The organism is Micromonospora sp. NPDC005194 (assembly GCF_040608335.1).
Taxonomy (GTDB): domain Bacteria; phylum Actinomycetota; class Actinomycetes; order Mycobacteriales; family Micromonosporaceae; genus Micromonospora.
This window is the reverse complement of sequence record NZ_JBEXIA010000006.1, coordinates 1-112,244: the sequence shown is the minus strand read 5'-3', so window position 1 is coordinate 112,244 and position 112,244 is coordinate 1. Positions and strand designations below refer to the sequence as shown.

Here is a 112,244-nt window from a genome sequence, read left to right as displayed (position 1 = left end):
CAGGTGGTCCACCGCCCGGGTGACAGGGGCGCGGAAGGTGTCCGGCCTTACAACCCGAGCAGCGCGCGGGCCTCGGTGGTGGTCAGCGGCGGTCGCTGGGCGAGTTGGGCGAAGCCGACCGCGCGGGCGACCAACTGCATGTTGGACTCGACCGCCCGACCCTTGGCGTACGTCACCGTGTCCTCCATGCCGACCCGCAGGTGCCCGCCGGTGGACAGCGAGGCGAGCATGACCGGGATCGTGCTGCGGCCGATGCCAGTGGCCGAGAAGGTGGTGCCCGCGGGCAGGTCCGCCAGCATCCGGTGGGCGGCGACAAGCGTCTCGGTGGTGCCCGGCATGCCGCCCGGCACCCCCATCACGAAGTCGACGTGCACGTGACCGCCCGCCGGCAGGCCGTACTTGCCGAGCAGCCGCTGCAACGCGGACAGGTGGCCGAGGTCGAAGATCTCGTACTCCGGCACGATGCCGCGCTCCTGCATCCGGGTGTGCAGGTCGACGATGAACTCCCAGCGGTTGAGGAAGACGTCGTCGCCGAAGTTGACCGTGCCCATGGTGCAGGAGGCCATGTCCGGACCCGCGTCGAGCACGGCGAGCCGGGACGCCTCCGGGTCGGTCACCGCGCCGCCGGAGGAGAGCTGCACGATCAGGTCGGTGCTCTCCCGCAGTGCCGCCACCGTCTCGGCCAGCCGGGCCGGGTCGAGGGTCGGCCGCGCCTCGTCGTCGCGGATGTGAACGTGGATCACGGCGGCGCCGAGCGCCTCGCACTCCTTGGCGGTGAGCAGCAGCTCGTCCAGGGTCACCGGCAGCGCCGGCACCTCCGCCTTGGCCGACTCCGCGCCCGTCGGGGCCACCGTGATCAACGTCCCTGTCGTCATGCCGGCGATCCTAGACGCCCCGGTCAGGACGGGTCGATCGCCGCCGCGGTCTCGCCGATCATCAGCGCGGCGTCGTCCGGGACGTTCCGCTTCAGGACGGCGAGAGCGACCTGACCCAGCTCGTGGTGCAGCACGGCGGTGCCCACGAAGCCCACCGCCCGGCCGTCGAGGGTGACCGGCGTACCGGCGGTCGGCGGCTGGTCGGTGGTCACCCCGTCCAGGTGCAGCAGCACCAGGCGGCGCGGCGGCCGACCCATGTTGTGTACGCGGGCCACCGTCTCCTGACCCCGGTAGCAGCCCTTGTCCAGGTGCACCGCCGGGCCGATGAGGTCCACCTCGGCCGGGATGGTCCGGTGATCGGTGTCCACCCCGACCCGGGGCTGCCGGGCGGCGACCCGGATCGCCTCGTACGCCCAGAGGCCGGCGACCGGCACGCCCGCGCCGCGCAGCTCGGCGACCACCTGCTCCATCGCCGAGCGGGGCACCAGCAGGTCCACCCCGAGCAGGCCGCGACGCGCCCACCCGCCGATCGGCAGCGGTCGGACGTCGTACCGGATGCCCGCTCGGGGCGGCACGGCCCCGGCGGCGAACTTCGGACCCGGCACCGGCACCAGGTCCGGCGCGGCCAGCCCGGTCACGCCGAGCGTGCCCAGGGCCTCCGGCGCCGCCGGCCCGACCAGCGACAGCAGCGCCCGCTCGGCGGTGGCGTCGCGGGGGTCGACCCTGCTGAAGAACCGCATCTTCTCCAGGTACGCCAGCAGACCGTCGGTCGCCCCCGGCTCGGTGTCCAGCCAGGTCGTCTCGCCGTCCTCGGCGACCAGGGCGTGCTGCTCGACGTGCCCGTGCGGCGAGAGCACCAGCAACTCGGTGCCCTCGCCGGCGGCCAGCGTGCTCAGGTGCTGCGAGGTGATCGTGTGCAGCCAGCCGGCCCGCTCCTCGCCGGGCACCGCGATGATCCCCCGGTGTGACCGGTCGACCAGGCCGACCTCGGTGTCCAGGACGCGCTGCTCGCGCAGCGGATCGCCGTAGTGCGCGGCCACCCCCCGCACCCCGACCGCGACGTGCGCCGGGTCCGGCTGGTCACGGCTGGCCTCGTCGATGCTCTCGACGGCCACCGCGCCCGCGATGTCGATCATGTTTGATCCCCGTTCTCGCAGCGGTCGCAGACGCCGAAGAGTGACACGTGCCCGATGTCCACCCGGAAACCCCGCTGCGCGGCCAACTGCTCGGCGAGCGGGCGGAGCAGCTCCGGATCGATCTCGTCGATCGCGCCGCACTCCCGGCAGACCAGGTGGACGTGTTGGTGCTCACCCGCCGCGTGGTAGGTCGGCGAACCGTGCGAGAGGTGGGTGTGGGTCACCAGGCCGAGCCGTTCCAGCAGCTCCAGCGTGCGGTAGATGGTGGTGATGTTGACGCCGGCGGCGACCTCCCGGACGGCGGTGTGCACCTGCTCCGGTGTGGCGTGGCCCAGATCGAGCACCGCCTGGAGGACGAGCTGCCGCTGGGCCGTCAGCCGCAGCCCACGGGCCCGGAGCATTTCCGCGAGGGAGGATTCGGACACCGTCCGATCATAGTTCGGCGGCCGTGGCTACCTCCGCCGTGCGACGCCCGTCGCTACCCTCGACCCTCATGGCGACGTCCTTCACCGGGCAGGTTCCGGTCGGCCCGACCGCGCGGATCGCCGTGCTCGGGCAGGGCCCGGTCCCGGCCACGGAGCCGGTGGTACGCGGCGACGACCGTGGCGTCCTGCACGGCGACGGGCTCTTCGAGAGCATGCACCTGCGCCAGGGCCGGCCGTGGCTGCGCGACGAGCACCTGGCCCGGCTGGCCGCGTCGGCCGCCGCCATCGAGCTGGCCGTGCCCGACGCCGCCGCGTTGACCGACCTGCTCGACACGGTGTGCGCCGGCTGGCCGGCGCGGGTCGAGGGGGCGTTGCGGCTGGTCTGCACCCGGGGCCCGCAGGCCGGCGCACCGACGGTCTACGCCACGCTGAGCGAGGTGCCGGCGGCGGCGCGGATGGCGCGACGGGACGGGATCAGCGTCGCGAACCTGCCGCTCGGGGTGCCCGCCACCGCCCGCGCCGAGTTGACCTGGCTGCCCACCGGGATCAAGTCCACCTCGTACGCGGTCAACAGCGCCGCCCGCCGCTGGGCCCGCGCCAACGGGGTGGACGACGTGCTCTGGATCTCCTCCGACGGGTACGCCCTGGAGGGGCCCACGGCCAACGTGGTGTGGCTCACCGGCGACACGCTCCGCACGGTGCCGGCCGCCACCACCGGCATCCTGCCCGGCACGACCGTCGCCTGGCTGCTCGCCCACGCCGGCGAGCTGGGCCTGAGCGCCGCCGAACGGATGGTCACCCCGGCCGAGCTGCACGACGCCGACGGGGTGTGGTTCGCCTCGTCGGTGCGCGGGCTCACCGAGGTCCACACGCTGGACGGGGTGCGCCGGGACCGTTGCCCGCGCACCCCCGCCCTGCAGTCGCTGCTGGGTTTCCCCGTCGGCTGAAGCGTCAGCCGCCGACCCGGACGAGCCGGGCGGAGAGGTGCGCGCTGAGTGGGTGACCCATCGCCGCCATCTCCTGGGCGTAGAGCAGCGCCCCCTCGACGATGCCGAAGAGCCGGTGCCCGCCGGTGACCTCCTTGGCGGTCGCCGTCCGGACCACCGCGTCGGTGGCGAACTCGACCTGGGTGCCGGTGCGCTTGCCGAGGTGCAGCTCCATCACCCCGGTGGGGGTCGTGAGCAGGGCCTCCAGCTCGTCGGTTGCCCGACCGTCCACCAGCACCGGTCGCCACCAGCCGACCTCACGCCCGGCCGGGCGGACGGGCCTGCTCTGCTCGTCGAGGATCCAGGCGCGCGACTCGTAGTGCAGGAACGGCCGGCCGTCGTGGCTGATCCGGATCTCCTGCGCGTAGTCGAAGTCCTCGATGGTGGGGAAGCCACCCTTGCCCCGGCCGCGCCACAGACCGATGTACGGCAGCAGGCCGTCCAGCGCCGGGTGCAGCTTCGGGCCGACCCGCAGGTCGTGACTCTCCTCGAACGGGTACTCCTCGACCGGCGGCGCGTTCAGCCACGGTGGCTGCAGCGGGTTCTCGTCGCTCACCGTGCCACCTTCGTTCGCGACTGCGGGGCTCGCAGGCCCGGCTCACTCCTCGCGCTCACCGTGCCACCTTCGTTCGCGACTGCGGGGCTCGCAGGCCCGGCTCACTCCTCGCGCTCACCAACGTCCCCTCGAAATCTTTACTGCCAGGTAGACCAGGCCGCCGGCGAGCCCGCCCAGGCCGGCGACCAGCAGGCTGACGAACCCGATCTCGGTAACCATCGTGACCATCCTATGCTGGGCCTCATGGCCCGCTCTCTCGTCGTCAAGGTCACCGCTGGGGCGGACGCCCCGGAGCGGTGCGCGCAGGCTTTCACGGTCGCCGCCACGGCGGTCGCGGCCGGCGTGGACGTGTCGCTCTGGCTGACCGGGGAGTCGACCTGGTTCGCGCTGCCCGGCCGCGCCCAGGAGTTCGAGCTACCGCACTCCGCGCCGCTGGCCGAGCTGCTGCACGTCATCCTGACCAGTGGTCGGGTGACCGCCTGCACCCAGTGCGCGGCCCGGCGGGAGATCGGCCCGGACGACGTACTGCCCGGTGTGCGGATCGCGGGCGCCGCGGTCTTCGTCGAGGAGGCGTTGGCCGAGGGCACGCAGGCGCTGGTCTACTGACCACCGGCACACCTCGGGGCGACGGTATGGGCGGACTCCCGATACCGACCCGACATCTCGGACAGCTGCCTACGATTCGACTGTGACCGAGGCGACGGAGAGGTTCTTCGAATCGCTGCCGACGCGCGCCCCCGCGGTCCTGGGCGGCCTGGCCAGGGGGACCCTGCAGATCGATCTCGGCACCGACCACCGGACCGAACACTGGCTGGTCCGGATGCGGCCGGGAGCGGTACAGGCCAGCCGCGAGCGGGGTCCGGCCGACGCCATCTGGTTCAGCAGCTCGGCCCTGTTCGACAGGCTGATCACCGGCGAGGCCCAGGCGCTCGCGGCGGTACTGCGCAACGAGAGCACCTTCAGCGGTGACGTGGTGCTCTTCCTGGCCTTCCGCCGCTTCTTCCCGAACCCGCCGGGCACCCGCGACCCGCGCGAGGTGGCCCGGGAGGCAGTCGGGCGGCGGACGTGAACGATCTCGTCAGCATCCTGGACGGCAACACCTTCCTGGTCAGCGACCGACGCGGCGACATCGAGCCGTCCTTTACCTTCCCGACCGGGTTGTTCTCCTTCGACACGCGTTTCCTGTCCAGTTGGGTGCTCACCCTCAACGGCGAGCGGCTGCACGCACTCTCGATCGACGACAGCCAGTCGTACCGGACGACGTTCTTCCTCGCTCCCGGCGAACCCACCCACTACCTGGACGCCAAGTGGTCGGTGATCCGCAGCAGAGAGATCGGGGGCAGCTTCGACGAGGAGCTGACCGTGCTCAACCACTCCGGCGAGGAGGGCGAGTTCACCGTCCGGATCGAGATGAGCAGCGACTTCGCCGACCTGTTCGAGATCAAGCACGCCCGGGAGAAGGTGGGCCGGACGACGGTCGCGGCGACCGACAACGAGCTGCGGTTGACGTACCGGCGGGAGGCGTTCCGCCGGGAGACCGTGGTCCGCTCCACGGTTCCGGCGCAGGTCGACAACTCCGGGATGACCTTCCGGGTCCGGATCGACAGCAACAGCGAGTGGACCACCCGGCTGCACGTCTCCACCGTCGTCTACGGGGCCCGGGGCGAGGACATCCGGGCCACCCTGCCGTACGCGGGCAGCCGCAGCGGGGACGCCATCCGCGCCGAGCAGCAGGAGCTGATCGACCGGGCGCCGAAGCTCGGCTGTGACTGCGAGCCGCTGGCCGGGGCGTACCGGCGCAGCCTCAACGACCTGGCCGCGCTGCGCTACGAGTCGATCGCCCTGGGCGTACGGCTGATCGCCGCCGGGCTGCCGTGGTTCATGACCCTGTTCGGTCGGGACAGCATCATCACCTCGTTGCAGGTGCTGCCGTTCCTGCCGGAGCTGATCCCCCCGACCATCTTCATGCTGGCCGGTCTCCAGGGGCACCGGGTGGACGACTTCCGGGACGAGGAGCCCGGCAAGATCCTGCACGAGCTGCGGTACGGCGAGACCGCCGGCTTCGAGGAGCAGCCCCACTCGCCGTACTACGGGTCGGCCGACTCGACCCCGCTGTTCGTCATCCTGATCGACGAGTACGAGCGCTGGACCGGCGACACCGCGCTGGTCAAGCGGCTGGAGCCGAACATCCGGGCGGCCCTGGAGTGGATCGACACGTACGGCGACCTGCTCGGCACCGGCTACCTCTGGTATCGGACCCGCAACCCGGAGTCCGGGCTGCAGAACCAGTGTTGGAAGGACTCCTGGGACGCCATCTCGTACGCCGACGGCCGGCTGCCCGGCTTCCCCCGGGCCACCTGCGAGTTGCAGGGCTACGCGTACGACGCGAAGATCCGGACCGCCCGGCTGGCCCGGAAGGTCTGGAACGACCCGGCGTACGCCGACCGGCTGGAGCGGGAGGCGGCGGCGCTCAAGCAGCGGTTCAACCACGACTTCTGGATCGCCGACCGGGAGTACTACGCGCTCGCCCTGGACGCCGACGGCCGGCAGGTGGACGCGCTCACGTCGAACATCGGGCACCTGCTGTGGAGCGGGATCGTGGACGAGTCCCGGGCCCGCAAGGTGGTCGACCACCTGCTCGGTCCGCGGCTCTTCTCGGGCTGGGGGGTGCGGACCCTGGCCGAGGGCGAGGGTCGGTACAACCCGATCGGCTACCACGTGGGCACCGTGTGGCCGTTCGACAACTCGATCATCGCCTGGGGCCTGGGCCGGTACGGCTACCGGGAGGAGGCCGGGCTGATCTGCGACTCGATGCTCGCGGCGTCCCGCTACTTCGACGGGCGGCTGCCGGAGGCGTTCGCCGGCTACGCCCGCAGCCGCACCGGCTACCCGGTGGAGTACCCGACCGCGTGCAGCCCGCAGGCCTGGTCGAGCGGCACCCCGCTGCTGTTGCTGCGGGTCATGCTGGGGCTGGAACCGCAGGGCGAACACCTGATCATCGATCCGGCTGTGCCACCGGGCATGGGCCGGGTGGAGCTGCTGGACATTCCCGGCCGCTGGGGCCGCGTGGACGCGTTGGGTCGCAGCCGAGGCCCGCAGGATCACCAGACGGGCGGCTGACCCGGGCCCGACGTCCGGCTCAGGCGGGGCAGCCGACGGTGGCGGCCACCCGTGCGGTGTCCGGGCCGAGTTCGGCCAGCACGGTGACGTCGCCGGTGCGGTACGCGTACAGCGGGGGGTTGTCCAGCAGTGGGGTGCCGGCGGCCAGCGGGGCGAGCGCGCCGGCCGTGGCCGAGCCGGGCCCGGCGGCGGACCGTGCGGTACGGGCCACGGCGCCGCCGGGGCACGGCGCGGTGACCAGGTCCGGCGCGGCGTCGGCCGGACGGTCGAGCGCGGTCAGGGCAGCCGTCAGGGCCGTGGCCTCCGGGCCGGCGCCGGTGGCCGGCTTCGGGTCGTAGCCGGCGCCCAGCGGCCGGCAGCCGGTGTCGACGGTCAACCGGAGCCGGCCGTCCCCGGTCGGTCGTCCCTCGACGGCGACGAAGTCCCCGGCGTCGGCGTGCAGTTCGGGGCCGTCCAGGCCGGGGCCGACTCCGGCCCGCCAGGTGGACGGCAGCCGGTCGGCGATGCCGGTCAGCACGGCGCGCTCGGTGCCGGCGGGCGCGAGCACGCCGACCTCGCGGCGCAGCGCCGCGCCGTCGGAGAACGGGGTGACGCGGCAGCCGGCGTTGACCCGCACCGGGCCCAGTTCCAGCAGCCCGGCCGTGCCTGCGGCGCGGGCCAGCTCACCGACCGCCCGGTCGACCACCGGGGCAGCCTCGTCGAGGGAGCGCTGTTCGCGCACCGTCGGCGGGTCGTCGCGGACCGACATCCCGGCGAGCCCGGCCAGCAGGACGGCCCACAGCACGGTCGCGACCAGCAGCCAGCGCCGCCCACGCCGGGCAGGTGCCGGCGCGGCGGGATCGCTCGACGGGGCCCAACCCGTCTGGACAGCACCGTTCACCCGGCCATGGTGTCACGGGCGGTCCGCCGTACCGGAGGCAGCGGTCGGCAGCCGGAATGACGGCCGAGGGTCAGGCCGGCCGGGGCGGCGGATCGAGCCGGTAGCCGACCCCGCGCACGGTGTGCACCCGCGGCCCGCCCGGCAGCCCGTGCAGCTTGCGCCGGAGCCGCTTGATCGCGGAGTGCAGGATCGCCGTGTCGCCGAGGTACGCGCCGGCCCAGACCGCGGCGAAGAGCTGCTCGTGGCTCCACACCACCAGCGGCGGACCGACGAGCCGGGCGAGCAGCTCCCGTTCGGTACGGGTGAGCGGGAGTGGATCGCCGCGCCAGGTGACCAGGTGCCCGGCCCGGTCGACGACCAGCTCACCCCAGCTGACCCGCCCCTGCGGCGGGGCCGGCGGGGTGGCCGGTGTCGAACCGCCCGGCGGTGGGAACAGCATCGCCCGCAGCTGGGCAAGGTCGGCGCAGGTCACGACCGGCCCGATCCCGTCCAGCTGCCGCAGCACCCGCTCGCGCACCGAGGCGTCCGCACTGACGCAGACGACGATCGGGGCCTCTGCGCCGGGCCCGCCGACTCCGCCCGCACCACCCGCGACCACCACCCGACGATAGTGACGTATGCCGATGCGATTCGGGGCCCCGTCCACGGTCGGGATGACGCCACGTCACTGACCAGGCACTGACCGGCGTTATTCACTGAGCACCGTCCGAACACGCCAGAGCATGACTGTCAGCGGACGTGGGGGCGCCACCCACTCCACCCGCCCGCTGCGCGGCCGTCGCGGCGGTGCGCGCTCGTCCCGAACCCATCGGGACCCAACGTGGGGAGGAAAAGTGCTCCGACCATCAACGACCTGATGGCCGCCGGCCACCCGCGCTGACGACGATCGGGGCCGGCCACCCCGGAGGGTGACCGGCCCCGGTCGATCAGAGCAGTGGGTCAGGCGACGGTGACGGTGACCTCGTTGACGCCCCGGCCGGCGGTGACGGCGGCGTCGCCGTTGCCGTGCCGGGACAGCGCCCGCAGCGTCCAGGAACCGGGCGCGGCGAAGAACCGGAACTGGCCGGCCGCCGAGGTGACCACCTCGGCGGTGAACTCACCGGTCGAGTCGAGCAGCCGGACGTACGCGCCCGGCACAGCCTCGTCCGCCGCCGAGCGGACGATTCCCGTGATGACGGTTTCCTTCTCCAGGTCCAGGCTGGTCGGCAGCGGCGCGGCCTGGTCGGGTGCGGCGCAACCCGCAGCGGTGGGAGCAGTCATGGCGGATCAGGCCTCCCCGGGCTCATCGCCGAGCGCGACCGGCACGCCGACGAGCGAGCCGTACTCGGTCCAGGAACCGTCGTAGTTCTTCACGTTGCGGTGGCCGAGCAGCTCCTGAAGCACGAACCAGGTGTGCGAGGAACGCTCACCGATCCGGCAGTACGCGATGGTCTCCTTGCCGTCGTCGAGCCCCGCGTCGCCATAGATCCTGCGCAGCTCGTCGTCGGACCGGAAGGTGCCGTCCTCGTTGGCCGCCTTGGACCACGGGACGCTGATCGCGGTCGGGATGTGACCGGCCCGCTGCGCCTGCTCCTGCGGCAGGTGCGCGGGGGCGAGCAGCCGGCCGGCGAACTCGTCGGGGCTGCGCACGTCGACCAGGTTCTTGGTGCCGATCGCGGCGACGACCTCGTCGCGGAAGGCCCGGATGGAGGTGTCCGGCTCCTGCGCGACGTACTGGGTCGCCGGGCGGGCCGCCGTCTCGGTGACCAGCGGACGGGCGTCCAGCTCCCACTTCTTGCGACCGCCGTCGAGCAGCTTCACGTCGCGGTGGCCGTAGAGCTTGAAGTACCAGTAGGCGTACGCCGCGAACCAGTTGTTGTTGCCGCCGTACAGGATCACGGTGTCGTCGTTGCTGATGCCCCGCTCGGACAGCAGCGCCTCGAACTGGGTCTTGTTGACGAAGTCCCGGCGGACCGGGTCCTGGAGGTCGGTCCGCCAGTCGATCTTGATGGCGCCGGCGATGTGGCTGGTCTCGTAGGCCGAGGTGTCCTCGTCGACCTCGACGAAGACGACGCCCGGGGCGTCAAGGTTCTTCTCGGCCCATTCGACCGAGACGAGTGCGGTGTCGCGACTCATCGAATCACTCCCTGGTGAGGATGGATGGTGAGCCAACGCGCGAATATCGATGGGTTGAACTGTCGCACCGCGCGCGGGACCCAGCGGAAGGACGGGATCACGGGTTTGTGCGACGGCGCCGCTGCCGGGCGTTCGGTGGGATCACCGGAAAGGGTCGAGGACCCTGCGTGCCGGTGGCCGCCGTCAGGCGGCCAAAAACAGCCCCGCCGTCAGATGACAGGGCGACACAGGCAGGTGGCCACGCGGCACAGGTCGACCGCGCGCCGTTTGGTGAGGTGGGTCCCCATGAGCACGGAGCCTACCAGGCAGTGACCGGGCTGCCACTGGACCGACCACCATCCGGGATCGTCAGGGCTGCGGGGCCGATGGGGTGTCCCAGCGGCCCGGATGATTGACGCGCCGCTCAGCCGGCGGAGTTGATCGGTACGTTCTTCGCGTCGGCGGTGACCGCCAGCCCTTCGGGCAACGGCCGGACCTCCCGGACCGCGAGCTGGAACGGCAGGTCGGGCAGCGGCACGTCGACGGAGATGCCCTCGGCGTACTTGTTCAGGATCGTGCGGGCCAGCGGCAGGTTCGGCAGGCCGGCGGCGTCCAGTTTGCTGAAGCGCAGGGCGACGGCGCCGTTCTCGGCGACGGTGACGTCGGCGGTGCCGGCGACGGTGAACTTCTGGCCGAGGATGTCGACCGGGGCGGTGACGGCGAGCTTGCCGCCCTGCTCGCCGAGGGTGAGCCCGGGTCGGTTCAGCAGCGCGGCGAGGCTCTCGTAGCTGATCGTGCCGGTGCCGTTGACCGTGTCGGCGACGACGTCGCCCTGCCCGGTCCGCAGCGTGTCGAGCGAGGCACGCACGTTGCGGGCGTCCACGTCCAGCACCGGCAGCCGTACGGCGTCGCCCTCGACCGACGCCTGCACGTCCCGCAGAGTGATGGAGATCCGCTCGTACCGCCCGTCCAGCACCTGGGTGAGGAACGGCGTCCCGGCGACCTCGACGTCGGGCTTGGCCGACTGCGCCCCCTGCTTGCTGACCTCCTGGCTGACCCGCTCGGCGATGAGCCGCTCGGCCACGCCGACCGCCACCCGGTCGGCGACCACCAGCAGACCCGCCACCACCAGGAGCAGGACGACCAGGCCGATGAGCAGCTTGCGACCGCGCCGTCGGGGCCGGGCCTCGTCAGCCGGATACTCCTGGGCCACGCCGCCTCCTGTCTCCGCCCGCCGCGATGCGGCGGGACGTCCGAACCGGTGCCGCAGCGCGGCGCACCCGTAGGTACCCGACCGACACCGGCCTCAACCGTAGGCTCAGAGGAACAGCATGCACATGGCGTACGCCGCCGGTGCGGCCAGGGCGAATCCGCCGAGCGGACCCTGCATGTGCCGGGCGACCCACATGGTGGGCGGTTCGCCCGCCATCAGGCGACCCGCCTCCGCGTACCCCACGGCGAGATCGGACAGGACGGCGGTGACGGCCGCGACCAGGCCGATCACCGCGGCCCGGGTCGGCGTGAAGGGTGCCACCAGGTAGCTGCCGAGGAGAGCGCTGCCCAGCGTGCCCACCATCGCGCCGGCGACGACGCCGGCCGCGCCCCGGGGCACCTGCGGGGCCAGCCGGGGCCACGGCAGCACCGCGTCGGTGAGGCGGGCGACGGTCAGCGCGACCCCGCTCGCGGTCAGGCAGACCGTGATCGCCTGGGTGCCGGCCGGGATGCGGCTGAGCACGATCAGGGTGCCGAAGGCCACGACCCCGACCACGATCAGCAGTGTGGCGCCGAGTGAGTCGGTGACCCGGACCCGGTCGACGCGGCGGACCAGCTGGCCGAGCACGGCGGCGAGGAAGCCGCCGACGGCCAGGTAGCCCAGCGGCGCCAGACCGGCGACGTCGCTCTGGACGGCGGCGACGTCAGCGGCAGCGGCGACCGCCGCGCTGATCCCGCCGACCAGCAGCAGCGCGGGTGGGCGCATGGCCATCGTCCAGGCGAGCACGAACAGCAGCTGGACGCCGAAGACGATGAAGGCGAACGGCAGGCGGTGACCCGGCCCGGACGTCTGCGCGCCGAGCACCAGACCCACCCCGAGCAGCGCGGCGAAGCCGGCGATGGTCAGGGCCAGCGGCCGGTGCACCTCCACCGGAGCGACGGGCTCCTCCTCCGGCTCGTCGACCTCGTCCTCGGCACGACGGGCCGGTTCCCCGGCACGGCGGGCCCGGCGCGGCCCACCCCGTTCACGGCGTTCGCCGTCGGCGACGGCCGGTCCGGTGCGCGGCGCGGGCGGATGGCCACGGGTCGGAGCGGCCGGACCCGGGCGGGGACCGTCGGACCACGATTCGCGGCCGGCGTCGGGCGAGGTGGAGGGAAACACGCCCCGATCGTGCCAGATCGGCTGCCCGGCGCGACGGTCACGGGTTTCCGCAACGTTAAAACCTGCGCCGCGATCAGGGGCAAGCTAGACAAACGGGAAATGACTCGGAGGCGCGGCCGAGGCGATCGGTTACGCTCAACGCGTTACCCGCCCGTCAGCGACGCCGGGACCACGCTATTTCTCAGCGCACTCTGCCACGAGTGTGTCTGGTCGCGTGCGGCGTTGCGCCGCCGGGACGGAGGTGATCGTGGAGATCCTGCTGCTGGTGACCGCGCGCGCAGGGGAACCGTCGGCTGTGCTGCCGGCGCTCGACCTGCTGCCACACTCGGTTCGCACCGCGCCGCGCGACGTCCGCACCCTGGTTGCCGGGCCCAGCCCCGACGCGGTGCTGGTGGACGCCCGGTCGGAGCTGAGCGAGGCCCGAGCGACCTGCCGGATGCTGCACGCCACCGGGCTCGGGGTGCCGCTGGTCGCGGTGGTGACCGAGGCCGGTCTGATCGCGCTGAACGCGGACTGGGGCGTCGACGACGTCATCCTCGCGTCGGCCGGTCCCGCCGAGGTCGAGGCTCGACTGCGGCTCGCGGTCGGCCGCCTGAGCAACGCGACCGCCGGCGCCGGCGGCTCGATCCGGGCCGGCGAGCTGACCATCGACCCCGACACGTACGCCGCCAAGCTGAAGGGTCGCCCGCTCGACCTCACCTACAAGGAGTTCGAGCTGCTGAAGTTCCTGGCCCAGCACCCGGGCCGGGTGTTCACCCGCGATCAACTGTTGCGCGAGGTCTGGGGCTACGACTACTTCGGCGGCACCCGGACGGTGGACGTGCACGTCCGGCGGCTGCGCGCCAAGCTCGGCTCGGAGTACGAGTCGATGATCGGCACGGTCCGCCAGGTGGGCTACAAGTTCGTCGTACCGCCGTCGCGCTCTCTGCCCGAGGCGGAGCACGCGCCGCTGCCCGTCTGACCCCCACCCCGGGGCGATTTCCCATATGCCCCTTTTGCGCGGCTCGCCAGTCCTATTCTGACTGCCGGGTTTGTCGGAAAAGGGGGCGACGGTGCGGGCAGGTAGCACGGGGGCGAGGGGCCGGCGCGTCCGGCCAGCCGGGCGGAAGCCGTGACGCGGGTCAGCTCGACCGCGCGCGCGGCAGTGATCGTGACGGCGGTGGTGGCTGCCCTGCTCGGCTCGGCGTACGTGCTGGGCCGCAGTCTCGTCCCCGACCAGACCCAGCGGCACGCCACCGGCGTCACCACCGAGGGCGACGGGCCGCACTACGCCGACCAGACTCCCGAAGAGCCCCCGACCGGCACCCCGACCGGCACCCCGACCGGTATCCCGACCGCGGGCCAGAGCGCCGGCCCGTCCGAGGCCGGCCAGGACGGCTCGGGGCAGAGCGCCAGCGGCGACAAGCTGTTCGGCGCCCACACCGAGACCGGCAACGCCCGACTCGCGCTGACCTTCGACGACGGGCCGGACCCGCGCTACACCCCGCAGGTCCTCGCGATCCTGCGCGAGTACGACGTCAAGGCCACGTTCTGCGTGGTGGGCGAGAACGCCCAGGATCATCCCGACCTCATCCAGGCGATCGTCGCCGACGGCCACACCCTGTGCAACCACTCCTGGCACCACGACGTCTCCCTCGGCAACAAATCCGCCGACCAGATCCGCGCCGACCTGGTACGCACCAACGAGGCGATCCGGTCGGCGGTCCCGGACGCCCCGATCGTCTGGTACCGCCAACCCGGCGGCGCCTGGACGTACCCCGTGGTGTCGGTGTCGCAGCAGCTCGGCATGACTCCGCTGCACTGGTCGGTGGACCCGTCGGACTGGCAGGCGCCCGGTGCCAGCAAGATCGCCGCGACCGTGCTCGCGCAGGCGGAACCCGGTGCGGTGGTCCTCATGCACGATGCCGGCGGCGACCGGCAGGGCACGGTCGACGCGCTGCGCCGGATCCTGCCCCAACTCAGCGCGCGATACGAGCTGGAGGCACTGCCCACCGACCCGACGTGAGCTACGACCCCCTCCTCGGGCGACAGTCCGGGACGCCCGAGACGCAGCGGCTACGGTGACCCAATGAGCAGCGCGGAGCCGACCAGCGACCAGGTGACCCGGACCGACCGACTGGCCCCGACGGAGATCGCCGGCGTGCTGGCCCTGGCGCGTACGGCGGGCGACACCGACGGCGCGGACCCGCTCGACGAGCACGTCCTGCTCCGCCTGCGCGATCCGGAGGCGCCGGCCGTGCACCTGCTGGCCCGCGCCGACGACGGCACCCTCACCGGGTACGCCCACCTGGACACCACCGACCCGGTGGGCGGGATCGGGGTGGAGCTGGTGGTGCACCCCGCGTACCGGCGGCGGGGCACCGGCCGGGCGCTGGCCCGGGGCGTGCTCGCCTCGGCCACCGGGCCGCTGCGGGCGTGGGCGCACGGCGACCACCCGTCGGCGGCGGCGCTCGCCGTGGACCTCGGGTTCACCCGGGCGCGCGTGCTCTGGCAACTACGCCGGCCGTTGGCCGCCCCGCTGGGCGAGCCGCGCCTGCCCGACGGGGTGGCGCTGCGTGCGTTCCGGCCGGGGGCCGACGACGCGGCCTGGCTGGCCCTGAACGCGCGGGCCTTCGCCGAGCATCCCGAGCAGGGGCGGTGGACCTCGGACGACCTGCGGGTCCGCCTCGCCGAGCCGTGGTTCGACCCGGCCGGCTTCCTGCTCGCCGAGGAGACCTCGACCGGCCGGCTGCTCGGCTTCCACTGGACGAAGGTGCACGAGCGGCCCGGGTCGGCCCGCATCGGCGAGGTGTACGTGCTCGGCGTGGAGCCGACCGCGCACGGGGGCGGGCTCGGTCGGGCGCTGACCACCGCGGGGCTCGCGTACCTGCGGGACAAGCGGGGGCTCGACCGGGTGATGCTCTTCGTGGACGACTCGAACACCGGGGCGGTCGCGCTCTACGAGCGGTTGGGCTTCGCCCGCTGGTCCGCACACATCAACTACCACCTGGGCTGACCGTCGGACGCCGCCCCGACCGAGTCACCGGCGGGTAACAGCCGAGCATCGGCGGGATAACGCCGAACCGGAAATATACCCATACTTCCGACAGGTGTACCCGAGTTCACTTAACGGACAACTCACCCTCAGCAAGCGGTCACCTCGGGGGCCGTACGTGTTCACCTTGCGTTCACTTGTGACCGGCGAACCGGCTACCTGGCACTTCTAACTTTCGTGTCATCCGGTCAGTGCCGGTCCTCGGGCCCCGGCATCGGGGCACCAAGTCAGACGCGAAGGGAAACCCCTCAGGTGAAGCTCCAGCGGTACGGCACTATTGCCTGCCTCGCTCTTGCCGCGACGCTCGGCCTCAGTGCATGCGGCTCGGACAACAACGAGCCCACTTCCGGCGCCAGCGCCTCGGGCTCCGCCGCCGCGGTCGACTGCGGTACCGGCACGGTCAACGCCCAGGGCTCGTCGGCACAGAAGAACGCCATGGCCGAGTGGATCAAGGCGTACCAGCAGAAGTGCGCTGGCACCACGATCAACTACGAGGCTTCCGGCTCGGGCGCCGGCATCCAGGCGTTCATCGCCGGCACCGCCGACTTCGCCGGCTCCGACTCCGCGCTCAAGCCGGAGGAGCAGCCGCAGGCCGACGCCAAGTGCGCCGGCGGCAAGGCCATCCACCTGCCGATGGTGATCGGCCCGGTGGCCGTCGCCTACAACGTCAGCGGCGTGGACAACCTCCAGCTCAAGCCGGCCACCCTGGCGAAGATCTTCGCCGGCAAGGTCACCAAGTGGGACGACGCGGCGATCAAGGCCGACAACCCGGACGCCAAGCTCCCGGCGACCGCCATTCAGACCGTCCACCGCTCGGACGAGTCGGGCACCACCGACAACTTCACCAAGTTCCTCTCGAAGACCTCCGAGGCGGACTGGACGCTGGGCAACGCCAAGGCCTGGAAGGCCCCGGGCGGCACCGGCGCCAAGGGCTCGGACGGCGTGGCCAGCCGGGTCAAGGGCGCCGACGGCTCCATCGGCTACATGGAGTGGTCGTTCGCCGAGAACGCCGGCCTGAAGATGGCCAAGATCGGCAACGGCAACGGCGAGTTCGCCGCGCTGACCGCCGAGGCCGCCGGCAAGACCATCGCCGGCGCCAAGATCGATGGCCAGGGCGACGACCTCAAGCTGTCGATCGACTACAACACCAAGGAGGCCGGGGCCTACCCGATCGTCCTGGCGACGTACGAGATCGTCTGCAGCAAGGGCCTCGCGGCCGACAAGCTCAAGCTGGTCAAGGGTCTGCTGGGCTACGCCGCCAGCGCCGAGGGCCAGAACTCGCTGACCGACCTCGGCTACGCCCCGCTGCCGGAGACGGTCCGCACCAAGGTCGAGACCGCGGTCAAGAACCTCTCCTGACCCGACCCCACCACCTCCGCAACCGAATCGAGCGAGCAGATGGGTGAAACCCCTCACCGCTCGGCCGACGCCGGCACCGGCGGGACGCGCGTGACCCAAAGTCACGAGTGGCCCGCCGGTGCCTCGGCGCGTGTGGCCGAGGCACCAGTCAGCACCCGTTCCCCGGGCGGCACCGGGCTGGGCGGCGGTGGCGGCGCGTTGCCGCGCAGCCGCAAGTTCGGCGCCGAGCGGGCCTTCCGCGGTCTCACACTGGCCGCCGGCACCGCCGTTCTGGTCATCATCGCCGCCATCGCGATCTTCCTGATCGCCAAGGCGGTGCCGGCCCTGCGCGCCAACACCGAGAACTTCTGGACCTACGAGGGCTGGTCCCCCAACGAGCCGCAGCCCAAGTTCGGCATCGGCACGCTCGCCTTCGGTACGGTGCTCAGCTCGGCGCTGGCGCTGCTGATCGCGGTGCCGGTGGCGTTGGGCATCGCGCTCTACCTCTCGCACTACGCGCCGCGCCGGCTGGGCACCGCACTCGGCATCCTGGTCGACCTGCTGGCCGCCGTGCCGAGCGTGGTCTTCGGCCTGTGGGGGCGGGACGTCTTCAGCAACCCGGTCCGGGACTTCTCGGTCTGGCTGAACGAGCACTTCGGCTGGATCCCGCTCTTCGGCGGTGACGGCCCGTTCGGCGCCTCGATCATGCTGGGTGCCCTGGTCCTCGCGATCATGGTGTTGCCGATCATCACCTCGCTCTCCCGCGAGGTGTTCCTCCAGACGCCGACCGCGAACGAGGAGGCCGCCCTCGCGCTGGGCGCCACCCGCTGGGAGATGCTCCGCACCGCGGTGCTCCCCTACGGTCGCCCCGGCATCATCGCCGCGGTGATGCTCGGTCTGGGTCGGGCGCTCGGCGAGACCATCGCCCTGGCGCTGACCCTCGGCATCACCTTCGGCATCTCGTTCAACCTGATCCAGAACGGCGGCAACACCATCGCCGCCAACATCGCCAACGCGTTCGGCGAGGCGAACGAGACCGGCCGTGGCGCGCTCATCGCGTCCGGCCTGGTGCTGTTCACCATCACGCTGATCGTCAACATCACGGCGCGGGCGATCATCTACCGCCGCCGGGAGTTCACGGAGTCGGCCGCATGACCACAACCGTCACCTCCCACCGCACCCGCCCGCCGGCCCAACCGGCCTCGCTGCGGGCCCGGCGGCTGCCCCGGTACGCCGCACCGGCCCTCGCCGTGGCGGCCCTGGCGCTCTCCGCCGCGCTGGTCTACGGCACCGGCATCGGCGGCCCGGTCCTCGTCGTCGTCCTCGGCGCGATCCTCTACCTGGTCGGGCTCTTCGTCGCGGCCAACGCGGTCGAGGGCCGCCGGTCGGCCCGTAACCGCACCTGGAGCGCGCTGATCCACTCCGCGTTCGTGCTGGCGGTGCTGCCGCTCGTCTCGGTCGTCTGGACGCTGCTGAGCAAGGGCACCGAGCGGCTGGACGGCACCTTCTTCCAGACCTCGATGAACAACATCGGGGCCCGGGACCCGAACGGCGGCGCGTACCACGCGATCGTCGGCACGCTGGAGCAGGTCGGGATCGCCACCCTGATCACCGTCCCGCTCGGCGTTCTCTGCGCGATCTACATCGTCGAGTACGGGCGGGGCAAGTTCGCCTTCGCGATCCGATTCTTCGTGGACGTGATGACCGGCATCCCGTCGATCGTCTCCGGCCTCTTCGTGCTGGCGTTCTGGGTGCTGGTCGTGTCGCCGTGGTTCAACGACGGCCGGCCGAGCTTCTCCGGCTTCGCCGCCGCGCTCGCGCTGAGCGTGCTCATGCTGCCCACCATCGTCCGGTCCACCGAGGAGATGCTCCGCCTCGTCCCGCCGCCACTGCGCGAGGGCGCGTACGCGCTCGGCATTCCCAAGTGGAAGACCATCCTGCGGGTGGTGGTGCCGACGGCGCTGCCCGGCATCGTCACCGGCGTCATGCTCGCCATCGCCCGCGCGGCCGGCGAGACCGCTCCGGTGCTCCTGGTCGCCGGCGGCGGCGCCGCGATCAACACCAACCCCTTCGAGAACAACCAGTCGTCGCTGTCCCTCTTCGTCTACCAGCAGGCCGGTGACGCGTCGAAGTACGCGCCGGCACGGGCGTGGACCGCGGCACTCACCCTGGTCGCCCTCGTGCTCATCCTGACGATCGCGGCGAAACTGCTGGCCCGTCGCAACAGGCTCAGCCGATGAACCCCGGAGGTACCACCATGGCCAAGCGCGTCTCCGCCTCGAACGTCACCGCCTACTACGGCGGGTTCAAGGCGATCGAGAACATCAACCTGACGGTCGAGCCGAAGACGGTCACCGCTCTCATCGGGCCGTCCGGCTGCGGCAAGTCGACCTTCCTGCGGTCGATCAACCGGATGCACGAGGTGCTGCCGGGGGCCCGGGTCGAGGGCAGCCTGACCATCGACGACCAGGACATCTACGACCGGGACGTGGACGTCACCGCGGTCCGGCGCACCATCGGCATGGTCTTCCAGCGGCCGAACCCGTTCCCCACCATGAGCATCTTCGAGAACGTGGTGGCCGGGCTGAAGCTCAACGGCGTCCGGCGCAAGTCGATCCTGGACGAGGCGGCCGAGAAGGCGCTGCGCTCGGCGAACCTGTGGGACGAGGTCAAGGACCGGCTGGGCAAGCCCGGCGCGGGCCTCTCCGGCGGTCAGCAGCAGCGGCTCTGCATCGCCCGGACCATCGCGGTCGAGCCGCAGGTCGTGTTGATGGACGAGCCCTGCTCGGCCCTGGACCCGATCTCCACGCTGGCCATCGAGGACCTGATGTTCCAGCTCAAGGACAAGTTCACGATCATCATCGTGACGCACAACATGCAGCAGGCCGCCCGTGTGTCGGACCGGACCGCCTTCTTCTCCATCGAGAAGACCGGCGACCCGGGCCGTCTCATCGAGTACGACAACACCCAGAAGATCTTCAGCAACCCGAGCGTCAAGAAGACCGAGGACTACATCACCGGCCGCTTCGGCTGAGCTTCCCCCTTCCCTCCGCGACGCAGGCGGTCCGTCTCCGGACGGACCGCTTCGTCGTTCCCGCGGCCGATGACCGTCGATCCGTGAGCTGCCTACGATCACCGGGTGCGTTCACCCGGCAGGCTCCTGCGCGGATGCCGGCCCGACCAGCGGGTCGCCGTCGGCCTGTTCGTCGTGCTCGCGGCGCTGATCCTGGTCACGCCGAACGGGCCACACCACGTGCTCGGGTACGCCGCCGCCATCGCACTGGCGGCGGTGCAGGCCGGCACCATCGCGGTGCTGCGCCGCCACCCGGAGGCCGCGATGGCGGTGGCCGTCCTCGCCGGGATCGGCATCGAGTCGCTCAGTCCGGCCATCGGCTGGCTCGGTCAGGTCGCCGCGGTGCTCGCCGGGTACGCGCGGCGGAGGCCGCCGTCGCGGTCGCTGTGGGTGCTCGGCCTGCTGGTGGCCGGGACGCCCTGGAAGCTGGCGTACGGCGACTGGCGCAACGTGCTGCTCGCGATCGCCGGCCCCGCGCTCGGCTGGACCCTCGGTGAGCTGGGCCGGACCCGCGCGCTACGCCGGCAGGACTCCGAGCGCCGCATCGTCACCCAGGAACGCGAACGGATCGCCCGCGAGCTGCACGACGTGCTGGTCCACACGGTGTCGGTGATCGTCGTGCAGGCCGGTGCCGCGCAGGACGTCTTCGACCGTCGACCCGACCTGGCCCGCGCGGCGCTCACCTCGATCGATCTGGCGGCCCGTTCCACCCTGTCCGAGTTGCGGGTGCTGTTGCAGACGATGAGCGCCGACACCGAGCCCGGCTCGGCCACCCCGCAGCCCGGTCTGGCGCAACTGGACACGTTGGCCGCGTCGCTGGGGGCCACCGGGCTGACCGTCGAGCTGGACCGGGAACCGGCCCTGCCACCGTTGCCGGCGGCGGTGGACCTCTCCTCGTACCGGATCGTGCAGGAGTCGCTGACCAACACGCTGCGGCACAGCCAGGCCACCCTGGCCCGGGTGACGGTGCGGTGCTCGCCCCGGTCGGTACGGCTGGAGATCCGCGACGACGGCCCGGCCCGTCCGAGCGGCCGGGTCGACCGTTCCGCGCACCGGGGGATCGTGGGGATGCAGGAACGGGCCCGGCTGCTGGGCGGGACGCTGGACGCCGGGCCGGTGCCGGGTGGCGGCTTTCGGGTACGGGCGGACCTGCCGCTCCCCTCGGCATGACGGCGGCCATCCGGGTGTTGATCGCCGACGACCAGGCCCTCGTGCGAGCCGGGTTCGCGATGATCATCGAGAGCCGCGAGGACCTCGAGGTGGTCGGCGAGGCGGGCGACGGCCTGGAGGCCGTGGCGCTGGCCGGGCGCCTGCGACCGGACGTGATCCTGATGGACGTACGGATGCCCCGGCTGGACGGCATCGAGGCGACCCGCCGGCTGGTCGCCGCCGGCCAGGCGGCGAGGATCATCATGCTGACCACGTTCGACCTGGACGAGCCGGTGTTCGCGGCGCTGCGGGCCGGTGCCAGCGGCTTCCTGCTCAAGGACATCCGCCCCGACGAGCTGGCCACGGCGGTACGGGTGGTGGCGCGCGGTGAGGCGCTGCTCGCGCCGACCGTCACCCGGCGGCTGCTCGACCGGTTCGCCAGCGAACTGCCCGGCGGCACTCCCCCGCCGGCGCTCGACGCGCTCAGCGCGCGTGAGATCGAGGTGCTCACGTTGGTCGCGCGGGCGCTCTCCAACGACGAGATCGCGGAGCGCCTGGTCCTCAGCCGGGCCACCGTGAAGACCCACCTGTCGGCGATTCTGCTCAAGCTCGGTCTGCGCGACCGGGTGCAGGCGGCTGTGCTCGCCTACGAGTGCGGCCTGGTCCGGCCGGGCACCGCTCCGCCCCGGGGATGACCGTGAGTCCCGTCCCGGGACCGATTCGAAAGGCCCGCCGAACTGCCTAATCTCCCTCCAAAGAGGAGGGAAGCATGATCCGAACTGTTCTGGCACTGCTGACCGCCGTACCCCTGATCGTCACGCCGGGATCCGCCACCGACCCGCCCACCGACCGGTGCGCGGGGTTGGCCGGGGCGCGGATCCCGCAGGTGTCGGTGACGTCGGCGGAACGGGACACCAACGCCGAGGGCCAGGAATTCTGCATGGTGCAGGGGGTGATCCGGCCGCAGACACGGTTCACCGTCAAGCTTCCCGTCTCCGGATGGACGGGGCAGTACGTGCAGCAGGGCTGTAGCGGGCTGTGCGGCACGGTGCCCGACCTGACCCTGCCGCTCTTCGGGTTCCAGTGCGCGGCCGCGCGGGACGGCAGGCTGGTGCTGGCCTCCGACGACACCGGGCACACCGGCGACCCGCAGACCAGCGAGCCCGCGACCTGGGGCGCCGACCCTCGGGCGCGACTGGAGTTCGGGCTGTTGTCCGAGCACCGGCTGCGGCGGGTGGCGGACGCGGTGATGGTCGCGTACTACGGGCACGGGCCGACGTACCGGTACTTCGACGGCTGCTCGACAGGCGGCCGGCAGGGGCTGATGCTGGCGCAGCGGTTCCCGTCCGACTTCGACGGCATCCTGGCCGGCGCACCGGTGCACAACCTGGCGCCGCTGGCGCTGCTCAACGCCTGGGTGGTGCTGCGCAACACCGACGGGTCGGGCCGGCAGATCCTCGGCCCGGAGAAGATTCCCGCGCTGCACGAGGCGGTTGTGCGACAGTGCGGCTCGGTCATCGAGGATCCGCGGCGGTGCGGGTTCCAGCCGTCGTCGCTGCGCTGCCCGCGTGGCACGGACCGACCCGACTGCCTCACGGCCGCCCAGGTGGCGGCCGTTGTGGCGTTCTACCGGGGCCCGAACGGGCTCTACCCCGGAGGCATGCCGTACGGATCGGAGCTGGGCTGGATCGACGAGTTCGTGGTGCGCTCCGGCTCCCCGGTGGACGGCAACACCGGGAGGATCGCGTTCAACTACCTGAAGTACCTCGCGTACCCGCAGAGCCCACCGGCCGACTTCCAGCTGAACGACGTGCGGTTCACCCGGGCGACGTTCGAGCGGCTGAACGTGCTGGGCGACGCCATCTACAACGCCACCGACGCGGACCTGTCCGAGTTCCGCGACCAGGGCGGCAAGCTGATCCTCTACCACGGCTGGGCGGACCCGTCCGTACCCCCGTTCTCGACGGTCGACTACTACGCGGCGGTGCAGCGTCGCGGCGGCAGCGAGGCGTTCACGCGGCTGTACATGGTTCCCGCCGGCTACCACTGCCTGTTCGGGCCGGAGCCGACCGAGCACCCGTCGGAGGTCGGCATCCCGGAGTTCCTCCAGCCGCTGATGGACTGGGTCGAGCGCGACGTCGCGCCGGGCGACATCGACGTCCTCACCTACGCGCCCAACGCGGAGCCGGACCAGCAGTTCGTCCGCTTCCTCACGGTGGCGCCGTTCGACGCGCTGGCACCGGCGCACGCCGCCCCGGGCAGCCTCAACGCCAACTACCGCTACGTCGGGCACTACTGACGGGCCGCCGGTCCGCCGTACCCCCCAGGGATACGGCGGGCCGCCGGCTGGGGTCAGCCGAGCACGAAGCGGGGCTCGCCGTCGGCCGGGAGGTCCAGGCGCGGGGTGATGGGCGTGGCGGCGTCCCGGTCGGCCGCCGCCCGCGCCACCCCGGCCAGGTCGCCGGCCGCCGCCACCTGGGCCAGCGTGACCAGGGTCGGCGGCAGCATGGTCAGCTCGCCCGCCTCCGCGCGGGCCAACGCGTCCGCCGGGCGGATCCAGAGGGTGTGGTCGGCCTCGCCGGAGACGTCGCGGGTCCGCTGCCCCGCCGGCAACAGGGCGACGAAGAAGTACGTGTCGAAGCGGCGCGGTTCGAACTCCGGGGTGATCCAGCGGCTCCACGGCAGCAGCAGATCCGACCGCAGCGTGAGGTGACGGTCGGCGAGCAGCGCCGCGAAGCCCAGCCGGCGCCCCTCCAGGTCCTGCCGGGCCGCCTCCCAGTCGTCGCCGCTGACGTCACCCACCACCGTCGCCGGATCGGGCCCGGCGAGCAGCACGCCGGCCTCCTCGAAGACCTCCCGGGCGGCGGCGCAGACCACCGCCTGGGCGGCGTCCGGGGCCACCCCGAGCCGCCCTGCCCACTCGGCCGGCGCCGGGCCGGCCCAGTCGAGGTGCGCCGCCGAGTCGGAGCGGTCCACCCCGCCGCCGGGGAAGGCGTACATCCCGCCGAAGGTCATCGCGGCGACGCGGCGGATGACGTACACCTCGAAGTCGGTGTCGGTCGGGCGCAGCAGCAGCACGGTGGCCGCGACGCGCGGCGTCGCCGGGGTGCCGCCCTCGGCCTGGAACCGGCGGGCGTGCTCGACCAGGGCGGCGGGCGCGGCGAAGCCGTCACTGTCGATCGTCATGGCGCGAGCCTAGTTCCCCGACCCGCCGCCACCGGCTGGCGTGCGCCGGTGGGCTCCGCTCGACCGCCGACTACCCACGCGCCTCCTTTGCTCTGCTTCAACCCACGCAACAGAAATGGCCGTTCACTGTTGCGTGGGTTGAAGCAGAGCAAAGGGAGCGAACGAGGTGGGCGGCCTGCGAGGTATGTCGTCGCGGTGAGGAGCACCGAGGTCTCGAGGGATGAGCTGGGCGGCGGCCGGGCAGGGGGCGGTTCACCCGGTTCGGCTAGCGTTCCGGCATGACTCGTTGGGGCATCCTGGCCACCGGCCACATCGCCAGCCGTTTCGCCGAAGACCTCCGGCTGGTGCCGGACGCCGAACTGGTCGCGGTCGGCTCCCGCTCCGCCGACAGCGCGCAGCGGTTCGCCGACACGTACGACGCGAAGCGCGCGTACGGCTCCTGGGTGGAGCTGGCCGCCGATCCGGAGGTCGACGTGATCTACGTGGCGACCCCGCACGCGGCGCACCACGAGGCGGCGCTGACCTGCCTGACCGCTGGCCGGGCGGTGCTGCTGGAGAAGCCGTTCACCCTCGACCTGGCCACCAGCACCGAGCTGGTGGACACGGCCCGCGCCGCCGGGGTCTTCCTGATGGAGGCCATGTGGATGAGGACGAACCCGCTCATCCTTCGCGCGGTCCAGCTGATCGCCGAGGGTGCCATCGGCACGGTCAGCAATGTCCGGGCCGACTTCGGGGTGGCCGGACCGTTCCCGCCGGAGCACCGGATGCGCAACCCGGCGCTGGGCGGGGGCGCGCTGCTCGACCTGGGGATCTACCCGATCAGCCTGGCGCACCTGCTGCTCGGCGTGCCGCAGCACATCCGCTCCTGGGCGCACCTGGGCCCGGAGGGGACCGACGAGAACACCGGCATCCTGTTCGGGTACGACAGCGGGGCGGTGGCCACGCTGAGCTGCGGCATGGTCGGGGCGAGCTCGTTGGCCGCCTCGATCACCGGCAGCACGGGCCGCATCGACCTGCCGGAGCCGTTCTTCCGGCCGGCTTCGCTGACCCTGCACCGGGACGGCTTCGCGCCCGAGACGATCTCCGCCGAGGAGGCCGGCAACGGCTACCAGTACGAGGCGATCGAGGTGCAGCGCTGCCTGGCCGCCGGGCTGACCGAGAGCCCGCTGGTGCCGCACACCACGACGCTTGAGGTGATGACCCTGCTGGACACGATCCGCGAGCAGATCGGCGTCCGGTACGAGTGAACGCGAGAAGGCACCCCGGTCGGGGTGCCTTCTCGCGTGCCGGGTGCGGTCAGCCGAAGAGCGGCCGGACCAGCAGGTAGGCGACGCAGGCGATCAGCGCGGCCGCCGGGAACGTGATGATCCAGGCGATCACGATGTTGCCGGCGACGTTCCAGCGGACCGCGGAGAGCCGCTTGGTCGCGCCCACACCCATGATCGCCGAGGTGATCGTGTGGGTCGTGGAGATCGGCGCCTTCAGCACCAGGGCGTTGAAGTAGAGCACCGCGCTGGCCACCGTCTCGGCGGCGAAGCCCTCCGGCGGCCCGAGGTCAATGATCTTGCGGCCGAGGGTGCGGATGATCCGCCAACCACCGGCGTACGTGCCGAGGGCCAGCATGGTGGCCGAGGTCCAGAAGACCCAGCCCGGGATGTGCGTCTTGCTCTCCTGGAAACCGCCGGTGTAGAGCGCCAGCACCACGATGCCCATCGTCTTGGCGGCGTCCTGCATGCCGTGGCCGACCGACATGGCGGCGGCGGACACGGTCTGCGCGTGGCGGAAACCCCGGTTGAGCCTTCCCGGCTGACCCTTGCGGAACAGCCAGAGGATCGCCAGCATCAGCAGGTAACCGAGGGTGAGGCCAACGATCGGCGAGAGCACCATCGGCAGGATGACCTTCTCGCCGATGTTGCCCCACTGCACGATGCCGCCGCTGGACAGCAGGGTCGCGCCGACCAGGCCGCCGAAGAGCGCGTGCGAGGACGACGACGGCAGGCCGAAGTACCAGGTGATCAGGTTCCAGGCGATGGCACCCAGTACCCCGGCGAAGACCACCCCGAGGCTGCTCACCCCCGTGGGGAGGGTAACCAGGCCGTCGCCGACGGTCTTGGCGACCCCGGCGCCGAAGTGGGCACCGATGAAGTTGCCGACCGCGGCGAGGCCGAGGGCGATCCGGGGTGTCAGCGCGCGGGTGGAGACGCTTGTCGCGATCGCGTTGGCGGCGTCGTGGAAGCCGTTGGTGTAGTCGAACGCCAGGGCCACCGCGATCACCGCCAGGACGGCGATGAGTTCGGGAGTCACCGGTTCAGGACTCCTTGACCGCGATGGTCTCGACCGTGTTGGCCACGTGCTCGAAGGCGTCGCAGGCGGCTTCCAACTCGTCGGCGACCTCCTTCATCTTCAGCACCGTCAACGCGTCGTACTCACCCGAGAAGAGCCGGACGAGCAACTGCCGGTTGATCCGGTCGCCCTCGTTCTCCAGCCGGTTGCACTCGATCCAGTAGTCCTCGAGATCCTTCATCGACTGCAGCCGGGGCATCGCCTCGGCGGTCAGCTTGGCCTGCTGGTCGAGCACGTTGACCATTTCGTGCAGCTCCCGGGGCAGCGCCGGCAGCTCGGTCAGCCCGTACAGGTACAGCAGGTCGCCGACCGCCTCCAGGTGGTCCATCACGTCGTCGAGCAGCGAGCCGAGCCGGTAGATGTCCTCCCGGTCGAACGGCGTGATGAAGGTCGAGTTGATCTTCTTGTAGAGATCGTGCGTGATCTGGTCGCTGTCGTGCTCGACCTCGGTCAGCCGCTCGCTGACCGACTGCACGTCGACACCGGGCAGAGCCAGCTCGTTCAACAGCGCGGTGCCCCGGACCAGGTTCTGCGCGGCCCTGGTGAAGAGCTCGTAGAAGGCGCCCTCGGTGGGGCGGAAGGAAAACTTCACAGCACAGACCTCGTCGCGTCGGTGGAAGGGTGGCGGCGTCCGTCGGCGTCCGCTCGGTGAATGCTAGGAAACGCCAGAACTGCAAATTCGTCGGCCCACCCCTGGCCAGGCCACATTCACCGCTCGTTCACCTGCCGTTCATCTCGGGCGTCTCAACCGTCCCCGCTCCCCCAGCAGCCAACCGCTCGCGCTCGCGCGCCACGTCGAAATCGGCAGGCGGATACCCCAGATCGAGCGTGTCGAACGTCTCCCGCAGCAGGTGGGCCACCGCCCAGTCCCGGTACCACTTGCGGTCCGCCGGCACCACGAACCACGGCGCGGCGTCCGTGCCGCACCGGCTCAGCGCCTCGGCGTACGCGGCCTGGTAGTCGTCCCACTGCGCCCGGGAGTCGACGTCCGACGGGTTGTACTTCCAGTGCTTGTGCGGATCCGTGAGCCGTTCCAGCAGCCGCTCGCCCTGCTCGGCGTACGAGATGTGCAGCATCACCTTCACGACGGTCACCCCGTCGTCGACCAGCTCCCGCTCGAAGGAGTTGATCTGGTCGTAGCGGGCCCGCCAGATCGCCTCCGGCACCAACGACCCGACCCGGGCGATCAACACGTCCTCGTAGTGTGAGCGGTTGAACATCCCCACGTACCCGGGCGGAGGCAGCTCCCGGCGGATCCGCCACAGAAAGTCGTGCCGCAGCTCCTGCGGGGTCGGCGGACCGAACGACCGGATGTGCAGGCCGAGGGGGTTCATCGCGCCGGCCACCCGCTTGATCGTGCCGTCCTTGCCACCGCAGTCCATCGCCTGGAGCACCAGCAGCACCCGGCGCGCCGGGTGCTCCGAGCCGGCCTTGGCCATCGCGAAGAGCATCTCCTGCTGCCGGCCCAGCTCCTCGCCGACCAGCGCCACCTGCGCACGGGCCCAGGTCTTGCGGTGTTCGCCGACCACCTCGGCCGGCGGCAGGCCGGGCGTGGACCGGGGATCGATCGCGGCGAGATCCACCGGCGCGGTGACCCGCAACAGGTCCCGCACCGACCCGCCGTCCGGCGCCACGACCCGCTCGCTCTGCCCTTGCCGGGGTTCGCTCATCCTCGGATCATCGCCCAACCGCCGGCCATCCGCGCGCCGAGGCCCACCGGCCCACCGAGGCCCAGCCAGGGCCCACCAGGCCCACCGAGGCCCGCCGTCACGTCCGGGGCCGCCGGCGCGTCCGGTTGGTTGGAGGATGTGCGCCAGGGGGACGTGGCGCTCGGGGGAGGGTGGTGGGTCGTGCGAGACCTGGCGACGGAGTTCGAGGCCGAGCGGGGTCGGCTGCTCGCGGTGGCCCACCGGATGCTGGGCAGCCGCAGCGAGGCCGAGGACGCGGTGCAGGAGACCTGGCTGCGTTACGCCGGGGCGCTCGCCGACCCGGCCGCCCGCGCCGAGATCCGCGATCTCTCCGCGTGGTTGACCACCACCTGCGCCCGGATCTGCCTGGACGTGCTGCGCTCGGCGCGGGTCCGCCGCGAGGCGTACCCCGGGCAGTGGCTCCCGGAACCGGTCGTGAGCCCGCTGCACGGCGGCGAAGCCAGCGGTGGGTACGCCCCCGACCCCGCCGAACGCGCGGTCCGCACCGACCAGGTCGGCACGGCGCTGCGGGTGCTGCTGGAACGGCTCGCGCCCGAGCAGCGGCTCGCGTTCGTGCTGCACGACGTGTTCGCGGTGCCGTTCGCCCGGGTGGCGGACGTCCTCGGCACCAGCGAGGTGGCCGCCCGGCAGCTCGCCTCCCGGGCCCGCAGGGCCGTCGCCGCACCGGACGCGCCCCGGCACACCGCCGACCCGGCCGAGCAGCGGCGCGTCCTCGCGGCGTTCGTGGCCGCCACCGAGTCCGGCGAGCTGGATCCGCTGCTGCGGGTGCTCGCGCCGGACGTGGTCCTGATCGGCGACTCGGGCGGGCACTTCCCGACGGCCCGCCGGCCGGTGGTCGGCGCGGACACGGTGGGCCGCTTCACGCTCGGCCTGTTCGGCCGGACCGGGCGGTACGCGCGACGGATGCGGGCCCGCCCGGTGCTTGTCGACGGCGTCCTCGGCCTCCAGGTGGAGACGGCGCACAGCGACGGGCGGCCGATCCGGGTGGTCACCGCGTTCTCGGTCGACGGCGGCCGGATCACCGGCATCTTCAACCAGCTCAACCCGGAGAAGCTGGCCGACCTGCCGCCGCTGGGCGACGACGACCGGTGGCCGCCGCGCTGGTGAGCCCGCGCCGGCTCAGACCACCAGCGCCAGCCATTTGCGGTACGACGTCGCGAACGGCTCGGTGCCGTCGCCGAGGGCGCCGTACAGCCACTGGGCCGCCGCCTCGGCCTCGACCACCACGTCCTGCGGGTAGCCGAAACGGGCCCGGTGCTCGGCGAACTCGTCCTCGTCGAGCAGTTCCACCAGGCCGGTGGCCCGCCGCCGGACCACGTCCAGGTCGAGGTCGATCAGGTGAACGGTGTCGTCGGACTCCCAGCGGGCCGGGGTGGCGATGTCGCAGTAGACCTCGCTGGTCCGTGGCGGCGGGTTGAACATCCCCGTCCACCACGCGTGGTGCGGCACCAGCAGGACGAAGGGGATCTTCTCCACCGACGGCCGGCCGTGGTAGACCGACTCGGTGCCGAAGGGGACGCCGAGCCAGACGCCGAGATCGTCCTCCGCGAGGCGGCGGGCCGGGTAGTCACGGTGCGCGCTGCCGTCGTACTTGCGGTAGATCACTCGGACCACGTCGCTCGGCATGATTCGCACCCTAACCGATACTGCCCACGCGTCGTAGCACGGCCGTAACCGGACGGGGTGGACCAGCGAGGTCGATGGGTGGTCCGCGCCACGCGGGCGGATGGGCACGGACGCTGTCGGCGGCGGCGGGTACCGTCGCACGGTGACTCCGCCCCGCACCGCCACCGGTTCCGCCACCCCGTCGGCCCGCGGTGGAAGCCGGCGGCGGGGTGCCCGGCCCAGCGGCACGGAGCTGCTCGCGGCCGCGGTCGGCGCGGTCCCCGGCGGCACGGCGCGGCCCGGCCAGCAGCAGATGACGACCGCCATCGAGGAGTGCGTGACCAGCGGCGAGCACCTGCTCGTGCAGGCGGGCACCGGCACCGGCAAGTCGCTGGCGTACCTCGCGCCGGCTCTCACCGTGGACGGCCCGGTGGTGGTCTCCACGGCCACCCTGGCGTTGCAGTCCCAGCTCGTCGACCACGACCTGCCCCGGCTGGCCGACGCCGTCGAGCCGCTGCTCGGCCGCCGGCCCACGTTCGCGGTGCTCAAGGGCCGGCACCACTACCTCTGCCTGGCGCGGCTGGACAACTCCACCGAGGACGAGCCGGAGGACACCCTCTTCGACGCCCCGGCCGCCCGCCCCGGCGGCGGCACGAAGTGGCTCGGCGAGGCGGGCCGGCTGGGCAAGCAGATCGAGCGGCTGCGCGACTGGGCCGAGAAGACCGACACCGGCGACCGCGACGAGCTGGACCCGGGCGTCGACGACCAGGCCTGGCGGCTGGTCTCGATGCCGTCGCGGGAGTGCGTCGGCGCGGCCCGCTGCCCGTTCGGCGCGGAGTGCTTCGCCGAGGCGTCCCGGGCCCGCGCTCGCGAGGCCGACATCGTGGTGACCAACCACAGCCTCCTGGCGGTCGACATGCTGGCCGACCGGCACATCGTCCCGCCGCACAAGCTGCTCATCGTCGACGAGGCACACGAGCTGGCCGACCGGGTCTCCTCGGCCGCCCAGGCCGAGCTGGTGCCGGAGCTGATCGACCGGACCACCCGGCGGGCCCGTACGCTGCTGCGGCCGGAGACCGCCGATGCGCTCACCGCCGCCGGTGACGCCCTCGCCGTCGGGCTGGCCGAGGCCCCGGCCGGTCGACTCACCGCCGGCCTGCCGACGCCACTGCGCGAGGCGTGCACGCTGCTCGACGCGGCCACCCGCGCCGCCCTGGACGCGATCGGCGAGATCAAGTCAGATGATCCCGACCCGGTCCGCAAGCAGCAGGCCAAGGCCGCCCTGGACGACCTCTCCACCACCGCCCAGCGGCTCCTCGAAGAGGCCGACCACGACGTGGCCTGGGTGGAGAAGAACGACAGCGGCAGCCGGCGGGCCCTGGTGGTCGCACCCCTGTCGGTGGCCGGGACCCTCGCCACCCACCTGTACGACGAACGCACCGTCGTGGCCACCTCGGCCACCCTGGCGCTCGGCGGCCGGTTCGACACGGTGGCCCGCGCCCTCGGGCTGGACGCGCCGCCACCCGCACCACCGTCCCCGGCCGCTGCCGCGCAGGCCGCCCGCACCGCCCCGGGCCGCCCGGTCGCCGAGGCGCCCGGCCGTCGGCTCGCGGGCGACACCAACCCGGGGTCCGTCGTGCCGGCGACCGAGGGGCCGGGTTGGCGCTCGCTGGACGTGGGCTCGCCGTTCGACTACGCCCGGCAGGGCATCCTGTACGTCGCCGCGCACCTGCCCCGGCCCAGCGTCTCCGGGCTGCCCGACGCGGCCGGGGAGGAGCTGCTCGGGCTCGTCGAGGCGCTCGGTGGTCGTACTCTCGGGCTCTTCTCCTCGCGGCGGGCCGCGACGCAGGCGGCGGAGCTGCTGCGCGCGCGGACCGACCTGCCGGTGTTGTTGCAGGGCGAGGAGGCGCTGCCGCTGCTGGTCCGCCGTTTCCGCGAGGAGCGGTCCAGCTGCCTGTTCGGGGTGATGTCGCTCTGGCAGGGGGTGGACGTGCCGGGCGACGCCTGCCAGCTCGTGGTCATCGACCGGCTGCCCTTCCCGCGGCCCGACGAACCCCTCGCGGCGGCCCGCGCCGCTGCCGTGGACGCGGGCGGCGGCTCCGGCTTCGCCGCGGTCAGCGTGCCGATCGCGGCCGTCCGGCTGGCGCAGGGAGTGGGCCGACTGATCCGGGCCACCGGCGACAAGGGAGTCGTCGCGGTGCTCGACTCGCGCCTGGAGACGGCGCGGGGCTACGGGCCGTTCCTGCGCCGCTCGCTGCCCCCGTTCTGGTACACGACCCGCCCCGAGGTAGCCCGCGGCGCCCTGCAACGCCTCGCCACCACCTGACCCGCGCCCCGCGCCCCGCGTTCAAGGTCGTGCAATAACAAGGATGTAGTGGCATCCCCGGCCGGGGATGCCACTACATCAACGATCGTGCGTGATCATGGCGCGGGAGGCGCGCCGCCCGTGCGGTCAGGGGGCCTGCGCGGCGACGACGACGGCGTCGGGTGGGGTGTCCGGGACCGTCCGGGCGGCCAGTCGGCGTACGGCGGTGTTCAGCACCGCAATCAGCGGCACGGAGACCAGCGCGCCGGTGATGCCCGCGAGCACCACGCCGGCCGCGATCCCGATGATCACCGCGAGCGGGTGGATGGCCACCGCCCGGCCCATGATGAGGGGCTGGAGGATGTGGCCCTCCACCTGCTGCACACCGATAACCGCACCCAGGATGATCAGCGCGGTTACCGGCCCGCTGTCGACAAGCGCCACCAGCACCGCCACCCCACCGGAGAGCGCCGCGCCGACGATCGGGATGAACGCGCCGAGGAACACCAGGGCCGCCAGCGGGAAGGCGAACGGCACGTCGAAGATGACCAGGAAGATGCCGATGCCGACCGCGTCGATGAAGGCGACCAGCACGGTCGCGCGGACGTACGCGACGAGGGTCTGCCAGGCGGCGCGGCCGGCGTCGTCGACCTTCCACCGGGCGGCCACCGGCAGCAGCCGGACGAGGAAACGCCAGATCTTGTTGCCGTCGCGCAGGAAGAAGAACGTCGCGAACAGCACCAGCAGCGTGCCGGTCAGCACCTCCGCCAGCGTCGCCGCGGTGCTCAGCGCGCCGCTGGTGAACTTCGAGGTGTTGTCGTTGATCCAGCCCTGCGCCTCGTTGATGTAGCGGTCGAGCTGGGTGTCGGACAGGTGCAACGGGCCGGTCTTCAGCCAGTTCTGGATCTGCCGGACGCCCTGCGAGGACTTCTCGCTCAGCTCCGGTACGCCCTGGATGAACTCGTTGACCACCAGGGTCAGCGTGCCGATGACGCCCGCCAGACCGCCGACCAGCACCACGGCCGTCGCCAGCGAACGGGGCAACCGGGCCCGCAGCAGCCAACCCACGGCCGGCGCGAGCAACGCCGAGAGCAGCAACGCGATGGCCAGCGGGATGATCACGATCCGGACCGTGCCGACGATCCGGAGCAGCGCCCACGCCACCACGCCGATCACGATCAGCCGCCAGCACCAGGCGGCGGCGATCCGCAGCCCGTGCGGCACGTCGGCGTCGTCCCGGCTGGACGTCGAGCTGTGCAGGTCCACCGGAGGCTCCGCGCCGACGACCGTGGCCTTCGACGGGGCGGCGGGCCCGGGAACGGCCGGCGAGGCCACCCCGGCCGTCTCCGGCGCGTCGCTCGGCGTCTCCTGAGCCGCGCGAACCGACTCCTGTCCTGACCGGTAGGCGCGGCGCAGCCGCCCGCGTACCCGCTCGAAGCGGCTCAAAGCGCACCTCCTGGCAGAAGAGTCGTCCGCCCACGGCGACAGGTCGGACAGCATACGTCCGTTCCCCACACCGTAGGGCAGTTCCGCCACACAATGCCCGGACGGCCAGGGACGTAACCACCGGCGGCCGGTCCCTCGCGACACGGTAGCGTCTGCCCCGTGACCGCCGACCAGGATTTCGACTCCGGCCTGCCGATCCGCCTGCTGCACGACCGCGTGCTGGTACGCATGGACGGCAGCGAGGGCGAGCGCCGTTCGACCGCTGGCATCGTCATCCCGGCTACCGCCGCGGTCGGCAAGCGCCTCGCGTGGGCCACCGCCGTCGGCGTGGGGCCGAACGTCCGCGCCATCGTCTCCGGCGACCGGGTGCTCTTCGACCCGGACGAGCGTTCCGAGGTCGAGCTGCACGGCCGCGGGTACGTGCTGTTGCGGGAACGCGACGTGCACGCCGTGGCCGCCGAGCGGGTCGAGAACGACTCCACCGGCCTCTATCTCTGACGCACCTCCCCTGGCCAGCGGGCGCCACCGCGCCGTTTGCCAGCCCGTGGCGTGGGAAGCCAGCCGGCGACCGTGGGCCCTGGGGAGGGACGATGCCGGTATTCGTGAAGAAACTGCTGGCCTGGGGCAGCGTCGCGTTCCTGATCTACTTCATGGCGTTCCGGCCGGACGGGGCCGCGCAGATGTTCAAGGGGATCGGAGCCGCGCTGATGGCGATGGCGCAGGGGCTCGGTGACTTCCTCACCACCCTGATGACCTGACCCCCGCCAGCGCCCGTCAGGAGTGACCGGGCGGCCACGGCGCCGGGGGGCGCAGGCCGTGCCAACCGGGCGGCGCGTAGCCCATGGGGGGCGGCGGCGGGGCGAGCACCACCGGGATCGGCACGACCGGCTCGTCGGGCGCTTCCACCGGCCGCTGCGTACCGTCCGGGAACCGCAGGTGGTAGCGGCTGCCGTCCCAGACACCCACCGGCGCCTGCGGGTCACGCCCCACGAAGAACGACCGGTGCGCGGTGATGGCCTCCAGCAGTTGCCGTTCCTCGGCAACCGCCCGCTCCCGGTCGGCGGGCTTACGGTCCAGACCACGAAGCGTCCCGTCGCGCAGCAGGGCCAGCCGCGTCGCGGCGAGCTGGTACCCGCGCATCGCCCGCACCCCGGCGTCGCCGGCGACCCGGCGTGCCCAGCTGCGGGCCGCGTGCCGGCGGCCCAGGCTGCTCAGGGCGGCCACCTCGGGCGGGCTCAGCCAGCCGGCGCGCACGTAGTCGGGCAGGGTCCGCTCGGTGAGCCGCCCCTCCCAGGCGCGCAGCCACACGGCCAGCCCGACCGTGCCGAAGAACACCGGCACCATCAGGCCCAGGAAGCCGTACAGCATGATCACCGCTTCGCCGGTGGCCTGGGTCAACGTCGGCAGCAGGTTCCACGTGCCGTGCAGCATCATCGCCAGCAGCAGGCCGGCGATGGGGGCGAACACGCGGACCCGCCGGTCGGCCGTGCGCGAGGCGACACCGAGCCCGACACCTGTCATCGAAGTGAAGAGCGGATGGGCGAACCCGAACAGGAGGATCCGCACGATGAAGATGGCGATCACCTGCTGGGTGCCGGTCGCCGGGCCGTACCGGTCGGCGCCGGCCGCATAGCCGTACCCGCCCAGGTAGAGGATGTTCTCCACCATCGCGAAGCCGACCGCGGAGAGCCCGCAGTAGACCAGGCCGTCGGTGATCCCGGACCACTCCCGACGCCGGAACACCAGCAGCAGGATCGGACCGAGGGCCTTGGTCAGCTCCTCGATGAACGGCGCCACCAGCACGCCGGTCAGCGCCTCCGGCAGCCCCCAGTCGGCGAACCGCCCGGCGGCGAACTCGTTCACCTTCAGCGAGGCGGCGGTGGAGACGAACGCGCCCCAGGCGAAGCAGAAGATCAGATATTTCAGCGGTTCCGGCTCGTACCGGTCCAGCCAGAGGAAGCAGGCGACCAGCACCGGCACCGGCAGGATCGCGGCGACCACCCCGATGAGCAGCGCGTCGAGGCCCAGCGACTGGCCGAGGGTGATGACCATGAAGACCGCGCACGCCGCGATGAACAGCACCACCCCGGCCAGCACCAGGAACCGCAGCCAAACCAGTCGGCGCGGCGGCATCCGGGGCGCCGCGACGACAGCCGGATCGGCGGGCGTGGGCGGCGACGGCAGGGGTGCACCGGGCGGGGTGTCGGCCATGCGGTCAGCGTAGCCATCCCCCGCCGGCTGGTCCGGCCGCATCCACAGCCGCTATGCTGCCGGCAGGTCACGAGCGCCAGCGTCAAGCCCCGGCTTGCTGGCCGGCAACCCTCGTCGAGTTCGCGGTGGGGTGCCCCGGGTGATGACCGGGCCCAGCCCGATCGGCGTGCTGGGCAAGCGCGGACCCCGTCCCGACACCGCACCCGGGGTCCCTGACCCCGGAGGTTCCGGCGTGTCCGTCACCCTCGTACCCTCGCTGCCCGCCCTGCCCACCGTCGCGCCCAGCCCGTTGGCGCCGCTCGACGTGCTCGGCGTACCCGGCGAGATCAACCTCGACTACGCGGCCACCGCGCCGTGCGCGCGGGCCGCGGCCGACGCGGTGACCGAACTGCTTCCCTGGTACGCCAGCGTGCACCGCGGCGCGGGAGCGCTGTCGCGGCGCTGCACCCTGGCCTACGAGCGGGCCCGGCAGACGGTCGGCGACTTTTTCGGCGCCCGCGCCGACGACCACGTGATCTTCACTCGGAACACCACAGACGCTCTCAACCTGCTGGCCCGGGCGCTGCCCGTCGGCACGACAGTCGTCACCTTCGCGGGCGAGCACCACGCCAACCTGCTGCCCTGGCCCCGCGGCTCGGTGCGCCTGTCGGTACCCGCCGACCCGGCCGGGGCGGTACGCGCTCTCGCCGCCGCCCTCACCGAGCTGCGCCGCGACAGCAACCCCGCGCTGCCGGTGCTGGTCGCCGTGACCGGGGCGAGCAACGTGACCGGGGAGCTGTGGCCGGTCGCCGAGCTGGCCCGGGTGGCCCACCGGCACAACGCCCGGATCGTCCTCGACGCCGCACAGCTCGCGCCGCACGCCCCGGTCGACCTGCACACGCTCGACGTGGACTACCTGGCCGTCTCCGGCCACAAGCTGTACGCCCCGTTCGGCGCGGGTGTGCTCATCGGCCGGGCGGACTGGCTGGACGCCGCCGCGCCGTACCTGGCCGGTGGCGGTGCCACCAGCCACGTCGGGCCAGCGACCCACGATGTGACCTGGGCGAACGGCCCGGCCCGACACGAGGGCGGCACCCCGAATCTGCTGGGCGCGGTGGCGCTGGCGGCGGTGTGCGCGGCGCTGGCCGACGCCGGCCGGGTCGCGCTGGCCGCCCGTGAGCAGGCTCTGCTGGCCCGGCTGCGCGCCGGCCTCGCCGCCCTGCCGCACGTGGTGGAGTTGCGCACGTTCGGCCCCGACGCGCCCCGGGTCGGCATCGTCTCGTTCGTGGTCGCCGGCTGGGACTCCGCAGAGGTGGCCGCCCGGCTGGCCACCGAGCACCGGATCGGCGTGCGCGATGGGCTGTTCTGCGCCCACCCGCTGGCCCGGCGGCTGCTCGGCGAGGCCGCCGGGCGTACCGGCCGGCGGGATCTTCCGCCGACCGCGCTGCGCGCCAGCATCGGTCTGGGCAGCACCACGGCCCAGGTCGACCGGCTGCTCGCCGCGCTCGCCGAGCTGAGCTGAGTCGAGCGGGGCTGGGCCGAGCTGGGCTGCGTCGAGCTGAGCTGAGGCCCGGACCGTGCGCCTGCTGCTCGCGCTCAGCCGACGGGCGGGGCGGTGGGTGGCTTCGGCGCCTCGCCCGGCTCGGCCGGTTCGCCGACCGGCCGTTCCTGCTCCCCGAAGGCCGTCCGGATCCACCGGTTCGCCTCCTCCTGCTCGACACCGGAGGCCACCAGCAGGTCACTCGCCGTGGTCCGGATCTGGGCGATCACGACACTGCCGGAGAAGCCGACTCCCGCCCCGTACGCCCGGCCGGCCTCGCTGACGGCCCGCAGCGAGCGCTCCCGTGCCTTCTGCGGCTCCTCGCCCGCCGCGAACTCGTGCTTGAGCAGCCGGACCGACTCGGCGAGGTGGCGGATCGCGTCCGGCATCGGGTCCGGCACCGGCTCGTCGTCCTCGATCAGGGTGACGGACCGGCGGATCAGCGTGCCGCTGTTGCGCATCGCGCGGTCGATCGGGTCGGCCGCCTCCGCGTAGTGGATCAGCTCGCCGCGGCGGTGCCAGCGGGCCGGCGACAGGGTGGCCGTCTCCTTCGCGCCCTCGATCGCCTCGCCCAGGGTGGCCAGCTCGTCCTTGTTGTTGCGCAGCCGCTCCAGCGCCCGCTGGATGCCGGCCCGGTCCCGGTCGCGCAGCCCGTCGGCGGTGGCGTCGAGCTGGGCGGCGAGCAGGTCCAGCGCCGGGCGGGCCGCCCGGTTGATCACCCGGAGCGGGTTCAGCGGCAACAGGACCGCCGTCACCAGCAACGCGATGCCGCCGCCGAGAAACGCGTCGACGAAGCGCGGGATCTCCAGGTTCTGGGTGGACGGGCTCAACGTCACGATCAGCACCGCCGTGGCCGCCGCCTGGATGACGATGGCCACGCTCGCCCCGGCGAAGATGGTGAGCAGGATCGCCACCGTGACCACCAGGCCGAGCTGCCACGCGCCGGTGCCGAGGAAGTAGATCAGGAGGTCGCCGACGAACACCCCGACGCCCACCCCGACGATCAGCTCGACGGTCCGGCGGAACCGTTGCCCGACCGACGCGGCAAGCGTGCCGACCGCGGAGATCGGCGCGAAGACCGGCTGCGGATTGCCGAGCACCTTGTGCGAGATGAGGTACGCCAGACCGGCCGCCAACCCGGCCTGGACGGCCAGCCCACCCGCCATCCGCACCCGGTGCAGCCGGTCGTGCAGGGTGGCCCGGCCGCGGTGCCGCAGTTGCTCGGTGGCCTCGGCGATGCGCGCCCCGTCGACGTCCACCAGGCCCTCACGCAGCGGGGTACGCCGCACCATCGGAGGTCTTCTGTCCCGGGCCACCGCCATGGGCGCGACTACCCGTGGCGGGCCCCCTGAATCCTCCCGCCCGCGTGCGGCGCACGGATGCGGCAGACTCGGGCGGTGGCCGATCTGCTGGACCGGTGGCGGGCGGCGGCCCGCGACGCCGGGGCGGGACCCGACGAGCGCTCCACCCGGGCCGGGGAGGAGCTGCTCGCCCGGTGGCGGGAGCCGCACCGGCACTACCACACGGTGGCGCACCTGAGCGTCGTCCTCGATGTGGTGGACCGGCACGCCGCGCTGGCTGACCGGCCCGACCTGGTCCGGTTGGCCGCCTGGTGCCACGACGCGGTCTACGACCCGCGGGCCCCGGGCGACACCAACGAACGGGACAGCGCCGCGCTGGCCGGGAACCTGCTCACCGGGCTCGGAGTGCCGGCGCCCGCGGTGGCCGAGGTGCGCCGGCTGGTCCTGCTCACCGCCGGGCACGCCGTGGCGCCCCGCGACCGGAACGGCGCCCTGCTCTGCGACGCGGACCTCGCCGTGCTGGCCGGGCCGCCGGCCGCCTACGACCGCTACGCGGCGGCGATCAGGCGGGAGTACGCGCACGTGCCCGAGTCGGCCTTCCGAGCTGGACGGGCCACCGTGCTCACCGGGCTGCTGGCGCTGCCCGCGCTGTTCCGGCTGCCGCCGCTCGCCGACCGGTGGGAGCAGCCGGCCCACGACAACCTGCGCCGTGAGCTGGCCGCACTCACCGGGCCGCCGACGATCCCGGCGTGACCAGGTGTTTCGGGCGACGCAGTCCGGCGTCGCGCAGCAACCGGACGAGTTCCCGGCTCGGCACCACCCGGGCCCCGAGCCACACCGCCGCCGCGAACCGGTCGGCCGGGATGTCGTAGTGGTCCCGGTCGAAGCCGCGCCGGGGTGCGCCCAGCGCCTCGGCGAAGGCGTGCAACTCGGCGTAGGAGACGTCGCTGATCAGGTGCGACCAGAGTCGACCGCGCCACGGCCAGGCCGGCCGGTCCAGGTAGAGCATGGTGCCCAAGCTAGCCCGCGTTGATGATCGGTGGTCGGCGACCTAGCCTCGGCGGCATGGCCCCCACCGGACTCCTCGACGACCTGCGCGCCGCTCTGGGCGAGAACGCCGTGCTCACCGACCCGGACCTGCTACGCCTGCACCAGCGCGACGAGGCCGACCTCTGCGCCGCCGGCGTCCCCCTCGTGGTGACCCGCCCGCGCAGCACCGAGCAGGTGGTGGCGGTGATTCGGGCGGCGGCCCGGCACGGCGTACCGGTGGTGCCGCAGGGCGCGCGGACCGGGCTGGCCGGCGCGGCGAACGCGGTGGACGGTGCGGTGGTGATCAGCACCGTCGCGATGGACGAGATCCGGGAGATCGACCCGGTGGGCCGTATCGCGGTGGTCCAGCCCGGCGTGGTCAACGCCGCGCTCGCCGCGGCGGTCGCCAAGCAGGGTCTCTGGTACCCGCCGGACCCCGGCTCCTGGGAGTCGTCCACGATCGGCGGCAACGTGGCCACCAACGCCGGCGGCATGTGCTGCGTGAAGTACGGCGTGACCACCGAGTACGTGCTCGGCCTGGAGGTGGTGCTCGCCTCCGGCGAGGTGCTGCGCACCGGGCGGCGTACCGCCAAGGGGGTGGCCGGCTACGACCTGACGCGGCTCTTCGTCGGCTCGGAGGGCACCCTCGGGGTGATCACCGAGGTGACCGTGGCGCTGCGGCCGGCCCCGGCCGACTCGCTGACCCTGGTGGCGGTCTTCGGCTCCACGGCGGCGGCCGGCACGGCGGTGGCCCAGATCGCCGCGCGGGGCCTCACGCCCAGCATGCTGGAACTGCTGGATCAGACCCACCTGCGGGCGATCGAGGCGTACCAGCCGATGGGGCTGCGGACCGACGCGCAGGCCCTGTTGCTGGCCGCCGCCGACACCGGCAGCCGGGCGGGCGACGACCTGGCGGCCCTGGCGCAGGTGTGCGAAGCGGCCGGCGCCGAGGAGGTCTACGCGGCCACCGACGCGGTGGAGGCGGCGGCGTTGTTGCAGGCTCGCCGCCTCGCCCACCCGGCGATGGAGAAGTTCGCCGCCGACACCCACCCCGGTGGCAGCGGTGGCCTGGTGATCGACGACGTGGCGGTGCCGCGGGGCGCGCTCGCCGCGCTGCTGGACGGGGTGGCCCGGATCGCGGCGGACTGCGACGTGCCGATCGGTGTGGTGGGGCACGCCGGGGACGGCAACATGCACCCGAACATCGTCGTCGACCGCGCCGACCCGGCGAGCGTTGAGCGGGGCCGGCGGGCGTTCGACGAGATCATGCGGCTCGGTCTCGACCTGGGCGGCACCTGCACCGGCGAGCACGGGGTGGGGCTGCTCAAGCGGGACTGGCTGGCAGCCGAGATCGGCCCGGTCGGCGTCCGGGTGCACCAGGCCATCAAGGCGGCGCTGGACCCGGCCGGCCTGCTCAACCCGGGCAAGGTGCTCTGAGGGGCTGCTTCAGCCCTTGACTTCGGCGGGCGTCGCCTGGGTGAGCAGCAACAGGATCTCCCCCGCCACCGCCGGGCGTTCCTCACCCGGGCAGTCCTGCGAGGTGATCAGCCCGGACGAGGTGAGCAGGCTGGACGTCAGCGCGTCGATACAGGTGGTCCGGTACCGCCGGACCTGGTCGGTCTCCTCGGCGAGCCGGGGGTCGGCGAGCAGCACCTGGAGGCGTTCGGTCTGCTCCGCGGCCAGCCTGCCCCGGGAGGTGACTCCGTCGCCGGCACAGTCGAGGCACTGCCACGAGCCGTCCCGCTCGACGCTCAACGTGCGCAGCGGGGCGTCGGCGCCGAGCCGTTGAATCAGGCTGACCTGGCCCGCGGCGACCGTCGTCGGGATCTCGGGTGCCGGCACACCGGCCGCCGAGCCGGCCGGCGGTTGGGCGACCGGCGTCTCGGCGTCATCGCGGCCGAAGAGCGAACACCCGGCCAGGGCGACGGCGAGCACCAGGGCAAGCAGCGGGGTGAGGAGACGGGGGCGCGCGCGGTACAGCACGCGCGGAAACCTACCCCACCGTAGGTAGCGTTCGAAACCACCATCCGGGCCGGTATCGATAGTTACCACTCGGTAACGTCACTTTTCGGTCATCGTGGCGTGGGGCGCAGCTCCGCCTGGTCGTCGTCACCCCGATCCGCCGCGTAACCCCGTACGTCCGGTACGCCGAGTCTGGCCGCGTCCGCCCCGGCGTCGTCCGGCATCAGTTGGGACTGCCGCTCCGCCTCCACCCGCGCGCGGTAGTGCTCGACCTCGCGGGCGCTCCTCGCCGCGTCCCACCCGAGCACCGCACCCATCAGCTCGGCGGTGTGCTCGGCCGACTCCAGGCCACGGTGGCTGGTCTCGAAGGAGATCCGGGTCCGTCGGGTCAGCACGTCCTCCAGGTGCAGCGCGCCCTCGGCCCGCGCCGCGTAGGCGACCTCCGCCGCCAGGTATTCGGGAGCACCGGCCAGCGGGGACGCCAGCAGCGGATCGACGTCGATCAGCGCCAGCAGGTCGAGCGTGAGGGTGCCGTACCGCTCCAGCAGGTGCTCCACCACGCCCACCGGCACGCCGTGCCGGCGGGCCAGGTCGGCCCGGTCGCGCCACATCGCCGGGTAGCCGTCCGCGCCGAGCAGCGGCAGGTCGGCGGTACGCGACGCGCGGGCGCCACCCAACCGGCGTACGGCCCGGTCGACCACGTCGGACGCCATCACCCGGTACGTCGTGTACTTGCCGCCGGCGACCAGCAGCAGCCCGAGCATCGGCTCGAACACGGCGTGCTCGCGGGAGAGCTTCGACGTGGAGTCGGCCTCACCGGCCAGCAACGGCCGCAGCCCGGCGTAGACGCCCTCGATGTCGGCGGTGGTCAACGGCCGGTCCAGCACGGTGTTGACCTGCTCCAACAGATAGTCGATGTCGCTGGCCGAGGCCGCCGGGTGCGATCTGTCCAGGCGCCAGTCGGTGTCCGTCGTGCCGATGATCCAGTGCCCGCCCCACGGGATGACGAAGAGCACCGACCGTGCCGTCCGCAGGATGAGCCCCGTCTCGCCGGTGATCGCCGAGCGGGGCACCACCAGGTGCACCCCCTTCGAGGCGCGCACCCGGACGCCGGGCCGCAGGCCCACGTCGTTGAGCATCCGGGACATGTCGTCGCTCCACACACCGGTGGCGGCGATGACCGTGCGGGCCTGCACCTCGAACTCGGCGTCCGGGGACCCGGCCGGCGCCTCCAGGTCACGGACCCGTACGCCGGTGACCTCCCGCGCCTGCCGGATCAGCCCGACGGCACGGGTGCTGCTGACCACGGTGGCGCCGAGGCTCGCCGCGGTGCGGGCCAGGGTGACGACCAGCCGGGCGTCGTCGACCTGCCCGTCGTAGTAGCGGATCGCCCCGGCCAGCGCGTCGGCCCGCAGGCTCGGGAAGATCCGCCGGGCCCCCTCCCGGGTCAGGTGCCGGTGCAGCGGCATGCCCCGACCACCGCCGAAGAGACCGGCGAAGGCGTCGTACGTGGCCACGCCCGCGCCGTAGTACGAGCGGCGGAAGATCCGGGCGGGCAGGTCCCGCAGGCCCCGGCCGGCCGGCAGCGGCACCAGGAACGGCACCGGGCGGACCAGGTGCGGCGCGAGCCGGGTCGCCAGCAGGCCCCGCTCGGTCAGCGCCTCGTGGACCAGGTGGAACTCCAACTGCTCCAGGTAGCGCAGCCCACCGTGGATGAGCTTGCTGGATCGGCTCGACGTGCCCGAGGCGAAATCGCGCGCCTCGACCAGGGCCACCTTCAGGCCTCGGGACGCCGCGTCCAGGGCGGCGCCCGCACCGGTCACCCCGCCCCCGATGACCAGCACGTCGAAGCGCTCGGCGCGGAGTCGGCGCAGGTCGGCCGTACGGCGGACCGGCGAGAGCTGACCGGCGACGGATCGGGAGATGTTGGGGTCACGCACCCATCCACCGTAACCGCCGCGGAAGCGTGTCAACATTCGCGGCCCGCCCCGCCTCGCCTCCGATTCACGTCGACCGCCCGCAGACCTTGGACAGTTTCCGTCAGCGGCTGACGGAAACTGTCCAAGATCTGCGCGGTTCTTCGATTCGAGACTGCTCGGGCTGGTCGTAGGGTTTCCGGATGCATGGTCAACCTGCGCATCCCGGGCTCGGCCACCGCAGCTCCCCGTGGCCGGTGGTCGCGGCCGTGTTCGTCGGCTGCTGGATCGTCGCGGTCACGGTGGCCACCCAGACCGGTGGCTGGCTCACCGATCAGGTGCTGCTCGGCTTCGGACGGGACCGGCTGGGTTGGCTCTGGCCGGTGCTCGGCCTGGTCACCGTCGTGCTGGTGGGCACGCCCGCCCTGCTGCTGGCCGTACTGCCCCGCTCGACCACGGTCCGGGCCACCGGGCGGGTGTGGTTGGCCGCCGCGCTCACCCTCGGCGTGCTCACGCTGCTGCGCATCGTGCCGCCCGTACACCACGAGGCGTACCTCGCCGCGCTGGCCGCCGTCGCATCGCTCAGCGCGCTCACCGTGGCCTGGTCGGCGCGACGATCGTCCGGCTCGGACGTCGCCGCCGCTCCCGACGCCACCGCGTCGTGGGCCAGCGACCGCACCGGCGGTGCGGCGCCGAACAGCGACGCCACCGCGTCGTGGCCCAGGGACCGCACCGGCGGTGCGACGCCGAACGGCGACGCCACCGCGTCGGGGGCCAGCGACCGCACCGGCGGTGCGGCGCCGAACGGCGACGCCGCCCCCGCTCGGGCCGCCGGAAGCACGGAGTCGAGCGTCGACGCCGCGTCGACGGCCGTCGGGGGCCCGGATCCGGTCGGGGGGCAGCGTGGATCGCGCCGGCCCGGGCCGGTGCCGCTGCTCGCGGTCGCCGCCGGGTTGGCGCTGCTGCTGCCGTGGGCCTGGCTGGGCGCGCTCGGCGGGCTCCTGGAGACAACGCTCGCGCTGTTGGCGGCGGCCGCGCTCGGGGTGCTGGCCGCGACGCTGTTGGACGCCACCTTCTGGTCCCGGTTCGCGGTCGGCCGGCCGCCTCGGCCGGGACGGCTGGTGCTGGTCGGTGGCCTGGTCGCCGGGGTGGCGCTGCTGCTGCTCGCGGCCGGGACGGGCCAGTCCGGCGCGCAGTTGCCCGCCCTGCTGACCCTGCCGCCGACGGGCTTCGCGCTGGCGGCGCTGTATGCCGCGGCCTGGAGACCCACCGCCGACCCGGCCGCGACCGGGCGGCCCACCGCCGACCCGGCCGACGCCGCACGCGCCGGCCGGGCCGCGACCGGCTGGCTGGTGGGCCTGGCCGCGCTCGGCCCGCTGGCCTTCACCGACCCGGAAGAGATCACCCTGCTGCTGATCGGCACCCGGGACGTCCCGTTCTGGGTGGCGGCCGCCGCCGGCGCCGGCCTCGCCGTCGCGGTCCTGGTCGCCATCGGGTACGCGGTGCTGCTGGCCCGCCCGACGGCACGCACCCCGAGTCGCCGGGTCGCCGCGCTGGCGGTGGCGGTCCTGCTGGTGACGGTGGGTGTCGTCGACGTCGGGCCCGGCCAACCCGGCCTGTACGGGGAGCGACTGCTGGTGGTGCTGCGCGAGCAGGCCGACCTGAGCGGGATCCCGGCCGGCGCCCCCGGGCAGGCCGGACGGGACGCCCGGGCGGCGGAGGTCTACCGGCGGCTGGTGACCACCGCCGACCGCAGCCAGGCCGACCTGCGCCGCACGGCGGGGCGGCTACGACTCGACCCGGTGCCGTACTACCTGGTCAACGCGGTCGAGGTGGATGGCGGCCCGGCCGTACGGGCCTGGCTCGCGCGGCGACCCGAGGTGGCTCGGGTGCTGGTCAGCCAGCGCCTGCGGCCGCTGCCGGCCCCGGCGGGGCAGAGCCGGGGCACCGCGCCCGCGCCGACCGGCCCGGAGTGGAACATCCGTCAGCTCGGCGCGGACCGCGTCTGGTCCCAGCTGGGGGTGACCGGCAGGGGAATCGTGGTCGGCAGCTCCGACTCCGGCGTGGACGGCGGCCATCCGGCGCTGCGGGCCGGGTTCCGTGGCGGGGACGACTCCTGGTACGACCCGTGGGACGGCACCCGGACGCCGAACGACCAGGGCGGGCACGGCACCCACACGGTGGGCAGCGCGGTCGGGCGGGACGGCATCGGGGTGGCGCCGGACGCGCAGTGGGTGGGCTGCGTCAACCTGGACCGCAACCTGGGCAGCCCGGGGCACTACCTGGACTGCCTTCAGTTCATGTTGGCGCCCTTCCCGGCCGGCGGTGATCCGTTCACCGACGGCCGGCCAGAGCGCGCCCCGCAGGTGCTGACCAACTCGTGGGGCTGCCCGGCGATCGAGGGCTGCGACCGGGAGGCCCTGCTCCCGGCCACCACGGCGCTGGACGCCGCCGGGATCTTCGTGGTCGCCGCGGCCGGCAACACCGGCCCGTGGTGCGCGTCGATCGACGACCCGCCCGCTCCGTACGCGAACGTGCTGACCGTGGGCGCGGTGGACGCGCACCGGCGGGTGGCCGAGTTCTCCTCACGCGGGCCGGTGCCGGGCGGCACGGGCAAACCGGACGTGCTGGCGCCCGGGGTGGGCGTGGTGTCGGCCATGCCCGGCGGCGGGTACGCGGCGCTGGACGGCACGTCGATGGCGACCCCGCAGGTGGCGGGAGTGGTCGCGCTCATGTGGTCGGCGAACCCGGCGCTGGTCGGGGACCTGACCAGGACCCGGCAGATCCTGCGGGACACCGCGACGCCGGCCGAGCCGACGTACCGTTCCGGCAACCCCACCGACGCCTGCGGCGGCCCGGCGAACGTCACCGGCGCCGGCCAGGTCGACGCGTACGCAGCCGTTCGCGCCGCCCGGGGGTGAACGAGGGCGGGGCCGGTCACCGCCAGCAGGTGATCTAGGGTCGGCGACCATGGACGCCGAGATCACCGTCGCCGAACTGAGCCCCGACCTCGCGCCCACCGTGACGCGGTTCTGCGCGCAGGCGCTCGACCTGCCCGAGGACGCCGCCGAGGCGGCCGCCATCGTGGACGTGCTGTGGACCCGGGCCGCTGCCGACCGCGCGGTGGTCGGGCTGGGCGCGTACCGGGGGAACGACCTGGTCGGGGTGCTGCTCTGCTCGGTGTCGCCGGCCGAGGTGGGCATCGGGCACGTGGACCTGGTCGCGGTGCTCCCCGGGCAGCGCCGCCGGGGGGTGGGCCGCGCGCTGCTGTCGCGGGCCGAACAGGCACTCGCCGAGCGCGGCGTCACCGAGGTGCTGCTCGCCGGAAACCCGCCGTACTACGCCTGGCCGGGCATCGACGTGCGGTACACGCCAGCGGTGTGCGCCGCCCTGGCGCTCGGCTACCACCAGGACCGGACCGCCTGGAACATGACGGCGGACCTGTCGTACGACGAGTCACCGGCCCTGCGGTCGACGGAGGCCGCGGAGCAACGGCTGGCTGGGCAGGGCATCACGGTACGCCGGGCGGAGCCCGCGGACCTGCCGGCGCTGGCCGCGTTCGCCCGGTCCACCTTCGGTGGCGCCTGGGACGGCGAGCTGGCCGGGTCGGTGGGCCGCGCGGGGGCGGGCTGCCACCTGGCGGAGCGGACCGGCGAGGTGCTGGGTTTCGCCGCCTACGGGTCGTCCCGGCCGAGCTGGTTCGGGCCGATGGGCACCGCGCCCGCCGCCGAGGGGTCGGGCATCGGCGGGGTGCTGCTGCGACGCTGCCTGCGCGACCAGCGTGCGGCGGGGGTGGACCGGGCGCAGATTGGCTGGGTGGGGCCGGTGCCGTTCTACTCGGGCAGCGCGGGCGCCCGGATCGAGCGGGTCTTCTTCCTGTACCGGCGGACCCTACCGGTGACGTGAGAGGGCAAATGGGACATGAGTCCATTCGCCCGCATTACCCATCGACGCCCCCTACCGTTTCGGTAGAGGAGGCAGCCATGACCACGGATGACGACCAGACCGAGGACGGCCCGCCGATCACCTGGAAACCGGTCGGCGAACTGCCCGGCCAACTCCCGTTCGACCGGCTCGACTACGGCGACGCCGAGCAACTTGCCGAGATGACCACCGACGGCGAGCGGCTGACCGAGGAACCGCAGGAGATGGTGGACGCGCCGATCCAGCTGCTCCCGCCGTACGACCGGGCGCAGAAGCGCCGCAACCAGCGCCCACTGCCCACCTGACGACGAACGGGGCGGACCGCGTCAGCGGCCCGCCCCGTTCGGTGTGTCGGAACTGGACTCAGAAGTCCATGTCCCCGCCACCCGGGCCCGCCGGGGCAGCCGGGTTCTTCTCCGGCTTGTCCGCGACGACGGCCTCGGTGGTGAGGAAGAGCGCCGCGATGGAAGCGGCGTTCTGCAGCGCCGAGCGCGTCACCTTGGCCGGGTCGATGATGCCCGCGGCCAGCAGGTCGACGTACTCGCCGTTGGCGGCGTTGAGGCCGTGACCCGCTTCGAGGTTACGGACCTTCTCCACCACGACGCCGCCCTCGAGGCCGGCGTTGACGGCGATCTGCCGCAGCGGGGCGTCCAGCGCGACCTTGACGATGTTGGCACCGGTCGCCTCGTCGCCGACCAGGTCCAGCTTGTCGAAGGCGGTCTTGCCGGCCTGCACCAGCGCGACGCCACCACCCGGGACGATGCCCTCCTCGACGGCGGCCTTCGCGTTGCGAACGGCGTCCTCGATGCGGTGCTTGCGCTCCTTGAGCTCGACCTCGGTGGCCGCGCCGACCTTGATCACCGCAACGCCACCGGCCAGCTTGGCCAGCCGCTCCTGCAGCTTCTCGCGGTCGTAGTCGGAGTCGCTCTTGTCGATCTCGGCCCGGATCTGGTTGACCCGACCCTGGATCTGGTCGGCGTCGCCGGCACCGTCGACGATGGTGGTCTCGTCCTTGGTCACCACGACCTTGCGGGCGCGGCCCAGCATGTCGAGGCCGACGGCGTCCAGCTTGAGGCCGACTTCCTCGCTGATGACCTGGCCACCGGTGAGGATGGCGATGTCGGCGAGCATGGCCTTGCGGCGGTCACCGAAGCCCGGCGCCTTGACGGCGACGGACTTGAAGGTGCCCCGGACCTTGTTGACGACCAGGGTGGCCAGGGCCTCGCCCTCGATGTCCTCGGCGATGATCAGCAGCGACTTGCCCGACTGCATGACCTTCTCCAGGATCGGAAGCAGGTCCTTGACCGACGAGATCTTGCTGTTGACGATCAGGAGGTAGGGGTCGTCGAAGACGGCCTCCATGCGCTCCGGGTCGGTCATGAAGTAGGCCGAGATGTAGCCCTTGTCGAAGCGCATACCCTCGGTGAGCTCCAGCTCCAGCCCGAAGGTGTTGCTCTCCTCGACGGTGATGACGCCTTCCTTGCCGACCTTGTCCATCGCCTCGGCGATGATCTCGCCGACGGTGCTGTCGCCAGCGGAGATGGAGGCGGTGGAGGCGATCTGCTCCTTGGTCTCGACGTCCTTGGCGAGCTTGGACAGCTCCTCCGAGACGCTCGCGACCGCAGCCTCGATGCCCCGCTTCAGGGCCATCGGGTTGGCGCCGGCGGCCACGTTGCGCAGGCCCTCGCGAACCAGGGCCTGGGCCAGGACGGTCGCCGTCGTCGTGCCGTCACCGGCGACGTCGTCGGTCTTCTTGGCGACCTCCTTGACCAGCTCGGCGCCGATCTTCTCGTACGGATCCTCGAGCTCGATCTCCTTGGCGATGCTCACACCATCGTTGGTGATGGTGGGGGCACCCCACTTCTTCTCGAGCACGACGTTGCGGCCCTTCGGGCCGAGGGTCACCTTTACGGCGTCGGCGAGCTGGTTCATGCCCCGCTCGAGGCCGCGGCGCGCCTCTTCGTCGAACGCGATCATCTTTGCCATACGGCGTTGTCCTCCTGGACACTCACGGCCACCCGAGTGTGTGTCCCGGATGGGCCGCCTGGTTTACGCACCTTGGGACGCCGCCACCAGGCGACGACGACGTCCTCCGGCCGGGCCGGATAGCCCGCGACGACCGGCCATGTGCCGCCCCGGCGTCTCCACGCCTGGGCAACCTGGCCCCACCGTCCCGACCGTTGGCACTCACGGTACGCGAGTGCCAATGACTTGTTTAGCACTCTCACCTGCCGAGTGCAAGCACGATGACGCCGCTCAGCCGAGTTCGGCCGCCAGTCCGGCGCTGTTCACCGGCCCCTCATGGGCCCGCTGCTCGGTGTACGTGACCAGCAGACCGATCAACTGGACGAGGTGGGCCGGCAGCGCCAGCAGCGCCGCGACACCGATCACCGCCACCACCCCGACCGCGGCGCCCGGGGACGCGAACGGGTCCGTGCCCAACGCGCCGGTGCCCACCGACTCCAGGAAGCCCGGAACCACGGTGCCGACGATCACAGCCCCGCCCACCACGGCCACCCGGCCGAGCAACAGCCCGAGCCGGGCGTGGAACATCCCGAACGACCGGCCGATCGGGTTCTGCCGCTCGAACAGGTAGACCGGACCGACCAGGCTCAACGCGAACGCCAGATAGATGCCCGGCAGGACGCAGAAGCAGAAGCCGATACCGATGAGCACGCTGACCAGCAACGTCCAGCCCCAGAGGCCGAGCGCCCGGCGCAGGCCGTACCGCAGCGCCGCATCCAGGCTGGCGGGCCGCCCGGTGGCCTGCTGGGTGATCACCCAACTGCCGGCGGCCCACCCCACCGCCTGCACCAGACCGATCAGCAGGCTGCCGCCGACCAGCACGACGGCGAGGGTCGCCAGGGTGGCGGCGAAGTTGTCCGGCAGCCCGGCCGCCGGATCCATCTCGGCCTGCGCCTCCCAGCCGGGCGACGGGTCCACACCCAGCGAGATGACCGAGAGCACCGCCGCCGGCAGGACCTGCGTGAGCAGCATGATCGGCACCAACTGCCGCCAGCTTCGGCGCAGCGCGCCCCCGCACCGCTCGAACCAGGCCCCAATGCCGGCACCGGGCGGAGTGACCAGGGCGTCGTTCGGATCGAACCCGTGACCTGGCGGGTACCAGCTGACCGGCGCCCCCGGATACCACGGCTGCCCACCGTAGGGACCAGACCCCGGCGGGTAGCCGCCGGTGGGCGGAAAGACCCAGCCCTGCGGCGGCGCACCGGCCGGACCCCAACCGCCCCGCGCGGGATCCCAACCGGGCGGCGGCCCAGCCGGTGGACCCCAACCGCCCTGCGCGGTGGGATCCGGCGTACCCGCCGGACCGGCCTGCCCCCAACCCTGGGGGATCGGGCCGGGTGGCGGCCCGTATCCAGGCGGCATCGCAGGGCCGGGGCCGTATCCAGGCGGCATCGCAGGGCCGGGGCCGTATCCGGGTGGCATCGCAGGGCCGGGGTCGTGTCCGGGTAGCGGCCCGGGGGCTGCGCCGGAGGCCGGTGGCGTGCCCGGGGCCGCGCCGGAGATGGGTGAGGTGGGGTCGGACGGGCCCGGCTCACCCGGCCCGGAGGGCGTGGTGGGTGGGGGCGGCTGGTCGGTCATGAACCCTCCTCAGCATCGGCTGGAACGGCTCACGATCTTCCCGGGTGGGCGTCCGCACCGCAGCCCCGACCCGCCAGCCGATCGGGGGTGATCCGCGAGCGAAAAGGTCGGGAATTCGCTCAGGCGATGACGCGTACGTGTTCCGCCTGCGGGCCCTTCTGGCCCTGGGCGATCTCGAACTCCACCCGCTGGCCGTCGTCGAGCGCCTTGTAGCCGTCCATCTCGATCGCGGAGAAGTGGACGAACACGTCCTGACCGCCGTCGACGGCGATGAAGCCGTAGCCCTTTTCGGCGTTGAACCACTTCACGGAACCCTGTGCCACGGTGCACTTCCCTCACTCTTGCGCAGCGTTGCCTGCCCGGGCGCGCGGCACGGCCGGACGCCCTCGGACCACCGCCTCAGCGATCGACGACGGCCGCTGAAAGGGTGACCGAAATCGCACGCTACACGAGGAGTGACGGCCGCGCACGACCCCAAATCGGGCGTATTCCCGGGCGATCCGACCGGGCCCGGGGGCCGGACCGGAACGGGCCACGGACGACCGGTCCCGGCTCGCCGCCCGGCGGCCCGGCGGCGGGGCGGGGCACGCCCCGAGGCAGCTCCCGCCCCTGTGGTAGGCATGCAGACATGACCACCGATATCGGCTCAGCCGCCGTTCGGCAGGCCGAGATCCACCGGGTCCGGCCGGAGGACGCCGCCCGGATGCGGGCACTGCGCCTGGAGATGCTCGCCGACGCGCCCTTGGCCTTCCTGGAGACCGTGGCGGACGCGGCGGCCCGACCGCACCGCGAGTTCGCCGCGCGGGTGGCGTACACGTCGGCCGGCCCCCACAACGCGCAGTTCGTCGCGGACCCGGGCGGCCGTCTGGTCGGGCACGCCGGCGGCACGGTCGCGCCGAACGAGCCGGGGCTGACCGTCATCTACGCCGTGTACGTCACGCCGGCCTGGCGGGGCAGCGGGCTGCTCGGCGAGCTGATCGACGGGGTGGCCGCCTGGTCCCGGGCCTGCGGCCGACCGGAGCTGCTGCTGGAGGTGGTGGTAGGCAACGACCGCGCCTACCGGGCCTACCGGCGGCTGGGCTTCACCGACACCGGCGTGCGAGTCCCCCACCCCACGATCCCCGCCCTGAACGAACTACAGATGCGCCGAACAGCCTAGAAACAAGAGAACCCATCCCAAGGCAGAACCCCGGTGATGTCTAAAAGCCGGACGCGTCAGCGACGACCGCGTCCACGTGAGGGTTTCCGGGGCAGCCCGCCCCGCGCAGGGATCAAGCCTGACCGCCCGGAGCGGGGCGGGCTGCCCCGGAAACCCCCAACCGCAACCAAAGATCAGACGTGACGCCGCGACTGCACGATCCGGAACCGGTTGGCCACGTACGCCCCGTCCGTCAGCGCCGAGTTGGCCGCCGCGTTCGCCCCACTGCCGTGGAAGTCGGAGAACGCCGCCGACTGGTTGACGAAGACCCCGCCGGTGAGGTTGCAGGACAGGTGCACCCCGACCTCGACCGCCACCGCCTCGGTGGCGTCCAGCACCGCCTCGTCGGTGGAGTAGACCGCCGCCGTGAGCGCGCCCTTCTCCCCGACCGTCCGGCGCAGCAGTTCCAGGCTGTGGGCTGTGGAGTCGGTGGCGATGGCGAACGAGATCGGCCCGAACCACTCCCGGCCGTACGTCTCGGCGTCGTCCGCGCCCAGCTTCACGATGGTCGGGGTACGCACCACCGCGTCGGCGTACGCCGGGTGGGCCACGGCCCGTGACTCCAGGACCAGCTCACCCACCTTGGTGACCTCGGCCAGCCGGTCCAGCACCCCGTCGTTGACGATGGCGCCGGTCAGCTCGACGCCCCGGGCCGGGTCGGCGGTCAGCTTGCCGACCGCCGCGGCGATCCCGCCGGCCACCTCGTCGAAGCTCTTGTGGCCCTGGTCGGTCTCGATGCCACCGGCGGGGATGAGGATGTTCTGCGAGGTGGTGCACATCTGCCCGCTGTAGAGGGTCAGCGTGAAGCCGAGGTTGCGGCACATGCCGGCGAAGTCGTCGGTGGAGTCGATGACCACCGTGTTCAGGCCGGCCTTCTCGGTGTAGACCGACGCCTGCCGGGCGTGCGTCTCCAGCCAGTCGCCGTACTCGGTGGAGCCGGTGAAGTCGACGATCTTGACGGACCGGTGCAGGGCCAGGTCGCTGGCGAGCTTCTCACCGGGCGCCTCGGCCGCCAGCATGATCAGGTTCGGGTCGAAGCCGGCCTCGGCGAGCACCTCCCGGGCGTACTTCACCGTGACGGCCAGCGGCAGTACCGCGCGCGGGTGCGGCTTGACGATCACCGGGTTGCCGGTGACCAGCGAGGCGAACAGCCCGGGGTACGAGTTCCAGGTCGGGAAGGTGTTGCAGCCGATCACCAACGCCACCCCACGCGGGACCACGTGGAACGTCTTGGTCATCCGCAGCGGGTCGCCCTTGCCGGCGGCCTTCTCCCAGCCGGCCGTGCCGGGGTGCCGGGTCATCTCGGCGTACGCGTACGCCAGCGCCTCCAGCGCCCGGTCCAGCGCGTGCGCGCCGCCGGCCTGGAAGGCCATCACGAACGCCTGCCCGCTGGTGAACTGCACCGCGTTGGCCAGCTCGAAGATGTGCTTGTGCAGCCGGTCCAGGATCTCCAGGCAGACGCCCACGCGGGCCTGCGGGCCGGCGTCGCGCCAGACCGGGAGCGCGGCGGAGGCGGCGGCGATCAGCTCGTCGGTGCCGGCGTGCGGGTAACGCACCGCCAGCTCGACCCCGAACGGGCTCGTCTCGGTGGCGATCCGCTCGCCGGCGCCCGGCTGGTCGAGCGGAAAATCACCGCCGAGGTACGCCTCGAAGGCGGCCTTGCCGTCGGCGGCGGCGGTTTCGCCGTACACGCGGGGGCTGGGGGACTCGGGATAGGCGGACCAGTAGCCCCGCTCCGTGATCGCGGTCAGCGCTCGGTTGAGGGTGTCGGCGTGCCTGTCGTACAGGGGATGCGGGGTCTCCGTCATGCCAGCCATCATGCAACAGCCAGGTCCGCGAGCAGTAGGGGCGGATGCCAGACAGAGGTTCATGCCTGAGCCAGGTCCGCGAGCAGTAGCGCCGATACCCGTCAGAGGGTGAGCTGCCAGTTGTTCCAGGCGTCCACCGGGCGGAAGCCGAGCTGCTCGTTGATGGCCACCATGTAGCTGTTGCTGGCCGCGTTCCAGGTGTCGATGACGCGTACCGCCGGCTCGTGGGTGAGCAGGTGGTGCAGGTTCTCCGCCTTGGCGATCAGGCCCAGGCGGTGCCCACGGTGGGCCGGGTCGACGATGGTGATCTGCTGGAAGGCGTGCCAGTCGGCGGAGGCGCCCACGTCGAGCAGGGTCCAGGCGACCAACCGACCGGACGCTTCGTGCCGCATCCCGAGGTGGTAGCGCCGCCGGCCCCGGGCGTCCAACGCGCGCTCGTTGCCCCGGATGCGCTCGGCGTCCACCTGCTCCGGTTCCCACTGCACGTCACCCATCGGCGCGTCCATCAACAGCCGGCTGTCCAGGTAGGCGATGTCCGCCACGTACTCCTGCGGCGTGGTGCCCTGCCAGCAGACCGACCGGTAGCCCTCCGCCCGCGGCTTGGCCTCGGCGAGCGCCGCCCGCAGGGCGACCCGGTCGATGTCGGCGATCTCCAGCCGGCGTCGCACCTCGGCCAGGGCGGACTGCGCCCCGGTCGAGGCGGCGAACGCGTCGCCCGCCCCGGAACGGGCCGCACCGCCGGGCAGCGCGCGGACGGTCATCGCGACCACCCGCTTGCGGCCGTGCTGGCGCAGCAGACGCACCCCGTACTCGTGCAGTGCCCGGCCGACGCCGCGCCGCCGCAGCTCGGGACGCACCGTCAGCTCGGCGGTGGCGTTGTCGGTGTTGTCGAGCTGCGGCAGGTCGAGCTGGAGGTACCCGGCCGGCACACCGTCCAGCCGGGCCAGCGCCCAGAGCGATCGGGTGCCGGGTGCCGGCGTGTGGAACAGCGCGTCGAAGCGACGCCGGCAGAAGGGCGGGAAGTCCGGAAGGTCGACCTCGTTGGCCGCCACCCCGACCCGGTACGCCTCGTCGACCGCGGCCCGGTCGGCGCCGTCGAACGACGTGATGGTGATGCTCATGCCGGGGAGCCTGACAGGCGGAAAAGCGATGGGGCCAGCGAATTATTCGCTGGCCCCATCGGACGTGGTCGGGAGGGACACTCGCACAACGCCTCCGGCGTTGGGTCGCAAGAACTTCAAAAGTCTCCGGCGAAATGCCCTCCCGCACGGAGCATCTTGCGCCGTCCGGTTCCTGCCGTCAAGTCCAGACCGGCGGGTTTTCCATACTCACAGCGAAAACCCAGTTACTGGCCGGTGGGCCCGGCGCGGCCCCAGAGTCAGCCGAGGAGGCCGGCGTCGCGGGCGGCGCGAAGGCTGGGCTTGATGTGGTGGGTCGGGCCGACCTGACTGGCCACCGCGTCGATGGTCTTCAGGCCCTCGCCGGTGTTGAACACGACAGTCTCGGCCGTCGGGTCGAGCCGCCCGGACTCGACCAGCTTGCGCAGCACCGCCGCGGTCACCCCGCCCGCCGTCTCGGCGAAGACGCCTGTGGTGCGTGCGAGCTGGCGGATGCCGGCGCGGATCTCGTCGTCGTCGGCATACTCCATCCAACCGCCGGTGCGGCGGACCGCCTCCAGGGCGTAGAGGCCGGCGGCCGGGTCGCCGATGTTGAGCGACTTGGCGATGCCGGTGGGCTTGACCGGGGTGATCGTGTCCGTGTCGGCGTGCAGCGCGGCGGCGATCGGGTTGCAGCCGGCCGACTGGGCCCCGAAGACCTTCCAGCCGCCGGCCGGCGCCTCGACCAGGCCGATCTCGACCAGTTCGGAGAACGCCTTGTCAATCTTGGTGAGCAGCTCACCGCTGGCCATCGGGATGACCACCTGGGCCGGGATGCGCCAGCCGAGCTGCTCGGCCACCTCGTAGCCGAGGGTCTTGGAGCCCTCCGCGTAGTACGGCCGGACGTTCACGTTGACGAACGCCGTGTCCTCGAATTCGTCGGTCTCCACAAGCTCACCGCAGAGCCGGTTGACGTCGTCGTACGAACCGTCGATGGCGACCAGTTCGCCGCCGTACACGGCGGTGGTGATGACCTTGCCCTGCTCCAGGTCACTGGGGATGAAGACCACCGAGGGCACACCGGCGCGGGCGGCGTGCGCGGCCACCGAGTTGGCCAGGTTGCCGGTCGACGCGCAGGCGAACCGGGTGAAGCCGAGTGCCTTCGCGGCGGTCAGCGCCACCGAGACGACCCGGTCCTTGAACGAGTGGGTCGGGTTGGCGCTGTCGTCCTTGACCCACAGCGGTGCGGTGATGCCCAGCTCGGCGGCGAGGTGCGGGGCCGCCACCAGCGGGGTCAGCCCCGGGTCGAGGGTGACCCGGGTGGCCGGGTCCTGGCCGGCGGGCAGCAGCGCGGCGTACCGCCAGATGTTCTTCGGGCCCGCCTCGATCTGCTCCCGGGTGACCGTGGCCAGGGCCGCGGTGTCGTAGTCCACTTCGAGAGGGCCGAAACACTCGTAGCAGGCGTGCTGGGCGGCGAGCGGGTAGCGGGCCGAACAGGCGCGACAGACCAGGGCGCGGGCGGGGCTGGCGGAGGTGTCGATGCCGGAGGCGGCGAGCGTCGACGTCATGTCGAGAGTCCTCTCATCTTTCCCCGCATCGCACGGTGCGGCGGGGACGGAATTGGCACCTGCCCCGCGGGTCGCTCAGCGGTGAGCGCGCGGGGTGGTTGCCGGGGCGTCGTCGGGCCGTATCCCTCAGCCCCTCTGGATGAGGTATGCAGTTGTGCCGTCGAGTCTAGGCAACGTTGCCTGTCGCCTCCACCGGGTATCCCAGGGAGTGGGTCAGCGGGCGGCCACCGCCACCGGGTCGACCACCGCGGCCGGGTCGGTGACCGCGGTGGGTCGCGGCAGGGACGACGACCGGGTCCGTGCCCTGGTGGCGAGGTTCGCGGCGACCAGGGCGGCGATGGTGATCGCGGCGCCGACCAGCTCGATCGCCTCCGGCCGGTAGCCGCGGGCGATCTGCACGACGAAGGTGGTCACCGGGACCAGGTTCATGAACAGGGCGGCGTTGGCCGCGCCCAGCCGCTGCACGCCGGTGTTCCACGCCAGCACCGCGACGACGGCGGCGACGATCACGGCGTACGCCAACTGTGGGGTGACCGCCACGAGGTCGGCGGCGGCCGGCGCGTGCTGCCACCCGACGGCGTCGGCGCCGATGCTCGCGGCCAGCATGGCGGCCGTGCCGGCGAGCGCGGTCAGCGTGGTGAAGCGCAGCGGCGACCAGGCGCCGAACCGGCTGGCGCCGTGGGTGTAGATGCCCCAGCCGAGCACCGCGCCGATCATCATGAGCCCGCCGAGACCGAACTGGCCGAACCCGACAAGGCTCCCGCGGGTGATCACCAGGCCGACTCCGAGGAGCGCCACCAGGGAGAGGGCCAGCAGGAGCGGCTTCGGTCGTACGCCGTCCCGGGCCCACCGGACCAGCTGGGTGATGACCGGCGTGGTGGCCACGAAGAGGGAGATCTGCTGCGGGGCGGCGTGTTCGAGCGCCAGGTTGGTGAGCAGGTTGAAGCCGGCGAAGCCGACGACGCCGAGCACCACCACCTCGACTCCCCGACCGCCGAGCCGCAGCGCTGCGGGGCCCTCGCGGACCAGCAGGATGGCGACCAGGATGACTGTGGCGAACAGGTAGCGGGCGGTGGTCAGGTTGAGCGGATCGACCCGGCTCAGCGCGCTGGCCAGGATCGGGAACATCGCGCCCCAGGCGAGCACGGCGAGCAGCGGATAGGCGGCGGCGCGGGATCGCATCGGCAGCTCCCTTGTTCGAGTATTTTCGAACCAACGACACCGACCATAGGGTGTTGTTCGAGAGTTGTCGAACAAGGGTTACACTGGTCACATGGAGCCGCACGAACCCGACCTGACCGTCGTACCGGTCACCGCCGTGCTGGCCGCACTCGCCGACGACGTGCGGCTACAGATCGTGCGGGCGCTCGCCGAGGGTGGCGAGGCCGCGTGCGGCAGCTTCGACTTCGGCGTCTCGAAGGCGACCCGCAGTCACCACCTCAAGGTGCTGCGCGAGGCCGGCCTGACCCGGACCCGTGCCGCCGGCACGAGCCGCCTGGTCCGACTGCGCCGCGACGAGGTGGACAAGCTCTACCCCGGCCTGCTGGACGCGGTCCTCGCGCCTCGCCCTCCGGCCTGACGCCGCCGCCTTCGCCCGATCCGACCGACCTCGAACGACCCTCGACCGACCTCGACCGACCTCGAACGGGCGCGCGTCGCCGGAGCCGCCTCGTCGAGGCTCCGGCGACGCGCGGTACGGGTGCGGTCAGGCGGAAACCGGGGCGGGGTCGGTCACCGAGGCCGGTGGAGCGTCGGCGCGACGCCGGGCGAACAGCGCGTCGAGCGCCCAGGGGCCCGAGCCGAGCGCCGCGACCAGAAGGAACGACCAGCAGAAAAGCGCCGACAGCTCACCGCCGTTGCGCAGCGGAAGCAGGTCTTCGGGCTGATGGACCACGAAATAGGCGTACGCCATCGAGCCGGAGGCGAGAAGCGCGGCGGGCCGGGTGAAGAGCCCGGCCAGCACCAGCGCGCCGCAGATCAGTTGGATCAGCGCGGCCCACCAGCCCGGCCAGGAGCCGAACGGTATCGCCGAGCCGGTCATCGGGTTGCCGCCGAACAACCCGAAGATCGAGGACAGGCCGTGCAGCATGAACAGCAGGCCGGTCACGATGCGGAACAGGGACAGGGTCGGCCCGCCGAGCCGAGAGACGTTCATGGAGACCTCCATCGAAGGGGACAGATCTCTTCAATGGTGGGACATGAATGTATCGAAGTTAATAAATTCCTTGCTAGTGGGAAGATCCCCGCTCGGAACATATCGCCCGTGTGGGAGCGCTCCCGCCCAGAACGTACCGCCAGCCGAGGTGGCCGTACAGCCTGTCGAGCTGCCCGCAGCGCCTGTCGAGCTGCCCCACGTGTGGGGCGTAGAGCCCACCGCGCCCTGAGCGCGGCGATGCCGGCGGGCCGCTCTGGTCATCCGGCGTGCCGAACAACGCCATCACGCCCAGACGAAGTGCCCCGTCGGCTGACGCACGAACGATGATCCACTCCGTATCGCCGACATGGGGCTTTCCACGTCGCGGGATACCGCCACGTCGGCGGAGTGGGGGTGGATCACCGGTCCGCCGTGGAGCGGTAGGCCGGCGGGTCGCACGAGAGCGGGCCAGGGCGAGCTGCGGGGCCGGGCGGCGGTGGGACGCCCGCGTGGGCGAGGATCGGCGGATGATCTCCCTCGGCACGGCAGCACGGCGACGGGCCAGCGCGGTGGTCGCGGTGGCCGCAGTAGCTCTCCTGCTCGCCGCCTGCACACCCGGCGACCATCGGGGCCAGGGTGGTGATCCCACGGGCCGGCCACCGACCACGCCCGGCACGACCCCGTCGGCGAGCGCCGAGCCGGTCGCCGAGTGCCCGGCCTCCGGCGTTCGGATCCGGTCCACCGGTGGGGACGCGGCGATGGGGCTGCGCGCGCTCGGCCTGGAACTGGTCAACTGCGGCGACCGCCCCTACCGGCTCAACGGCTACCCGGCGGTGTGGGTCCTGAACGAGCAGCGCAAGCCGATCATCCTGCGGGTGGTGAACGGGGCGAAGGAGATCACCTCGGGCTTCGATCAGCCGCCGCAGCCGGTCACGCTGCGCAAGGGCGAGAGGGCCGTCGCCACAGTCCTCTGGCGCAACCTGGTCACCGATTCGACAGTGGTGGCCACCGCCGGGGCGTACCTGACGGTCGCGCCCGCCGCCGGTCAGCCGGCCGAGGAGGTCGACCCGGACGGCCCGATCGACGTGGGCAACACGGGCCGGATCGGCGTCAGCGCCTGGCGGAAGGCTACGACGTGATGTCCTTGCGGGTGAACCGCCAGAACGCCAACCCCCAGAACAGCGTCGCGTAGCTGATCGCGGAGATGCAGCCGCGTACCACGTCGTCGGTCTGCACCGGCGTGGAGAGCAGCCCCAGCCAGGCGGTGCTGAAGTGGGTGGGCAGGAAGTCGCGCAGGCCCCCCAGGGCGGTGATCTGGTCCAGGATGCTGGACAGGATCCAGAGCAGGACCGCTCCGCCGACCGCGCCGAGCGCGGCGTCCGTCGTCACCGACAGCAGGAACGCCAGGCCGGCCACCACCAGGAGTACGACCGCCAGATAGCCGAGCACGGCCAGCAGTCGGAGCAGCCCCTCGGTCGGCTCCAGCTCGGCGGCGACCGTGCTGCGCAGTGGCGACCAGCCGTAGCGCAGGGTCCCGGCGAGCAGGGCGGTGCCGGCCAGCAGCAGCAGGGCCAGCCCCGAGTACGCGAGCGCGACCACCAGCTTCACCGTGAGCAGCCGGGCCCGGGGCACCGGGATCGCGAGCAGGTAGCGCAGGCTGCCCCAGCTCGCCTCGCTGGCCACCGTGTCGCCGCAGAACAGCGCGACGACCACGACCAGCAGGAACGACGCCGACACGAAGATCGAGAAGAGGGTGAAGTTGAGCCCGCCGGAGGTGGCCAGGTCGACCAGGCTGGCGAACTCGTTGTTGCCGTTGTCGTCGTCGCCACCCGAGTTGAACTGGAAGGCGACCAGGATGATCAGCGGCAGCAGCACCATGAACCCGAGCGCCAGCTGGGTCCGCCGCCGCGCCGCCTGCCGGCGGAACTCCGCCGCGAACGGCATGGTGGCCGAGGGTCGGTAGCCCCGGGCCGCACCGGCCGGGTCGGTGACGCCCACCGGCGCCTCGACGGGAGATCCAGCCATCACCGGTCACCGCTTCCCCGAGAGTTCTCGCCCACCAGGGCGAGGAACGCGTCCTCCAGGCGCCGCCGGGGCACCACCCGGTCCACCCCGATGCCGGCGCGCACCAGCTCCGCCACCACCTCGCTGCGGGCCGTGCCGTTGGTGTCGACCACCAGTTGGCCGTCGCTCTCCGGCAGCACCCGTACGCCGTGCAGCCGGTCCAGCACCGCCCGCGCCGCCACCGGATCGGTGACGTCGAACAGCACGCTCGGCGACTCGCCGACGATCTCCTGCACCGGCCCGGACGCCACGATCCGGCCCTTGTTCACCACCACGGCGTGCGTGCAGGTCTGCTCCACCTCGGCCAGCAGGTGGCTGGAGACCAGCACCGCGCGGCCGTCGGTGGCGTACCGCTGGAGGACCCGGCGCATCTCGGCGATCTGCGGCGGGTCGAGCCCGTCGGTCGGCTCGTCCAGCACCAGCAGCTCGGGAAGGCCGAGCATGGCCTGGGCGATGGCGAGCCGCTGGCGCATGCCGTGGCTGTAATTCTTGATCTTTCGGTGTACCGAGTCGCCCAGCCCGGCGATCTCCAGGGCCGCGTCGAAGTGCGCGTCCTCGGCCGGCCGTCCGGTGGCCTTCCAGTACGCCTTCAGGTTGTCGAGACCGGACAGGTGCGGCAGGAAGCCGGGCCCCTCCACCAGCGCGCCGATCCGGGACAGCACCGGCGAGCCGGGCACCAGCCGACGACCGAAGACGTAGATCTCCCCAGCGGTCGGCTGGGTCAGCCCCATCAGCACCCGCAGGGTGGTGGTCTTGCCGGCGCCGTTCGGCCCCAGCAGACCCACCACCTGACCGGGGTGCACCTCGAAGTCCACGTTCGACACCGCGACGAAGCCGTCCGCGTACTCCTTGCGCAGCGCGCGCACGGCCAGCGGGGTGTCCGCGTACTCCGGATGCACCGAGCGGTCCTGGCGGCGGTGCCGGCGGCGGACCACGGCCACGACTACGACGAGCCCGATCACGATGGCGGCGAGCAGGCCGGCGAGCACCCAGCGCCAGAGCGTCGCCGCGGTGGGGATCGGCTCCCCGCTGACCGTGGGCAGGCTGACCGCGCCGTCCGCGGCCACCGTGTAGACGGTCGGCTCGGCGGGCGTGGTGTACGCCTGGTCGGAGCTGGCCACCACCAGTCGCAGCCGGTGCCCGGCCTCGACGCGGCGGACGATCCCGGGCAGCGTCACGGTGACCGGGCGGGCGTCCTGCACCCGCTGCGGCAGGCCGGTGAGCCGGACCGGGGCGACCAGCCCGTTCGGCAGCGTGGCCGCGCCCTCGGGGTCGACGTCGTAGAGCTTGACGAAGAGCACCGCCTCCCCGGTCGGCGAGGCGGCCCGCACGGTGACGGTGGGTGCGCCCGCCACGTCCACCGCCTCGGTCAGCGGCGCCGACTCGAAGCGCGCGTGCTGGCCGGGCACGTCGCCGGCCACCCCGTCCAGCAGCGAGGTGAGGCCACCGGCGAAGGGGATCGAGGAGATGGCGGCCGGGTTGCCGTTCGGCGGGTTCGCGATCGGCTGCGCCGGACCGGCGACAGTCACCTCCCGGCGGGCGTTGCCGGCCAGGCCCGGATAGTCGGCGCGGCGGAAACCGGTGGCGACCAGGCCCCGGTCGAGCGCGTCGAAGCCGGCGATCCGCGACCAGGTGAAGTCGTCGCCGGGCGCGTCCCCCTCGCCCTTGACGTAGTGGTCGAGCCACTGGACGGTCAGGAACTTCACCCGGTCTTCGTCCGAGCGGGGTCCACTGCCACCGTCGTGCCCCCCGGTGAACCAGGCGACCCGGACCGGGGTGCCGGCGGCGGCGATGCCCTTCGCGTTCGCGTCCGCCTCACCGAGCGGAAAGAGGGTGTCCGCCTCACCCTGCACCAGCAGGGTGGGGGCCTTGATCCGGTCCAGCACGCCCGCCGGGCTGGACCGGCGCAGCAGGTCCACGGCGGCCTGGTCGGCGCGGCCGGCGGTGGCGATCCGCAGGTACGCGGCGCACACGTCGGCGGCGAATCGCCCGCAGGACGGGTCGGCGGCGCCGGCCGGGGCTCCACCGGGAGCCGTGCCCGGGCCCTCGCCCGGCCCCGGGCTGGGCGGGCCGGCCGATGCCGGCGCCCCCTCGGGCTGGGCTGCGGTCGCCCCGGAGAGCCCGGCCGGGCCACTGCCCACGTTGCCGCCCCCACCGAAGAAGAGACCCGCCCAGCCCTTCTTGAACACGCCCTCGGTCGGTGCCGCACCGGTGCTCTCCGGCAGGAACGCCCGGGACAGGTCATTCCAGGTGATCATGGGGACGATCGCGTCCACCCGACGGTCCTGGGCGGCCAGCAGCAGCGCCAACCCGCCGCCGTACGAGCCGCCGACCACGCCGACCTTCGGATCGCCGGGGGCGTCGGTGCGCACCTCGGGCCGGGCGGCCAGCCAATCCAGCAGCCGCTCGGCGTCGCGCACCTCGTAGTCCGGGTTGTCCAGGTGGATCTCGCCGCCGCTGCGGCCGAAGCCCCGCGCGGTCCAGGTGAGCACCGCGTAGCCGCGCCCGGCGAACTCCTCGGCGTCCGAGCGCACCGACTCCTTGGTCCCGCCGAACCCGTGCGCCAGCAGCACCGCCGGCACCTTCCGACCGGACGACGCCCCGGTCGGGAGGTAGAGGGTCGTGTCCAGGTCGACGGGCTGGTCTCCGGACGGTCCGGAGCGGACGGTGAGCATCGCGCTCTGGGTGCGTACGCCCGATTTCCGCGGCCACACCGCCCAACCGACGGCGGCCGCCAGCAGCACAACGACCGCCGCCGCGGCGATCGCGCGGCGGCGGGTGGGCAGGGCACGCCGGAACCACGCGGCCGGCGACGGCGATCTCATGCGGCACACGGTACGGGCCGCAGGCTGAGCGTTGGCTGAGATCCGCCGTACGTCCGTCCGGTTGCTCCGATCGGTGATCCATCCCGGTGCGACCGCGCATCCTCCGGCGCGGCCGGGTGAGTTGAGTTCGGATCCCGTGAATTCCGATCTTCCGCGGATATCCCCATCGATCCCTTCATGTCACACGCATCGACGGGACACAGCGTGCTCGGAACCCCGACGAACGGTGACATCGCTCGAACTGACGCAAAACTGACTCACCGGCAACCGGTCGGCCCCCACAGGGTTCGGTTAGTTTTCCGGTCCGGTGGACGGGACTTGTCGGCGAGCCCGACGCCGCGCTGTTCCCCCGCCCGACGCCGGAGGAGACACACCATGACAGTCCCCGCGCCGCGGGCCCGTCGACGGACGTCCATGCTGGGCCGGTCGTTGCCGCTGCTGCTCATCGTCGCGCTGCTGGCGCCGGTGGGGCTGCTCTTCGCATCCACCTGGCGGCAGACCGGCGACGATCGGAGCCTGGCCGACCGCGAACGGCTCGGCGTGCAGTACCTGCGCGCCCTGGCCCCGGTCACCGAGGCGCTTGTGGAAGCCCAGTCCGCGGCCGTCGCCGGACGCCCCGTCCCGGGCGAGCCGCTGAGCCGCGCCGTCGAGCAGGCCGCCACGGTGGACGCCCGCATCGGCGGGCAACTGCGCAGCCAGGAACGGTGGGCCGGGCTACGGGCCAAGGTGGAGGCGCTGCGCGACCGCAGCCCCGCCGACCCGGAGGCCGCCTACACCGCGTACGGCGAGGTCACCGACCTGCTGCTCGCCCTGCACCGCAAGATCCGGGAGAGCTCGGGACTGGGCCGTGACCCGGGCGCCGACTCGTTCTTCCTGCAGGACAGCGCCGGCGAGGAGCTGCCCGAGGCGGTGGTGGGCGCCGGCCGGCTCGCCGACCTGGGCGCGCTCGCCACCCGACGACCGGCCGCCGAACGGGCCCGCAGCCTCATGGAGCTGACCGGTATGCGGGTGTCCGCCCTGTCGCCGGCCGGGGACGTGGTCGACAACCTGCGCTCCGCCGTGGACAGCTCGGAGAGCACCGACCTGGGCGCCAACGTGCTGACCCCGCTGGACGCCTATCAGCGGTCGGTGGAGGCGCTGGCCCTGTACTCGACCCCGAGCGCCACCGGCACCATCGACCAGGGCCAACTGACCGCTGCCGCACTCAACTCGCGCAACGCCGCGCGGCAGCTCCAGCCGGTCATCCTCGGCGAGCTGGACGCCCTGCTCACCGAGCGGATCGACGGGCTGGCCCGGGACCGCTGGGTGGCCGCCGGTGCGGGCGTGGCAGCCGCCCTGCTGCTGGCCTGGCTCGCCGCAATGCTGATCGCCGCCGGTCGACGCGCACGTCGGCGGGCCGCCACGTCGGACGCCGGCACCCCCGCCAGCCCGCCGCCCGGCGACCCCTGGCAACCGCCAGCCCCGACCAGCCAACCGGCCGATCCTCGTCCGCTGCAACCGGTCGGCGCGGCCCACGAGCCGATCCTCGCGCAGTGGGGGCCGTTCGATGCTTCTCGGTAGGCTTCGGATCCGCGGAAAGCTCGCGTTGCTCGTGGTGATCCCCCTGCTCAGCATGGTCGGCCTCGCGGTGCCCGTGGTGCTGGACCGGGTGGCCGCCGCGCAACGCGCCGCCGACATCACCGAGCAGGTGCGGCTCGCCAGCCGGGTCGGCAGCCTCGTCCAGGACCTGCAACAGGAACGCATCCTGTCGGTCGGCTACCTCCTCGGCCGGGTCGAACGCTCCGAGCTGGTCCGCAAGGCCGCCGACGTGGACGACCGGGTGGCCGACCTGCGGGCCGACGGCGGCGACGCGCTGACCGAGCGGGTCGACCACGCGCTCAGCGGGGTGTCCAGCCTCATCGACCTGCGGACGGCCGTGCTGGCCCGAGCCGCGAACCCCGGCCAGGTGATGGACGCGTTCGGCCCGGTCAACCGGGGGTTGATCGAATCGCTGCGGCTGGTCTTCAGCGTGGACACCGAGACGTTGCCGGGCCGCCAGGTGCTCGCCCTGGACGGGCTGCTGCGCGCCGACGAGGGCCTGGGCGCCTGCGCCACCCTGAGCATCCTGGTCAAGGCGATCGGCAGCCCGGACACCACCGCCGGGTACGTGGCGTGCATCGCCGCCCTCCAGGTCGACAACCTGCGCTTCCGCACCCTGATCACGCCCGAGCAGCTCAAGGTGGCCCAGCTCAACGACGCGGCGGTGGCCGCGCGTACCAGCCCCGACTTCCTGATCACCAGCGCCCGGGACCCGGCCGCCGCGGTCCGCGACGTGCCGATGGACGCGCTCTTTCCGGCCGTCCGCACGATGATCCAGCTCGGCCAGTTCGTCGAGAAGAAGCTCGTCGCCGACGTTCTCGCCGAGGTGAAGGCCGACCAGCGGCGGGCGCTGACCGCCGCGTACCTGGTGGGTGCCGCGGCGGCGTTGATCCTGGCGCTGGTGGTGCTGCTCAGCGTGGCGGTCGCGCGGACGGTGGCCCGACCGCTGAGCCAGCTCACCCGCTCCGCCGACCGGGTCGCCCGGGTCGCCGAGGCCGAGCTGGTCCGGGTCACCGACGACGAGACGGAGCACGTCCAGTCGGTCCGGTTGGAGCCGGTGGTCATCCGGTCCAACGACGAGATCGGTGACCTGGCCCGGGCCTTCGACCGGGTGCAGAACACCGCGGCCCAGCTGGTCGAGCGGCAGGTCGCCGGCCGGCGCAACGTGGCGCAGATGTTCGGCCACGTCGGGCGGCGTACGCAGAATCTGGTGAGCCGCCAGCTCGCGCTGATCGACCGGCTGGAGCAGCAGGAGGCCGACGCGGGCCGCCTGGAGCACCTGTACCGGCTCGACCACATCTCCAGCCGGCTGCGGCGCAACGCCGGCAGCCTGGTGGTGCTCTCCGGCTCGGCCGGCGCCGACGCGCACACCGCGCCGGTGCCGCTGGCCGACGTGGTCCGGCTGGCGCTCGGCGAGATCGAGGACTACACCCGCGTCGAGGTGCAGGTGCCGGCGGGCATCGCCGCCGCTCCGGCGGTCGTCGGTGACCTCGTCCTGGCGCTGGCCGAGCTGATGGAGAACGCGACAGTCTTCTCCCCGCCGCACACCCGGGTGCTGGTGGCCGGCGAGACGTCCGGGCGGGGTGCCCGGATCACGGTGGTGGACAACGGCATCGGCATGAGCGAGCAGCGACTGGCCGAGGAGAACGCCCGGCTCACCCGGCGCGAACGTCTCGACCTGGCGCCGACCGAGGTGCTCGGTCTCTTCGTGGTGGGCCGGCTGGCCCGCCGCCACGGCTGGGAGGTGAGCCTCGCCGCCACCGTGGGCGGCGGGGTGACCGCGCAGGTGGAGATCCCGCAGACGTCGCTGGTGCTGCGCCGCGCCGACCGGGCCGGGGCGACGGTCGCCCGGGCAGCCGTGCCGGACCGGGGCCGACGGCCGGCTCTCGACTCCGCCCGCGAAGCCCGCTCCCGCGCCGCCGTCGCGGCACCGGCCGGATTCGACACGGACCTGCTCAGTCGGGCCACCCGCAGCCTGGAGTCGGGCCAGTCCTGGGACGCGTTCGGCGCTCGGGAACCGGTCGACACCGGCGTTTCCGCCGCTACGGCACAGGGTCCAGCCGCCACCGCGGAAAGCCCGGCGACGGCGGCGCCGGGTCCGACCGCCGGCCCCCGGGTCCGGCAGCGGGTGCCCGGAGCCAGCCTCCCCGCCACCGCCGCGCCGACCCGGCCGGTCGACGCCACCGGCGGCGACCCGGACGCCGCTCGCGCGCTGGTCGAGGCGTTCCAGTCCGGCGTACGCAGGGCCGAGCTGAGCGTGCCGCCGGCCGCCGGCCGCCCGGTCGGGCAGTGGTCGATGCGCACAGCCACCGAGCCGGCCACCAGCGCCGGCCCCACGCTGGCGGATCCGAGCGAGACCGTCGACCTGCCCGCCACCCCGGGCGGCCTCGGCCCCACGGTGGCGGACACCGCCGGACTCACCCGGGGCCGTCCCCGACTGAGCCGCCGGGTGCCCGGCGCTAACCTCACGGTCTCCCCACCCTGCCAGCCGTTCAGCCCGCACCCCGGGGACCCGGCCGAGGTACGCGACCTCATCACCGAGTTCGAGGCGGGCGTCGCCCGTGCTCTCCGCGAAGTCAGCCCAGACCGTCGGAACGAAGAAGGATCATCACGGTGACCAGCCCCTTCCTGCACGACAACGTCGACCACCAGAGCCAGCCCGGCGCCGTCGGGGACCTCAGTCCCGAAGCGCGCACGTTCAACTGGCTGTTGGACTCCTTCACCTCCAGCACGGCCGGGGTGCTGGAGGCGATCGCGGTCTCCTCGGACGGGCTGCTGATGGCCATGTCGGCGATCAAGGACCGCTCCAACGCGGAGCGGCTGGCCGCCGTGGTCTCCGGCATGACCAGCCTCGCCGGTGGCGCGGCCAGCTGGTACGCGCTCGGCGGCCTGAACCGGGTGATCGTCGACATGGCCGACGGCTATCTGCTGATCAGCGCGATCAGCAGTGGCTCCGTGCTCGGCGTCGTCGCCGACCGGTCGGCGAACCTGGGCACCGTCGCGTACGAGATGACGCTCTTTGCCGGTCGGGCCGGTGGTGCGCTGACCCCGCGACTGATCGTCGAGCTGAAGAACGCCGTCCAGCAGTGACCCCCGACGTCGCCGGCGAGGACCCGGACCCGGAGCCCGGGACCCGGATCCGCCCCTACCTGCGCACGCCGCACCCGGGTGGGGGCGGCGCTCCGGCGGCGCCAGAGCCGCAGCAGGGCGGTGGCGGTCCGACAGGTCCGCGGCCGTTCGTGCTCACCTCCGGGCGGGTGGCCGGCGCGGATCCGGCGATCGGGCTGGAGACGCAGGTGACCCTGCGCCCGGACGGCGGCCGGTGGACCGACCCACCGGTCGGCCTGCTGGCGCCGGAACTCCAGGCGATCATCGCGCTCTGCGCCGAGCCGATCTCGGTGGCCGAACTCTCCGCCCGGACCCGGCTGCAGTTCGGCGTGACCCGGGTCCTGGTCGGCGACCTGCGGGCCGCCGGGCACCTGGACGTGCACGTCACCGACGCCAACGACGCCTTCGACCCCGACCTCATCCTGCGAGTGATTGATGGACTTCGTGCGATCTCCTGAATGGCCGGGCGTCCCGATCGGAGGGCTCGCCGGCAACAGCGCCACCGCCCGCTACAGCATGGCCCCGGGGACTCCTCCGGCGCTCGGGCGGGCCGCGCCGCCGCCGGCGGGGCCGCCACCGCCGTACCGGCCACCGGCCGACGCCGGGCCGACCAACCGGCCACCTGCGGCGCCACCCGTGCCGGTCAAGATTCTCGTCGCCGGCGGGTTCGGCGTGGGCAAGACCACCACGGTCGGGGCGATCTCCGAGATCGCGCCGCTGACCACCGAGGCCGAGATGACCAGCGCCGGGATCGGCGTGGACGACCCGGGCGTACGGTCGAGCAAGACCACCACGACGGTGGCGATGGATTTTGGTTGCGTGACAATCGACCGCAGTCTGAAGCTCTACCTGTTCGGCACCCCTGGGCAGGCACGGTTCGGTTTCATGTGGGACGACCTGGCCCGGGGTGCGCTCGGCGCGCTGGTGGTGGTCGACAGCTCCCGGCTGGACGACTGTTTCCCGGCGATCGACTTCTTCGAGCGGGCCGGGTTGCCGTTCGTGGTCGGGGTCAACGCGTTCGACGGGCGACTGGCCCTGGAACTTGGCGAGATCCGGTGGGCGCTCGCCATCGGCGATCATGTTCCCCTGGTGCAGTTCGACGCCCGGGACCGGCTCTCGGTGCGGGACGCCCTGCTGGTCGTCCTGGACCGGGCGTTGGACCGGGCCACCCGGGACAGGAAGGCCTGAGTCGACCGGCTCCGGCCGTGGCGGGAAGGGGTGATCTGTGAGGGGCGACCTGGACGAGACGCTGGCCCGGTTGGCCCGGCGCGAGGAGGCGCTGCGCCGGCGGGTCACCGATCGGGACGACACCGCGCCACCGCCGGGCCCGACCGCTGGGCAGGGCGCCGCCACGGGTGGGCGCAACGCCGGGCCCGCCCGGCACGATGGGCGGCACGCGGAACGGGAGAGCCCCGGCGACGTCGTCGGGTGGGGTCCGGTCGAGGAGGTGGCCGAGGCGGTCCGCCAGGTCGTCGGCGCACACCCGGGCCTGGCGGTGACCGTCCGCGTCGAGCACGACGGTCGGACGTACCCGCTGCGGGTCTCCTGGGACGGCCCGGACGTCACGGTCGGCCCGGAGCTGCCGGTGCAACCCCCGCCGTCCTGGCCGCTGTCCGGTCGGACGGTGCCGGCGTGGGCACCCGGCCCGGACGGGTTGACCCCGGACCCGGCGGCCCGTCTGGCTGAGCTGATCCGGCGGGATCCGTCGCTGCTGGATGAGTTGGATCCGCGGCGCTGACCGCCCCGACGAGCTGACGGCGGCTACGGTCGGGCGGTGGCCCAACCCGACCTGACCCTGACGGCGAGCCTGCGGCCCGCGGCGCTGGACGCCCGACGGGGCATCGTGCGGCTGCACCCGGAGGCGCTGACCGCGCTGGGGCTGCGCCCCGGCGACCCGGTGCGACTGACGGGCCGCCGGCAGACCGCGGGGATCGTCGCGGCGGCCGGGGCGGGCGCGAGCAGCGCCCTGCTGTACGCCGACGACCTGACGCTGGGCAACCTGGGCCTGCGGGACGGCGCTTCGGTGCGGGTGTCGCCGCTGCCGCTGACCCCGGCGGGCCGGGTCACGCTGACCGGGCCGGTGCAGGTGGTGGCGGCGGTCAGCCCGGAGATGCTCCGGCTCGCCCTGCTCGGCAAGGTGGTCACGGCGGGCGACGACGTGTCGCTGCTGCCGCAGGACGTGCTGCCGGACGCCTCGACGCGCAGCCTCGTCGAGGCGGCCCGGCGCAGCCTCGCCACCACCGTCGGCTTCGCCTGGACCAGCACCCTGCTCACCGTGGTCGCCGTCGAGGAGTCCGCCGGGTCGTTGGTCACCATGGACACGGTGGTCGCCTGGGAGCACGGGCCGGCCACCCACGGCGAGCCCGTTGGGGCGCCTGGGTTCGGCGCGGCCCCGGCAGTGAACGCGACCGGCGACGCGCCGGACGTGGACGAGCTGCCCGGCCTGCGGGCCCAGGCCGAGGAGCTGACCGAGCTGTTGGATCTCGGCTTCCACCACCGGGAGGTGCTGGGCCGGCTCGGCACCACGATCTCGCTGGGTGTGCTGCTCTCCGGGCCGGCCGGCTCCGGGAAGTCGGCGCTGGTCCGGGCCGTCGCGGCCCGGGTGGGCGCCCGCGTCCACCCGCTGTGGGCGCCCGAGGTGGCCGCGCTGACCAACCAGGCGGCCGCCGACCGGCTGCGCGCCGCGGCGACGACGGTTCGTGCCGGCGGACCGGCGGTGCTGCTGGTCACCGATGTGGAGGCGTTGGCCCCGGCGGAGGAGCCCGGCCCGCTGGCCACGGTGTTCCGGCAGGTGCTCGCGGAGACCGTCCACGCCGGCGTCGCCGTGGTCTGCACCACCGGTCGACCCGAGGCGGTCGACCCGGCGCTGCGCGCACCGGACCTGTTGTCGCTGCGGATCAGCGTTCCGCTGCCCGACCCGGCCCTGCGCCGTGAGCAGCTCACCGTGCTGACCCGGCAGGTGCCGCTCGCCGACGACGTCCGGCTGGACGAGGTGGCCGGGCGTACCCCCGGGTTCGTCGCGGCGGACCTGGCCGCGCTGGTCCGGGAGGCCGGGGTACGCGCGGCGCTGCGGCAGAAGACCGCGCGGACGCCCACGGTGGCGATGGCCGACTTCACCGCCGCCCTGGAGGTGGTCCGGCCGACGACGATGGCCGCGTCCACCCTGGAGCTGGCGTCGGTGACCCTGGACGACGTCGGCGGCCTGGACGAGGTCAAGCAGACGCTTACCGAGTCGGTGCTGTGGCCGCTGACCTATCCGGACACGTTCGCCCGCCTCGGCGTACAGCCACCGCGCGGCGTGCTGCTCTACGGCCCACCCGGCTGCGGCAAGACGTACCTGGTCACCGCGCTCGCCGGGTCGGGGCGGGCGAACGTGCTCTCGGTCAAGGGCGCGGAGCTGCTCTCCAAGTGGGTGGGCGAGAGCGAACGCGCGGTACGCGAGCTGTTCCGCCGCGCCCGGGAGGCCGCCCCGACGCTGATCTTCCTGGACGAGGTGGACGCGTTGGCGCCGGTACGCGGGCAGGCCACCGACGGGGGCACCACGGATCGGGTGGTCGCCGCGCTGCTCACCGAGCTGGACGGGGTGGAGACGCTGCGCAACGTGGTGGTGGTCGGCGCCACGAACCGGCCGGACCTGGTCGACCCGGCGCTGCTGCGACCCGGCCGGTTGGGGCGACTGGTCTACGTGCCGCCGCCGGACGGGCCGGCCCGCGCGGAGATCCTGCGGGCCGCGTCCCGGCACGTGCCGCTGGCGCCCGACGTCGACCTGGCCGCCCTCGGCGCGGAGCTGTCCGGCTTCTCGGCGGCGGACTGCGCGGCGGTGGTCCGGGAGGCGGCGCTCGCGGCGATGCGGGAATCCCTGGCCGCCGCCACGGTCACCGCCGCGCACGTGGCGGTCGCCCGGGAACGGGTCCGGCCGTCGCTCGACCCGGCCCAGGTCGCCTGGCTCGCCGCGTACGCCGCCGGCCGGGACTGAGCGCCGCACCCAACCTTTTGTCGTACCCGGCGCGTTACCAGAGCGGCACATTCCTCAGTGGAGAGATCCACTCGACGACAGGCGGTGTTCCTCTTGCGCAGGTTGCTCTCTCTTCTCGTCGTCCCCCTGGTGGCCGCAGCCACCCTCACCACGGTCGGCTCGGCGGCGACCGCGCACCCGAGGGCGTCGTTCCCGTCCCGGATCGCCCTGCCGGACGGGTTCAGCCCGGAGGGTCTGACCATCGGCCGGGGCACCATCGTCTACGTCGGATCCGTCGGAAACGGCGCGGTCTGGCGCGGCGACCTCCGCACCGGGCGTGGCTCGGTGCTCATCCCGGGTGCGCCGGGCCGGGAGAAGGCCGGTCTCAAGCTCGACCCGCAGGGGCGGCTGTGGACCGCCGACTTCTCCGCCGGTGGAGCCAGCGTCTACGACGGCGCGACCGGCGCCCAACTGGCCCACTACCAGTTCACCGACGAGCCGGGCAGCATCGTCAACGACCTCGTGATCACCAGACGCGCCGTCTACTTCACCGACTCCGCCCGGCCGGTGCTGTACGTCGTACCGCTGCTCCCGGGTGGTCGGCTGCCCGCCGCCGGCGCCGCTCGGGTCCTGCCACTCAGTGGCCCGGCCGCGACGCCCGACGCGTTCAACAACGGGATCGTGGCGCTGCCCGACGGTGACCTGCTGGTCGCGCAGATGCTGACCGGCCGGCTGGTACGCGTCGACCCGCGCACCGGAACGAGCCGTGTCTTCGACCTCGGCGGCTACTCGGTGGACCGGGCCGACGGGCTGGTGCTGCGCGGCCACACCCTCTACGTGATCCGCAACCTGACCAACGTCATCGCGGTCGTCGGGCTGAACGCCGGCTACACCGCCGGGGTGGTGCGACGGGAGATCACCAGCCCGGACCTGCGGTCGCCGGCCACCGGCGACCTGCTCGGCTCGGCGCTGTACGTGGTGAACGGCCGGTTCGACGTCGAACCCGGCCCGGACGTCGACTACGACGTCGTCCGGCTCCCGGCCTGATCGAGCGGTCGGTGGTGGCCCCTGCCGGGTCACCGCCGACCCCTCCGGCACGGATCAGTCCGTGGGGAGGAGCGGGCCGAGCGGGCCGAGGTCCAGGTTCAGGTCCTCCGGGGCCAGACCGAAGTGCTCACGCAGCCCCACCATCTGCTCCTCCAACGCCATCAGGGTGACTCCGATGCGCTCGACCTGCTCCTCGGTGAGGTCGCCGAGGTCGACCCGGCGCAGCGCCTGCCGCTCCATGAGCTGGCGCAGCAGCTCGACGACGGTGAGCACCAGGCTGGCCAGCCCCCGCTCGACCGAGTCGCGGTCCACCGCGATCCGGCGGTCCAGCGGCGTGACCCGGGGTGGCTGCCACGACTGCGCGCCGAGCGCGGCGGCCAACTCGCCCGCGTCGTCCCGGCCGGTCATCGGACGTCCTCCGGTGGTGCGAGCGCGCCGACCGACGCGACCAGCGCCCGCAACGAGATCCGGACCAGGTCGACGTCGGCGATGGACAACGTGATGTCGCCGCTGATCACCACGCCGGTGGCGAGCACCCGGTCGAGGAGGTCGACCAGGGCGACCGGCCGGTAGGCCAGCGGACCGTCCGCGCTGCTCGGCGCGAGGGCGGCGGTCACCGCGACCCCCGACCGGCGCCGGCGGGCTCCGGCCGTTCCGCCACGAAGGAGTACGCCGGCCACGGCCCGGTCAGCTCCAGCCGGAGGCCCGGATGACGGGAACCCAACGAGCCGACCAGGTCGGTGAAGCGGGGCAGCGTCGCGGTGTCGACGAGGTACGCACCGTTGAGCGCCATCGGTGTGGGCACGCCGGAGAGCCGCCGGTCCTGTGGGGCGTGCCGGCGGCCCGCCACGGCCACCTCGCACAGGGCGACGTGCACGGCGTCCGCGGCGGCGCTCGCCACCTGCTGGTGTTCCTCGCGGGCGGTCAACTGGGCACGTCTGCGGCGCAGGTACGCCGTCCCCACCCCGCCGCTGCCCGCCCCGGCGACGCTCGGCACGGGCGCCCCCGGCACCAGGTAGCCCTTGACGCCCCACTCGCCGCGCCCGGTCAATCGGGCCAGCGTGGCGGACAGCTCGGCCCGCCGGGCCGCGAGCGACGCGGCGACCCGCCCGTCGTCGGTGTGCACTGTGGCGAGTCGGGCCGGCACCACCGGACCCTGTCGGGCGAGGGCCTCGACCACGGCATCGGCGCTGAGTTCGCCGGCCGCCACGGCGGCGTCCAACTCCTCCAGCTCGCGCCGGACGTTGACCGGGTTGCGCTGACGCGACTCGGCCTCCCGGGCCACCACCTTGACCACGGCGGTCAACCCGCGCACCGGGGCGTACGGCAGGGTCAGCAGCGCCCAGAGCAGGTCCACCGTCAGCCCGCCAACTGGTGGGCGTCGACGAAGTCGTACGGGGCGAGCGGCCCGAGCAGCCGCAGCCGCAGCAGGCCCCGACGGTCCTGCGCGTACGCCTGGAGCACCTCGATGAGGGCGTCCTCCCGGTCGGTGTCCACCAGCAGGGCCGCGTGGGCCGCGTCCATCTCGTGGGTGGGCGGGCGCAGTTGCGTGGAGACCACGTACTCGGCCGTGACGTCGAGCAGCCGCCGGTTCTCCGCCTCGCGGCGCAACTCGACGGCCTGGCTGATCAGCTCCCCCAGCCGGATGCGGGGCTCCCGGCTGACCGCCTCGGCACGCCCCCGCACCTGGTCGGCGAGCCCGGCGGCGGTCGGATTCTCGTCGAGAATGGCGCGCAGCAACGCCCGCTCCTCGAAGCGGCCCTGCACCACGTACTGCACCCGGCCCTCGAACTCGGCGAGCGCCGCGGCGAACCGGTCGTGGTGCGGCCGGATCAGGTCGAGCGCCGCGTCCGGGCCGGTGACGACGGTGCCGAACCGCACCGGCAGCACCGGCGCCACGACCGCCGTCCCGTCCAGCAGTTCCTGGTACGTCCGCAGGTCCGCCGCCCGGCCCAGCGGCGCGTCCAGCGGCACCTCGCTGACCAGGGCCGCGAGGTCACCGTGCCGGATGACGGTCACCTCGCCGGGCGGGTCACCCACCCCCGCCGCGTCGGGCGTCGCCTCCACGTCCGCCGGCACCAGCCCGTAGATGAACAGTCCGGTCTCGTCCGCCATGTCAGCTCCTCCCGAGGTCCCGCACGGTGCCGGTGGCGTCGTCGGTGAGCCCCCGCACCGAACCGGTGACGTCCCGGACCGCGCCGGTGACACCACCGACGAGGCCGGCCAGCCCTTCGCCCTCATCCAGGGCGAGGTCGAGCCGGTCGACCGCCTCGGCGACCCGCAGGTACGTCTCGATGCTCGCCACCGTCACCCGGGCGTTGATCTCCACGAGGGGGATCCCGATGACCCCGACCGTCACCTGCGCGTCGATCACGATGCCCTTGTCGAGCACCGTCTCCACGACGTCGGCGAGCCCGCCGGCGGAGCCCACACGTTCCAGGGCTCCGCCGACGGCGTCACCGCCGGAGGCGAGCGTCACTCGCCCTCCTCCCGGCGGCGGCGCACCACGGGTCGGCGCGGCGGCTCCGCTCCCCGGCGGACCGGCGGCCGGGGCCGCTGCGGCTCCTCGCGTGGCTGAGGTCGGCGGGCCCGCTCCGGGGCACGACGACGGGGTGGTGGTGGCGGCTCCTCATCGGGCTCGTCCGCGTACCCCTCGTCGTAGCCGTCCTCGTACGCCTCGTACTCCTCGTCGTACTCCGGCTCGGCCGGTCGCCGGGGTGGCCGCTGACGCAGCCGCCCGCCGGGCCGGCGGCGCGGCTCCTCCTCGGGCGGTTCCTCCTCGGCGTACTCCTCGTCCTCCGGCTCGGTCGGGGCCTCGCCGCCCCGTTCCCGGCCGCGCTCCCGCCGCTCCCGCTCCTCGCGCAGACCGGTCTCGTGGTCCTTGACCACCTGGGAGTCGCGGATCTCGCCGCGCCAGCCCTGGACCTGATCCGGGTCGAGCGCCACCTCGGTCATGACGTGCCGGACGAAGTGCTTCAACTCCAGCCGTACCCGCCGGCCCTGGGCCCGCCACAGGTTGCCGGTGTGCTCGAAGAGGCCCTGCGGGTGGTACTCCAGCACCACCAGGATGCGGGTCAGATCGGGGGTGATCTCGTGGAAGCTGACGGTGCCGTCGACCGAGCCCTTCTCGCCCTTCGAGCGCCAGTGGATGAGCCGGTCCGGCACCTGGCGGATGATCGTCGACTCCCACGTCCGGTGCGACCAGAAGACCTGCGCCTTCCAGGTCATCTTCTCGGCCGAGTCGTTCTCCGCCTGCTCGACCTTCTTCATGAAGCTCGGGAAGTCGCCGAACTGCGTCCACTGGTTGTACGCGGCCCGCACCGGGACACCGACCTCGATCGTCTCGACGATGTTGGTGACCTTCTGCTTCTTGCCGCCCTTACCGCCCTTGCCGCCCACGCGGCCGAGAGCCGACATCACCTTCTCCTTACCGCCGGCCACCCCGGCATGCACCATCGCCTTCACCGGTGAGCCGCCCTCGGCCAGCTTCTGCGCGCCGGTGGCGGCGGCGATCAGGCCCGGCCCTCCGCCCTGGCGCGCGTACTCGCTCAGGCGGCCGGTCGCGCCGGTGATCCGCTCCGTCACCACGCTCATCGCCCGGTCGCCGATCGCCCCGGCCAGGTTGCGCACCTCGTCGGCCAACTGGCCCCGGAGCTTGTCGCCGAGGCCGCCCGGACTGGTGTCTCCCGCCATGGTCACCGCCCCCGTCGCTGCCCGGCCGCGTCGTTCCGGTCGCTCGTCGCGCCGCGATCGCCGCTCTGGTTGCCGCTGCCGCCCTGGTTGCCGTCGCCGCCCTGGTTGCCGTCGCCGCTGCTGTTGCCGCTCTGGTCGCCGGTGCGGCGGCGCAGCGCGTCGGCGGAGCCGCGCAGCCGGCCGGTGAGCGCGTCGACGCCGCTGCCGGCCGCAGCGGTCGCGGCGGATCGACCGGCGTTGACCAGCGGCCCGCCGAGCCGACTCAGGTTGCTCAGCTGCGGGGACGACTGCAGGAGGTCACCACCCCGTTTCAGCAGACCGCCCGGGTCGCGGCTCGCCCGGCCGGCGGCCACCGCCGCGGCCAGAGTCAGCGCGGTACGCAGTTTGCGGCGACGGCCCAGCAGGTAGCCGAAGCCCACCGCCAGCCCGATTCGTGTTCCGGTCTTCATCAGGTCTCCCTCGCTCCCCGGTGGGTCCGGGACGTCTGCCGCGCGGGGGCCGGAGAAGGGCTACCGGGGAATAGCGCGCGCCACGCCCTCGATCAGACGTCCCGTATCTGCGGACCCGGCGGGCAGTACCCGGGGGAATTGCCACGAAACCGCTGCGACAATTTCCGTCGGCACTGCGCAGAGACATTCAGAAGAACGACGCCCAACGACACGGACAGGACGTTCAGACGATCCTGAGCAGGGAATACGCCAAGAAAGACGAAGGGGTAGAGCCGATTCAGAGAGCGGGAGGAGTCGAATCGAGGCAGATTTCGGCGTGCACCTTTCCGCCGTCCTCGCGCAGTTTCGCACCGCATTTTTCGAGAACGGCGACCGCGCCGACATTGTCCGACGTCGTGTCGGCGACCACGGCACGCATACCGGCACGGGCGGCGAGGTTGAGCAGTTCCCGCAGGGCGGCCGCGCCGACTCCCTGCCCGCGCGCCGAGAGGCCGAGCCACATTCCGGTCTCCACAGTGCCCGGCTCGTCACAGCGCGTCATCCGGATCATGCCCACCACCTCGCCGCCGACGAGGATCGCGTACATCTGTGAGCCGGTCGGGCCGTCCAGGCCGGCGAAGCTCGCCCGGTGGAACTCACGGAACGCCTCCCGGCGGGCGAGCGACCAGCCAGCGGGAGCCTCGACCGGAGGCATCACCTCGCCCGGCTCGGCCTCGGCAGCCGCTACGGAGAGCAATGGCTCCAGATTCCGCTCGTCCACCGGCTCCAGCCGGACCGCACCCGCCACGTGCCGCAGTCTGCCGGCCTCATCGGCCGAAGTCCACCCCATTGGACATCCACTGGCGGTCCGGCTACCGGTACCGGCCGGTCGGGCGGTCAGGGTGTTTCTCCTCACGCTCCGTCGTCATCTGGCCGATGGCCCGACCGATCCGAACTCGCAGAACACCACCGAGGCGTCGTCGGTGGGCTTGTGCCGGCGCAGCCGGTCGGGATGATCGCGCTCGGCGTCCCGGACCCGACCCAGCAGCGCGGCCGGCCCCTCGACGCTGAGCAGGTCCAGCAGCCCCGCCCAGTCGGTCAGCCCGAACTGCTCGACCGCGCTGGACGCGCCGTCGCTGAGCAGCGCGGCCCGGCGCAGGGCCGCCGGGCCTTGCCGGAGCGCTGTCCCGGTCACCGCGTGGAAGGCCGCGTCCGGGTCGGCGGCAGCGACCCAGTAGCCGTGGGTGCGGTTCATCCGCTCCCGTTGGACGCTCACCGCGTGCCGGAACCGCGTGACCGGGTCCGCCGCGCCGGCCGGCACGGTCGCGACCGTCTGCCGCAGGTCGGCCATCGCCGTGTCCAGCCGGTCGTCGTTCACCACGCTGACCTGCCCGCCGACGTCCAGCACCAACGGGCTGTCGCAGAGGACCAGGTAGTCCACCTGGTCGCCGCAGTCGCGCAGCAGGCAGACGGTGCTGGACGGGGTGCCCGGATGATCGAGGTCGCACTGCCCACCGTGATCGGCGCGCACGGCGAGGATGGCCGCGGCCAGGTTGCTCGTCAGGCGGGCCGCCGGACGGGCCGCCTCGGCCACACCGAGCCGGGCGGCCAGGTGTCGGACGTACCACTCCGGCCCATGGACGCAGCCGGTGTCGAAGCCGTCCGGCACGGTCGCGCCGTCCAGGACACCGACCAGTGGGCCGAACTGGAAGACCAGGTCCTCGTTGACCGACCGGCCCGGGGCCGGCGCGGACGCGGAGCGTACCCGCATCACCGGCGTGGCCGCCTCGGCATGGCACCCCTCATAGCCTGCTCCCTCCATCGGCCCGTGGCCCGCGTGACGTCGACCGGGACGATAACCCGCGTACCCCTCCGCCCCGGCTGCATTCCTGCCGTATCCGGTATCGCGGCAACCCGGTTCGCCGGCGGCGGCCCGGCGGTAGCGTGACAACGTCTGGCCTTCGAGTTGCGCTTCCGCAGGTGGGAACGCGAGTCGGGGTCGTCCGTCGCGACAGGGGGATCGCAGATGTTGAAGCGGTTGCACGAATCGGGGCTCAAGGCGGAACACATGTACATGGCCGGCTTCGCCAGCATCGGCCTGTCGTTCACCAGCTGGTTCCTCTCCAGGCACCTGGAGCGGGCCGGTGTGGCACGCGCGGACCGGTGGGGCATCTTCATCGGCGAGTGGGCGCCGACGTTCTTCGCCATCGGCAACGGCCTGCAGGGGTACGAGAAGAAGTAGGGCCGGCCGGGTCAGCGACGGCGGTTGCGGGCGCGCGACGAACGCAGCCGGCGGAGCCGGCCGATCAGCACGGGGTCGGCGGCGAGCGCCGCCGGATTGTCCAGCAGCCCGTTGAGCAGTTGGTAGTACCGGGTCGAGGAGACGCCGAAGGTGTCCCGGACGGCCTGCTCCTTGGCGCCGGCGTGCCGCCACCACTGCTGCTCGAAGGCGAGGATGGCCCGTTCGCGTGTGGTCAGGCCCGCCGGGGGCGCGGCCGGTTCGGCGGCCGTCTCGTCGTCCGGCGGTTCGGCGTCGGCCGGCGTGGCGTCGTCGGTGCTCTCGACGGGCGGCGCCGGCCGGGGGGTCGGGACGCTCGGCGCGACACCGCCGGCCGTCGCGCCCGGACGAGCGTCGGTGGACGGCTCGGGAGCGGTCGGGGCGGCGTCGGCGGGCATGACGTTCAGCCTAGCCAGGGCCGACCACTGTCGCAGCAGCCGGCACGGCCGGCTCCGTACGTCGGAAACACCCGACGGTGGGGCCGGCCGCGCCGTTGACTCCCTGGCGTCGATCAGGAGATGTCGCGTCGACGCATCGTCCAGAGCGCCGCTCCGAGGATCACCACGAGCCCGATCGAGAACAGTACGGAGGACTGCTGCCAGGTGATGTCCATGGTGTCCGGCTTGCACTCCCCGGAGTAGGTGGCGTTGCAGGCGTTCCAGTCCTGCAGTGTCACCTTCTTGGTCATCCAGGCCAGCGCGTACGTGGGCAGCAGCCACGCCTCGGCGAACTTCACGCTGGCCATCGACAGGAGGATGCCCAGGCCGAACTGGCCGACCACCATGAGCGCCACGACACCACCGAGGGCCATCGCGGTGTGCCGGCCCAGCGAGGCCAGCGCGAAGCCGATGGTGGTGAGCACCAGCACCAGCGCCACGCCGCGTACCCCGGTCAGAGCGAACGACTGCCAGGCGCCCGAGGTCATCTTCTCGGTGCTGCCCCGGAAGCTGGCCACCGCCCAGAACCCGGCGAACCACAGCACCGCGGCGGGCAGCGTCACCGCCAGGATGCCGGTGAGCAGCGCGGCCAGCTTGGTGAGCAGTACGGTAAGCCGCTTCGGCCGCCAGAGCAGCAGGTTCATCATGCCGCCGGTGCTCCACTCGGCGCCGACGAAGGAGGCGCCGACGACGAACCCGACCAGGGCGAGGATCGCCGCGAACGGGACCAGCGTCTCGTCGAACGTCTTGCGGAAATTGAACGTCGAGGGCAGGAACCACTCCGCCTGGATCTGGTCCCGCGACGGCGGCGTGATCATCGAGCAGTCGTCGGGGTAGCGGCCGCCGTCGTTCGGCGTGCCGGCCGTCTTGGCCTGCTCGCAGTTGACCCGCTCCTGCTCGCTCCAGCGGATCTGCTCCTGGTACTGCTGGTCGGCCTGACGCTCGGCCTTGGCGAGCTGACCGGCGTCGATCTTCTGATTGGTGAAGAAGACACCGACCACCACCGCGGCCAGCACCAGCAGGCCGAGCAGCGTCATGTAGCGGGTGAAGCGCCGCTTGACCAGCCGGCGCAGCTCCGTCCGAAAGAGGCTCACGCGCCCCACCCTCCCGCGGTGGCGCCGGGCTGACCCGTCCCACCAACCTTCATGGACTCGTCGACCTGGCGGTTCTGGCCGGGGACCGGCGCGGTGGCGGTCAGTTCGAGGAAGACGCTCTCCAGGTCGACCGCGATCGGGGCCAGCTCGCTGACGTACAGGTTGTGCTCGGCGAGCAGCCGGGTCACCGTGGCCGGCTTGTCGACGCCGGTCAGCATCAGGTGGTCCGGGTGCCCGGCGACCTTGACCCCGGCCCGGGTGAGGGCCTCGGCGGCCGTCGGCAGGTCGCTGACCGCCTCCAGGCGGACCCGGACCGCGCCGGACGAGTGCTGGGCGAGCACCTCGTCGACCGGGCCGAAGGCGACCCGGCGGCCGAGCGAGATGATGGTGACCGAGTCGCAGATCAGCTGGATCTCGCCGAGGATGTGGCTGGACAGCAGCACGGTCATCCCGGATTCGGCGAGTGTCCGCATCAGCGTGCGCATCTCCCGGATGCCGCCCGGGTCGAGGCCGTTGGCCGGCTCGTCGAGGATGAGCAGCGTCGGGTTCTTCAGCAGGGCGGACGCGACGGCGAGCCGCTGCTTCATGCCCAGCGAGTACGTCTTGACGCGCTCGCCCGCGCGGTCGCGCAGCCCGACCAGCTCAAGCACCTCGTCGACCCGCGTGGCGGGCACCTCGCCGGCCCCGGCCAGCAGGGACAGCGTGTCCCGTGCCGAGAAATGCGGGAAGAACTGCGGGCTCTCCACGATGGCGCCGACGTGGCCGGCGACGGTGGGCAGCGCGGCGGGAACCTCGTGCCCGAGCAGCGTCATCCGGCCGCCGTCGGGCCGGATGAGGCCGAGCAGCGTACGCAGCGTGGTGGTCTTGCCGGACCCGTTGGGGCCCAGGAAGCCGTGCACCTGCCCCGCGTCGACCCGCATGTCGAAGCCGTCGAGCGCGTTGCGGGTGCCGCGTCGACGACTCTTGTACGTCTTACGTAGACCTTCGATCTCCAGGACAGCTGGCAAGCTGCACCTCCCCCGATGGTGGGCGTGACAGCCGACACCATACGCGGTATGCAGCACCGCGCAATACCCGGTATGCATCGACACGCCGATCGATGCGTTTTATCGACGGAGAGTTACCGATCAGGCGCAGACGACCTGCACGCCGGCCGCCCGGAAGGCGTCCACCACCTCCGGGTCCGCCCCGGAGTCGGTCACCAGCGTCTCGACCCGCTCGACCGGGCAGATCCGGGCGAAGGCATGACCGCCCAACTTGGACGAGTCCGCGATTATCACGACCCGCTTCGCGCGGGCCACCATCAGGTTGTTCATGGCCGCCTCACCCTCGTGGTGGGCGGCGGCGCCGAGCTGCGGGTCGATCGCGTCCACGCCGAGCAACGCGACATCCAGGGTGACCTCACGCAGCAGCGCACCGCCCAGCGGGCCGACCAGCTCGAACGACTTCGGGCGCACCACCCCGCCGGCCACCACCACCTTCATCCGCGACCGCACGAGCAGCTCGTTGGCGATGTTCAGCGCGTTGGTCACCACGGTGAGCTGGGCACCCTCGGCGCTGGTGTTCAGGTCCGGCCGCACGGCGAGGGCCCGGGCCACCTCCGTGCTGGTGGTGCCGCCGTTCAGGCCGACCACGGTGCCGGGCGTGACGAGCGCCGCGGCGGCGGCGCCGATCCGCTGCTTCTCGGCCGAGTGCTTGGCCGTCTTGTAGCGCAACGGCAGGTCGTACGAGACGCCGTTGGCGACCGCGCCGCCCCGGGTCCTGGTGATCATCTGCTGCTGGGCGAGCTGGTCGAAGTCGCGCCGGATGGTGGCCTGGGAGACGTCCAGCCGCTCGGCTGCCGCCTCGACGCTGACCCGGCCGTTGTCGGTCAGCATCTCCAGCAGGGCGTTCCATCTGGCGTACCGGTCCACCTCGGGGGCCCTCCCAGTGACTGCACGATCGGTGATTGATTGCGTGCACACTAGTGCGCGAAACTAGCCTGGCGCAAAAGGCTGTTCTGCGCGATCGGCCGGTCGGTTGCCACGGCCGCCCCACTTCGCGCAGAATAACGCGCGAAATACGGGTGTAACGAGCCGTATTGCGCAGACAGGTCGGCCCGGCGAGGAGTTTCCCATGGCGTACGTGGACGCGGAGATCGCGAGCCAGCCCGACTGCTGGCGGGAGGCCGCTGAGCTGTCCCGCGTCGTGCGCGGCGACCTTCCCCGCCCCGGCGAGCGGGTCGCCGTCGTCGGTTGCGGCACGTCGTGGTTCATGGCGATGGCGTACGCCGCCCGCCGTGAGCAGGCCGGCCAGGGCGAGACCGACGCGTTCCAGGCGTCCGAGTTCCCCGCCGGCCGCCACTACGACCGGCTGATCGCGATCACCCGCTCCGGCACCACCACCGAGGTGCTGGATCTGCTCGCCGCGCTGCGCGGGCGTACACCCACCACCGTCATCGTCGGCGACCCGGCCGCGCCGGCGGTCGACCTGGCCACCGCCGCGGTGACCATGCCGTTCGCCGACGAGCGGTCGGTGGTGCAGACCCGTTTCGCGACGACCGCGCTTGCCCTGCTCCGGGCGCACCTCGGCGACCCGGTGGCCGCGCTCGCCGCCGACGCCGAGGTGGCGGTGCGCTCCCCGCTGCCGATCGACCCGGCCACCATCGGGCAGGCCACCTTCCTCGGTCGGGGCTGGACGGTCGGCCTCGCCCAGGAGGCCGCCCTGAAGTGCCGCGAGGCGGCCACCTTCTGGGCCGAGGCGTATCCGGCGATGGACTACCGACACGGCCCCATCTCGATCGCCGCGCCCGGCCGGCTCGTCTGGGCGTTCGGCGAGCTGCCCGACGGGCTGCCCGAGGACGTGGCCGCCACCGGCGCGGCCTTCGTGCACAGCCGTACGCACGGCTGGCGCACGGTGCTCGGCAGCTGGTCTGCCGGTCGTACGCCGGTGGACCCGATGGCCGACCTGATCCTGGCCCAGCGCTTCGCGGTCGCGCTGGCGACCAGCCGGGGCCTCGACCCGGACGCGCCCCGACACCTCAGCCGGTCCGTGGTGCTGGCGTGAGCGCGAGGAGTGAGCCGGGGTTGCGAGCCCCGCAGTCGCGAACCGAGCCTGCACCGTGAGCGGTGCGGTGAGCGACGACCGGGTGGTCGTGGCGCTGGACGTCGGCGGCACCGGCATGAAGTGCGCCCTGGTCCGGCCGGACGGCGTCGCCGTACGCACCGAGCGGCACCCCACCGACGCCGCGCGTGGCCCGGCCGCCGTGATCGACACCATTCTCGACGTGGCCGACGGGCTGATCGGCAAGGCCCGAGCCGACGGCCTCACCCCGGTCGCGATCGGCATCGCCGTCCCCGGAGTGGTGGACGAGGCACGCGGGGTCGCGGTCTGGTCGGCGAACGTGGGCTTCCGGGACGTACCGCTGCGGGACCTGGCGGTGACGCGGCTCGGGCTGCCCACCGCCCTCGGCCACGACGTGCGCGTCGGTGGTCTCGCCGAGGCCCGGCTCGGCGCCGGGCGCGACGCCGACCACGTGCTCTTCGTGGCGATCGGCACCGGCATCGCCGCCGCGCACGTCGTCCACGGCGTGGCCGCCGTCGGCGCGCACGGCGCCGCCGGGGAGATCGGCCACATCATGGTCCGTCCCGACGGCCCGCGCTGCGGCTGCGGGCGACCCGGTTGCCTGGAGGCGATCGCCTCGGCGGCCGCGATCGGCCGCCGCTACACGGAGCTGGCCGGCGACGGCGCGGTGCGGACACCCGGTGCCGCCGTGACGGCAGCCATGGTGGCCGAGCGAGCGGCCGCCGGTGAGCCCCTCGCCGCCCGGGTCTGGCAGGAGGCGGTCGAGGCCCTCGCCGACGGCCTCGCCACCGGGCAGGCGCTGTTCGACGTGTCGACGATCGTGCTCGGCGGTGGCCTGGCCCAGGCGGGCGACGGGCTGCTCGGCCCGCTGCGGGCGGCGCTGCATGAGCGGATGACCTTCCACCGAGAGCCGCGGCTGGTCGCGGCGGCCCTCGGCGACGAGGCGGGCTGCCTCGGCGCCGCCCTGCTCGCGCTGGACGCCGCGGGCGTCCGGGACACGGACGCCGCCCGCGTCCTTGACCATCAGGAGGAGCGATGACCGTACGGGTGAACGGCCGAGTGGTGACCCCGACCGGTGTCATCCGGCAGGGCTGCGTCGAGTGGGACGGCGATCGGATCACGGCCGTGGCCGAGTATCCGTCGGTCCGCGACGGGCACTGGATCCTGCCGGGCTTCGTCGACATGCACACCCACGGCGGCGGCGGGCACACCTTCACCACCGGGGACGCCGAGCAGGCGCGCGCGGCGGCCGGCTTCCACCTGGCGCACGGCACCACCACGCTGCTGGCCAGCCTGGTCAGCGCGCCCTTTCCGGTGATGCGCTCGGCCACCGAGGCGTTCGCGCCGCTGGTCGACGAGGGGGTACTGGCGGGCGTCCACTTCGAGGGCCCCTACCTCTCCGCGGCCCGTTGCGGCGCGCAGAACCCGGAGTATCTGCGCGACCCGTCCACGGACGAGCTGACCGAGCTGATCGAGCTGGGTCGAGGCGCGATCCGGATGGTCACCCTCGCCCCGGAACGCGACGGCGCGCTGGAGGCGATCAAGCTGCTCACCACCCACCGCGTGGTAGCGGCCGTGGGCCACACCGACGCCACCTACGAGCAGACCCGCGCCGCCATCGCGGCCGGCGCGAGCGTGGGTACGCACCTGTTCAACGGCATGCGGCCCGTGCACCACCGCGAGCCCGGCCCGGTGGTGGCCCTGCTCGACGCGCCGACCGTGATCTGCGAACTGGTCGCCGACGGGGTGCACCTGCACGACGGCATACTGACCTTCACCACCGCGACCGCCGGCCCGGACCGCGTCGCGCTGATCACCGACGCCATGGCCGCCGCCGGGATGGCCGACGGTGAGTACGAGTTGGGCGGTCAGGCCGTCACGGTGACCGACGGGGTGGCCCGGCTCGCCCGCGACGGCGCGATCGCCGGCAGCACGCTGACCATGGACGCGGCGCTGCGGCACGCGGTGCACGCCGGGATCCCGATGGCCGACGCCGCCCGGATGGTGGCCACCACCCCGGCCCGCGCCATCGGCCTGGGCGACCGGGTCGGCGCCCTCCAGGTCGGCCTCCGCGCCGACCTCGTCGTGCTCGACGACGACCTCAACGTGGTGCGGGTGCTGCGCGGCGGCTCCTGGGTGGAGTGAAGCGCCGAGGCCGGCGGGCGGCGGCGGGCGGCACCGGACGGCGACGGGCGGCGGCAGGCACGGCGGTCGCCGCGAAGCGGAGGCCGGGTCAGCCCAGGGCGGGGACGTCGACGCCGAGCACGGCCTGCTCGTCGGGGCGGTGCACCAGCACGTCGGCCAGGTACGACTGCACGGCGGGTGCCATCCCGACGTCCCGGCCGGCCTGCTCGGAGAGCAGCCACTTATGCTCGATGATCTGGGCGAACAGCTCCTGCGGCTCCAGCTTGCGGCGCAGGTTCGCGGGCACGGCCCGGACCACCGGCTCGAAGACCTCGGTGAGCCAGCGGTGCGCCGCCTGCTGCTCGTCGGTCAGGTCGCTCTCCGCCCGGTACGCGTCCAGGTCGTTGAGCAGCTTGCGGGCCTGGTTCTCCTCGGCGTCCAGACCGGTCAGCCGCAGCAGCCGCCGGGTGTGGTAGCCGGCGTCGACCACCTTCGGTCGCACCAGGTAGCGCCCGTCGTCGATGGTCGACATGGCGACCTCGGCCACGTCGAAGCCCAGCTCGTTGAGCCGGCGGATGCGGCCCTCGATGTCGTGCCGGGCCTCCCGCTCGACCGCCTGCTCGTAGGTGATCTCGTGCCAGAGCCGCTCGTAGCGCTGCACGACCTCCTCGCAGACCACCTCCGGGTCGATGGACTCGTGCAGCAGGCCAGCGGCCTGCAGGTCCAGCGCCTCACCGAAGATGTTCACCCGGGCGATCTCCAGGTCCTCGCCGCGCTGCCCGTTGGAGAGCGAGGTGTGCAGGGCGCCCGTCTCCGCGTCGACCAGGTAGGCGGCGAAGGCGCCCGCGTCGCGGCGGAACAGCGTGTTGGACAGCGAGCAGTCGCCCCAGAAGAAGCCGGTCAGGTGCATCCGCACGATCAGGGCGGCGAGCGCGTCGAGCAGCCGGCTCATCGTCTCCGGGCGCAGGGTGTGCGAGAAGAGCGCCCGGTACGGCAGCGAGAACTGCAGGTGCCGGGTGATCAGCACCGATTCGAGGGGCTCGCCGTCCTCGGTCTGCCGGTCGGCGACCACCGCCACCGCCTCGACCGACGGGAAGTCGATGCGCTCCAGGGCCCGGAGCAGGTCGTACTCCCGCTCGGCGATCCGCTCGCGGGTCTCCTTGAACGCGTAGACGTAGTCGCCCAGGCGGACAAAGCGGACGATGTGTCGGGAGATGCCCTGGGGGAGGGCCACCAGGTGCTGGGCAGGCCACTCTTCCAGCGGTGTCGACCAGGGCAGGTCGAGCAGCGCCGGGTCCACGAGGGCAGACGTGATCCGCACGGGCACAAGCATGACGGGTCGCCCCCCGCATCCGCCTCACATCGTGGCTGGGCCCACAGCGCCGAACACCCCGGCCTCGCGTCGGCCCGGTAGCGTGGTCGCGTGCTCAAACCCACGGCGGTACGACGTGACCTGCGGCTACGGCCCGTCCGCCCGGTCGGTTGGTGGTTCGACGCCCTGCTGCTGGCCGGGCTGGTCGGGTTGACCGTCGCCCTCGTCGGCCACCAGCTCTTCGGGCTGGACCGGGCCGTCGCCGACTGGGCCGACGCGCACCGACCGACCGTCGCCTACTGGGTGGCCCGGGTGCTGAACCTGCTCGGCCAGGGCACCCCGTTGACTCTCATCGCCGCGGGGCTGGGCGTGCTGCTGGCCGTCCGGCTCCGCTCGGTGCGGCCGATCCTGCCGCCGGTGGTCGCGTTCGTGCTGACCTATCTGACCATCGGCCCGTTCAAGGTGTGGACCGCGCGCGCCGCACCGAGCGCCAGCGTCAAGGAACCGTTCCTGCCGCCCGAGCAGACCCTGCCGCTGTTCCACGACGATCTGCCGGTGCGATTCGCCCAGTCCTACCCGTCGGGGCACGTCGCCAACGCGATCGTCTGGTACGGGGTCATCGCGCTGCTACTCGCCCCCCTCGCGCGCAGCTTCGGCCGGCAACTGCCGCCCCGGCTGGTCACCGTGATCCGGGTGGCGCCACCGTTGGTGGTCCTCACCACCACCACCTATCTGGGCTGGCACTGGCTGACCGACTCGGTGGCCGGGCTGCTGCTGGGGCTGATCCTGGACCGGCTGCTGCACCGGGTGCCCTGGGACGATGTGCCGCTCCCCGGCCGGCTACGCACATGGGACCGGCCGTTCACCTCGTACCCCTAGGGTTTCGGTCCGTGGATCAACTGGCGCGGCGGCTCGGCGTACCCGATGCGGTTGTCATCGGGTTGGGCTCGATGCTCGGCGCGGGCGTCTTCGTGGTCTTCGGCCCGGCCGCGGCGGCGGCCGGCGGCTCCGGGTTGCTGCCCGCGCTGGTGCTGGCCGGCTTCGTCGCCTTCTGCAACGCGACCAGCTCGGCCCGGCTGGCGGCCCGCTACCCGGAATCCGGCGGCACCTACGTCTACGGCCGGGAACGCCTCGGACCGTTGGCCGGCTTCGTGGCCGGCTGGGGTTTCGTGGTCGGCAAGACGGCGAGCTGCGCGGCGATGGCGTTGACCATCGGGGCGTACCTGTGGCCGGGGCAGGCGCGGTTGGTCGCGGTCGGCGCGGTGCTCGCGGTGACGGCTGTGAACCTGCGCGGCATAGGAGGTCCGCGACCCGCAGCGGACCATCCCCCGCGCGGTGCCGCTGGCACTCGGCGCGGTGCTCGCGATCTACCTGGTGCTGGCCGTGGTCACGCTCGGCGTGCTCGGCGCCGACCGGCTGGCCGCTTCGGCAGCGCCCCTGGTCGACGTGGTGACCGCCGCCGGACTGCCCGGCCTGGCCTGGGTGGTCCGCGCCGGGGCCACGATCGCCGTCGTCGGGGTGCTGCTGTCCCTCGTCGCCGGAGTCGGCCGGACCACCCTCGCGATGGCCCGCCGCCGCGACCTTCCCGGCGCGCTGGCCGCCGTGCACCCGGTGCACCAGGTGCCGCACCGCGCCGAGCTGGCCGTCGCCGCCGTGGTGATCGTGGTGGTGCTGCTCGGTGACGTCCGCGAGGCGATCGGCTTCTCCAGCTGCACGGTGCTGGTCTACTACGCGATCACCAACGCGGCGGCGCTCACGCTGGGCCGGGATCGGGAGCGGACGCTACCGGTGCAGGTGCTCGCCGGCCTGGGGCTGGTCGGTTGCCTGCTGCTCGCGGTCAACCTGCCGCTCAGCAGCGTCCTCACCGGGTTCGGCGTGCTCGCCGCGGGCGTCGTCGGGTACGGCCTGCGGCAGCGGAGTCGCTGAGGGGTCCGCCGGGCGCGGCACCGACCTCGTCGCCGACGGCGGGATCGGCTCGCCGCCGGGCGCAGGCCCGGTCGGCCGGGGAACCGGACCGGTGCGGGCGGGCGGGGCGCACTGGGTGGTCAGCCAGTCCAGGCCACGTCGGCGGGCGACCACGGTGAGCCGGTCACCGGCGAAGATCACCTGTCGCGGGTCGAGGTCCCGCCACCAGATCGTCTTCGCGCCGCCGGCCGGGGTCCGGGCGATCAGCCGGACCTGCCCGTCCCGGTTGACCAGGTCCAGGGGTCGACCGTCCAGCTCGGAGCCGGCGGCGACCGGCACCTCGGCAACCGGCAGCGCGTGCCTGTCGACCGGGATCGTGGTGATCACCGCGCGTTCGGTGAGCGCGCCGATGAAGGCCGGTGCGGCCAGGTAGGAAACCGATCGGGACACCCCGAGTGCGAAGGTCTCCTCCACCCGTTCGGCGAAGTCACCGTCGAAGAGCCGCAGCACCACCCGCAGGTCGTCCCGGAGGTCGCGCGCAGCCAGGGCCGCCTCCAGGTTGGCGACGTCGTCGGTGGACGCCACCACCAGCGCCTGGCAGTCGGCCACCGACGCGGCGGTCAGGGTCTCGGGCAGGGCGGCGTCGCCGACGACCAGCGGCACCTCCAACTGGCGGGCCAGGGTCGCGCCGCGCGGCTCCGGATCCTTGTCGATCGCCACGACCTCGACGTCGTACTCGCGGAGCTGTGCCATCACCCGGGTGCCGACGTTGCCCAGGCCGATCACCACCACGTGCCCGGCGCGGGCCGGTTGCAGCCGGCCGGTGTGCAGGGCCAGCCGGGCGTTGACGATGCCGTCCACGACGACCGCGGTGATCAGCGGGATCAGCGCCAGCCCGGCCAGGTTGAGCACCACCTGCATGATCTGCGCGTCGGCCGCCTTGCCGGTGTCCGGGTCGGCGCCGCTGAGCGTGGTGACCAGCGTCAGGTAGAGCGCCTCCAGCGGGGAGACGTCCTCGGCCCGGGAGATCAGCGCGCCGAGCACCACGATGACCGCGAGCACCAGCATCACCGCGATGCCGATCTTGCGGGTGGCGAAGCCGCGTACGGCCCGCAGCAGCACCGCGACCGGGCGGCGACGCCGCCGCGCCCGGACCAGCCGCCGGGCGGCGACCTCGGTGCCCGGCGGCTGCCCGGTCGCCTCGGCGAGCACCAGGTCGGCGCCGGCCTGCTCGGCCGGCAGCAGCTCCATGCCCTGCTCCGAGTCGGGGCGAGCGAGCGCGCACACCACGTCCTGCGGCCGGACGTCGGCCCGCCGCGCCACCCGCAGCGTCTTGTCCCGATGCTGGAAGGAGCTGGGGTCGACCTCGCCGAGCGCGGCGGCCACGAACGCCGGCGCGGCCATCTCGGCGTCGGAGAGCACCTCGACGGGCGCCTTGAGCAGCTTGCGTACGCCATCGGCGAGGGTGCCGTTGAACATCCGCAGCACCTGGCGCACCCGCTGGTCGACGGCCTGGGCGCAGAGCGCGGCGTGCAGGTTGCCGACGTCGTCCTGGTGCAGCAGGGCCAGGCCGGTCGCCCCGGCCAGCCCGGCGGCCTCGAAGGTCGCCACGTCCAGACGCTCCGAGCGGACCACGCGGACCCCACGCAGCCCGGCCACGTCCGGCCCGTTGCGGCGGTAGCGCTCCGGCACCACGACGGTCACCCGGACGCCGCCGGCCGGGAGGTCGGATTCGACCATCGCACGGGCCACGTAGTAGGCGAGCGCGTCCCGGCCGCAGATCACGTAGTGCGGACGCGGATCACCGGCGGCGCGTAGCCGCCAGTTCCACTCGACCGCCCGTCGCGCCCGGTCCCGCCACGGCTCCGCCATGCCCGGATCGTAACCAGCACGACCACACTGGGCGACCCCGCCCGGATCATCCCGAGCACGCATGTCGACCAGGCATGTCGACCGGGGCGGCGGGTAGAGCACCGGGATGCAGACCTTCCTGCCGTACCCGGACTTTCTGGCCAGCGCCCGCGCGCTGGACCAGAAGCGGCTGGGCAAGCAACGGGTGGAGGCCATCCAGGTGCTCCGCGGCCTGACCCGACCCGGGTACGGGTGGCGCAACCATCCGGCGGTGAAGATGTGGGCCGGGTACGAGGAGGCGCTCACCCGCTACGGGCTGGACATGTGTGCCGTCTGGACCGAGCCGGGACGGGCCGACACCTGCGCCACCACGCTGACCGTCGACCTCGCCGCCGCCTGCGGGGCCGGCGTCGTACGCACACAGGACGAGCTGGCCCGCGCTGGTGACCTGCCGCCCTGGCTCGGCCGCGACGACCTGCACCTGAGCCACCGCTCGTCGCTGCTGCGCAAGGACCCGGCGCACTACCGCCCGATCTTCGGCGCCGACGTCCCGGAGGATCTGGAGTACGTCTGGCCCGCGTCCGACCGCCAGCGCCGCTGCCTGCCGTAGGGGAGACTGGGCCGGAAGAGGGAGGTGCGCGTGGCGCTGTCGCGTGTGGTGGGTCGGCTCATCGGCGTACGTCAGCACCAGGTGGACCCGGGCGGAGGTGGCGCCGACCGCGTGCCGGGACCGGTCGCGGCGGTGGTGGTCGGCGGCGGGATCGCCGGCATGTCGGCGGCGGTCGTGCTGGCCGAGCGGGGTGTGGCCGTGACGGTGCTGGAGGCGGCGCCCACGCTGGGCGGGCGGCTCGGCGCGTGGCCCGAGGCGCTCGGCGACGGCGAGCAGCAGAACGAGCATGGCTTCCACGCGTTCTTCCGGCAGTACTACAACTGGCGTTCCATCCTTCGTCGCGTCGAGCCCGACCTGGGCTTCCTCAAGCCGATTCCGGGTTATCCGATCCTCAGTGCACAGTGGCCGACCGAGGAGTTCGGCAGGCTGCCGCCCGCGCCGCCGGCCAACCTGCTGGCGCTGCTGCTGCGCAGTCCCAGCCTGCGCCTGGCCGATCTGCGGTCGATGGACCGGGACGCGGCGTTGCCGCTGCTCACCTACGACCCGGTCCGCACCTACGCGGAGTTGGACGACACCACCGCCGACGAGCTGCTGGCCTCGCTGCGACTGCCGGACCGGGCGCGGGCGATGCTGTTCGAGGTCTTCTCGCACTCGTTCTTCAACCACGAGGCGGAGATGTCGGCGGCCGAGATGGTCGCCCAGTTCCACTTCTACCTGCTCGGCAATCCGGAGGGGCTGGCCTTCGACTGCCCCGACGAGGACTATGCGACCGCGATCTGGCAGCCGCTGACGAGGCACGTGGAGAAGCACGGCGGTCGGGTGCTCACCGCGTCCGGCGCCACGGGGGTGCACCGCGACGGCGAGGGTTGGCGGGTGACGACCACCGACGGCGGCAGCCACCCGGCGGCCCACGTGGTGCTCGCGGTGGATCCGCCGGCCCTGGCCGCGCTGGTGGCGGCCTCCCCCGACCTGGTCGGGCGGGCACCGGAGCTGGCGGCGCGGATGCCCCGCTTCGGCACGCCCGGCCCGCCGTACGCGGTGGCGCGGTACTGGTGCGACGGGGACGTGGCGGCCGACCGGGCCGTGTTCAGCGGCGTGTCGCGGCAGCCCACACTGGACTCGGTGACGCTCTACCACCGGCTGGAGAACGAGTCGCGCCGCTGGGCGCGACAGACCGGCGGTTCGGTCGTCGAGCTGCACGCGTACGCCTGTGAGCCCGGTGTGCCGGCCGAGGAGCTGGCCGAGCGGATGCGCCGCGAGCTGGTGGCGCTCTGGCCGGAGGCGGCTGACCTGCGGGTCCGGGAGCTGCGCGCCCGGGTGGAGGCGCAGGCGCCGGCGTTCACGCCGGGCAGCCACGCCTGGCGTCCGGGGGTGCGCACCGAGGCGCCCGGCGTCTATCTGGCCGGCGACGGGATCGCCACGGACTTCCCGAGCGCCCTGATGGAACGCTCCGCTGCCACCGGGATCATCGCGGCGAACCACATCCTGCGCGCGGAGGGCGCCGCGGCCGAGCCGGTGCGCTCGATCCGGCCTCGGGGCCTGCTGGCCGGGCGGGCCACCCCAAACCGACAAAAAGCAACATAACCGACGGTACGCTGCCGTACGCTCGAATGATCATCTGTCGATCGGCCGGGCGGGAGGGCAGCGGCGATGTCACCACTGCACCGCGTCGGCGCCCAGAGCGTTCCGCTGACCGAGGAGACCGGCCGGGACGACGCGTACCCGCTGCTCCGCGACGAGCGCGCCTGCGTCGTCACCGCGCTGCGGCTGGGCTGGTGGATGGCGGACGCGTACCACCACGGGCAGCACGCCGAACCCGGTCCGACCGTCCCGGCCCACCCACCGGCCAAGCTCTCCAACCTGACCGAGATGTCGCTCCCGCGCCGGATGCGGATGTACCTCGACGGCGTGGACGTCGCGCTGGCCCAGATCTCGGCGCTCACCCGGCACACCGGGCCGCTGCCGGACACGTCCGCCGCCCGGACCCGGCTGCCCGACCTGGACCGGCTGCCCGACCTGGAACAGCCCGACACCGCCGACACCGAACCGCTGCTGCTCGCCCTCGACGACCTCAACGTGGACGTGCTGCGCTGGGCGATGGCCACCAACCTCCGGGTCGGGCTCGCCTACCGGCTGGGCCGGTCCCTGGCCGACACGGTCCGGCCCGGCGACGCCGCCCAACTGCTGCGGCGCTTCGACGGCCGGCAGATCCAGCTCAGCCGGTGGCTGGACGAGCTGGCCAGCGTGCTGCCGCCGTACTCGGCCGCTGTGGTACGCCGCTCGCTGGCCGCCTGGGCGGTCGCGGTGGAACGGGCCGGCCAGGGCGATCCGGCGGAACCCGAACCGGCCGAGCTGAGCCGCGAGCTGCGCAACCAGGGTGACCTCTGGCGCGGCGTGCTCACCGGCGGCCTGCATCCGCGCGACCTGCTCGACGAGGAGGACTACGCGGTGGTCGCCCGGAACCTGATCATCCGGGACCGGCGGCTGGTGGCCCAGGCCGCCCGGGGCATCTTCTGGCCGGTGCTGGTGCCCCTGCTGGTGGTGCTCTTCGCGGTGGTCGGGGTGAGCGCCGCCGCCGCGGCCGGTTCACCGACCACGCGGGCCACCGTCGCCCTGCTCGGTCTGGGCGCCGGGCTGGCCGCCATCTGGCGTTCCGTCTCCGGCCCCGCGCTGGCTGTCGCGGGCGAGGTCAACCGGCCCCTCCTGGACAGCGAACTCACCACGCGGATGGCCCTGCGGCTGGACCGGCCACTGGCCAACGCCCGCCGCGCGGCGGGGGTCGCTACCCCGACCCGGCGCGCTCCCCGGACCCGGCGCGCTCCCCGGACCCGGCGTCAGGGTCGTCCCGAGGAGCCGGGCAGCCCATCGAAATACGTTGCCCCACTCTCCCGTGCCGACCTACCGTGATCGCGCAAGGTCAACCACCGCCGCGGGAGCAGATCATGACGAGGTCGCACGTCACCACCGTGCCGTCGTCGACGCTGCCCGGCGACGGTTGGCGAGCGAAAGGCCCTCGGGCGGGCCGGCCGGACTGACGCGTACCCGTACGCGCCGAGCCGCCCCGTCCGAACGCCGGACCGGGCGGCTCTTCGCTGTCCGTCACCAGCTGGAAAGGAGTCCCGGTGGACGCCGTTCTCGTCATCAACGCCGACCTCGGCCCGTTGCACCGGGTCACCGTTCAGCACGCCGTCCGGATGCTCTGCCGTCGGGTGGCCGAGATCCATGAGGCGGAGCCGGACCAGGTGATCGGCGTCTTCCCGCTGCCCCGAGTGGTGCGGTTGGTCCGCTACGTGGTCACCCGGTGGCGGTTCAGCTCCGGGCCGGCCTGGTCCCGGGCCGGGGTGCTGCGCCGCGACGAGCGCTGCTGCGCGTACTGCGGCGGGGTCGCGTCGACCATTGACCACATCCTGCCGCGCTCGCGGGGCGGCCGGAACACCTGGCGAAACACCACCGCCGCCTGCTACGGCTGCAACCAGCGCAAGGGCGACCGCACCCCGGCGGAGGCGGGCATGCCGCTGCGCCGGGAGCCGGTGAACCCGGGCTGGGCGTCGCTGGCCGGGCGGTGACCGACCGGCCGGCGGGAACGGGGGGCCGCGTCGGGGTACGCCCCGGCGCGGCACCCGCCGGCCCCGGTCAGAGACCGCGTTCCTTGACCTTCGGCTTCGGGCGGCCGCTCGCGCAGTGCACACGGATCTCGCTGCTGTGCTCGGCCGAGGTCAGCTCGACCTGGACCTGCTTCGCCGGGCCGGGGTCGTAGGGCGCCGCCCGATAGCCCGACGTGGGCGTCACCGTGAGCAGTTCGGCCGATCCTCCGAGGCAGCGGACGGTGACCGTTCCGCCCTGGGCCTGCACCGTGACCACCGCAGGGTCGGTGGGCGTGGGCGTGGGCGTGGGTGTGGGCGTCGGCCTGGACGGGGTCGGTGCCGGAGTGGACCTTCCGCCCGAACCCGTCGATGGGCTGGTCCGGGGAACGGCCGGGGTGTTCCGGGCCGACGGGCCGGCCGGCGGACGGGCGGCGGACGGTTCGGGCTGCGCAACGGTCTGCGGCAGCCCCACAGTGGTGGTGCCACCCGTGCCGATGCCGGTTCGTGGAATGGGCCCGTCGTGCTGCCGGGTGCCGTAGTCGCCCAGCGACCCGGCCACCGCCACCGCGGCGATCACCGCGCCGCCGACCGCAAGCGCCACCCGACGCCGACGCCAGGGGTGTCGCTGGGAGGCATCGGTCGGGTCGGCGGTGACACCGGCGGAGGGCTCGGACGGCGCGTCGTCGACCGGCTCATCCTCGTCAGCCGCCGGCCCGCCCTCGGTCGCTCCGCCCGCGGCTGCGGCTACATCCGCCGTCGCCGGCCCGGCGGCAGCTCCGAGCAGGATGCGGGCCGCGTCGGCGGCCGAGGGCCGGTCGGCGGGATCGCGGGCCAGGCACCAGCGGTAGAGCCGGTGGATCTCGGCGGGGACTCCGTCGATCTCGGGCAACGGGTCGGGTTCGACGTGGACGTGGGCACGGAGCATCGCGGTCTGCGCCTCGGTGGCCCAGGGCAGCCGACCGGTGAGCGTCCGGTGCAGGAGCAGGCCGAGGGCGTACACGTCGCAGGCCGGCAGGACCTCGCCGGCCGCCAGGCGCTCCGGTGCGAGGTAGGCGGGCGTACCGAGCAGCCGTCCATCGAAGTCGATCTCGGGGTCGCCGACGGCCGCCGCGATACCGAAGTCGAGCACCTTCGCGCCGGTGGGGGTGAGCATCACGTTGCTCGGTTTCACGTCGCGGTGCACCAGCTCCTGGGCGTGCGCGGCCGCGAGTGCCGTGGCCACCTCGGCGCAGACCCGCAGCGCGGCGCGGGGTGGCAGCGGACCGGCGGCCAACCGTTGTTCGAGGGTGACGCCGTTGAGCAGTTCCAGCACCACGAACGGCACCTGGACGCCGTCGACGACCGACTCACCGAAGTCGTAGACGCCTGTGACGTACGGGTGCGACAACCGGGCCGCCGCCTTGGCCTCGGCCCGGATCCGCTGTCGGGCGTTGGCGTCCGAGGCGACGAGCACCTTCACGGCCACGTCCCGTTCGAGCACCTCGTCGTACGCCCGATGGACCGCGGACATGCCGCCGCTGCCGAGACGCTCCAGGAGCCGGTAGCGGCCCGCAAGCAACCGATCACGCTGCACGACGGACAGCCTGCCGTACCGCCCGCAGCGGACACCACCCGGGATCGAGGTTTCGCAATGGATGGGTCCGCGGTGGCTGCGGCGAAGGGCTCTGGCCATCCACTTTGGCTGCCCGCCGTGTCGATGTGCTGTTGAGCGGTATACCTCAGAGGTATGAATATGACTCTGAGGTATACCGCTTACCACCGCATCCGCCCCCACCGAGGTGACCGAGGGTCACCGCCGGCCGCCCGCTGCGCCAACCGCCCCAAAGGCTAGGAATTACTCGTCTAGGGCTCGAACCACTTGCGGCGACCTGGCCGGCGGGGCGTACCGATGACGAATTGGCGGGCGAAGCCCATGAAGCGGTTGTACAACTCGACGGGGTCGGGCGGGTCCGGCAGGAGGTGGGCCAGATCGACGCTCGCCTCGAACAGGCACGAGGCCATGTCGAGCGTGAGGAGTCTCGGCTCGTCGGCGTACGGCGACGACGAGGCGTAGGCGACGAGCTTCAGCGCTCGGTCGGCCCTCGCCAGGCGAAGCGGGGTGCCCGGCGCTCCGCCATTGCCGCCACGCCCTCCCGGGCCTCGCCGCTGTCCGCCACCTTCCGGTGCCACCAGGCGATCCGTGCCGGTCCGGCCCGGTCGTCGACGATCTCCTTGGCAGCGGCGACGCTCAGCGGCGACCGCTGGGCGATCGTGGCGGTGAGGTCGTCCACCCGTGCGGCGAGCCGGTCGCCCGGCAGCACCTCGTCGACGAGGCCGATCCGCAGGGCGCGGTCGGCGTCGATCAGATCGGCGGTGAACAGCAGGTGCTTCGCCGCCGACGGGCCGACCAGCCGGGCCAGCCGCCGCGTCGTCGGCGCGGGGTAGACCAGCCCGAGCCGGGCCGGGGGTACGCCGAAGCGGGCGTCATCCGAGGCGATCCGCAGGTCACAGGCGACCGCGAGCTGAGCGCCACCCCCGACGCAGGCGCCCCGGATCGCCGCGATCGTCGGCTTGGCGAAGCCGGCCAGCCGCTCCTCGGCGGCCACCGCGATGCTGGTGTCGCCGGCGTCCAGCAGCTCGGCCAGGTCGCCGAGGTCGGCGCCGGCGCAGAAGGCGTCGCCCGCGCCGGTGAGCACCAGGGCCCGTACGTCGGGGTCGGGCTCCAGCCGGTCGAGCAGCTCGGGGAGTTGCCGCCACATGGCAGCCGTCATGGCGTTGCGGCGGGCCGGGTTGTGGATCACCACGGTCGCCACCGGTCCGGTCACCGCGACGGTCAGTTCCGCGTCCGACACGTTCACCCCGAATTCCACGCTGAAGCGAATCTTGGACAGTTTCCGTCAGGAGCTGACGGCAACTGTCCAAGATTGCCAGAAACCTGACGGCGCGGACCCGGCGGCCACCGTTGAGGATGGCCGCCGGGCCCGGCTGTCGGTCAGGTCAGGTCAGATCAGGAGACGTTGAGAGCGGTGTCGTCGACCACGAAGGACGTCTGCAACGAGGAGTCCTCGACGCCGGTGAACTTCAGGCTGACGGTCTGGCCGGCGTACGCGGCCAGCGAGAAGGACTTCTGGCTGTAGCCGGTGGCCTTGTTCAGGTTCGAGTAGGTCGCCAGCGTGGCCAGCACCGTCCCGCCCGAGTTGAGCACCTGCACCGTGAGCTTGTCGTACGCGACGGTGGTGGTGGTCTCGGCCGAGTCGATGTGCAGCCAGAAGCTGACCGTGTACGACGAGCAGCCCGACGGGAGGGCCACCGACTGGGCGAGCGTGTCGGTGTGGCTGGTGCCGTACCCGTTCAGCCACGCCTTGTACGACCCGCCGTGGGCCGCCTGGCCGCTGTCGGTGGTGATCACGCCGGAGCTGGCCGTCCAGCCGGTCGCGCCGGACTCGAAGCCCGGGTTGGCCAGCTTCTGCCCCGGCGCGGTGCAGCCGCCCCCGGTGCCGTTCACGGTCAGCGTGTAGGTGGCGCTGCGGGTGACCGACCCCGCGCCGTTCACGGTGACCGAGTAGGTGCCGGGCGGGGTGCTCGCCGAGGTGCTGATGGTGAGGGTGGACGAGCCGCCCGAGGTCACCGAGGCGGGGCTGAACGCGGCGCTCGCCCCGCTGGGCAGGCCGGACGCGGAGAACGTCACGGTCTGCGCCGTACCGCTGGTGGTGGCGGTCGACACGGTGGTGGAGGCCGCGCTGCCCGGGTTCACCGAGCCGGCGGTCGGCGACAGCGACACGGAGAAGTCGTTGCCGGTGGAGCAGGGTGCGTCGTTGCCGGCCACGTTCACGGCCGTCCAGGCGGCCTGCACGGCCTTGTACTCGGTCGAGCAGCTGCCGTACAGGTCGGTCGCGGCCCGCAGGCTGTAGGCGCGCGCCGTGTTCGCCGGGTTGCTGGTGTTGACGTACGTCGTGTTGGAGGTGAAGTAGACGTCCAGGGCCCGGTACCAGATCTTCTCCGCCTTGGCGCGGCCGATGCCGGTCACCGCCGGGGCGGAGCCGCAGACCGGCGAGGTGCCGTACGAGGTGGCGCCGGTGCCCTCGGCGAGGTTGAAGTAGAAGTGGTTGCCGACGCCGGAGGAGTAGTGCACGTCCTTGTTCTTGGTGCTGGTGGACCAGCAGCTGTCGGACGAGCCGTCCAGCGACGGGTTGTACATGTAGCGCAGGGGCGTGCCGTTGCCGTTGATGTTGATCTTCTCGCCGACCTGGTAGTCGCCCGGGTCGCTCGGCGCGGCGGCGTAGAACTCCATCATGTTGCCGAAGATGTCGCTTGTGGACTCGTTGAGGCCACCGGATTCACCGGAGTAGACCAGGCCAGCCAGCGCCTCGGTGACGCCGTGGCTCATCTCGTGCCCGGCCACGTCCAGCGAGACCAGCGGGCGGGAGTTGCTGGAGCCGTCACCGTAGGTCATCTGGGCGCCGTCCCAGAACGCGTTGACGTAGTTGTTGCCGTAGTGCACTCGGCTGGGCACGCCGCTGCCGTTGCCGAAGATGCCGTTGCGGCCGTGGACGTTCTTGAAGTAGTCGAAGGTCTTCGCCGCACCGAAGTGGGCGTCCACGCCGGCCGACTGCCGGTTGGAGTTGGCGCCGGTGCCCCACGCGTTGTCGGCGTCAGTGAAGGTGGTGCAGGTGGAGGTGCCGTTGTTCATGTCGCAGGTGCGGCCGTTGCCGTGCGACGGGTCGATCATCTGATACGTGCTGCCGGAGAGCGTCGTATCGATGCTGACCGCGCCGGTGTAGATGCCCTGGCCGCTGCCGACCACCGACTCGATCTCGTCGAACGACCCGATGGTCGCGCCTGAGGTGGCGTCGGTGATCACATGCAGCCGCGACGGCGTCTGCCCGTCCGGCTGCCAGCCGCTGACCACCGTCTCCCAGGCCAGCCGGCCCTTGCCGGAGCTGGCGTCGACGAACAGTTCCGGAGCGCCCACGGTCTCGGCCTTGCCGCTGAACCCGGCGCGGGCCGTCTTCTTCGCCGCGGCGGCGGTGACCCGGGCCGTGGTGGGGAGGGTCAGCGGTGCGGCGAGTCCGACCGAACTGCCGGCGTAGGTGCCGTTCGGCGCGGTGTGGATGACGAAGTCACCGCCGTACACCCGGAGTCCCTGGTAGGTCCGGGCGTAGCGGGTGTGCGCTGCGCCGGTGGCGTCCACCTTGGTGCTCAGCACCTGGTAGGACTCGGCGCTCGAACCCTGGACGGCGCCGGGGTTCGTCTGCAAGACGGTCGCCGCTCGGGCCGCGGCGGAGGCGTCCGGCGCGGGAGCGGTGGGTGGGGCGGCGTGCGCCGCGGTGGCGACGCAGGTCAACAGGCCGCTGGTGAGCAGCGCTGCGCTGACGGCCGCGAGGGGTCGTTTCACGTGCCCTCCTGAAAGGAGAAAGGGTGTGACGGGGGTGGTCACGCATGTAGATATAGCGATGTGTTCAAGAAAAGAGAAGGCTTGGACCGCTCGCAGACATTGAGACTGGCCGAACGGATGAGGGCCTTGACAGGGGAACCAACGCTGGCAACGGCACGTCCGACGGACATGAGACCCGCCTCGACGACCGGCGTCACGATTGCGCTCCTGGCCGCCCTCCTGGCCGGCTGCACCGGCACCGACCGGGCCGGAAGCCCCGCCAACCAACCAGCGGCCACCGGCACCCCGCCGCCAGCGACCGCGACACCTACCACTCCGAACGGCACCGCGCCGACCGGCACCGCGCCGACCGGACCCGTGCCACCTGGACCGGGTGCCACCGACGCCGCGGCCGGGCGGGTGACGCTGTTCCGCTCGGGCGGTTTCGCCGGACGCGGCGACACCGTGACAGTCGAACCGGACGGCCGGTGGACGGTGGTGGACCGGGCCGGCAGCCGTCGTACCGGAAAACTCGACGCCGCCGACCTCGGCCGGCTCCGCGGCCTGGCGGCCGACCCCCGGCTGACCACCGAGGCCCGCCGCACGGCCACCGCGACGAGCTGCGCGGACGCGTTCAGCTACCGCCTGACCGTCGGCGTCGTCGAGACCGGGTACGTCGACTGCCCCGCCGATCCCGCGCCGCCGCCGGCCACCCGTGCGCTCGTCGAGCTGCTGCTGCGGGTCACCAGCTGACCGACCGGCAGCTCAGACCAGGTAGTCCGGGGGCAGGCCGGTGCCGCGCAGCTCCGCCGGCAGGTGCGCCACGTCGTTGACGGTGATCAGGTTCGGCGGCCCGGCCGGGCCGTACCGGATGACGGTCAACCCCGCGTTGTGGTGGTTCAAACCCAGCCACCGCCGCTCCGGCGCGTCGAGGGCATGCCGGACCAGCCAGGCGATCAGGAAGGTGTGCGTCACCACCAGCTCACGAACCGGCTCGCCCTCGGCTGCTCCCTCGTCGGCGACCACCAAACCCGTGAAGCGCCGCACCGCCGCCGCCGTCACCCGCGGCCCGTCGGCCCGCTCGGCCGTCGAGAATCCGGCCAGGAAATCGGCGTACGCCGACGGCAGGCCGGCCGGGTCCGTGTCGTGGGGGAGGTGGTCACCGGCCAACTCCGTGGCGTACACCGGAACGCCGGGCAGTGCCGCGGCGACCACCTCGGCGGTCTGCGCGGCCCTGCGCAACGGCCCGTGGTGCACGGCGGCGAACGACCGGCCCCGCAGGCGCTCACCGAGCAGCGTGGCCTGCCGCCGGCCGCGCTCGGACAGGCCGGAATCCGGCTCGGTCGAGTCCGTGTCGGCGTGCCCGGTCAGGTCCTGCTCGCCATGTCGGGTCAGGTACAACAGCCGCGTTCGCATGCCGTACACCCAAACACACCGGAAGGCGCGGGACTGGCCCGCGCCTTCCGGTTTCTTGATCTTGGCGCTACGCCCGGGGGAACATCTGGCCGATGCGGATCTTGTTGCCGAACGGGTCGCGGATGCCGAAGTCGATCCCGTACGGGCGCTCGGTCGGCTCGTCGGTGATCTCGACGCCCTTCGCCACGAGCTCCTCGTGGGTCTTGTGGGCGTCGTCGGTGGTCATGAACAGGTAGCCACCCAGGGCACCCTTGGTGAGCAGCTCCCGCACCTGCTCGGCCGTCGCCGGGTCCATGGCCGGCGGGCCCGGCTTCTCCAGCAGGATCTCGCGCTCCGGGTCACCGGGCAGGTTCACCGTCAACCAGCGCATGAAGCCGAGGTCCTGATCGGTGTTGACCTCCATGCCGAGCTTGTTGACGTAAAAGTCAAGCGCCTGGTCCTGGTCGAGGACGTAGATCTGGGAGCGGCTGATCGCGTTCATCGTCATGCCACGACCGTAGAGGGTGGCCCTGACCTGCTGCTTATCCAAAACTGCTGGGACGCGTCCAGGCCTTGGTGAAGCAGGACGGCACGTTGCCCGCCGCCGCGCGGCGACGCCGGAAATCCGAGGGGGACTCCCCCACGATCTGCCGGAACGTCCGGCTGAACGTGCCCAAGCTGCCGAAGCCGACCGCGTAGCAGATGTCTGTCACGTCCCGGCCCGTTTCCACCAGCAGCGCCATGGCCCGCTCCACGCGGCGGCGTTGCAGGTAGCGGTGTGGCGTCTCGCCGAAGGTGGCCCGGAACGTCCGGATGAAGTGCGCCTCGGAGACGTACGCGATCCGGGCCAACGCTGGGATGTCCAGCGGCTCGGCGTACGCCCGGTCCATCGCGTCGCGGGCACGCAGCATCGCCCGGTTGGACTCCTCCACGGCCCGGCTCACCGCAGGCCGCCCGGCGGAAGGACCGACGTCTGCGTCACGTCCTGGTCGCGCAGCTTGGCGTAGACGACCTCGGACGTGAACCCGCCGATGAACCCGATGGCCAGGACGAAGAAGACCAACTGCCGCGCCGCATCACCGTCGAGCAGGCCCGGGTTGGTGGAGAGCTGCGCCGCGACGAACAGCAGGAAGGCGATGACACCGGCGGCCGAGCCCAACGCCGCCGCCCGCAGCCAGTTGCCACTGCCGTCGTACGCGTTGCGCACGATCGCACCCCACACCGAGGCGAACAGCGGGGCGGCCACGAGAACGGCGACGTTCTGCCATCCGCCGGTCGGAGCGGCGTACGCCAGCGGGATCGTGGCGAGGGCGAGCAGCAGGAGGACCAGCGCGGTGACCAGGCCCGCCACCGTACGCCGCCCGGCAGCCCGCTCGGCCTCGCGGGAGGCGCGTTCCTGCTCGGCGCGGCGCTGCACCTGAGCGCAGAGCGCGGCGACGATCGGCTCGGCGGCGCCCGGCTGCCACGGTCGGGCGAGCAGGGCCACCTCCTCCTCGGTGGCGACGCCACGCTCAGTGCTGAGGCGCTGCCAGACCTTCTCCGCGGCTCCGCCGAACGCGGCGACCGCCGCGACCGGGATGCGCCGGGACAGCCCGATGAGCCCGGCGATGAACGTGGAGCGTTCGCCGCCCACCAGCAGCAACGCGTCGGCCATCAGCAGGGAGCGGTAGAAGCTGACCTCCCAGTCGTCGGTCGACTCGGGCACGACGGTGAACAGCTCCGGGTGCCGCTGGACCTCCTCGAAGTCCACGTCCTGCTGGTACCGACCACGGACCAGGATCGACCCGGGCATCGCCCGGCCGGAGCGGATGTAGCCGCGCACGACGTCCCGTTCCAGGTACTCGGGATCGCCGGAGTACACGACGATGCGGCAGCCCTGGTTGGCGAGTGCCGCACCCAGTTCGGCCGCCGCGGCAGCCGCACCCTCCGGGTCGCGTACGGCGGGCGAGTAGGAGCGGCCCGCCTGGGCACTACCGGCGATAGCGACGACCGGGCTCATGCGACTCCTCGACGGTCGGTGACACCCGAACTATAGGAGTGGCCGACCATCGATGCTCCTGCCGACGGGCCGCCGGGGGGACGAAACCACGGGGTCATTTTTCAGGCGGAGCCGGCATTGCCGCGATTACCGCGCCTTCTCTGCTCGTGCCGCGGCTACGGCGACAAGTTCGCGCAGCTTCTTTTCGGCTGCCGAACTGGCTATCTCCCTGCCAGGCCAGTACTGAACAATGGACGTAACTTCTCCCACCCTCAGCAGGACCCCGTACTTCGTGACAACATTCGGAGCCCGGCCGTACCTGCTGCTTTGCCGCCAAGCGACTGCCTCGTCCCCCGCCCTCGGGGCCGTAACTGGCTGCATCGACATGGTGAAGTCGTACCCGGGGGCGTCACCCCCCTCCTTCCAGGCCCGACACCGGTTGACACCGGCACGGACGCGGGCAATCTCAGCTGCAGCTCCATGCTCGGGATGGACCTTGACAATGTGGTCAAGCCGTTCGCTGTGCTCGGTATCGGAATAACGCCACGAGGCACTGACGAGCGAGCGAGCGCTTCCCTTGCTGTAAATGCCACGCTCCACGCCACTGCAAGCAGGGTTGTCGGTCCGCGATTCCCTTGCAAGATCAGCGACGCTGCCCCGCCATTCACTACCTACATCCTGCCGTGTCAACAGCAATTGCCCCGCCTCGCTATCGACGGTTAGGCTGCCGACCGTCCGAGATGGCTTTGGGGATGGCCTAGGGCTGGCCGCTGACGCAGTGACAGCTGGCGACGAAGGGAACGCGGCCGGACGGGTGGTGCTCTCGCCGCATGCGGCCAGCGAGAGCACGACGACGGCGCCGGCCATCACTGGAGCTACCAAGAGCCTGACCCGCAGCGTCAGCAGCCAGCCAGCAAGACCATGGTGCCGACCCAGCCGTCCAGTGGGAGGCAGTTCGGGGACACGGGCTTTCGGCATGACGAGGACCCTAGCCCCACGCACCCCCAGCACGGACAGACACGCCCCTGACCGGACAGCCACACCGGAATCTGGCGCTCCGTTGAGCCCATGGACGTCCAGCCTTGCTCGTGCGCGTCGTCAGCCCGTCAGTCACTTATGAGCCAACGGTAGTCGTAGCCAATCGCATCCCAGCACTGCCGGACCCATCGCCGTTTGATCGGCGAGGCTGTGCGCCACATGAAGGCAATGCCCCCATGGATGCGTTCGCGGCGCGTCGGATCAAGCCAGGCCGGAAGGTTGTGGCAGAGGTCGGCGAGGGTGTGCACCTGCTCCTGGCGGCGGTTGTCCGGCACGGTCCGATCCCCATCCGATGCTGCCAGGTAGCGAATCATCAGGAGGGATTCCGTCAGTAGGTGCGTGACGGCGGCTTCGGTCGCCTCTTGGTCGTGCCGCGCGAGCGTTAAGTCGTCCTCCTTCGTCCGGCGTAAGCAGTAGCTTGAGACAAGGGAAAACCAGGATCGTCTAGCCGGACGTGTCACGGATCAAGTGACAGCGATCCGTAACACGTCAGATGGAGCCCGACATCGCCGGCGCCAGCAGACCGAGCGGGAAGCGCTGGCGGAGGTGTGGGAGGAGCACGACCTCACCTTTCCATCGGAGCGGGGCACACCGATGGAGCCCACCAACCTCAGTCGCTCCTTCGCCCGGCTCCGCGAGACCGCCGGTCTGCCCGGTGTCCGCCTATACGACCTGCGGCACACAGTCGTCTCGCTGCTGATGGAGCTGGGCGTCCCGCCGCACGTCGTCCAGGCCATCGCCCGGCACCTCGACGTGAAGATCACGCTCAAGGTCTACGCCCACGCCCGCCTTGACGCGATGCGTCAGGCGCTCGGCAAGCTGGACGGACGGCTTTCTTGATCTGATGACCGATAGTCTCCGTTCCATGGCCCTGCTGGCTGGGCGCACCCGACGCTGCCTGCTTTCGGCGCTCCTGTCAGTGGCCTGCGTATTGATGTGCTGCGGAGTCTTCACCTGGCAGGGCGAGTTGCACCAACGACGGGACCAGCGCAAGGCCACGGCCGCCCTGAGCAAGTACCTGGAGCGGGTTCGGGGCACCGATCACCGTGCGGCCTACCAGCAGCTCTGCTCCGACGTGCTACCGGACTACACCGAGTCGGACCATGCCGCGTTCCTTCGAGAGCAGCGACCGTTCGTGTCGTTCTCAATCGGCAGACCGGCGAGGTCCACCGGGATCGACGGTGCCTACCTGACCTTCCCGGTCACCCTGGCCTACCCCGACGAATCGACAGGCGTCGTGCGACTGGCTGTAGGCCTGGAAGAGGGCGGCCCCAAGGTCTGTGATGACGACGATTGGCGGAAGTGACCGACTTTGCCGGGCGCGGACGGCTGCCGGAGACCGGGTTGCTGTCAGCCTTGCTGTCAATCACCGCGCTCCCGGTCCTGCGGTCCGGGAAGTGCCTGGTGGAATTGGAGCCCCCGGCCGGGATCGAACCGGCGACATCTCGCTTACAAGGCGAGTGCTCTGGCCAGCTGAGCTACAGGGGCGCGTGCGTCGAGGTCAGCATAGCGACTGACGTCTGAATATCCCGATCGCGAGGGCTCCCGAGCATGGGAAACGTCAACAACCCGACGCCCGTCGCTTCGAGGAGACGTCGATTGATGCCTGCCCGTGCCCGAGTGCCCGGAATGCGTGGGCAACGGATCACCTCCGCGGGCCGCTCGCCTTGGCAGCACGGGGAAACCCGTTTACCGTGCAGTGACACGGACGACACCACGGCCGCCCCCGCGGCCGACCGCCGTCCGCTGACCGGCACGGGTACGTGCCGGTCGCTCCTTCACTCGGATCGTCCGGCACGTTCCTGCCGGTGAAAGGAAGCGCACCACCATGGCTACGGTCACCTATTCCAAGGCGTCCCGGATCTACCCGGGCACCGAGCGTCCCGCCGTCAACGAGCTGGACCTCGAGATCGGCGACGGCGAGTTCCTCGTTCTCGTCGGCCCCTCCGGTTGCGGCAAGTCCACCAGCCTGCGCATGCTCGCCGGCCTGGAGGACGTGGACGCCGGCTCGATCTACATCGACCAGCGCGACGTCACCCACCTGCCCCCGAAGGCCCGCGACATCGCGATGGTCTTCCAGAACTACGCCCTCTACCCGCACATGACGGTGTACGAGAACATGGCGTTCGCCCTCAAGCTGCGCAAGACCTCCAAGTCGGAGATCGACCGGCGGGTCAAGGAGGCGGCCGGGCTGCTCCAGCTGGAGGAGTACCTCAGCCGCAAGCCGAAGGCGCTCTCCGGCGGTCAGCGTCAGCGTGTCGCGATGGGCCGGGCGATCGTCCGCGAGCCGCAGGTCTTCCTCATGGACGAGCCGCTGTCGAACCTCGACGCCAAGCTGCGGGTGCAGACCCGTACCCAGATCGCCTCGCTGCAGGCCAAGCTGGGCGTCACCACGGTCTACGTCACGCACGACCAGGTCGAGGCCATGACCATGGGCCACCGGGTCGCCGTGCTGCTCGACGGTGTCCTCCAGCAGGTGGACACCCCGCGGGCGCTGTACGACACCCCGGCCAACGTGTTCGTCGCCGGCTTCATGGGCTCTCCCGCCATGAACATCAAGACCGTTCCGCTGAACGAGCAGGGCGCCGAGTTCGCCGAGCTGCACATCCCGCTGACCCGCGAGCAGGTCGCCGCGGCCCGCGCCGAGGGTGGCGACGGCAACGTGACCGTGGGCTTCCGCCCGGAGGACTGCGACCTGGTCAGCCCGACCGAGGGCGGCATGCCGGTCGTCGTCGAGCTGGTCGAGGACCTCGGCTCGGACGCCAACGTCTACGGGCACGCCGCGCTGGGTGGCAACTCGGAGCGCTTCGTCGTCCGCACCGACCGGCGCACCATGCCGAACATGGGTGACACCGTGTTCGTCAAGCCGCGCACCGGCCGCAGCCACGTCTTCCACGCCGCCACCGGCAGCCGGATCTGACGTAACGCCGTACCGCAAAGGGGCGGTCCGCTTCGGCGGGCCGCCCCTTTCGTCGTACCCGGGGACGGCTTCTCACCCCGCGGTGCCAGCACCAATGTGGCTCCGCGGGGTGACTCGGCAGGGCGGGCCGCGCCCGTAGCGTCGCGGCACGCTCAACCCGAGGAGACGCCGTGTCCGCCACCGCCACCGCTCACCCGACCATCCGTTCCCGGCCGTACCGGACCGCCCGCCTGGCCGGCCGCAGCCTCGCCTACTGCGCGACGCTGGCGCCGGTCGCCCTGCTCGCGCTGGTGACCGCCCCGGTGGGTGGGGCCGGTGCCGCCGCCGCGCGGTGGCGGACCCTGCGTACCGGGCTGCTCGGAGCGCCGCCGACGCCCGCAACCGGCCGGCGGCCCGGCCCGGTCGCGGTGCTCGGCCACGGGCTGCTCAGTCTGCTGCTCGGCGTCGTGGCCCTCGTGCCACTCGGCGTCGAGCTGCTGATGGTGCTGCGCGGCGTGCTGTACGGCATCGTCGACAGCGGTCCGTACGACCACTCCTGGGGTGGCCCGACCCGGGCCGGTGCGTGGCTGGCGCACTTCCTCGTCGGCCTGCCGATGGCCGCCGCAGCCCTGCTCGCGTTGATCGGCATCGCCGCCGTGCACCAGCGGCTGACCCGACGTCTCGACGGGGAGCGCGCTCCGGCGTGGCTGATACCGGTCACGCTGCTGATCGCGGTGGCCGGGGCGCTGCTCTTCGTCGCCTGGACCCACCAGATCTGACGACGAGGCCCCCTCCCGCACCGGGCGGGAAGGGGCCTCGTCGACGTCGTTACAGCTCGACCGAGCGGCGGCGGGCGACCTCGGCGAGGGTGACCGCGGCGGCCACGCTGGCGTTGAGCGACTCCACCTCGGAGATCATCGGGATGCTCACGGTCAGGTCGCAGGTCTCGCCGACCAGCCGGGACAACCCGCGCCCCTCGGAGCCGACCACCACCACCAGCGGCCCGACAGCGGCCTCCAGGTCGTACAGGTCGGTGTCGCCGTCGGCGTCCAGGCCGACCACCATGAAGCCGGCGTCCCGGCACGCCTTCAGCGACCGGGTCAGGTTGGTGACCTGCGCCACCGGCACCCGCGCGGCCGCGCCGGCGCTGGTCCGCCAGGCGGTCGCGGTGATCCCGGCAGCCCGCCGCTCGGGTACGAAGACACCCTGCGCGCCGAACGCGGCGGCCGAACGGATCACCGCGCCCAGGTTGCGCGGGTCGGTGACCCCGTCCAGCGCCACCAGGAGCGGCGCCTGCTGCTCCAGGGCCGCGGCGACCATGTCCTCGAAGGGTTGGTACGCGAAGGGCGGCACCTGCAAGCCGACGCCCTGGTGCAGCACGCCGCCGGTCATCCGGTCCAGCTCGGCGCGGCTGATCTCCAGGTTGGCGATGCCCCGGTCGGCGGCCGTCCGGATGATCTCGTTGATCCGGTCGTCCATGTCGATGCCCTGGGCGACGTAGAGCGCCGTCGCCGGCACCTGGGCGCGCAGCGCCTCCAGCACCGGGTTGCGCCCGACCAGCAGCTCCGGGGTGTCCTTGGACGGGTTGGACTTGCGCCCCGGCGCGACCCGGGGACCGGTCCGGCCGGCGGTCGGCCGACCACCCCGACCCGCGGCGCCACCCCGACTCGCTGGTACGCCCCGGCCACCACCCTTGCCCCAGGTGGTGTCCTTGCTGCCCGGCTGACCGATCTTCGGGGCACGCCCCTCCTCGGCCGCCGCCCGGCGCTCCTTGTCCTGCTTCCAGGCGGTGCGCTGCGGCAGCTTCTCGGTGCCCGAGTAACCCTTGTGCCACGGCCGCTCGTCGGCGGGCAGAGTGCGCCCGCGTCCGGCGAGGGAGTCCTTGTTCTTGCCGCCGGTGCCCTTGGGGGCACCTGCCTTCGGCGTCAGACGCCGGCCACGGCGCTGCGAGTTGCCGGCCATCAGTCCTGCTCTCCAATAGTCCAACGGGGGCCCTGGGGTGTGTCCTCGACCACCACGCCGGCCAGCTTGAGCTGGTCGCGTACCGCGTCGGCGGCGGCCCAGTCCTTGCGGCCCCGGGCCTGCGCGCGCTGCTCCAGGGCCAGCGCGATCAGGGAGTCCACCACGGCGCGCAGATCGTTCGAGCTGCCGCCACCGGTCCAGGCCTCGTCGAAGGGGTCGATGCCGAGGATATCCAGCATCGCCCGTACCGCGGCCAGGGTGGTGCGGACGGTCACATCATCGCCGGTGCTCAGCGCGGTGTTGCCGTCGCGCAGGTGCTGTTGCAGCACGGCCAGCGCGGCGGAGGTGTTGAGGTCGTCGTCCATGGCCGCGACGAAGCCGGCCGGCAGCTCACCGAACTGCCCGGTGCCCACCCGCTCGGCGGCCCGCTGCACGAAACCCTCGATCCGCCGGTACGCGGTGGCCGCGTCGCGCAGCGAGTCCTCCGAGTAGTCGATCACCGAGCGGTAGTGGGCGGCGGCGTAGTAGTAGCGCAGCTCCACCGGCCGCACGCCGAGCGAAGCCACGTACGCCAGGTCGAGCGCGTTGCCGGCGGACTTGCCCATCTTGGCCCCGCCGATGCTGAGCAGCCCGTGGTGCACCCAGTAGCGGGCGAACGGCAACCCGGCCGCCTGGGACTGGGCGATCTCGTTCTCGTGGTGCGGGAACGTCAGGTCCAGACCGCCGCCGTGGATGTCGAACTCCGGGCCGAGGTAGCGCCAGCACATCGCCGAGCACTCGATGTGCCAACCCGGGCGGCCCAGCCCCCACGGCGACGGCCAGTACGCGTCCGCCGGCTCGTCCGGCTTGGCGCCCTTCCAGAGGGCGAAGTCGCGCGGGTCACGCTTGCCCCGGTCGGGGGCGTCCCCCGCCGACTGCATCGCGTCCGGCGACTGACCCGACAGCGACCCGTACGCCGGCCAGGACGCCACGTCGAAGTAGACGTCACCGGAGCCGTCGGTGGCCGGGTACGCGTGCCCGTCCGCGATCAACTTCGTGATCAGCTGGTGCATCTCGGGGATGTGCCCGGTGGCGCGCGGCTCGTAGGTGGGCGCCAGCACGTTCAACGCCCGGTACGACTCGGCGAGGACCAGCTCGTTGGCGTACGCGATCGACCAGAACGGCCGACCCCGCTCCCCCGCCTTGACGAGGATCTTGTCGTCGATGTCGGTCAGGTTGCGGATGAACGTGACCTCGTAGCCGGCGGCCAGCAACCAGCGGCGCAGCACGTCATAGTTGACGCCGGAGCGGAGATGGCCGATGTGCGGCGGCGCCTGGAGGGTGAGACCACACAGGTAGACCCCCACCTTGCCGGCTTCCCGCGGGACGAAGTCCCGCACCGATCGGGTGGCGGTGTCATACAGGCGTAGCGTCACCGTACAAGGGTAGCCGTCCGTGCCTGTCCGGGCCCGCCGGTGCCGGGTCGTACGCTGCGTGCTGTGGATGAGACGGCGGGGTCCGGCCGGGCCGGGGAGACGTCCCAGACTCTCGACCGGGGTCTGCGACTGCTGCACCTGGTCGCCGACGCGCCGGCCGGGTTGACCGTCACCGAGGTGGCGACGCGACTCGGCATCGGCCGGGCGGCCGTCTACCGGCTCGTCGGCCCGCTGACCGGGCACGGCATGCTGCGCCGCGACAGCGACGGCCGGCTCCGCCTCGGCGCCGGGGTGCTGCACCTGGCCCGACGCGCCCAGCCGCTGCTCGCCGAGGGGGCGCTGCC

The 112,244-nt window shown here is 72.7% G+C and carries 108 protein-coding genes, 1 tRNA gene, 3 pseudogenes and 2 riboswitches; of the genes and pseudogenes, 52 read left to right on the top strand and 60 right to left on the bottom strand.

The genetic code is table 11. From position 1 onward, the window contains the following. Positions 1–47 precede the first annotated feature (47 nt). The 3 genes from ABZU53_RS07245 to ABZU53_RS07235 are packed head-to-tail and all read right to left on the bottom strand — an operon-like array spanning position 48 to position 2,436. On the bottom strand, positions 48–875 hold the full coding sequence (locus tag ABZU53_RS07245; protein ID WP_354859816.1) for a 3-keto-5-aminohexanoate cleavage protein: 828 nt from the start codon (positions 873–875) through the stop codon (positions 48–50). Between the two features lie 23 nt (positions 876–898). Next, the gene (locus ABZU53_RS07240; RefSeq protein ID WP_355064477.1) at positions 899–2,011 is read right to left on the bottom strand and encodes a folate-binding protein; all 1,113 of its coding nucleotides are present in this window, start codon (positions 2,009–2,011) and stop codon (positions 899–901) included. Further along, the gene (locus ABZU53_RS07235; protein ID WP_355064475.1) at positions 2,008–2,436 is read right to left on the bottom strand and encodes a Fur family transcriptional regulator; all 429 of its coding nucleotides are present in this window, start codon (positions 2,434–2,436) and stop codon (positions 2,008–2,010) included. Before ABZU53_RS07235 ends, ABZU53_RS07240 begins: the two co-directional genes overlap by 4 nt. 68 nt (positions 2,437–2,504) lie before the next feature. Between ABZU53_RS07235 and ABZU53_RS07230 the strand changes: the two genes are divergently transcribed. Then, a complete protein-coding gene (locus ABZU53_RS07230; protein WP_355064473.1) occupies positions 2,505–3,383 on the top strand; it encodes an aminotransferase class IV in 879 nt (292 codons plus the stop codon). Between the two features lie 4 nt (positions 3,384–3,387). Here the strand turns inward: ABZU53_RS07230 and ABZU53_RS07225 are convergent, their stop codons facing one another. Both ABZU53_RS07225 and mtfM read right to left on the bottom strand, forming a co-directional pair. Then, positions 3,388–3,978 (bottom strand): FABP family protein, encoded by a 591-nt coding sequence (locus ABZU53_RS07225; protein ID WP_354859826.1) that lies wholly within the window; start codon positions 3,976–3,978, stop codon positions 3,388–3,390. A 114-nt stretch (positions 3,979–4,092) separates the two neighbouring features. Further along, positions 4,093–4,197, bottom strand: coding sequence for a small membrane protein MtfM (mtfM, locus tag ABZU53_RS07220; RefSeq protein ID WP_305076120.1), 105 nt, complete (start codon positions 4,195–4,197; stop codon positions 4,093–4,095). Between the two features lie 12 nt (positions 4,198–4,209). On the opposite strand from mtfM, the gene ABZU53_RS07215 reads away from it, so the two are divergent. From ABZU53_RS07215 to ABZU53_RS07205, 3 genes are all read left to right on the top strand, one after another. Continuing rightward, the gene (locus tag ABZU53_RS07215; RefSeq protein WP_354859829.1) at positions 4,210–4,584 is read left to right on the top strand and encodes a DsrE family protein; all 375 of its coding nucleotides are present in this window, start codon (positions 4,210–4,212) and stop codon (positions 4,582–4,584) included. 82 nt (positions 4,585–4,666) lie between these two features. Continuing rightward, on the top strand, positions 4,667–5,047 hold the full coding sequence (locus ABZU53_RS07210; protein WP_355064471.1) for an SCP2 sterol-binding domain-containing protein: 381 nt from the start codon (positions 4,667–4,669) through the stop codon (positions 5,045–5,047). Further along, positions 5,044–7,098 carry a glycogen debranching N-terminal domain-containing protein gene (locus tag ABZU53_RS07205; RefSeq protein WP_354859834.1) on the top strand — a complete coding sequence of 685 codons (2,055 nt, stop codon included), beginning with the start codon at positions 5,044–5,046 and terminating at the stop codon, positions 7,096–7,098. The genes ABZU53_RS07210 and ABZU53_RS07205 overlap by 4 nt, the downstream gene beginning before the upstream one ends. 19 nt (positions 7,099–7,117) lie before the next feature. On the opposite strand, the gene ABZU53_RS07200 is transcribed toward ABZU53_RS07205, so the two are convergent. The 7 genes from ABZU53_RS07200 to ABZU53_RS07170 form a co-directional block, all read right to left on the bottom strand. Beyond that, complete coding sequence (locus ABZU53_RS07200; protein WP_355064579.1) at positions 7,118–7,882, bottom strand: hypothetical protein; 765 nt, start codon at positions 7,880–7,882, stop codon at positions 7,118–7,120. A gap of 166 nt (positions 7,883–8,048) precedes the next feature. After that, positions 8,049–8,525, bottom strand: a complete 477-nt coding sequence (locus ABZU53_RS07195) for a winged helix-turn-helix domain-containing protein (protein ID WP_354859862.1) — start codon at positions 8,523–8,525, stop codon at positions 8,049–8,051. A gap of 392 nt (positions 8,526–8,917) precedes the next feature. Beyond that, the gene (locus tag ABZU53_RS07190; protein WP_354859840.1) at positions 8,918–9,238 is read right to left on the bottom strand and encodes a DUF1416 domain-containing protein; all 321 of its coding nucleotides are present in this window, start codon (positions 9,236–9,238) and stop codon (positions 8,918–8,920) included. Positions 9,239–9,244: 6 nt separating this feature from the next. Next, the gene (locus ABZU53_RS07185; RefSeq protein WP_354859843.1) at positions 9,245–10,093 is read right to left on the bottom strand and encodes a sulfurtransferase; all 849 of its coding nucleotides are present in this window, start codon (positions 10,091–10,093) and stop codon (positions 9,245–9,247) included. Between the two features lie 209 nt (positions 10,094–10,302). Beyond that, positions 10,303–10,380 (bottom strand): Ms5788A family Cys-rich leader peptide, encoded by a 78-nt coding sequence (locus ABZU53_RS07180; protein ID WP_310503780.1) that lies wholly within the window; start codon positions 10,378–10,380, stop codon positions 10,303–10,305. Between the two features lie 116 nt (positions 10,381–10,496). Further along, the gene (locus ABZU53_RS07175; protein ID WP_354859846.1) at positions 10,497–11,285 is read right to left on the bottom strand and encodes a DUF2993 domain-containing protein; all 789 of its coding nucleotides are present in this window, start codon (positions 11,283–11,285) and stop codon (positions 10,497–10,499) included. A gap of 105 nt (positions 11,286–11,390) precedes the next feature. Continuing rightward, a complete protein-coding gene (locus tag ABZU53_RS07170) occupies positions 11,391–12,446 on the bottom strand; it encodes a hypothetical protein (protein ID WP_354859849.1) in 1,056 nt (351 codons plus the stop codon). A gap of 241 nt (positions 12,447–12,687) precedes the next feature. Between ABZU53_RS07170 and ABZU53_RS07165 the strand changes: the two genes are divergently transcribed. From ABZU53_RS07165 to ABZU53_RS07120, 10 genes are all read left to right on the top strand, one after another. Next, entirely contained in the window at positions 12,688–13,407 is a 720-nt protein-coding gene (locus ABZU53_RS07165; RefSeq protein ID WP_179781168.1) for a response regulator transcription factor, read from the top strand. Positions 13,408–13,596: 189 nt separating this feature from the next. Next, on the top strand, positions 13,597–14,451 hold the full coding sequence (locus tag ABZU53_RS07160) for a polysaccharide deacetylase family protein (RefSeq protein ID WP_355064469.1): 855 nt from the start codon (positions 13,597–13,599) through the stop codon (positions 14,449–14,451). Between the two features lie 63 nt (positions 14,452–14,514). Then, positions 14,515–15,441, top strand: coding sequence for a mycothiol synthase (gene mshD, locus ABZU53_RS07155; protein WP_355064467.1), 927 nt, complete (start codon positions 14,515–14,517; stop codon positions 15,439–15,441). A gap of 291 nt (positions 15,442–15,732) precedes the next feature. Further along, complete coding sequence (gene pstS / locus ABZU53_RS07150; RefSeq protein ID WP_354861655.1) at positions 15,733–16,839, top strand: phosphate ABC transporter substrate-binding protein PstS; 1,107 nt, start codon at positions 15,733–15,735, stop codon at positions 16,837–16,839. 39 nt (positions 16,840–16,878) lie between these two features. After that, positions 16,879–17,973: a phosphate ABC transporter permease subunit PstC gene (pstC, locus tag ABZU53_RS07145; protein ID WP_355064465.1), complete on the top strand. Its 1,095-nt coding sequence runs from the start codon at positions 16,879–16,881 to the stop codon at positions 17,971–17,973. Next, the gene (gene pstA / locus ABZU53_RS07140; protein WP_354861651.1) at positions 17,970–19,058 is read left to right on the top strand and encodes a phosphate ABC transporter permease PstA; all 1,089 of its coding nucleotides are present in this window, start codon (positions 17,970–17,972) and stop codon (positions 19,056–19,058) included. The genes pstC and pstA overlap by 4 nt, the downstream gene beginning before the upstream one ends. A 17-nt stretch (positions 19,059–19,075) precedes the next feature. After that, positions 19,076–19,852 (top strand): phosphate ABC transporter ATP-binding protein PstB, encoded by a 777-nt coding sequence (gene pstB, locus ABZU53_RS07135; protein ID WP_354861658.1) that lies wholly within the window; start codon positions 19,076–19,078, stop codon positions 19,850–19,852. Positions 19,853–19,957: 105 nt separating this feature from the next. Further along, on the top strand, positions 19,958–21,061 hold the full coding sequence (locus ABZU53_RS07130; protein ID WP_355064463.1) for a sensor histidine kinase: 1,104 nt from the start codon (positions 19,958–19,960) through the stop codon (positions 21,059–21,061). Then, complete coding sequence (locus ABZU53_RS07125; protein WP_354861648.1) at positions 21,058–21,735, top strand: response regulator transcription factor; 678 nt, start codon at positions 21,058–21,060, stop codon at positions 21,733–21,735. The genes ABZU53_RS07130 and ABZU53_RS07125 overlap by 4 nt, the downstream gene beginning before the upstream one ends. A 74-nt stretch (positions 21,736–21,809) precedes the next feature. Next, positions 21,810–23,339: a tannase/feruloyl esterase family alpha/beta hydrolase gene (locus ABZU53_RS07120; RefSeq protein WP_355064462.1), complete on the top strand. Its 1,530-nt coding sequence runs from the start codon at positions 21,810–21,812 to the stop codon at positions 23,337–23,339. Positions 23,340–23,392: 53 nt separating this feature from the next. On the opposite strand, the gene ABZU53_RS07115 is transcribed toward ABZU53_RS07120, so the two are convergent. Continuing rightward, positions 23,393–24,226, bottom strand: coding sequence for an NUDIX hydrolase (locus tag ABZU53_RS07115; protein ID WP_355064460.1), 834 nt, complete (start codon positions 24,224–24,226; stop codon positions 23,393–23,395). A gap of 278 nt (positions 24,227–24,504) precedes the next feature. Here ABZU53_RS07115 and ABZU53_RS07110 point away from each other — a divergent pair, with 278 nt between their 5' ends. Beyond that, on the top strand, positions 24,505–25,473 hold the full coding sequence (locus tag ABZU53_RS07110; protein WP_354861643.1) for a Gfo/Idh/MocA family oxidoreductase: 969 nt from the start codon (positions 24,505–24,507) through the stop codon (positions 25,471–25,473). Positions 25,474–25,522: 49 nt separating this feature from the next. Here ABZU53_RS07110 and ABZU53_RS07105 read toward each other — a convergent pair whose 3' ends face one another. The 3 genes from ABZU53_RS07105 to ABZU53_RS07095 all read right to left on the bottom strand — a co-directional run bounded on the left by ABZU53_RS07105 (position 25,523) and on the right by ABZU53_RS07095 (position 28,239). Then, positions 25,523–26,530 carry an inorganic phosphate transporter gene (locus ABZU53_RS07105; protein WP_354861642.1) on the bottom strand — a complete coding sequence of 336 codons (1,008 nt, stop codon included), beginning with the start codon at positions 26,528–26,530 and terminating at the stop codon, positions 25,523–25,525. A 4-nt stretch (positions 26,531–26,534) separates the two neighbouring features. Further along, positions 26,535–27,161 (bottom strand): DUF47 family protein, encoded by a 627-nt coding sequence (locus tag ABZU53_RS07100; protein WP_007465788.1) that lies wholly within the window; start codon positions 27,159–27,161, stop codon positions 26,535–26,537. Between the two features lie 127 nt (positions 27,162–27,288). After that, positions 27,289–28,239, bottom strand: coding sequence for a PPK2 family polyphosphate kinase (locus ABZU53_RS07095; RefSeq protein ID WP_355064458.1), 951 nt, complete (start codon positions 28,237–28,239; stop codon positions 27,289–27,291). A gap of 180 nt (positions 28,240–28,419) precedes the next feature. Here ABZU53_RS07095 and sigJ point away from each other — a divergent pair, with 180 nt between their 5' ends. Beyond that, a complete protein-coding gene (gene sigJ, locus ABZU53_RS07090) occupies positions 28,420–29,385 on the top strand; it encodes an RNA polymerase sigma factor SigJ (protein ID WP_355064456.1) in 966 nt (321 codons plus the stop codon). Positions 29,386–29,397: 12 nt separating this feature from the next. Here the strand turns inward: sigJ and ABZU53_RS07085 are convergent, their stop codons facing one another. Next, positions 29,398–29,904 (bottom strand): DUF402 domain-containing protein, encoded by a 507-nt coding sequence (locus ABZU53_RS07085; RefSeq protein WP_354861637.1) that lies wholly within the window; start codon positions 29,902–29,904, stop codon positions 29,398–29,400. A gap of 100 nt (positions 29,905–30,004) precedes the next feature. Here ABZU53_RS07085 and ABZU53_RS07080 point away from each other — a divergent pair, with 100 nt between their 5' ends. Further along, on the top strand, positions 30,005–32,209 hold the full coding sequence (locus tag ABZU53_RS07080; protein WP_355064454.1) for an ATP-dependent DNA helicase: 2,205 nt from the start codon (positions 30,005–30,007) through the stop codon (positions 32,207–32,209). Positions 32,210–32,335: 126 nt separating this feature from the next. Here ABZU53_RS07080 and ABZU53_RS07075 read toward each other — a convergent pair whose 3' ends face one another. After that, positions 32,336–33,688: an AI-2E family transporter gene (locus tag ABZU53_RS07075; RefSeq protein ID WP_355064452.1), complete on the bottom strand. Its 1,353-nt coding sequence runs from the start codon at positions 33,686–33,688 to the stop codon at positions 32,336–32,338. 105 nt (positions 33,689–33,793) lie between these two features. On the opposite strand from ABZU53_RS07075, the gene ABZU53_RS07070 reads away from it, so the two are divergent. Further along, positions 33,794–34,132, top strand: coding sequence for a co-chaperone GroES (locus ABZU53_RS07070; protein ID WP_354861475.1), 339 nt, complete (start codon positions 33,794–33,796; stop codon positions 34,130–34,132). A gap of 92 nt (positions 34,133–34,224) precedes the next feature. Further along, on the top strand, positions 34,225–34,392 hold the full coding sequence (locus ABZU53_RS07065) for a hypothetical protein (protein WP_354861473.1): 168 nt from the start codon (positions 34,225–34,227) through the stop codon (positions 34,390–34,392). 16 nt (positions 34,393–34,408) lie between these two features. On the opposite strand, the gene ABZU53_RS07060 is transcribed toward ABZU53_RS07065, so the two are convergent. Beyond that, the gene (locus tag ABZU53_RS07060) at positions 34,409–35,887 is read right to left on the bottom strand and encodes a PrsW family intramembrane metalloprotease (RefSeq protein WP_355064450.1); all 1,479 of its coding nucleotides are present in this window, start codon (positions 35,885–35,887) and stop codon (positions 34,409–34,411) included. 23 nt (positions 35,888–35,910) lie between these two features. Next, positions 35,911–36,031: riboswitch (SAM riboswitch) on the top strand. A 79-nt stretch (positions 36,032–36,110) separates the two neighbouring features. On the opposite strand from ABZU53_RS07060, the gene ABZU53_RS07055 reads away from it, so the two are divergent. Next, complete coding sequence (locus tag ABZU53_RS07055) at positions 36,111–37,346, top strand: aminotransferase class V-fold PLP-dependent enzyme (RefSeq protein WP_355064577.1); 1,236 nt, start codon at positions 36,111–36,113, stop codon at positions 37,344–37,346. 74 nt (positions 37,347–37,420) lie between these two features. Here ABZU53_RS07055 and ABZU53_RS07050 read toward each other — a convergent pair whose 3' ends face one another. Then, on the bottom strand, positions 37,421–38,656 hold the full coding sequence (locus tag ABZU53_RS07050) for an FUSC family protein (protein ID WP_354861470.1): 1,236 nt from the start codon (positions 38,654–38,656) through the stop codon (positions 37,421–37,423). Between the two features lie 105 nt (positions 38,657–38,761). Between ABZU53_RS07050 and ABZU53_RS07045 the strand changes: the two genes are divergently transcribed. Beyond that, the gene (locus tag ABZU53_RS07045) at positions 38,762–39,418 is read left to right on the top strand and encodes a metal-dependent phosphohydrolase (RefSeq protein WP_355064448.1); all 657 of its coding nucleotides are present in this window, start codon (positions 38,762–38,764) and stop codon (positions 39,416–39,418) included. On the opposite strand, the gene ABZU53_RS07040 is transcribed toward ABZU53_RS07045, so the two are convergent. Then, complete coding sequence (locus tag ABZU53_RS07040; RefSeq protein WP_355064446.1) at positions 39,390–39,674, bottom strand: DUF4031 domain-containing protein; 285 nt, start codon at positions 39,672–39,674, stop codon at positions 39,390–39,392. The two genes, ABZU53_RS07045 and ABZU53_RS07040, sit on opposite strands and share 29 nt — an antisense overlap. Positions 39,675–39,730: 56 nt before the next feature. Between ABZU53_RS07040 and ABZU53_RS07035 the strand changes: the two genes are divergently transcribed. Beyond that, entirely contained in the window at positions 39,731–41,131 is a 1,401-nt protein-coding gene (locus tag ABZU53_RS07035) for an FAD-linked oxidase C-terminal domain-containing protein (protein ID WP_354861465.1), read from the top strand. 9 nt (positions 41,132–41,140) lie between these two features. Here the strand turns inward: ABZU53_RS07035 and ABZU53_RS07030 are convergent, their stop codons facing one another. Together ABZU53_RS07030 and ABZU53_RS07025 are read right to left on the bottom strand one after the other, a co-directional pair. Continuing rightward, positions 41,141–41,677 (bottom strand): hypothetical protein, encoded by a 537-nt coding sequence (locus ABZU53_RS07030; RefSeq protein WP_354861463.1) that lies wholly within the window; start codon positions 41,675–41,677, stop codon positions 41,141–41,143. An 89-nt stretch (positions 41,678–41,766) separates the two neighbouring features. Further along, positions 41,767–43,581, bottom strand: coding sequence for a glycerol-3-phosphate dehydrogenase/oxidase (locus ABZU53_RS07025; protein ID WP_355064575.1), 1,815 nt, complete (start codon positions 43,579–43,581; stop codon positions 41,767–41,769). A gap of 194 nt (positions 43,582–43,775) precedes the next feature. Here ABZU53_RS07025 and ABZU53_RS07020 point away from each other — a divergent pair, with 194 nt between their 5' ends. The 3 genes from ABZU53_RS07020 to ABZU53_RS07010 all read left to right on the top strand — a co-directional run bounded on the left by ABZU53_RS07020 (position 43,776) and on the right by ABZU53_RS07010 (position 47,801). Continuing rightward, a complete protein-coding gene (locus ABZU53_RS07020; RefSeq protein ID WP_355064444.1) occupies positions 43,776–46,493 on the top strand; it encodes a S8 family serine peptidase in 2,718 nt (905 codons plus the stop codon). Between the two features lie 49 nt (positions 46,494–46,542). Further along, the gene (locus ABZU53_RS07015; protein WP_355064442.1) at positions 46,543–47,478 is read left to right on the top strand and encodes a GNAT family N-acetyltransferase; all 936 of its coding nucleotides are present in this window, start codon (positions 46,543–46,545) and stop codon (positions 47,476–47,478) included. Between the two features lie 77 nt (positions 47,479–47,555). Next, a complete protein-coding gene (locus tag ABZU53_RS07010; RefSeq protein ID WP_354861458.1) occupies positions 47,556–47,801 on the top strand; it encodes a hypothetical protein in 246 nt (81 codons plus the stop codon). A 58-nt stretch (positions 47,802–47,859) separates the two neighbouring features. Here the strand turns inward: ABZU53_RS07010 and groL are convergent, their stop codons facing one another. The 3 genes from groL to ABZU53_RS06995 form a co-directional block, all read right to left on the bottom strand. After that, complete coding sequence (gene groL, locus ABZU53_RS07005; protein ID WP_354861457.1) at positions 47,860–49,482, bottom strand: chaperonin GroEL; 1,623 nt, start codon at positions 49,480–49,482, stop codon at positions 47,860–47,862. A gap of 270 nt (positions 49,483–49,752) precedes the next feature. After that, positions 49,753–50,493, bottom strand: coding sequence for a hypothetical protein (locus ABZU53_RS07000; RefSeq protein ID WP_355064439.1), 741 nt, complete (start codon positions 50,491–50,493; stop codon positions 49,753–49,755). 725 nt (positions 50,494–51,218) lie between these two features. Continuing rightward, a complete protein-coding gene (locus ABZU53_RS06995) occupies positions 51,219–51,422 on the bottom strand; it encodes a cold-shock protein (RefSeq protein WP_088950422.1) in 204 nt (67 codons plus the stop codon). A gap of 305 nt (positions 51,423–51,727) precedes the next feature. Here ABZU53_RS06995 and ABZU53_RS06990 point away from each other — a divergent pair, with 305 nt between their 5' ends. Then, the gene (locus ABZU53_RS06990) at positions 51,728–52,258 is read left to right on the top strand and encodes a GNAT family N-acetyltransferase (protein WP_354861453.1); all 531 of its coding nucleotides are present in this window, start codon (positions 51,728–51,730) and stop codon (positions 52,256–52,258) included. A 173-nt stretch (positions 52,259–52,431) separates the two neighbouring features. Here the strand turns inward: ABZU53_RS06990 and paaN are convergent, their stop codons facing one another. The 4 genes from paaN to ABZU53_RS06970 all read right to left on the bottom strand — a co-directional run bounded on the left by paaN (position 52,432) and on the right by ABZU53_RS06970 (position 57,952). Then, the gene (paaN, locus tag ABZU53_RS06985; protein ID WP_355064437.1) at positions 52,432–54,105 is read right to left on the bottom strand and encodes a phenylacetic acid degradation protein PaaN; all 1,674 of its coding nucleotides are present in this window, start codon (positions 54,103–54,105) and stop codon (positions 52,432–52,434) included. 101 nt (positions 54,106–54,206) lie between these two features. Then, complete coding sequence (locus tag ABZU53_RS06980) at positions 54,207–55,226, bottom strand: GNAT family N-acetyltransferase (protein ID WP_355064435.1); 1,020 nt, start codon at positions 55,224–55,226, stop codon at positions 54,207–54,209. Between the two features lie 257 nt (positions 55,227–55,483). Further along, positions 55,484–56,770 carry a threonine synthase gene (thrC, locus tag ABZU53_RS06975; RefSeq protein ID WP_355064433.1) on the bottom strand — a complete coding sequence of 429 codons (1,287 nt, stop codon included), beginning with the start codon at positions 56,768–56,770 and terminating at the stop codon, positions 55,484–55,486. Between the two features lie 10 nt (positions 56,771–56,780). Next, positions 56,781–56,916, bottom strand: a riboswitch (SAM riboswitch). A gap of 67 nt (positions 56,917–56,983) precedes the next feature. Then, positions 56,984–57,952 (bottom strand): DMT family transporter, encoded by a 969-nt coding sequence (locus tag ABZU53_RS06970; protein ID WP_355064431.1) that lies wholly within the window; start codon positions 57,950–57,952, stop codon positions 56,984–56,986. Positions 57,953–58,043: 91 nt separating this feature from the next. Between ABZU53_RS06970 and ABZU53_RS06965 the strand changes: the two genes are divergently transcribed. Beyond that, on the top strand, positions 58,044–58,349 hold the full coding sequence (locus tag ABZU53_RS06965) for a metalloregulator ArsR/SmtB family transcription factor (protein ID WP_355064429.1): 306 nt from the start codon (positions 58,044–58,046) through the stop codon (positions 58,347–58,349). 126 nt (positions 58,350–58,475) lie between these two features. On the opposite strand, the gene ABZU53_RS06960 is transcribed toward ABZU53_RS06965, so the two are convergent. Next, positions 58,476–58,925: a DoxX family protein gene (locus ABZU53_RS06960; protein WP_355064427.1), complete on the bottom strand. Its 450-nt coding sequence runs from the start codon at positions 58,923–58,925 to the stop codon at positions 58,476–58,478. A gap of 506 nt (positions 58,926–59,431) precedes the next feature. Here ABZU53_RS06960 and ABZU53_RS06955 point away from each other — a divergent pair. After that, complete coding sequence (locus ABZU53_RS06955) at positions 59,432–60,043, top strand: DUF4232 domain-containing protein (RefSeq protein ID WP_355064425.1); 612 nt, start codon at positions 59,432–59,434, stop codon at positions 60,041–60,043. Here ABZU53_RS06955 and ABZU53_RS06950 read toward each other — a convergent pair. Both ABZU53_RS06950 and ABZU53_RS06945 read right to left on the bottom strand, forming a co-directional pair. Next, complete coding sequence (locus tag ABZU53_RS06950) at positions 60,033–60,929, bottom strand: ABC transporter permease subunit (RefSeq protein WP_355064423.1); 897 nt, start codon at positions 60,927–60,929, stop codon at positions 60,033–60,035. The two genes, ABZU53_RS06955 and ABZU53_RS06950, sit on opposite strands and share 11 nt — an antisense overlap. Next, positions 60,929–63,793, bottom strand: coding sequence for an alpha/beta fold hydrolase (locus tag ABZU53_RS06945; RefSeq protein WP_355064421.1), 2,865 nt, complete (start codon positions 63,791–63,793; stop codon positions 60,929–60,931). Before ABZU53_RS06945 ends, ABZU53_RS06950 begins: the two co-directional genes overlap by 1 nt. 375 nt (positions 63,794–64,168) lie before the next feature. Between ABZU53_RS06945 and ABZU53_RS06940 the strand changes: the two genes are divergently transcribed. The 8 genes from ABZU53_RS06940 (at position 64,169) to ABZU53_RS06905 (ending at position 73,481) form a co-directional block, all read left to right on the top strand. Further along, on the top strand, positions 64,169–65,353 hold the full coding sequence (locus ABZU53_RS06940; RefSeq protein WP_355064419.1) for a hypothetical protein: 1,185 nt from the start codon (positions 64,169–64,171) through the stop codon (positions 65,351–65,353). Between the two features lie 34 nt (positions 65,354–65,387). Next, positions 65,388–67,988 (top strand): nitrate- and nitrite sensing domain-containing protein, encoded by a 2,601-nt coding sequence (locus tag ABZU53_RS06935; RefSeq protein ID WP_355064417.1) that lies wholly within the window; start codon positions 65,388–65,390, stop codon positions 67,986–67,988. After that, positions 67,985–68,461: a roadblock/LC7 domain-containing protein gene (locus ABZU53_RS06930; RefSeq protein WP_007465863.1), complete on the top strand. Its 477-nt coding sequence runs from the start codon at positions 67,985–67,987 to the stop codon at positions 68,459–68,461. The genes ABZU53_RS06935 and ABZU53_RS06930 overlap by 4 nt, the downstream gene beginning before the upstream one ends. Continuing rightward, complete coding sequence (locus ABZU53_RS06925) at positions 68,458–68,937, top strand: DUF742 domain-containing protein (RefSeq protein WP_355064415.1); 480 nt, start codon at positions 68,458–68,460, stop codon at positions 68,935–68,937. The genes ABZU53_RS06930 and ABZU53_RS06925 overlap by 4 nt, the downstream gene beginning before the upstream one ends. Next, a complete protein-coding gene (locus tag ABZU53_RS06920) occupies positions 68,915–69,667 on the top strand; it encodes an ATP/GTP-binding protein (RefSeq protein WP_355064413.1) in 753 nt (250 codons plus the stop codon). Before ABZU53_RS06925 ends, ABZU53_RS06920 begins: the two co-directional genes overlap by 23 nt. A 37-nt stretch (positions 69,668–69,704) precedes the next feature. Next, positions 69,705–70,217 carry a hypothetical protein gene (locus ABZU53_RS06915; RefSeq protein ID WP_355064411.1) on the top strand — a complete coding sequence of 171 codons (513 nt, stop codon included), beginning with the start codon at positions 69,705–69,707 and terminating at the stop codon, positions 70,215–70,217. A 36-nt stretch (positions 70,218–70,253) separates the two neighbouring features. Further along, positions 70,254–72,455: an AAA family ATPase gene (locus ABZU53_RS06910; protein ID WP_355064409.1), complete on the top strand. Its 2,202-nt coding sequence runs from the start codon at positions 70,254–70,256 to the stop codon at positions 72,453–72,455. 84 nt (positions 72,456–72,539) lie between these two features. Beyond that, positions 72,540–73,481 carry a superoxide dismutase gene (locus ABZU53_RS06905; protein ID WP_355064407.1) on the top strand — a complete coding sequence of 314 codons (942 nt, stop codon included), beginning with the start codon at positions 72,540–72,542 and terminating at the stop codon, positions 73,479–73,481. A gap of 54 nt (positions 73,482–73,535) precedes the next feature. Here the strand turns inward: ABZU53_RS06905 and ABZU53_RS06900 are convergent, their stop codons facing one another. The 9 genes and pseudogenes from ABZU53_RS06900 to ABZU53_RS06860 form a co-directional block, all read right to left on the bottom strand. Further along, positions 73,536–73,889: a gas vesicle protein K gene (locus ABZU53_RS06900; RefSeq protein ID WP_355064405.1), complete on the bottom strand. Its 354-nt coding sequence runs from the start codon at positions 73,887–73,889 to the stop codon at positions 73,536–73,538. Then, positions 73,886–74,098 (bottom strand): gas vesicle protein, encoded by a 213-nt coding sequence (locus ABZU53_RS06895; protein ID WP_355064403.1) that lies wholly within the window; start codon positions 74,096–74,098, stop codon positions 73,886–73,888. Before ABZU53_RS06895 ends, ABZU53_RS06900 begins: the two co-directional genes overlap by 4 nt. Then, entirely contained in the window at positions 74,095–74,838 is a 744-nt protein-coding gene (locus ABZU53_RS06890; protein ID WP_354858056.1) for a GvpL/GvpF family gas vesicle protein, read from the bottom strand. Before ABZU53_RS06890 ends, ABZU53_RS06895 begins: the two co-directional genes overlap by 4 nt. A gap of 2 nt (positions 74,839–74,840) precedes the next feature. Continuing rightward, positions 74,841–75,596, bottom strand: coding sequence for a GvpL/GvpF family gas vesicle protein (locus ABZU53_RS06885; protein WP_355064401.1), 756 nt, complete (start codon positions 75,594–75,596; stop codon positions 74,841–74,843). A gap of 148 nt (positions 75,597–75,744) precedes the next feature. Further along, a pseudogene (gene gvpJ, locus ABZU53_RS06880) lies at positions 75,745–75,960 on the bottom strand (gas vesicle protein GvpJ); the annotation flags it as partial. Further along, positions 75,957–77,174 (bottom strand): SRPBCC family protein, encoded by a 1,218-nt coding sequence (locus ABZU53_RS06875; RefSeq protein ID WP_355064399.1) that lies wholly within the window; start codon positions 77,172–77,174, stop codon positions 75,957–75,959. The pseudogene gvpJ and the gene ABZU53_RS06875, both read right to left, overlap by 4 nt. Before the next feature lie 2 nt (positions 77,175–77,176). Next, on the bottom strand, positions 77,177–77,623 hold the full coding sequence (locus ABZU53_RS06870; RefSeq protein WP_355064397.1) for a hypothetical protein: 447 nt from the start codon (positions 77,621–77,623) through the stop codon (positions 77,177–77,179). Between the two features lie 277 nt (positions 77,624–77,900). Then, positions 77,901–78,410: a GNAT family N-acetyltransferase gene (locus ABZU53_RS06865; RefSeq protein WP_354858066.1), complete on the bottom strand. Its 510-nt coding sequence runs from the start codon at positions 78,408–78,410 to the stop codon at positions 77,901–77,903. 117 nt (positions 78,411–78,527) lie between these two features. Next, complete coding sequence (locus ABZU53_RS06860) at positions 78,528–79,373, bottom strand: hypothetical protein (protein ID WP_355064395.1); 846 nt, start codon at positions 79,371–79,373, stop codon at positions 78,528–78,530. 255 nt (positions 79,374–79,628) lie between these two features. Between ABZU53_RS06860 and ABZU53_RS06855 the strand changes: the two genes are divergently transcribed. Continuing rightward, positions 79,629–79,844: a hypothetical protein gene (locus tag ABZU53_RS06855; protein ID WP_234583345.1), complete on the top strand. Its 216-nt coding sequence runs from the start codon at positions 79,629–79,631 to the stop codon at positions 79,842–79,844. 11 nt (positions 79,845–79,855) lie between these two features. Here ABZU53_RS06855 and ABZU53_RS06850 read toward each other — a convergent pair whose 3' ends face one another. The 4 genes from ABZU53_RS06850 to ABZU53_RS06835 all read right to left on the bottom strand — a co-directional run bounded on the left by ABZU53_RS06850 (position 79,856) and on the right by ABZU53_RS06835 (position 83,324). Beyond that, on the bottom strand, positions 79,856–80,278 hold the full coding sequence (locus tag ABZU53_RS06850; RefSeq protein WP_354858068.1) for a DUF3263 domain-containing protein: 423 nt from the start codon (positions 80,276–80,278) through the stop codon (positions 79,856–79,858). 113 nt (positions 80,279–80,391) lie between these two features. Then, positions 80,392–81,411: an ABC transporter permease subunit gene (locus ABZU53_RS06845; RefSeq protein ID WP_355064393.1), complete on the bottom strand. Its 1,020-nt coding sequence runs from the start codon at positions 81,409–81,411 to the stop codon at positions 80,392–80,394. Then, positions 81,408–82,418, bottom strand: coding sequence for an ATP-binding cassette domain-containing protein (locus ABZU53_RS06840; protein WP_354858073.1), 1,011 nt, complete (start codon positions 82,416–82,418; stop codon positions 81,408–81,410). Before ABZU53_RS06840 ends, ABZU53_RS06845 begins: the two co-directional genes overlap by 4 nt. A gap of 120 nt (positions 82,419–82,538) precedes the next feature. After that, a complete protein-coding gene (locus tag ABZU53_RS06835) occupies positions 82,539–83,324 on the bottom strand; it encodes a DeoR/GlpR family DNA-binding transcription regulator (RefSeq protein WP_007465896.1) in 786 nt (261 codons plus the stop codon). A 202-nt stretch (positions 83,325–83,526) separates the two neighbouring features. On the opposite strand from ABZU53_RS06835, the gene ABZU53_RS06830 reads away from it, so the two are divergent. The 3 genes from ABZU53_RS06830 (at position 83,527) to nagA (ending at position 86,619) form a co-directional block, all read left to right on the top strand. Continuing rightward, positions 83,527–84,456: a sugar isomerase gene (locus tag ABZU53_RS06830; protein WP_355064391.1), complete on the top strand. Its 930-nt coding sequence runs from the start codon at positions 83,527–83,529 to the stop codon at positions 84,454–84,456. Positions 84,457–84,523: 67 nt separating this feature from the next. Continuing rightward, positions 84,524–85,513: an ROK family protein gene (locus ABZU53_RS06825; protein ID WP_355064389.1), complete on the top strand. Its 990-nt coding sequence runs from the start codon at positions 84,524–84,526 to the stop codon at positions 85,511–85,513. After that, the gene (gene nagA / locus ABZU53_RS06820; RefSeq protein WP_355064387.1) at positions 85,510–86,619 is read left to right on the top strand and encodes an N-acetylglucosamine-6-phosphate deacetylase; all 1,110 of its coding nucleotides are present in this window, start codon (positions 85,510–85,512) and stop codon (positions 86,617–86,619) included. Before ABZU53_RS06825 ends, nagA begins: the two co-directional genes overlap by 4 nt. An 88-nt stretch (positions 86,620–86,707) precedes the next feature. On the opposite strand, the gene ABZU53_RS06815 is transcribed toward nagA, so the two are convergent. After that, positions 86,708–87,931 carry a DUF4032 domain-containing protein gene (locus tag ABZU53_RS06815; protein WP_007465906.1) on the bottom strand — a complete coding sequence of 408 codons (1,224 nt, stop codon included), beginning with the start codon at positions 87,929–87,931 and terminating at the stop codon, positions 86,708–86,710. Between the two features lie 120 nt (positions 87,932–88,051). Here ABZU53_RS06815 and ABZU53_RS06810 point away from each other — a divergent pair, with 120 nt between their 5' ends. Next, positions 88,052–88,789, top strand: coding sequence for a phosphatase PAP2 family protein (locus ABZU53_RS06810; protein WP_355064573.1), 738 nt, complete (start codon positions 88,052–88,054; stop codon positions 88,787–88,789). 11 nt (positions 88,790–88,800) lie between these two features. Further along, positions 88,801–89,836, top strand: a pseudogene (locus tag ABZU53_RS06805) (APC family permease). 45 nt (positions 89,837–89,881) lie between these two features. Here the strand turns inward: ABZU53_RS06805 and ABZU53_RS06800 are convergent. Next, positions 89,882–91,687: pseudogene (locus ABZU53_RS06800) on the bottom strand (NAD-binding protein); the annotation flags it as partial. Positions 91,688–91,793: 106 nt separating this feature from the next. Between ABZU53_RS06800 and ABZU53_RS06795 the strand changes: the two are divergent. The 4 genes from ABZU53_RS06795 to ABZU53_RS06780 all read left to right on the top strand — a co-directional run bounded on the left by ABZU53_RS06795 (position 91,794) and on the right by ABZU53_RS06780 (position 95,842). Further along, positions 91,794–92,276, top strand: a complete 483-nt coding sequence (locus ABZU53_RS06795) for an MSMEG_6728 family protein (protein WP_355064385.1) — start codon at positions 91,794–91,796, stop codon at positions 92,274–92,276. 30 nt (positions 92,277–92,306) lie between these two features. Then, positions 92,307–93,860, top strand: coding sequence for an FAD-dependent oxidoreductase (locus ABZU53_RS06790; protein ID WP_355064383.1), 1,554 nt, complete (start codon positions 92,307–92,309; stop codon positions 93,858–93,860). A gap of 66 nt (positions 93,861–93,926) precedes the next feature. Continuing rightward, the gene (locus ABZU53_RS06785) at positions 93,927–95,183 is read left to right on the top strand and encodes a hypothetical protein (RefSeq protein ID WP_355064381.1); all 1,257 of its coding nucleotides are present in this window, start codon (positions 93,927–93,929) and stop codon (positions 95,181–95,183) included. 215 nt (positions 95,184–95,398) lie between these two features. Continuing rightward, a complete protein-coding gene (locus ABZU53_RS06780) occupies positions 95,399–95,842 on the top strand; it encodes an HNH endonuclease (RefSeq protein ID WP_355064380.1) in 444 nt (147 codons plus the stop codon). A gap of 67 nt (positions 95,843–95,909) precedes the next feature. Here the strand turns inward: ABZU53_RS06780 and ABZU53_RS06775 are convergent, their stop codons facing one another. From ABZU53_RS06775 to ABZU53_RS06760, 4 genes are all read right to left on the bottom strand, one after another. Further along, positions 95,910–97,433, bottom strand: a complete 1,524-nt coding sequence (locus tag ABZU53_RS06775; RefSeq protein ID WP_355064378.1) for a serine/threonine-protein kinase — start codon at positions 97,431–97,433, stop codon at positions 95,910–95,912. Positions 97,434–97,702: 269 nt separating this feature from the next. Next, positions 97,703–97,861, bottom strand: a complete 159-nt coding sequence (locus tag ABZU53_RS06770) for a hypothetical protein (protein ID WP_354857371.1) — start codon at positions 97,859–97,861, stop codon at positions 97,703–97,705. A 62-nt stretch (positions 97,862–97,923) separates the two neighbouring features. Beyond that, positions 97,924–98,697 (bottom strand): enoyl-CoA hydratase/isomerase family protein, encoded by a 774-nt coding sequence (locus ABZU53_RS06765; RefSeq protein WP_355064571.1) that lies wholly within the window; start codon positions 98,695–98,697, stop codon positions 97,924–97,926. Between the two features lie 149 nt (positions 98,698–98,846). Then, positions 98,847–101,234 carry a M4 family metallopeptidase gene (locus ABZU53_RS06760; protein WP_355064376.1) on the bottom strand — a complete coding sequence of 796 codons (2,388 nt, stop codon included), beginning with the start codon at positions 101,232–101,234 and terminating at the stop codon, positions 98,847–98,849. 168 nt (positions 101,235–101,402) lie between these two features. On the opposite strand from ABZU53_RS06760, the gene ABZU53_RS06755 reads away from it, so the two are divergent. Further along, positions 101,403–101,966, top strand: coding sequence for a hypothetical protein (locus ABZU53_RS06755; RefSeq protein ID WP_355064374.1), 564 nt, complete (start codon positions 101,403–101,405; stop codon positions 101,964–101,966). 12 nt (positions 101,967–101,978) lie between these two features. Here ABZU53_RS06755 and ABZU53_RS06750 read toward each other — a convergent pair whose 3' ends face one another. From ABZU53_RS06750 to ABZU53_RS06730, 5 genes are all read right to left on the bottom strand, one after another. Continuing rightward, positions 101,979–102,629 carry a histidine phosphatase family protein gene (locus ABZU53_RS06750; protein ID WP_355064372.1) on the bottom strand — a complete coding sequence of 217 codons (651 nt, stop codon included), beginning with the start codon at positions 102,627–102,629 and terminating at the stop codon, positions 101,979–101,981. A 67-nt stretch (positions 102,630–102,696) separates the two neighbouring features. Then, complete coding sequence (locus ABZU53_RS06745; RefSeq protein WP_354857380.1) at positions 102,697–103,116, bottom strand: VOC family protein; 420 nt, start codon at positions 103,114–103,116, stop codon at positions 102,697–102,699. Between the two features lie 34 nt (positions 103,117–103,150). Continuing rightward, a complete protein-coding gene (locus ABZU53_RS06740) occupies positions 103,151–103,552 on the bottom strand; it encodes an AraC family transcriptional regulator (protein ID WP_355064370.1) in 402 nt (133 codons plus the stop codon). Next, complete coding sequence (locus ABZU53_RS06735) at positions 103,549–104,607, bottom strand: hypothetical protein (RefSeq protein WP_355064368.1); 1,059 nt, start codon at positions 104,605–104,607, stop codon at positions 103,549–103,551. Before ABZU53_RS06735 ends, ABZU53_RS06740 begins: the two co-directional genes overlap by 4 nt. A 1,085-nt stretch (positions 104,608–105,692) precedes the next feature. Beyond that, positions 105,693–105,938 carry a hypothetical protein gene (locus ABZU53_RS06730; protein WP_355064367.1) on the bottom strand — a complete coding sequence of 82 codons (246 nt, stop codon included), beginning with the start codon at positions 105,936–105,938 and terminating at the stop codon, positions 105,693–105,695. 154 nt (positions 105,939–106,092) lie between these two features. Here ABZU53_RS06730 and ABZU53_RS06725 point away from each other — a divergent pair, with 154 nt between their 5' ends. Both ABZU53_RS06725 and ABZU53_RS06720 read left to right on the top strand, forming a co-directional pair. Continuing rightward, a complete protein-coding gene (locus ABZU53_RS06725) occupies positions 106,093–106,464 on the top strand; it encodes a tyrosine-type recombinase/integrase (RefSeq protein WP_355064365.1) in 372 nt (123 codons plus the stop codon). Positions 106,465–106,489: 25 nt separating this feature from the next. Then, positions 106,490–106,930 (top strand): hypothetical protein, encoded by a 441-nt coding sequence (locus tag ABZU53_RS06720; protein ID WP_355064363.1) that lies wholly within the window; start codon positions 106,490–106,492, stop codon positions 106,928–106,930. A 105-nt stretch (positions 106,931–107,035) separates the two neighbouring features. Here the strand turns inward: ABZU53_RS06720 and ABZU53_RS06715 are convergent. After that, a tRNA-Thr gene (locus ABZU53_RS06715) sits at positions 107,036–107,112 on the bottom strand. Positions 107,113–107,452: 340 nt separating this feature from the next. Between ABZU53_RS06715 and ugpC the strand changes: the two genes are divergently transcribed. Next, a complete protein-coding gene (gene ugpC / locus ABZU53_RS06710) occupies positions 107,453–108,544 on the top strand; it encodes a sn-glycerol-3-phosphate ABC transporter ATP-binding protein UgpC (RefSeq protein ID WP_354857386.1) in 1,092 nt (363 codons plus the stop codon). A gap of 170 nt (positions 108,545–108,714) precedes the next feature. Beyond that, a complete protein-coding gene (locus ABZU53_RS06705; RefSeq protein WP_355064361.1) occupies positions 108,715–109,302 on the top strand; it encodes a hypothetical protein in 588 nt (195 codons plus the stop codon). 49 nt (positions 109,303–109,351) lie between these two features. Here the strand turns inward: ABZU53_RS06705 and rlmB are convergent, their stop codons facing one another. Further along, positions 109,352–110,485 carry a 23S rRNA (guanosine(2251)-2'-O)-methyltransferase RlmB gene (gene rlmB, locus ABZU53_RS06700; protein WP_355064359.1) on the bottom strand — a complete coding sequence of 378 codons (1,134 nt, stop codon included), beginning with the start codon at positions 110,483–110,485 and terminating at the stop codon, positions 109,352–109,354. Further along, a complete protein-coding gene (gene cysS, locus ABZU53_RS06695) occupies positions 110,485–111,900 on the bottom strand; it encodes a cysteine--tRNA ligase (RefSeq protein ID WP_355064357.1) in 1,416 nt (471 codons plus the stop codon). Before cysS ends, rlmB begins: the two co-directional genes overlap by 1 nt. Before the next feature lie 63 nt (positions 111,901–111,963). Here cysS and ABZU53_RS06690 point away from each other — a divergent pair. Next, positions 111,964–112,244 (top strand): helix-turn-helix domain-containing protein (locus ABZU53_RS06690; protein ID WP_355064355.1); only part of this gene is annotated, 281 nt, incomplete at its 3' end.

What these genes read in the sequence shown, in the direction of transcription:
- ABZU53_RS07245 (WP_354859816.1), bottom strand. Translation starts at nt 875, where the DNA reads ATGACGACAGGGACGTTGATCACGGTGGCCCCGACGGGCGCGGAGTCG.
- ABZU53_RS06885 (WP_355064401.1), bottom strand. Translation starts at nt 75,596, where the DNA reads ATGGCGGACGAGACCGGACTGTTCATCTACGGGCTGGTGCCGGCGGAC.
- ABZU53_RS06785 (WP_355064381.1), top strand. Translation starts at nt 93,927, where the DNA reads ATGTCACCACTGCACCGCGTCGGCGCCCAGAGCGTTCCGCTGACCGAG.
- ABZU53_RS06955 (WP_355064425.1), top strand. Translation starts at nt 59,432, where the DNA reads ATGATCTCCCTCGGCACGGCAGCACGGCGACGGGCCAGCGCGGTGGTC.
- ABZU53_RS06815 (WP_007465906.1), bottom strand. Translation starts at nt 87,931, where the DNA reads ATGCTTGTGCCCGTGCGGATCACGTCTGCCCTCGTGGACCCGGCGCTG.
- pstC (WP_355064465.1), top strand. Translation starts at nt 16,879, where the DNA reads ATGGGTGAAACCCCTCACCGCTCGGCCGACGCCGGCACCGGCGGGACG.
- pstB (WP_354861658.1), top strand. Translation starts at nt 19,076, where the DNA reads ATGGCCAAGCGCGTCTCCGCCTCGAACGTCACCGCCTACTACGGCGGG.
- ABZU53_RS06965 (WP_355064429.1), top strand. Translation starts at nt 58,044, where the DNA reads ATGGAGCCGCACGAACCCGACCTGACCGTCGTACCGGTCACCGCCGTG.
- paaN (WP_355064437.1), bottom strand. Translation starts at nt 54,105, where the DNA reads ATGACGGAGACCCCGCATCCCCTGTACGACAGGCACGCCGACACCCTC.
- ABZU53_RS07215 (WP_354859829.1), top strand. Translation starts at nt 4,210, where the DNA reads ATGCTGGGCCTCATGGCCCGCTCTCTCGTCGTCAAGGTCACCGCTGGG.
- ugpC (WP_354857386.1), top strand. Translation starts at nt 107,453, where the DNA reads ATGGCTACGGTCACCTATTCCAAGGCGTCCCGGATCTACCCGGGCACC.
- ABZU53_RS07240 (WP_355064477.1), bottom strand. Translation starts at nt 2,011, where the DNA reads ATGATCGACATCGCGGGCGCGGTGGCCGTCGAGAGCATCGACGAGGCC.
- ABZU53_RS06950 (WP_355064423.1), bottom strand. Translation starts at nt 60,929, where the DNA reads ATGGCTGGATCTCCCGTCGAGGCGCCGGTGGGCGTCACCGACCCGGCC.
- ABZU53_RS07190 (WP_354859840.1), bottom strand. Translation starts at nt 9,238, where the DNA reads ATGACTGCTCCCACCGCTGCGGGTTGCGCCGCACCCGACCAGGCCGCG.
- rlmB (WP_355064359.1), bottom strand. Translation starts at nt 110,485, where the DNA reads ATGGCCGGCAACTCGCAGCGCCGTGGCCGGCGTCTGACGCCGAAGGCA.
- ABZU53_RS06870 (WP_355064397.1), bottom strand. Translation starts at nt 77,623, where the DNA reads ATGAAGACCGGAACACGAATCGGGCTGGCGGTGGGCTTCGGCTACCTG.
- ABZU53_RS06730 (WP_355064367.1), bottom strand. Translation starts at nt 105,938, where the DNA reads ATGATTCGCTACCTGGCAGCATCGGATGGGGATCGGACCGTGCCGGAC.
- ABZU53_RS07085 (WP_354861637.1), bottom strand. Translation starts at nt 29,904, where the DNA reads ATGCCGAGCGACGTGGTCCGAGTGATCTACCGCAAGTACGACGGCAGC.
- ABZU53_RS07080 (WP_355064454.1), top strand. Translation starts at nt 30,005, where the DNA reads ATGGGCACGGACGCTGTCGGCGGCGGCGGGTACCGTCGCACGGTGACT.
- ABZU53_RS07075 (WP_355064452.1), bottom strand. Translation starts at nt 33,688, where the DNA reads ATGCTGTCCGACCTGTCGCCGTGGGCGGACGACTCTTCTGCCAGGAGG.
- ABZU53_RS07230 (WP_355064473.1), top strand. Translation starts at nt 2,505, where the DNA reads ATGGCGACGTCCTTCACCGGGCAGGTTCCGGTCGGCCCGACCGCGCGG.
- ABZU53_RS07035 (WP_354861465.1), top strand. Translation starts at nt 39,731, where the DNA reads ATGGCCCCCACCGGACTCCTCGACGACCTGCGCGCCGCTCTGGGCGAG.
- ABZU53_RS07180 (WP_310503780.1), bottom strand. Translation starts at nt 10,380, where the DNA reads ATGGGGACCCACCTCACCAAACGGCGCGCGGTCGACCTGTGCCGCGTG.
- ABZU53_RS06720 (WP_355064363.1), top strand. Translation starts at nt 106,490, where the DNA reads ATGGCCCTGCTGGCTGGGCGCACCCGACGCTGCCTGCTTTCGGCGCTC.
- ABZU53_RS06980 (WP_355064435.1), bottom strand. Translation starts at nt 55,226, where the DNA reads ATGAGCATCACCATCACGTCGTTCGACGGCGCCGACCGGGCCGCGGTC.
- ABZU53_RS06755 (WP_355064374.1), top strand. Translation starts at nt 101,403, where the DNA reads ATGAGACCCGCCTCGACGACCGGCGTCACGATTGCGCTCCTGGCCGCC.
- ABZU53_RS07185 (WP_354859843.1), bottom strand. Translation starts at nt 10,093, where the DNA reads ATGAGTCGCGACACCGCACTCGTCTCGGTCGAATGGGCCGAGAAGAAC.
- ABZU53_RS06945 (WP_355064421.1), bottom strand. Translation starts at nt 63,793, where the DNA reads ATGAGATCGCCGTCGCCGGCCGCGTGGTTCCGGCGTGCCCTGCCCACC.
- ABZU53_RS06860 (WP_355064395.1), bottom strand. Translation starts at nt 79,373, where the DNA reads ATGCGGGTACGCTCCGCGTCCGCGCCGGCCCCGGGCCGGTCGGTCAAC.
- thrC (WP_355064433.1), bottom strand. Translation starts at nt 56,770, where the DNA reads ATGACGTCGACGCTCGCCGCCTCCGGCATCGACACCTCCGCCAGCCCC.
- pstA (WP_354861651.1), top strand. Translation starts at nt 17,970, where the DNA reads ATGACCACAACCGTCACCTCCCACCGCACCCGCCCGCCGGCCCAACCG.
- ABZU53_RS07120 (WP_355064462.1), top strand. Translation starts at nt 21,810, where the DNA reads ATGATCCGAACTGTTCTGGCACTGCTGACCGCCGTACCCCTGATCGTC.
- ABZU53_RS06940 (WP_355064419.1), top strand. Translation starts at nt 64,169, where the DNA reads ATGACAGTCCCCGCGCCGCGGGCCCGTCGACGGACGTCCATGCTGGGC.
- groL (WP_354861457.1), bottom strand. Translation starts at nt 49,482, where the DNA reads ATGGCAAAGATGATCGCGTTCGACGAAGAGGCGCGCCGCGGCCTCGAG.
- ABZU53_RS06875 (WP_355064399.1), bottom strand. Translation starts at nt 77,174, where the DNA reads ATGGCGGGAGACACCAGTCCGGGCGGCCTCGGCGACAAGCTCCGGGGC.
- ABZU53_RS07110 (WP_354861643.1), top strand. Translation starts at nt 24,505, where the DNA reads ATGACTCGTTGGGGCATCCTGGCCACCGGCCACATCGCCAGCCGTTTC.
- ABZU53_RS07065 (WP_354861473.1), top strand. Translation starts at nt 34,225, where the DNA reads ATGCCGGTATTCGTGAAGAAACTGCTGGCCTGGGGCAGCGTCGCGTTC.
- ABZU53_RS07020 (WP_355064444.1), top strand. Translation starts at nt 43,776, where the DNA reads ATGCATGGTCAACCTGCGCATCCCGGGCTCGGCCACCGCAGCTCCCCG.
- ABZU53_RS06735 (WP_355064368.1), bottom strand. Translation starts at nt 104,607, where the DNA reads ATGAGCCCGGTCGTCGCTATCGCCGGTAGTGCCCAGGCGGGCCGCTCC.
- ABZU53_RS06990 (WP_354861453.1), top strand. Translation starts at nt 51,728, where the DNA reads ATGACCACCGATATCGGCTCAGCCGCCGTTCGGCAGGCCGAGATCCAC.
- mshD (WP_355064467.1), top strand. Translation starts at nt 14,515, where the DNA reads ATGAGCAGCGCGGAGCCGACCAGCGACCAGGTGACCCGGACCGACCGA.
- ABZU53_RS06855 (WP_234583345.1), top strand. Translation starts at nt 79,629, where the DNA reads ATGTTGAAGCGGTTGCACGAATCGGGGCTCAAGGCGGAACACATGTAC.
- ABZU53_RS06900 (WP_355064405.1), bottom strand. Translation starts at nt 73,889, where the DNA reads ATGACCGGCCGGGACGACGCGGGCGAGTTGGCCGCCGCGCTCGGCGCG.
- ABZU53_RS06850 (WP_354858068.1), bottom strand. Translation starts at nt 80,278, where the DNA reads ATGCCCGCCGACGCCGCCCCGACCGCTCCCGAGCCGTCCACCGACGCT.
- ABZU53_RS07095 (WP_355064458.1), bottom strand. Translation starts at nt 28,239, where the DNA reads ATGAGCGAACCCCGGCAAGGGCAGAGCGAGCGGGTCGTGGCGCCGGAC.
- ABZU53_RS07115 (WP_355064460.1), bottom strand. Translation starts at nt 24,226, where the DNA reads ATGACGATCGACAGTGACGGCTTCGCCGCGCCCGCCGCCCTGGTCGAG.
- ABZU53_RS07000 (WP_355064439.1), bottom strand. Translation starts at nt 50,493, where the DNA reads ATGCTGCTCACGCAGGTCCTGCCGGCGGCGGTGCTCTCGGTCATCTCG.
- ABZU53_RS06920 (WP_355064413.1), top strand. Translation starts at nt 68,915, where the DNA reads ATGGACTTCGTGCGATCTCCTGAATGGCCGGGCGTCCCGATCGGAGGG.
- nagA (WP_355064387.1), top strand. Translation starts at nt 85,510, where the DNA reads ATGACCGTACGGGTGAACGGCCGAGTGGTGACCCCGACCGGTGTCATC.
- ABZU53_RS07010 (WP_354861458.1), top strand. Translation starts at nt 47,556, where the DNA reads ATGACCACGGATGACGACCAGACCGAGGACGGCCCGCCGATCACCTGG.
- ABZU53_RS06745 (WP_354857380.1), bottom strand. Translation starts at nt 103,116, where the DNA reads ATGACGATGAACGCGATCAGCCGCTCCCAGATCTACGTCCTCGACCAG.
- ABZU53_RS06960 (WP_355064427.1), bottom strand. Translation starts at nt 58,925, where the DNA reads ATGAACGTCTCTCGGCTCGGCGGGCCGACCCTGTCCCTGTTCCGCATC.
- ABZU53_RS07050 (WP_354861470.1), bottom strand. Translation starts at nt 38,656, where the DNA reads ATGGTGCGGCGTACCCCGCTGCGTGAGGGCCTGGTGGACGTCGACGGG.
- ABZU53_RS06970 (WP_355064431.1), bottom strand. Translation starts at nt 57,952, where the DNA reads ATGCGATCCCGCGCCGCCGCCTATCCGCTGCTCGCCGTGCTCGCCTGG.
- ABZU53_RS06770 (WP_354857371.1), bottom strand. Translation starts at nt 97,861, where the DNA reads ATGGCCTCGTGCCTGTTCGAGGCGAGCGTCGATCTGGCCCACCTCCTG.
- mtfM (WP_305076120.1), bottom strand. Translation starts at nt 4,197, where the DNA reads ATGGTTACCGAGATCGGGTTCGTCAGCCTGCTGGTCGCCGGCCTGGGC.
- ABZU53_RS06795 (WP_355064385.1), top strand. Translation starts at nt 91,794, where the DNA reads ATGCAGACCTTCCTGCCGTACCCGGACTTTCTGGCCAGCGCCCGCGCG.
- ABZU53_RS06750 (WP_355064372.1), bottom strand. Translation starts at nt 102,629, where the DNA reads ATGCGAACGCGGCTGTTGTACCTGACCCGACATGGCGAGCAGGACCTG.
- ABZU53_RS06830 (WP_355064391.1), top strand. Translation starts at nt 83,527, where the DNA reads ATGGCGTACGTGGACGCGGAGATCGCGAGCCAGCCCGACTGCTGGCGG.
- ABZU53_RS07060 (WP_355064450.1), bottom strand. Translation starts at nt 35,887, where the DNA reads ATGCGGCCGGACCAGCCGGCGGGGGATGGCTACGCTGACCGCATGGCC.
- ABZU53_RS07040 (WP_355064446.1), bottom strand. Translation starts at nt 39,674, where the DNA reads ATGCTCTACCTGGACCGGCCGGCCTGGCCGTGGCGCGGTCGACTCTGG.
- ABZU53_RS07125 (WP_354861648.1), top strand. Translation starts at nt 21,058, where the DNA reads ATGACGGCGGCCATCCGGGTGTTGATCGCCGACGACCAGGCCCTCGTG.
- ABZU53_RS07015 (WP_355064442.1), top strand. Translation starts at nt 46,543, where the DNA reads ATGGACGCCGAGATCACCGTCGCCGAACTGAGCCCCGACCTCGCGCCC.